Genomic DNA, 103616 nt, shown 5'->3' on the forward strand with positions numbered 1-103616 from the left:
CGCCGCTGGCAATGCGCTATCAGTTTCAACTAGGCCATCAATACACTTTTTGATCACTCGAAAACCTGTTATCAGTACAAAAGTGGCAATAATTAAACTTGAGAAAATATCGATATCGACCCAACCAGTAAAGTAAATCACTATACCGGCGCTAAATGTTAATACCGTCGATAACAAGTCTAAAAAGCTGTGTAAGAATACCGCATAAACGTTAACGCTTTCTTTGCGTCCTTGATACAACACATAAGCCGATGCCGCATGAAATAAAAAACCAAGGCCAGAGACTGCGGTCATTAAAAAGGTATTTACCTCATGAGAGTGATCTGCGTGATTTACAAGCTTATTAGTACTAGCAAAAATAATCGTCGCTGCGATGGCTAAATACAAAATACCATTAATTAAGCCACCAATGAGCTCTGCTTTTTTATAACCCGCGTTATAGTTTTTTGCTAAGTGAATCGCAATGCTTGAGGCGATTAACGCCACTACCAACGAACTGTTATGAACAAATAAATGGCCGGCATCAGCCAGTACCGCCATAGAGTTGGCAAAAAACGAAACAATAAATTGAATCACCATAAAAGTGCTTGTAATAGAAAGGGCGATGAGTAAACGGCGCCTTGCAGTTTTATGGGTGGTGATATCTGTCATGAATGGGGATAAGTTAGAAACTAAAATGTTATAGTGTTTCAATTATAACGGTTAGTTTTCATAAAATCACTCCTAGCGCTTCTAAAACCTAAAATAAAATGATAGATTTTGCATATTGCATACAATAAAGAGTATTTTCATATGACGATAGGTGTAGGTGGCAGCACAATAGAACAAGCTTTAGCCAAATTAGATAATATGACGCAACAGGTTGCGCCAATTTCAAACGACGAACTCAACGCCCGTTTACAAAAAGCGCAATCACTAATGCAACAGCAAGGCATTGCAGCTATGTATATTGATGCGGGTACTAACCTAACCTATTTTACCGGTTTAAAATGGTATAAAAGCGAGCGTTTAGTTGGCGCTATTTTGCCAGCAAAAGGCGAGCTATGTTACGTCGCCCCGCATTTCGAACAAGGTTCACTGAACGATTACATGAAGCTAAATGGCGAGTTTTTTGGCTGGCATGAACATCAGAGCCCTTACGCGTTAATTGCAGAAATACTGCAAAAACAGGGGATCAACGAAGGCAAACTAGCTGTCGACCCAAGCGCTGGTTATTTTCTTGTCGACGGTATTATAAAAGCAAACCCGCAACTTACAGTAATTAACGCTGATGTTATCACCGCGCCTTGCCGTGAATGTAAATCTGATGCGGAAATCGCCCTGATGCAAACCGCGAAAAATATGACATTAGAAGTGCATAAAGCCGCAGCAAGCATTTTAAAACCAGGTATTACGACAAGCGAAGTTGAAGCGTTTATCAACCAAGCTCATAAAAAGGTTGGTGCATCAGGTTCATCGTTTTGCATTGTACTGTTCGGTTTAGCAACATCTTTCCCCCATGGTGTAAAAGATCCTCAAGTACTACAAGAAAATGATTGGGTACTGATTGATACCGGCTGTATTGTTGAAGGTTATCATTCTGATATTACGCGTACTTATGCGTATGGTGAAGCAACTGATGAACAGCGTGCTGTATGGCAAGTAGAAAAAGATGCGCAAATCGCGGCATTTAATGCTGCCAAAATTGGACAAGCTTGTGAAGTGACCGATGCGGCTGCCCGCGTGGTAATCGATGCTGCTGGGTTTGGTCCAGAATACGAGCTTCCCGGTTTACCGCACCGTACTGGGCATGGTTGCGGCATGGATATTCACGAATCACCCTATTTGGTAAAAGGCGACACCACACCACTTGCTGAAGGTATGGTATTTAGTAACGAGCCGATGTTGGTATTACCGGGTAAATTTGGTGTTAGACTTGAAGATCATTTTTACATGACTGATGAAGGTCCAAAGTGGTTTACAGAGCCAGCGCATAGCGTGGATGACCCATTTGGTTTGGCATAAACAACACAAAGGCGCAGCTTGCTAGAATAAGCTGCGCTTTATGATTGCAATCCCTGATAGAGTTGTTGGTTTTCGTTACGGTGTAAATTAAACAAAAACTTTCTTAAACGGTCACGTCCGCGTTGAACTTTGGCAATTTTCGCAGCTACAACATCGCGCTCTACTCGCACTGCTTCAAACTCTAGTGCTACTTGTTCTTCGTTAGGCAAGCTAATACATAACGACTTTTCGTTTAAAATACGTTTAAGGCTGCGACGGTCGCTCACTCGAAACGCAATGCCGGTACTTGAAAGTGACAATAAGTCGTGTGCCTTGCCTTTTTGGTCTTGCAATTCCACATTAACAAAATCACCGCCACGCCAACTGCGCTCACCATTTTGAATATCGACGATTTCAGGAGTACCGAGAACCGGTTTAAACTCACCGTTCTCAATTGTCATTTCGAGCGGAAACCACAACTGATAATGACTAATCTCAGCCAGTAATGTCAGTTTAGATTGCTCAAATACTTGATAAAGATTGCTTGGAATTTCAGATTTAATGCTAAGCGCATGGCCTGACTCTTCAGTTTGCTCAGGTGTTGATTTGTCTGCAAACATATTAGAGAAAAAAGCTAACTCTTCTTGTGATAATTCCATGCCCCAACCTTTCTTGTATTTAGAGCCTTCCACGTATGAATTGTTAATTTTTTATAGAGGAGAATGGGCTCTAGGTAACAAATGTCCCCATAAAGTAGTGCAAACTTTATCGAAATTTTTGATTTAACTCAATGTTTCGACGGTGATTTTGTGTATTTAATCAACAAAATTGCGTTATTTTTGTAATGTATATTTGACAAAATGTAACCAAACGACTACCAAAGTGGCTTTTTTCTTGTTATTCGCCTCGCTAAACTGGCAACTAATCGTTTATCGATTAACATTTTGCCGGCGTTAATGTAAACATGCACAAATTTATATTTGAAGGATCTCACATGAAAAAGTCTTTATTAGCACTTGCGCTAACGGCGAGTGCTGCAATGCCTGTAGCAGCTGAGCAGTTTAACTTTTCAAACGCAACGACCTCCGACGCAGATACACTTGTTTTATTCACCCATGAAAAGCAAGACGAAAACGTGTTTTCAAACTACCCTTTTGCACGCCAACTTAATCAAGCAATCGCCGCAAATGAATTTAGCGGTAAGTTTGCCACTAAGTTAGAAGTGGTTGCGCCACAAAACAGTATTTATAAGCGCGTAATGGTTATCGGTCTTGGCGATGACAACAGCTTGACACAATCAGAGCTGACAAAATTAGGCGGTAAGCTTTCTGGCATGTTAGAACAAAAATACATTCAGAATATTGCTGTTGATGCGTCATCATTTGCAAGCTCTGATCTTGCGCAACTTGCTCACGGCATTAACTTACGTGCATACCGTTTTGACAAATACCAAAAAGAAAAGCGTGAAGAAAAAGCGTTTACCTTTATTTCAGCAAACGCAAACACAGCAAAACAAGAATACGCTCACTTAGCTAATATTGAAAAAGGTGTATTTCTAGCACGCGACTTAATTTCTGAAGTCGCTACAGAAATGACGCCTGTTGATTTTGCAAATGAAGCGAAAAAACTGAAAAAGATTGGTGTCGAAGTATCTGTATTAACACCAAAAGAAATCAAAGAACTTGGCATGGGTGCGCTTGAAGCAGTTGGCCGTGGCAGCAATGAAGGTTCTCGTTTAGTTGTTGCCCATTATAAAGGCAGCGACGATGCACCCATTGCGCTTGTTGGTAAAGGCATTACCTTTGATTCAGGTGGCTACAGCATTAAAACAGGTTCATCAATTGCGCGCATGAAATCTGATATGGCAGGCGCAGCAGCAGCGCTTGGTACGGTAAAAGCGCTTGCGTTAAACAAAGCGAAAGTTAACTTAGTTGCAGTAATGGGCATGGCCGCAAACATGGTATCAGAAAGCTCTGTTGCTCCTGGCGATGTAGTGCGCACTGCAGCGGGTCACTCGGTAGAAATTCTAAATACTGATGCTGAAGGTCGTTTAGTACTTTCTGATGCGCTTTGGTATGCACGTACGCAATTTAAACCTCAAGTTATGGTTGATATTGCAACGCTTACTGGTTCAAAAGTACGTGCCGTTGGTAATCGCTATGCTGCCGTATTTTCAGATGATGACAGCCTAGTTGAATCACTGACAGTTGCTGGTAAACAAGTAAATGAAAACCTATGGCGTTTACCACTTGGCTACAAAGATATGCTTAAAAGCCCGATTGCAGATTTCGCTAATATCGGTTCAGGTGGTCCGGGCGCAACAACTGCAGCGACTTTCCTACAACAGTTTGTGGGCGATACTAAGTGGGCGCACATTGATATAGCCGGTAATGCGCTTGCATCATCAGCTAAAAATGAAGTGCCAAAAGGTGGTACAGGCTACAGCGTACGTTTATTGACTCAGTGGGTTGAGAATCAAACTAAATAACTAACTTGATAGTACGACTTGATAGTACGCTAAAAATAAAAAAGTGGGCATTGCCCACTTTTTTGTGTTTATGTGATCCTTAAAGATCAACAAGTTCTAATACATAAGCTTAAAGCTGCCATGCATAACTAAATTTGGTAAAGAACGTACGTTCATTAGCTTTTAGACGTTGTTCGTCATCATCGCTAAAGCCGTTGTCTGAATACCCTAAATAAAACAATGTTTGCGGATTAAGCTTATATGAATAAATCAACTGAGTGGCAAAATCGCGTTCTTTATTGATCTGATTAGTGATCTCAAGCGGTGAATCACCATACTTGCCCACTTCATACTGCACAACAAGCTTCAACATGCTTTGCATATTAAATTTAAGGTTTACACGTAAGTCGGTTAGGTTAACGCGAAACGACAGGGCGTCATCGAGCTTCATTTCACTGTAAGTATGCGCAAGTTTAAACTGTAAATACTGATTCAAATCCCATGTTATTTTTGGGTTTAAATACAATGAATCACCAAGCTCCGCATTACGGTAATCGATGCGTTTACCTTCACGCGCATAAAGTGATATTTTTACATCACCCGTTGGCTTACCTGAAAACCACCAATCTCCATATTGTTCATCGTAATAACGATTTCCATATTTCGTTTCACCTGCGATATACCCTACTTCTGTGTAAATATTGTAGATAGCCTCAAGGCCTGCGTATATTTCAAGTTCGCTGGCTAATTTATCGCCGTGTCGTTCGTAATTGATATCGTAATCGCCTTTCAGCCAATAATCCGTTACCGACTCGCCTTGTGGCATATACCAATGATAGCCGCCACCAACCAGCGCTTTTTCATAACCAGCACGTGTTACAAAACCTAAATCCGAACGAAAATCGGCATCAACTTGTCGATATGATGCTTTTAAATCATATGCTTTAGTGTTTCGTTGGTACTCAACATACGCGGTATGTCCTTGTTGATTTTTAGCAAGGTCAAAGTCAGTGACTAACTGTTCGGTGTTTTTAGTATCAGAATAAGCAAATTGATAGCGGATTTGGTCTTGTTCAGACAAATACGTTGCACCATCAACCGATGCTAAATTGTTATGATAGTTGCTACTTTGGCGGCTAGTAACCAACATACCTAAATTATCGCGTGAACCGTAATCAAGTTGATAACTGGCAATCCCTGCATGCGCTTTTTCATCAACAACGGCTAGGTTAGACCCTTGCGTGCCAGGTAAAATCAGCGCACTTTGCTGGTCATTAGCATAAAGAACGCCATAGGTGTGATTACCCGATTTACCGGTTAATTTTGCTCCCACATCTGGGTCAGCGATATTTCGGGTATGAACAAAGTTAAATAACTCCGTTTCAAATGTATCGGCTCCATCCAAGAAAAACGGGCGCTTTTCTTCATAAAACAAAGCAAATGTACTGTTTACATCAAGCTGGCTGGCATCAGCTTCAACTTGCGAAAAGTCGGGATTTATCGTTGCGTTAAGTACCGCATCCGATGAAATGCCGTAGCGAATATCTAAGCCAGGCTCAATGTCGGCATCACCATTTTGCCAACTATCGTTCTCACGTACATCACTACGACTTGCCGTTAGTGTCGGTGTTAATTGTAAGTTTTGGCTTGGTTTTGCATGTTCAAAACCAGTAATTTTATCAAACTGACAGAAACTACATTTAATGTCGTAATCAAATTTTATATTTGAGAATTGATTTAGCACACCACGTGGATAGTTACGGTATAGCGATAAACCCCATGTTTGCTTACCATCGACAAGCGGAAAACGAATTGCCGTAAATGGAATAACCATTTCTACGGTATAACCCGTATCCGTAATTTGGGTTTTCGCATCCCAAATTGCATCCCATGATGAGTCTTCTTCCCATGAACCATAATCAGTCATACGTGCATCGGCTTGTGCGCCAAGGGCGTTTACATAAAATTGGTAACCGGTGCGCTCATCATTGAAGGTATCGAGCATCACAATGACATTGTCATCAAACCACAAGTCATCGCGGTCACGAATGGACGCGCGAATTTTGTCCGGTTCTGGGTCACTTGCCTTAAACGCAACATACAGGTTGTTGCCATCTTGGTACATCCACACATGCGTTTCAAGCGACGCGGGAATTCCTTCTACCGGCTCTACTTCCCAAGCTAAGTCTACAAACGTCGCATTTTGCCAATGAGCCTCGTCTAATACGCCATCGACAACAATCGGTTGGTTAATATATTTAAGCTCAAAATTTTGTTTTGCAAACAGTGAAACACTTACCTGCAATAAAAAAATTGCACTAAGCCACGACAATTTTTTCACGACGCATCCTTACTTATTTTAATAATTTGTTAACATTTTCCATCTAAGCAATTCTAGTGCCAATGACATGCCTTTGTAAACCCATCATTTATATACCTTTTTAATCATACTTTAGCGCTAGATCAGCGGCGCTATTTTACCGAATTTGCTTGAACTCTGGCGCGCACTTGCTTACAGTAAACGCTTATTAAATCAAGCAAAAGACGTGAAAATGGACAGCATTATAAAAAAAGGAATTTTACGCTTCGTAATTATTGCTGGCTTTTGCTTTTCTCAATTGATTTTTGCGCTAGAAGACGAAACGCTGACACAACAAATTGACAACATCAAACAACTTGATGATGTTAGCCAACAAATTGACGCATACCACGCAATCCAAACACAGCATCAGCTCAGTAACGAACAAACCGCGCGAGTTTTACATTTAATCGGGGCTAATTACGCAAAAATCAGTCAGCTAGAAAACGCAATAGCGCCACTTAAGCGCGCACTACTGTTAACAAAAAACTCGCGTAAACGCTCAGACATTAACCGACTGCTTGGATTAATTTACTACTACAGCGATCAACCCGAAGAAGCGATTGCCTACTATTCCAAAGCATTAGCATTTCATTTAGAACATAATGCCCAAGTTAAAGCCGCTCACCTTGAAAATAACATCGCGCTTGCGTACGAAAAACTCAACCAATTCTCGCGCGCGCTCGATTATTATCAACAAGCCGAACCTCGCTACGTTGAATACGGTACAAAACAAGACGTACTGGATGTAAAACTAAATCGCGCAGGCTTGCTTGCTAAGCTCGGGCACAATTATAAAGCGGTCGAAATATACGATGACCTACTTAACAATCATTACCACGAGTTAGATGAAGACACGCAATTTTTAACGCACAGCAACGTAGCCGTGTCGTTAAACGCGCTTGGTAAATATAACCGTGCAATAAAACATTTAAGTGATGCTAAAGCGATTTTAGTCAATAAAGATGATGCCTATCACTTAGCGTCTGTCGAACTAAACTTCGCGGATAGCTATATTTGGTTAACGGATTACCATCAGCGCGCGTGCATATTGCTAATGCAGCAAAAATCGGTGAGAAGCTAAATAACCCGACAGTTAATTTTAGCGTTGCATATCACCTTTCTCGCGTCGCTATTGTGTTAGAAGAGCCGGAAATGGCGCTTGAGCAAATCAATAACGCTATCGATATCGCAAAAAAAACGGGTAACAAACAACTTTTACAAAAAGCTTATTCCCAAGCGCTGATCATTTATGGCGCCAATAATATGGTGTCTCAAGCGTATGGCGTACGCAAGCAGCAACAACTGGTCAACACGGAAATCAAACAGCAAAATTTAAAAGAACGCCTCGCTCAAGAACAAGCATTCGAAGAGCGTAATCAACTCGAAACACGTGTCACCGAACTTGAAAAAGAAAAACAAATTCAAAAACTCGCAATAGAGAAATCAAAGCAACAGCGCATATTTTTTATCGTTGCAGGCCTTTTAAGCATTTTGTTGATAGTTGCAGCCCAGCGCCGTGCACACGAGCGTAAAGCAAAGAAGCAGCTCGAAGTTATCGTGACGCAACGCACGCAAGAACTGCAAAAAACAAGCGAAGATTTACGCCAAGCAAGCTTAGTTAAATCAAAATTTCTTGCCAATATGAGCCATGAAATACGCACCCCGCTCACCGCAATTATCGGTCATTCAGAGGCGATGAGTAATGCCCATTATGATCTGCGTAACTTTAATAAAGATCTGGCGATCATAAATAACAATGGCAAGCATTTACTTGATTTAATCAATGATATTCTCGATATCAGTCGTATCGAAGAAAACAAATTAGAGCTGGATATCAGTACATTTAATGTAAGTGGCTTGATTGAAGAAATTGGCACAATGTTTACTACATTGGCCAATAAAAAGAATATCGATTTTTACATTATTAATGCCCTTGATGATGACTTTGCAATTAAAGCTGATCAATTCAGGTTAAAACAAATATTACTCAACCTATGCTCTAACGCTGTTAAATTTACCGACAAAGGCAGTGTTACCTTATCAATTCGTGAAACGTTTACTGGCATACGGTTTAACGTTATTGACACTGGCATTGGGATGGAAGAGCAACAGCTTGAAGAGATATTCGATAGCTTTACCCAAGGCGACAGTAGTATTACCCGCAGATTTGGTGGTTCAGGATTAGGTTTATGCCTATCAGAACAACTCGCCAATTTAATGAGCGGTTCAATCTCTGTCACCAGTGAAGTGCACAAAGGCAGCGAATTTACACTTCATTTAAATGTTGAGAAAAGTAAAGTCGCGAAACCAATTACCGTTGCGCAACGCGATGACAAAGCCATTTTTGAAGGCCGCGTATTGATTGCAGAAGATCACGATGATAACCGCGAATTAATTGTACGTTTGTTGCGACATTTGGGTTTGGAAGTGGTTGCAGTGGAAAACGGTGCGCAAGCAGTTGAAGAATGCAAACACGGACGCTTTGATTTAGTACTGCTAGATATTCAAATGCCGATATTAGATGGCATAGGTGCATTAAAGCAACTTCAAGGTTCAGGGTTTACGCAGCCTATTGTCGCCATAACGGCAAATACCATGCAACACGAAGTATTGAGTTATCTTGAGCAGGGCTTTGCTGATCACATTAAAAAGCCGCTCGAACAAGAAAACTTTATCTCGACACTTAGAAAATACGTTAGCTATGACAGTAAATCTCGCAGTCACAAAGCAATTAATATTTCAAATACAGTCGACACGGGTGATCTTGCTGCTAATTTCGCAGCAGGGCTTGAACGCGAAAAAGCCGCAATAAAATCGCTTTACAGCAACGAAAGCTGGGAAGATTTACAACAAGCGTTACATAAACTGCGCGGTGCGGCGGCTATGTTCAAATATCATTCGATTGAAGAAGCCGCAGATTACTTTGAAAAAGCGCTGAAATATAACGATAAAGACGCGTATTGCGAAGCACTAGAAGGCATTGAATACGCTTTGTCGTCGAGCCAAAAAGTCGTTTAATCTGAATAAGTATTAACTCGAACTACCAGACTTGATTTATAGAACTTAATCAAATCTAACAGTGAATAGCCGATTTGTGCCCATAACGGACTATCGCTATGGGAAGTCTTTATATATCCCAGTTTGGATCATTAACCAACTCCAGTTCAACTTTGAAGTCTTGGATCTTTTGGTTGTTCTGGTTTACAGCGTCAATAAAAAGTTCATTATCAGAGATATAGAAGAGAAAATCCATAACTCCATTTTGAACAACACTAGCAACATGAAAAGAATCGGAAATATCCGCTATTAGAGGTATATCGCTTTCTTCGAATGCAGACATTTTTTCGTATTCAGTTTTTCCAGGAAAACCATGAGCATTAGACGGTTCATAAAAAACTGTTAGATATACCAACTCAGTGTACTTTGAATTTCCAGAAAACTTTTCAACCCCTAAATTCTTTCTAAACAAAGAAATAGCTTTGCTATCTACATTTTCAAACTCTTTGTAACTCCATGTATCTTCAAGTTCTTCTTGCACGACTATCTTTACTTTTTCAGATTTCTCAATAGCGACTATTTCAAGGGAAAACAGTCCCAATAACAAGGCCAGAAACAATACTTTAGTCATTTTGCTTTCCCTAAAACTCTGATTTGTGCCATTAGCTGCCATTCATTTTAGTCAGGGTGTCGCCATACAGGAAAAGCATACTCTAGCCCTTCCTCTTCATATATGTCTAATAAAGGATCTAAAGCGTCCATATCAACTTCAGGCGGAACATCAATACTCATCAAGGAAAACTGATTTAATGTTTCCACACTGCAGCCAACTCTATTTAAAACTTCGATGAATACATCGGTTCGGATACCTTTATTGTTCATTACCCATATCAACGAATGACCTGACTCTTTCAAAACCTCAAATTCAAATACGTGGTCATTTACCTCATCTGGTATAGCTGAAAAGATATCTCCTAATGCTAAGTTAGGTATAAAGAAAGGAGTGTTGACTAATCTATAGTTACCATCAACACGTTCACACCAAACGCCTTCAGCCCCCACAGGAGGCCATCCATCATCAACATCTAAAGCGAATAACAACTTTTCCTTTTTCATTTAATTCCTGAACTGTTCTGTGCCAAACACGGCCGTTGATAACGAATGATATGGACTCCCCAACCACTTAGCCACAATGTGCCATAGTGGTAGTTGAACCAAAACGAGGAGAGTCCATATGTCTTTAATTAAAGTTGTTGGCATCGATTTAGCCAAATATGTTTTTAGTATCCATGGGGTTGATGAGCATGGCAAGTGCAAATTGCGTAAAACTATTAAACGAAACAACCTCTTAGCTGAAATTACTAAATTGCCACCTTGCTTAATTGGCATGGAAGCATGCTCAAGTGCTCATTATTGGGCAAGAGCGTTTACTAAACTCGGTCATACTGTACGCATTATGGCATCTAAGTTTGTTATTCCTTATCGCCAAAGTGAGAAGAATGACGCCAATGATGCTGAAGCCATTTGTGAAGCAGTTGCTCGTCCTAAAACACGTTTTGTCTCCATCAAAAGTGAAGAGCAACAAGCGGTGTTGTGTTTGCATCGTATTCGCCAAGGCTTAATAAAAGACCGCACTGCCAGCATTAATCGCTTACGCGGTTTACTTGCTGAGTTTGGTATCGTGATGCCCCAAGGCCGCTATCCAGCACAAAATACCATTTCCAGTATTTTAGAGGACGCTGAAAATGGTTTACCCCAGCTTGCTCGTGAACTATTAACCGATGTTTGGCTCAGCATACAAGGGCTTAATCAAGAAATATTAAAATACGACCGAAAACTCTATGCACTATCCAAACAAATGCCTGCTGCAAAATTACTAATGAGCATTCCTGGCATTGGTGAAGTCACTGCAACCGCTGTTGTTGCGACTGTTAATGATGCAAAGCACTTTAGTTCTAGCCGTCAATTCGCAGCATGGGTTGGCTTAGTGCCTCGGCAATACACAACGGGTGGCAACGTTCATTTAGGTCGTATCAGTAAACGTCGTGAAAAGCACATACGAACGTCACTCATCCATGGTGCTCGTGCTGTGATTGCCAACTGCAAAACGAAAACAGACAAAACCAGTCTATGGGTGCAAGGCTTGATTGAACGTCGTGGTTTTAAACGTGCGGTTGTAGCATTGGCTGCAAAAAATGCCCGTTTAATATGGGCACTATTACAATCAGGTAAAGAATATCAGTTGGATTATGTGTAATTTAATTAGCTAAGCGCGGTTCACCAAAACGGTTAACCCCACCGAGTCTCAGCAATAGCAATTGACGATAACACGGTCAGACCGAGAGCAATAAAACCTGTTTAGCCGGGAAGTAGCAAATACTGTCTAACGAATGAGGTCATTGCTCAAGCGCAAATCATCAGGGCGATAGCGTAGCAAAGCTAATAAACGCCGAATGTAGAGCTGCTGTCAGATCTTCTTGTTGTCGAAGACGCCTATTGCTTGACAAAGGGGAGTCCATGTAGCCTCGTTAAGGGGCGAGAAATAGTTGGCTAAAATGTGTAGCGAAGCGGAACCGAGCCAACTGTAACGAGTCCCGCTTGAACGACTTGTTAGATTTCTTGAGCACTATCAAAGAAACCAGTAGGGATACATATACCCACATAATTGTGTATACGTGCACTATTGTTCTCAGCTTTCAGATCTATAGTCAATGGCATGTGCACCAGCATATGCCCCGCATTCGTTTTAAGTTTCCAATTTATTGCAGTAGGCCACAAACGGTGCTTTTGGATACCAGGATTAAGGTAAGCCAGTATTATTGAACCGTTTAAGTCACTTAGACTAGTAAAGTTAGAATTGACATTCGCCCCTGTAACTAGTTTTGTAGATACAAGCACAGGATCTGAGTAAGTCGATTTTGAATTTAAGCCGTTAAACCAGAAGCGCTCAACACCAGCAAGATCTTCTTTTCTGTCATAAATATCACCGTTCTCTTCGGCGAAAGTTCTGAAGAGCTCTCTAGCATCTTCAGCAGGTAGAAAAGAGTATTCAAATACGCTGTCTTTTTCACACTTGTCAAAGAAATACGATAATGATTTTTTGTCTTTTGGAACAGTAGTATATTCAGAAGAAAGTATTTTCACTTGAGCACTTAGAGTTGAAGGTTCAACTTCTTTTAATTCATTTTGAAGTGATAAAGTAAGAGGACTCTCCTCCCACAAAATGCGCCCGGCTATTTTTTCTAGACTATAAATAGTGAAATTTTGAATATCATTTTGGTTTTTAATATTCCAAACAGACAAAATAAAAAGCATCGAACACATTATCATGGCTATTTGCCATGAACGTTTCGTTTGTTTAAAGAACTGCAAACTTAAGAGTGCAGTAGATATTACAACTATAATTATCGAAATTAACATAGAAATCTAACGCTCCGATATGGGGCGCAAAATGCATGGCTATAATTAGCGAGGTACGAGCGCAGCCATGCTTTTTGCGTCCTTACCATTATTGGTTTGTTAGCTGTCAAAGCTTAAACAGCCTTTAATGCCAACCGACATGTACCCAATTTATTTTTATGTAAGTACTTTAACTGATTAAAGAAAACCTGCAAACACCTGAGTTTGGTTTTTGTACTTTAGTAAGTTGAACACCAGCCAAATGAAACACTGAGGCAAGCCAATATTTGGAAAAATAGCACTGGGCGTGCGCCCTAAAACCTTGGCGCTGAATTATCGAGTATGGATTGGCTGCTAACGCCGCAAATAAACGGCAAAAATTAGTTGGCTATAATTTGTGAGGTACGAACAAAGCCAACTGGTTTTTGTCCGCCCTTTTGATTTGCCTTGTTATGTGACGTTTACTTACATTTACTGCCATTATCTTTCATAACGTAAGCAGCGAATTTATCGCCTTCATCTCCACCAATACGAACTTGTTCAAAACGACCATTTAAGACATCAGACCAAAAGCACCTAATGTGTTTGTTTGTATGGTTCCGAGATAACTCTTGCGTTTTTTTATTAATGTCAGGGTCATCTAACAAAAATTCACCAAATAAGAATGATGCTTGGGCTTTGTAAGTATTTGGGTCATCAGCATTGAGTAAGTCTAAGACCACTGGTTTGTAGCGATGCTTGTTTTGAATAAACAACTCTGCGGCACCATCATCCATACCAGAGCCAAGAGAATACATATTGTAAAGTAAAAACACTTGAACCCTGTTGCTAAAAGTGACCAGCATAACAAAAGTCACGACTAAAACTAAAAATACGCTAAATATTTTCACTAAACCTTCCAAGTCACATAACAGTTTATTAAGAGGCAAGTTGCCTCTTTTTCTACCGCAACATCGCCTGTTTACATTCTGAATCAATTTATAACACTAATAATTATTTGTTACTAGTCAAACAGTTATTTGAAAATTAACATTTTATAAGTTTCAGAAAACAGGCAAATTGCCTGTTAATATTATTAAGGGGGAAATAATCATTAAGAAATGGAATGGTTTATTCACCGGCTGCTTTTCGCTCATGGCAGCCTGTCAGGTGAAGTCCAAACCTATTCATAGAAACTGCAACATCAAATATGAGTTAATACATTTAATCAAACGCTAAACTATCGAGTGCCTGTCGCCCTTCAAGTAGGGTGCAATCGGTTTTTGCCATTAATTGTGTAAGGGTAATCGTTGGGTTCTGCTGTACAATCTCAATTAGCTCACTTGCACTTGCCTTTGGCTTTACACTTTTTAGTTGGGTAATCACCCACAACCAACTCGGTTCATTTTGCGTTTCTGCCAATTCAATAATTAGCGCAAACTGAGGCCGCTCGCCTTTTAGCTGCCAGTTTCGAGACCGCCCTTTTCGCGTTAATTTTGCGCCAGAAGCCTTAATCAGCGCTTTTAACTCATTCGCTCGGGCGATACGTCGTACAAAACTGTTTAATTGAATTTCAAGCATGCTAACGGTTGGGATTTGAAAACACCTTAGTGTTAACAAGCTAAAAAAATGCTAACAAGTTAACGTTTTATTTATGTAGTTATTCTACACAGTAAGTTTTACGTATTGTTAGCAAATTATTAAGCTTGTTAGAAAGATTCACAGGTTACATAAATTGATATCACACTTTAAAGCGTGATATCAATTCAGATAGCTCATGTGACAGTGCATTCAATTGCTTTAATTGCTCGGTATCTTTCATCGCGATGCCATGGAACTGGCGAGATAAATCGGCGATTTCTACTGCCGATTCATTAATGTGTTGAACCACATGATTTTGCTCTTCGGTCGCGGTGGCAATTTGCTGGTTCATATCTTTTACTTCTGTGATGCGCGCATCAATTAAGTTAAGCGTTTGGCTTGATTCAACCGAGCTTTCACTCACTGCTTTTGTCGTTTCAAAACCCTGTGCCATTGCCGACAATACGGTTTCAGTTGATTGTTGGAACTGCTCAATTTGACTGCGGATTTGTTGGGTTGAACCTTGTGTTTTGCTTGCTAATGTACGCACTTCATCAGCGACCACAGCAAAGCCACGCCCCTGCTCTCCAGCACGCGCCGCTTCAATTGCGGCATTAAGCGCAAGCAAATTTGTTTGCTCTGAAATAGCATTGATCACATCAACAATCGAGTTAATCGATTCCGCTTGATTTGCCAATTGTTGAATATCCTGATGCGCTTTTTCGATTACGCCCGTTAATGCTTTCATTGCACTGGCATTTGATTCAACTTGGCTAATGCTTTGTTTAGTGTTGTCTACTGCTTGTTCGCTACTTTTCGCAGTATCAAGGGCGAGGTGCGATACTTCTGCTACTGTTGTGCCCATTTCAGTAATGGCAGAGGCAACTTGCTCGCTTAAACCGTCTTGTTGGAACGCCAAATCGGTGACTCGTTCGAACGATTTAACCAGTACCTGAATATCGTTTGCAAGCTGAGTTTCAATATCTTTAAGGCGTGTGATCATACGTTGATTGTTTTCAATTACCGCATTAAAGCCTTTAGCTAAAGTACCCAATTCATCATGTCGACTATCATCAAGTCGTACCGTTAAATCACCATCTTGCTGCGCCATGGCGAGTAGTTTATCTGAAATACCTGAGATATTTTTCGAAATACGATTGGCTAACAACACCATCACAACAATAAAACCAATCGCAATCACCAAACTTACTGCCACAGTTTTAAATAGCGCGCTAGTAATTTGGTCACTTAGTTCAGCGCTAGGTAATAGCGCCACTAACGTTAAACCCGTACCTTCAAGTGACTGGCTTGCCACGTAATGCTGTTCACCCATTAGGTCAAGAGTGTCGATTTGCGCACTTTCAAGCTGTTTAGATTGATTGATAAGCTGTTTAAGTGGTTGGTATTTTTCAATTTTATTAAAATCAGAACCAACTAATTGTTCATTGGGATGTGCTGCAAAGGTGTTATCATCCTTAATCAAAAATACATAGCCAGCTTCACCAATTTTATTGCTTTTAATGATATCGGTAATACGGCTAATATCGTAGCCAAGGCCCGTTAAACCATAGTCTTTACCGTTTAAGTGAACTTTAACGTTCGTATAAGCAATCAGTTTTTTCGTTTCTTGGTGAACCGCTACTGCGAGTTGCTGCTCAATTGGCTTTTGCATAAAGGCATAAAACCATGCATCTCGCGGATCGGTTGTTGAAATGGTTTTTAAAATGCCATCATTTTGGTAGTACTTGCCTGTCACACTTGATACTAAAAAGACGACCGCCGCATTGTTTTCAATTTTTATATGCTCGAAGTAATCTTGAATTTCAGGCCATTGCTCTGCGTTTTCACCTTCTTCGACCCATTTCATCAAAAAGCTGTTTTGCTCCATGCCTTTCGCTAGTGCAAGCGGGGTGTTTAGTTCTGCACGAATACTTGCTTCAACTTTACCCAGCAAAGCAGGAAAATATGCTTGATCGTTAAATTGTTCGAAAACGCGGTTAAATTGCGCACTGCTAAATAGCGTGGACAACAAGGTGCTTAACACTAATGCAAACGTAATGGTAAGAATTAGCGCATTGCGAATACTGATATTGAGACGTTTTATCATACTACTGCTATCTGTTTGATAATTAGTAACACTTGGCATCAATTGCCAGGCAAATAGGTTTGAAGTTTATTATAATTGGTACAAGATTTCGAGCAGTTAATGTTAATTTACGCAACAATCTGATTGCGTATCACACCGAATAAGTAACGTACAAACAAAGCAATAGTTGAATTTTAAGGTTATCTGACATCAACAAAGTTGACGGCGGTTAATACAATAATAACCTTTACACACCCTTCACAATTGAATGAATTGGTATGGATAAAGCGCCAAAAATCGCTGCCCTGAACAAACGATATTGCAGGGCAGCCCGTTTATTTTTGCTTTATACCGTAAATTCTGAAATGAGCGATGATAGCTCACTTGCTAAGTGATTTAAGCGTTTTAGCTGTTGTTGATCTGCAACCGCTATATCGTTGAACTGCTTCGATAAGTCAGCAATTTGTACTGCCGACTCATTAATATGTTGCACCACCACGTTTTGCTCTTCAGTCGCTGTGGCGATTTGCTGGTTCATATCTTTTACCGCGGTAATACTGCGGTCAATTGTGGTTAAAATTTCTGCCGATTGAGCCGATGTTTCACTTACTTTACTGGTGGTTTCATTGCCTTGTGCCATGGCATTGAGCACAATTTCGGTTGAACGTTGAAATTGATCAATTTGCCCGCGAATTTCTTGCGTCGAGCTTTGCGTTTTACTTGCAAGCGTTCTTACTTCGTCAGCAACCACCGCAAATCCACGTCCTTGCTCACCTGCACGCGCGGCTTCAATTGCGGCATTAAGTGCGAGTAAATTAGTTTGTTCTGAAATAGCGTTAATCACATCGACAATTGAATTAATCGACTCTGCCTGCCCTGCAAGTTCTTGAATATTTTGATACGCTTCGCCCATAACCTGCGTTAACTGGTTCATCGCCAATGTACTTGACTGCATTTGTTCGATACTGTGTTTAGTATCACTTACGGCGTCTTCGCTGGTGTTAGCAGTATCAAGCGCAAGGTTTGACACCTCAGAAACCGTAGTGCCCATTTCAGTAATAGCCGATGCCACTTGTTCACTTAGTGCATCTTGATTTGATGAAAGGCTCGTCACTTGATCGAACGAGTCGACAAGGGCTTGAATGTCTTGCGCCATTTGCAATTCGATGTCTTTAAGTTTAATCACCATTTTTTGATTGTTAGCAATAACCGCATTAAACCCTCGCGCTAAGTCACCGAGTTCATCTTGACGAGAATCATCCAAACGCATGGTTAAATCGCCGCCTTGATTACCCATTTCAAGCAGTTTGCTACCAATACTTGCAATACTGCGCGACACGCGATTAGCAATCCACACCATAAGCACAATAAACACACCCGCGATTACGCTATTCACTGCAATTGTTAACATCATCGCTTTGGATATTTTGCTGCTCATTTCACTGGTTGGCATCAAGGCAACTAACTGCCAACCGATGTCTTCTAAGTTTTGCGTAGCTGCAAAATAGGTTTCGTTATCAAGTTTAATTTTGTCAAATTGCGTTTGCTGTGAAGCTGATTGAGACAGTAGCGCTGATAATGGTGAGTATTTGTTGATAGCTTGATAATCTTTACCCACAAACGCTTGGTTTGGGTGTGCAGCAATTTTGCCATCTGGGCGCAATAAAAATACATATCCTGTTTTGCCAATTTTATTCTGGTTTACAATATCGATAATTTTACTGATGTCGTAACCTAAACCAGTGAGACCTAAATCTTGCCCATTAGCGTTCACTTTTACATTAATAAAGGCGGTTAAGCGTTTTGACTGCTCGTCTACGTCAACAGCCACTTGTTGGGTATTTGACGAGCGCATAAACTGAAAAAACCAACTGTCGCGATCACTGCTTGCCGATAACGTTTTTAAAATGCCATCGTTTTGATAGTAATTTAAGCTTTGCTGCGATACCCAAAACACAACGGCTGCGTCATTGGTATTTTTAACATTGGCAAAATATTGTTGAATGCGGGGCCATTCATCATTTTTTTCGCCTTTTAACGCCCAATCAATTAAAAAGTCATTTTGCGCAAGTGCTTTCGATAACGCGATGGGCGTATTAAGTTCAGCACGAATACTGGCTTCTACTTTGCCAAGTAACGCCGGAAAATATTCTTGCTCGTTAAACTCATCGAACACAGAATTAAATTGATTACTGCTAAAAAGCGTTGAGAAAAGTGTACTTAAAACAAGTGCAAGTGTGATGGTGGCAATAAGTGCATTGCGAATGCTGATATCTGAAAGCTTCATGAATTGTTATTTTGGTTTTGGGTATAAAAAGCATAGACCAAAATTATCAATGTTATATGTTTTAAAAAGAAATATTGCCAAAATAACAATAAAAAATCGCCAGCACGAATGCTGGCGATTTTTACATTTTTTAAGCGCTATTGAGTCTATTTACTCAATAAATGTTGCTCAAGCCACTGCTCTTGCTCCCAAAGCACGTGCAAAATACTCTCTCTTGCACGATAGCCATGGCCTTCATACGGTAACATTACCAATCTTGCTTCTTTACCTAAGCCTTTAAGCGCATTATACATACGCTCAGACTGCATTGGATAAGTACCAGAGTTTGGATCGTCTTTACCGTGGATCATTAACATAGGCTCATTAATTTTTTCCGCATGAAAAAACGGTGACATTGCTGAATATACGGCTTGTCCCTGCCAAAAATCACGTTCTTCACCCTGGAAACCAAACGGTGTTAATGTACGATTATATGCGCCACTTCGCGCAATACCGGTTTTGAATAGGTCACTGTGAGCTAACAAATTCGCTACCATAAATGCACCATACGAGTGACCCGCAATGGCTATGCGTGATTCATCGGCTACGCCTTTTTCAACCAGCGCGTCAACCGCAGCTTGTGCACTGCTCACTAATTGCGTTCTAAAAGTATCATTAGGCTCACTGCCATCAACACCGACAATCGGCATTTTTGGATCATCAAATACCGCAATGCCTTTAGCTAAATACGGCATCGGTCCCCAATAGCCAATATAGGTGAATTCATATGGTGAATCACGTACTTGCGATGCAACTGCTTTATCTTTGTATTCAAGCGGGTAAGCCCACATCAACACAGGCACTTTGCCGCCTTTGTAATCTGCAGGTAAATACAAAGTGCCACTCAGTTCCACACCATCATCACGGGTATAGCTAATTTGCTCTTTTTTAATGTTTTTAAAGTCTGGGTAAGGGTGAGCGAATTCGGTAAATTGCGTAAGCGTATTTTGTTTTAAGTCACGAATGTAAAAATTCGGTTGCTCTGTTTTAGATTCACGAAGTGTAATCAGTTTTTCACCTGCGTCATCAAGCACCGCACGCACACGTTCATAGTATGGCGCTTCGCTTTGCCAAACACGCTTTGACGATGCTGTTTTAATATCAAACTGGTCTAAAAACGGAATATTGCCTTTGTCTGATGCGCCAGTACCAGTTAGCATCATGTAGCGCTCGCCAACCACTTTCACCGCGCGCGTACCAAACTCAGTTTGTTCGTAAACAAAGTTACCAGGGTCGTTATACGCGTCGTTGTAAGAGCGTTCATTAAACAGTACGCGCGGGCCGTCAGGGTTTTCTGGATTGATAATTTGCGTGCGAATTTTTCTGTCGCTAAAGCGCCAGTCACTTAACATAGCAACATTGTCATTCGCCCATTCAATGCCAGCAAAACGGCGCTCAACTTTTGCAAAGAGCTTTGGTTCACTGTTAAACGGTGCTTTCCAACTATAAACGAAGTCATGAAATGGCACGTCAGTTTTCATTGAGCCGTTATCTTGCGCCTGTGCCCATACTAGCGTTGCTGATTTATCAGCACGCCATGAAAAACTGCGGCGATCTGTTCTTACACTGTCAAAGCCTTGCGGAATATTTTCGGCAAGCGTTTGTTTTTCAACACTTGCGACTGGCTTTCCTTTTGTATCAATTACTTGCCAGTTAGTTGCAAAACGTGAATACGGCACTAAATAAGAAAACGGTGCTTCTATTTGCCCAAGTAAAATGTAGTCACTGTTAGGCGAAGGTACAAAAGAGCGAATAATGCCCGGCTTTGCCAACTTTGTAACATTACCGCTAAGCGACACTTTAGCTAACTGGCCCAAGCCATAAAACGAAAAAAGTGCCTTATCGTGTGGTGTTTGCAATAAATTTTGGTATGTACGTACTGGTGCTTTTTCGCCACTCGTTTGCGATATAACGGGTACAATCGATGCATTTTCTGCTGACGGTGCTTGGTTATTAGCATTCGCGGCAAGGTTAATTAATAATCCTTCACTATTGGGTAACCAAGTATACGGGCGTGACGTAATCACCGAATTAAGCGGTGCGTTATCAACTGAGATCAGGCGGCGCTCTGAAATATTAAAAAGGTATAACTGTGCCGTATGCGCTTGCTCAATAAAAAATGCAAGATGTTGACTGTCGGGAGACCACGACGGTGATAAAATACGTCCCTCTGGCAGGCCTTTAACCGTAAAATTTTGACCATTTTCTAAGTGTTTAAACGTAATAGACAGATACTTTGAACGTGGTCGCGCTCGCGAAAAGTTTTTAGGGTTTAACTTAATGCCCGCAAGTTTAAGTTCTGGTTTAGCAAGCTCTTGTAGTGTTGCAATACGTTGGCGCTCCAAAAACGCCATCCATTGATTATCGGGCGATAGTCGCGTTGTTGGCGCTAGCTTCGCATCAACTAAATCGGCTAATGCTTTACTTGGTGTTTGATAGCTATCTTGCTCATTAGCATGAGCAAACGAACCACAAAACACACTAGCAACAACCAATAATTTAAGTAGTTTCATTACTGTTCCTTGGTAGTGATTTTATTATTCAAGCAAACGAGAAGTGATATAAGCTTAATTTTTCAGCCCACGTTAGCCTTCCCTTCCTTACTTTTTATTTTAATTGATTACCATTCAATCATTTGAATCGTAAAACGACTTCAAGACTATTGATTATAATTAGCTTACTCAAGCAATTGCGTTAAATTTACGATAAAATGCGCCGATTATATTTTTGTTGAGAAACACCGTGAAAGTTCTTGTTATTGGTTATGTGTGGCCGGAACCTAAATCATCAGCTGCAGGCAGCCATATTTTGTCGATTATGCACACATTTTTAGAGCAAGGCTGGCAGGTAGAATTTGCCTCACCTGCGCAAAAAACGCCGCATATGTTTGACCTTAACAGCATTCATGTTTCAAGCGCTGAAATTACCCTAAATTGCGACAGTTTTAACGACTATATTGCGGCACTTAACCCAGATATTGTGATGTTTGACCGCTTTATGATGGAAGAACAATTTGGCTGGCGTGTCGATACATACTGCCCTAAGGCGTTGAAAATTCTTGATACAGAAGATTTACAGAGCGTTAGAAACGCACGCCATTTAGCACACAAAGCGGGACGCGCATTAACAACACAAGACTGGTCATCTGATCTGGCAAAGCGTGAAATTGCAGCCATTTTACGCTGTGATTTATCACTTATTATTTCAGACTATGAAATGAACTTGTTGCAAGCACAATATAAGCTTGAGCCAAGTTTATTGCATCATCTGCCCTTTATGTTTGATACCGATAAGTTGTCAGAGAACCCAAGCTTTCAAGAGCGCCAGCACTTTGTCACCATAGGTAATTTTCGCCACGCACCAAACTGGGATAGTGTGTTATTTTTGCAGCAGATTTGGCCACAGATCCGTAAACAACTTCCAACCGCAGAACTACACATATATGGTTCATATCCACCACCAAAAGCCACGGCTATTTCTAATGAAAAAACCGGTTTTATTGTAAAAGGCTGGTGCGATGACGCCTATGAAGTAATAAAGAATGCCAAAGTGATGTTAAGCCCACTGCGTTTTGGTGCTGGTATAAAAGGAAAGTTTTTAGATGCCATGGTGTGTCAAACCCCTTCTATCACAACACCTATTGGCATTGAAGGCATGTTCGACAATGAAAACTGGCCCGGTCTTGTGAGTGAGCACGCCGAAAATATTGTTACTGATGCCGTAAATTTGTATTCGAATACTGCACTGTGGCAACAAAAATCATCTTTGTGCCATAACAAGCTGATTGAGAAATTTGCTAAAGCACCGCTAGCTTGCGACTTAATTCAAAAAATCAATTCGCTACATAATGACTTAGAACAACATCGTTTAAATAACTTTACCGGACAAATGCTTAAACATCATATGCATGCGAGCACAAAATATATGTCGCAATGGATCACTGAAAAAAACAAATCGCGACATAACGACGAATAAAAAACGATATACATAAAAAGAGCATTATTAATAATTTAACATTATTGCTCATTTACAAAGAGTAACAATTCTCATTATATGACAGTTATATTACAATGTAACATATTGTACTTACTTTACTCTAAATCGTTTCAAACCGTATGAATCTTAAGCAAAAACTGTTATTTTCGTTTTTAGCACTGGCATTAGTGCCAGTGTTTATTATTACTCTTATCGCAATTACAATTTCTAATAATGCACTTGAACAACAAGCATTTAATCAATTAACGTCAATCAAAAATATCAAAGCGACGGAAATACGCAATTACTTTGCCCAAAGTAAAGCCGATTTATCGTTAATTGCATCGTCATGGACCAACATGGATGATGTAACAAACGCAGAATTAGCTGAGAAAAAGCAAGACTACTTTAAGCGCTTTATCGAAACCAATCAGTATTACGATTTATTCTTGATTGATCTAAATGGTGATATTTTTTACAGCGTTGCAAAAGAATCAGACTATCAAACTAATTTGCTTGATGGCCCTTACGCGCAATCTGGCTTAGCAAGCCTGTTTAACAAAACAATGCTAAACCAGAGCTTTAATATTATCGATTTTTCGGCCTACGCACCGAGTAACAATGAGCCCGCTGCTTTTATCGCACAGCCAATTAGACAAAACGGCGAAATTAAAGGTGTGATTGCGTTACAACTATCAATCACCAAAATTAACACGTTAATGCAGCAACGCGAAGGTATGGGTGAAACTGGGGAGTCGTATATTGTTGGGCAAGATCATCGCATGCGCTCTGACTCATTTTTAGACCCGGTTGGTCGCAGCGTTAAAGCGAGTTTCGCTGGTAATATAACCGATAATGGCGTAAGCACGCTTGCTGTAACCAAAGGACTAAGTGGCATCAGTAATACCGAAATTATTCAAGACTATAATGACAACGCTGTCTTATCGGCATATATGCCAATCAACTTTGGCGATATAAACTGGGTACTTATATCAGAAATTGATGCAGCTGAAGCCTTTGCTGCAACCGCAACATTAAAATCATCGATTTTAATAATTTCGCTGTTTAGCTTAGTGTGTATTGTTGTTACTGCGCTACTTATTACCCGCTCAATTTTAAAACCAATTGGTGGCGAACCAAAAGACATTCATAAACTGGCGATGAAAATTGCTGATGGTGATTTAACACACCAATTTGGCAATCAGTACACCTTTGGTTTACTTAACTCAATGAAAAAAATGAACCAAAGTTTACATAGCATTATTAGTTCAATTATCTCTTCAAGCCAACAACTTACGGGCATGGCGTCGCAAACAAGCTCAACCAGTATTCAAGCCAAATCAAGCTTAGAGGAACAACACGTTAGTATTGAACGCGTATCAGCTGCAATGCACGAAATGACCATTACCATCGAAGAAGTGGCAAATAACGCTAAAGATTGCTCTGAACAAACACAGCTGGCAAGCCTTAAAAGCAAAGAGGCGAACCGTGATATTCATGAGGCACTCAGTGCAATCGAACAGTTAGAAACGTCGTTAAACCAAGCTAACAGTGTTATTAATCAAGTAGAACGAAAAAGTATTGGCATAAACTCGGTGCTTGAAGTGATTCAAAGCGTTACTGAGCAAACCAACTTACTTGCGCTAAACGCCGCAATTGAAGCAGCCCGCGCAGGTGAACAAGGCCGCGGCTTTGCCGTGGTTGCAGATGAAGTTAGGCAACTTGCCTTCAAAACGCAGCAATCTACGGCCAATATTGAGAAAATAATTTACGAATTACAATCAGATACACAATGTGCCGTTACTGCGATAGAACAAAGTACCGAGCTTGCTAATACCACATTTGAAAAGGCTAAAAACAGTGAAGCAACCATGCACGATGTTTTAGCTGATATGGATATGATGACGCAAAATACCGAAGCAATTGCAACGGCGGCTGCACAGCAAAGTATTGCCGCTGAAGAAATAACCCAAAGCATTACCGCAATAAACAATGCAGCACTTGAAAACGCCGCAGGCGCAGAACTTATTGCTGACGCCAGTTTACAGCTAAAAACGCTTACCGATGAATTAAATGTGATCGGGTCTAAATTTAAACTTAGCTAAACTGAGTTAATAATTTAAGTGCCCAAGTTTTTGAAAGTGATCCGCTTTTGAAAACCTGGGCACTTATTCCAATACAGTTTTAAGCATATAACCATTACGCTTGGCTTTATTAGCTTAAAATCAGTGCTAAGTAATACTCATCACTTGCTTCTATCTTCTAATTCATCATATGTTTCAACCGAAATGCGCTCGGCAATAGCTCGCATCTTCTGCATTTGATGAGGGTTACAATTACCCCAAAATTGTTGCCAATGTTCGCGTGAATGCCACTTAGCAACTGTGAGTATTTTTTCAGGATCATCACTTGAACGCAGCATAAAACTGCCAAACGCGCCCTCTACAGTACTATGAATCGTTTCAGTTGTTGTACGCCAAATGGTTTGAAATGCTTGTTGCTGCGCTACTGGCACTTTCCATTCGTATACCACTCTAAACATATTATTCCCTTAAAATTATGCCGATGACGTGTTGCGTCAGATTCTGGTATGAAAACTAGATATGTGATTTTACAAAGGTGAAGACTATTTACAGCGTTAGCAAAATCACGATTACTAAATTGATAACTTTACGTAAAAAACTAACCATAAATACAGCGTTTGGTTAACGATAGTTCTGATTCTGAAATCACACTTTGGGCTGTCGGAATATAACGCTTTTTAATTAACTGAATTTCGTTACTTTGATTTAATTCAACCAGCGCATTTTGTAGTTTCTCGACTATTTCAATCGGCATTGCCAAATTAAGCGCTAAATAATTGCCAAGTAATGCCTCATCGCTTATTACAAATACAGGTTCAACTTCGTGCAATGCGAGTCTATCGCTGTCTATGTGGTATTGAAGTGTATTGGCGGATGCAATAAATAAATCTAACTTCCCTTTTTTAAACGCGTCAACTTCGCCAAATTTTTCTGAGTAAATAACGTAATTAACGTTTTCTTGCATGCCCCAATTTTGCAGCACGTGTTCATAAACATCGCCTTTGTTTAAGCCCACTGTGTAATGGTTAAGCTGTTGTTTTGACGCAATGCTAATGTCGCTCCGATGAGCTAACTTGTAAAAACATGCGGGACTCGACACTAATGGCCCAACCCATTGAAAATGTGCTTCACGGTCCGGTAATCGGGAGGTCGAAACCAGCCCAGCAAAACGTTTTGATAATGACAATGCCATAGCACGCTGCCAAGGATACATTTTAAATTTGCACTTTATACCTGCGACTTCGCATGCACGGGCAACAATATCATGATTAATGCCTTTGATTTTGTCGCCTTCTCGAAAGTTGTAAGGCGGAAAGTGTTCCGTATAAATAGTGACTGTTACATTCTCATACGCCTGCACTAGATTACCAAAACATACAGTTATAATGACAAGTTTGACTATCCAGTTCACGTTTACACCTCAATATCCTTTTCATACCACACCATACTATTTGCACATTAATACGTTGGCAAACAATACTAATAGGCCATACCTAACCAATTAGTTACACTCATTAAAGCACGTCATTCCATAACAATCAGCCTTGTGCGTTGACCTATGTTACTTTAACGTTAACATAAAATTAATAAATTATTTTATAAATTACCTTTGTTATCAATATGTATAAATTGATGGATGTTTTATTGATCTTGACCCGTATTTATTACAATTGTTGATATTTAACATAAACAAAACTAGACAAACCGTAAATAAAACATAAAATTTGCGAGTCATCACTGTATATGTAGATTTAAAACCTTGAACACAGCTAGTTTTACGCAAAAACGCCGCTTTATTGTAAAGCTTGGTAAAATGCTGCACAAATTCGGTACACCTGCTTACCGACTAGAAGCTCATCTAGAAAATTTAGCAACATTTTTAGGCTTAAAAGCGTCGTTTATAATTACACCAACCGCATTAACATTTGTTATCTGGACAGAAGGCCATGAAGACGAATATACCCATGCGGCGCGTGTTGCTCCAGGTGAATTAGACCTAGGCGCGCTTGCACGCAGTGATGAACTTGTTGATAAACTAACTGACTACACAATTACCTTAGAACAAGCCGACCACGCACTTGATGAAATAGCGAATTTACCTAACCCATACAACCGCTTTGTTACGGGTATTGCATTTGTTATGTCAGGCGGTGCATTTGCCATGCTAATGGGAACAAGTTGGAATGATGTACTTTGGTCAACGTTAATTAGCGGTGTTATTTATTTGTTTGTGCTGTGGTCAGAACGTTCGAAACGTGTTGCCCATATGCTTGAAGCTGTGGTTTCTATTGTTGCCGCCATCTTAGCGTGCGCGATAAGCGTTTACATCGACCCTGGCATCAATATACGCATGGTAATATTATCCGCCATCATTGTATTTATACCAGGCTTAGCATTAACACTTGGCCTGGCTGAGTTATCTGCACGTCACTTAGTTTCTGGTACTGCGCGCGTAATGGATGCCTTAATGCTGCTCTTTAAGCTCTATTTTGGCGCATTTTTAGGTATAGCAGTTGGCTTTTCGCTATTTGGGCAAACCGACTTTGTTGCACCACCACAAATGCCAAAATGGACTGCTTGGCTTGCCATCGCTATTTTATGTATGAGCTTAATCGTTATCTTTCGTACCAAAGCGAAACATGCGGTGTGGTCAATTGTGGCGGGGTTTGTCGCTTATGGTGCAAGTATTGCGGGCGCTCTGTATTTAGATTATGCACTCGGCACATTTGTTGGTGCATTTGCGGTTGGTGTTTACAGTAACTTATTTACACGTGTTGCCAATGCACCCGCATGTATTGTAGCAATGCAAGGTTTGATCGTATTGGTTCCCGGAAGTAAAACCTATATTGGATTAAACTCGTTAATCTCAGGGCAAGAGTTTGTTGCGAGCACAGGTATTGGCCAACAAACCTTTCTTATTTTTATGTCTCTGGTCGCCGGACTCATATTTGCAAACGTGGCATTGCCTCCAAAGAAAAGCCTTTAAGATATTCGAGTCGCCAACCTTAGGCGACTCACTTTTTCCACCAGCTTTATTGGTTAACCATGGAGCGGTTCACTCAAGCTTTATATAGCGTTATTCAATATCATGAGATCAAACGACTCATTGCTCGAACGAGGTGAGCCCGCCTTTTACTCCTACTTCATTTTACAAAAAATACCAACACCGTAAGAAAACCCCATTAAAAAGACAGCCTTGCTCTTAGCCGTATAACTTCTTTCAAATATAAGCTTCTTTCAAATCAAAACGTGTTGTACCACGCTGTATGTTTGTTTTTCGAATCGTGTTATCACTTTGGTTATGTAAAACAACTAACGTGTAATGGCTCAGCATTCTATATATGCTTTCTGTCTCAGCCTTTTTTAAATACCTTCATCGGCGGCAAAAATTAACAACAAAACTCAATACCTTCTCATTTTTATAGCCCGTTAACTCAGTACACACAAAACTAGTGCAAGTGTTTTCGAATGATTAATTTTTACTGCTCTAAATGGGACATTTTTACGGTATTACAATATCAAACGCTGATTACCATCAACTTAGTAAAAGCAAAAAGTGAACAACACAACTAACTTGTTACTTACAACGTTTATTTTTTAAAACGGCCAATCAAGCGGCATGCTAAACAATAGGATTTTAATAGCCACAACTGGAAATTTAACGAATAAATAACACATAAACCCTTTTTTCATCCGATTTCAATATCGAATAAGTATATTAACCAATTGATCTTCTACAAATTTCGTTAAATAAACTTAACTTATTAAAAATAAATCAACCTGTAAACTATTGTTTTTAATATTTATTTAAAATTAAACTCTATAATTCAGAACTATTCATAACCAATCAATACGATTCACAACTAATCATGTAGCTATTACCCCAGCTTAAAACACATTCCGCATCGGGCAATTGTTAACGGTGTGTGATTTAAGCAAACAGTTACCGTTAAAAAATAACAACTGATGGTTTTTACATCGCAAGGGGAAACAATGGCTATATCTACTAAGAATAAATTAAGCCTAGCTATTAGTCAGGCATTATTGGCAGCGAGCTTAAGCACAACATATGTACAGGCTGCAGAAGAAAACACTGCTGAACAAAGCGACGTTGAGGTAATTCAGGTCCGCGGGATCCGTGGCAGCTTAGTGAAATCACTTAATACTAAACGTTTTTCGGGTTCGGTTGTTGATGCCGTAACCGCTGAAGACATTGGCAAATTTCCAGACCAAAACGTAGCAGAATCGCTTCAACGTATTACCGGCGTATCGATTTCACGTAATTTTGGTGAAGGTGAACGAGTAAGTATTCGTGGTACGTCTGAAAGCCAAAACAGAACATTATTAAATGGCCAAGCTGTAGGCTCAGTAGATTGGTGGACAAACTCCCCTGCTAGTCGTGGTTTTAATTACACTATGCTTCCTTCAGAAATTGTATCTGGACTTGAAGTGTATAAGTCACCAGAAGCCGATATTGATGAGGGCTCTATTGGTGGTACAGTGATCGTTCGTACCCGTAAACCACTAGAATTAGAAGCCAATAAAATCGCTGGTAGCTTAATGGCGCAACACAGTGAAGTATCAGGTGAAACTGACCCACAACTAAGTGGCTTATATTCATGGAAAAATGAAGACGAAACCTTTGGTGCACTAATCTCAGTGGTACGTCAGCAACGCAATTTACGCCGAGATGGTATTGAATCATGGAGCTGGACGCATCGCGATATTGAAATGGAAGATGGTACAGTTCATAAGAATGTTTATAGTTCTGGTGGCGGTGGGTCAGCCATGTTTTCGCAAGAGCGTGTCCGCACTGGTTTCAATGCGTCGCTACAATACCGTCCAAGTGATGCCTTAGACATTACCTTTAATGCCCTTGATTCAACATTAGAAGCTAACAATGAAAACCAAAACTTCTTGTGGTTACCTGGCTACGGCGGGTCAAAATATCAAGACGTGACGATTATTGATCATGACAAAGTTGGCAAAATGCTTATTGCAGGCACACTCGGTTTATCGCCAGATGGCAATAATATTCTTGATGAGACCAAAGTACGTAACTCAGAACTTAGCACCGAGTCATATGATTTAAAAGCAGACTTTCAAGGTGATATTTGGCAAACCTCAGTTCACTTAGGTTATACCAAAGGCTCAGGTGGTTCACATGCTGACCGCAGTGTTGGTTGGGGTGGTAACTACGTGCATTCATATGATGCGTCAAGCGTTGAAGATATGAAAACTAGCTATAGCGCTGATCCCGCTGATGGCACTAAATGGTCACTTGATTTCTTACGTTACGACCAAAATAACGCCAAAGACGATGAACATTATGTACAAGTAGACTTTAACCGCCCAGTTGATGTTGCAGTATTTAGTAATATTAAATTTGGTGCTAAATATCGCGACCACAGTCGCTATAATGAGAAACGTCAAACTGCAACACGTACTGATTTAGGCTGGTCATTAGCCGATTATTCGCTCCAAATGCCGTCAGATTATCTATCGGGTTTAGGCTCAAATGGTACACTTAAAAACTACGCCATTACTGATTCAAACAAAGTACGTCGTGAAGGTGATGCCCTAGGTTGGCAATACAACTTATTAAAAGCAAGTACCTTTGAAGTAGAAGAGCAAATCTTGGCTGGTTACATTAAGGCGGATATTGACGCAGATAGCCTGCGCGGTAACTTAGGCGTACGTTTAGTACAAACAAACCAAGATACAGGCGCTTACGTTGGTGAAAATTGGCAAACGCAATCAAAAGACTATTTTGACGTTCTACCAAGCCTTAACTTAGCGATTGATTTAGATGATGATCTTATTATGCGACTTGCAGCTGCACGCGTAATGTCTCGCCCAGACTATAACTCAATGACACCATCAACTTCATACAACCTAGAAACTAAAACCGGCACAGGTGGTAACCCAGATATCGACCCGTATCGTGCAAACCAATTTGATGTAAGTATTGAATGGTACTTTGATGAAGCAAGTTTATTCTCAGCGGCACTATTTCATAAAGATATTCAATCTTTCTTAGACTCACAGCTAACGCTTGAAACTCACGAAGGTGTTGGTATATTGGTAAATCGCCCGGTAAATGGTCGTAGCGGTACAATTCAAGGTTTAGAGCTTGCGGTGCAACACGATATTTATCAAGGCCTAGGTGTAATGGCTAACTACACTTATGTTGATGGTGAAGCGAAAGGTCCAAATGGTGAAGATATTACTATTCCTGGTAACTCTGAGCACACGATTAACCTAAGTGCATACTATGAAAATGAGTACCTAAACGGCCGTATTTCGTACAACTACCGCACAGGCTATGATACAGGTCTTGGTTGGCCGGGTTACGTAGACGATTACGGACAAATTGATGCCAATATTAACTACAACGTAACCGAGAACATTACGTTAGTATTTGAAGCCATTAACTTAACCGATGAGCATACCTTTAGCTACCAAGAAAAAGGCGTAGAACAAGCACTAACCGGTGTTTATGCCGATGGCCGTCGCTATGTTGCAGGTGTTCGATTTAACTTTTAATTCTGAAAAAGAGTTTCACTGCGCTTAATTGCGCAGAGCTAACACAGGACTGCCCCCTATTAGAAAACTCTTACACTTCAGAACCCCCCAAAACAGCGAATGTAATATTCGCTGTTTTTTTTGCTTTCAATTATTGCGCTACAAGCCATTAAAATTTCTTAAAAAAGTCGAAATATCAATTCAATTCCGCAGTAAGTTTGCGTATTCTTAACCCACTTTTTCGTTTTTTCGTTGCAAAACGTTTAAACCCCCTTGCTCGATATTTGGTTTTGTCATTGCGTTATCTAATTACGACATTGTTGTTACTGTGTTTTTCGCTTATGCATTTCAGCTTGAAAGCTGACTTATTGAGCGCGTCAGTTAACTATACCAATGGCGAATATCAAAAAGCCTTAGATGAATTTTCACAGCTTGCAAAACTTGGTAATAGCGATGCAATGTTTAATATTGCCGTTATGCATTTACACGGCCGAGGCGTAAAAAAAGATATTAACAAAGCATATGCATGGTTTTCACTTGCCGGCGAATTCGGAATAACCGATGCTAAAAACACCGCAGAGTACATCGCCACGCAAACACAAGACAGTGACGCTTTATACCAAGCAAAGCAACAACTCGACGCTGAACTTAGCTATCAACGCTATGTGAACACATTAGCACCCCAATTTAACGAAACATTTAACACTTTAATTCAACCAATAAAGTCATTTAATGTTGATCCTGTTTATCCCGAACATGCGGTCGACCGCGGTATTGAAGGATGGGTATGGGTTGAATACGATATTGATGGTGCAGGAGCCGTGATCAACGCGCAAATCATTGATAGCTACCCACAAAAAACATTTGATAACGCCATGCTAATGGCGTTAAAACGCTGGCGCTTTAAACAAAGCGAGCAGCTTCCTATCAAACGTCGCAGTTTGCTTTATCACTTCACCACATTTAAAGGTAAACGTTATCAGCAAGGGTTTTCGCGCCAGCAACGTGAATATCAAAAACACATTGCTGAAGTCATTGAACAGGCGGAAAATGGCAATGCTTTGTGGCAATACCGTATTGCACAATGGCTTACTACCGATAAACACAACGCCTCTAAATTGCTTAAATACCATTGGCCAAAAGAAAGCGAAGCGCAAAATCTTATGCTAAATGCTGCAAAAAATGGTTATCCCTTCGCGCAATATCGTATTGCAACACAGTTACTTGCCGGCGATAAAACCGCCCAAGACCGTAAAAAAGGACTTAACTGGCTGTTACTGAGCGCTCAAAATGGTTTTGCATCGGCGCAGTACCGTTTAGGCATCGAGTTATTAGTCAAAAAATCAGTACATTACGATACGGAAAAAGCGCGCTTATGGTTAACCCAAGCAAGTGATAAAGGCCATCTGCTTGCAAAAACCGCGCTCACCCGACTTGCTCTTAGCCAAGCTGATATTTCAGAAAGCGAATACAAAACACTGCATCAGCAAATCGATTCTGTGCTACAACAAAACGCGAATAACGCCGAAGCTTGGTACTTAAAGGCTAAACTTTCTTATCAACAAAATGACATTTCAAGTGCAAAAAAACAGCTAGACAGAGCAATTGATAACGCCAATGCGCAAAAAATTGATCTCAGTGAAATGAAAGCACTGAAACGAAAGCTTGCTGCTAAACCTTAAGCTAAGGTTTAACCTAACTATCACATCGCTTAGTTGACCGTGGTTTTACTCATTAAAACTAAATCTGATTGGAGATTATCAACGAGATTCAGAAGCACTACCTCACCATCGTGAGAACTGGTAACAGTCAGCGTATGATTTGGCGCATTACTAAATTGACTCAAATCCGCAACTTCACGATATTCTTGGCTATCAAATTGATAATCAAACAATAATAAGGTTTCACCTTTTTTAACCATAAAATAAATACCGTCTCGATAGACGTATGGTGTGAATAATTGGCTTGAAGGTAAAATATTATCAATTAGCAAGGGGTCAAAAACCCGTTCAGCTAAATACTTAGCCACATGATTAGAATAATTTCGAAAGCCCGTTGTCATAAGCGTTCGGTATTCTTTATTAGCAAGCATAAAATCTAATGCTAACGACTGCGCATTCGGCTGCGCTAACCCAGTAGACAAGTCAAAATACCAATTAGTGCTGCTATTGCCGTCGTTTTTCGCATAGAACACACCATCGCCTTCTTTTTGCCAATACACATTGTCAAACTGCCCTTCTGCCATAGTAATACTATTTTTAGTTGTTAAATCAATCAGCGAAAGGTGGGAATCTAAATAACCTAAAAGTAAAAAATTACCGTTTGGTGAAAACGACATAAGTTCTGGCACGTTAGAATTTGAAAGTGACGTAATAAACTGCACACTGTCACTATTTACATGGCTAAGCCAAACATCAGCCTTATTAGAGCGCTTATTTAAGGTTAAAAATGCATACTTGTTACCTGTGTGCGATACCACCGGCGCACGTACTGCATTCATTGACGACCCTAATTGTTCAACACGATTGGATGAAATCGAAAATAGCCCCGTATTTGACTGGCTTTTACTTAATAGGATCTCACCATTTTTTCTATTAATGCTGATTTCATCAATATCGCCACCCTCAATATTCATCGCGCCAATACGCTTATTGTGTTTATAAAGCGCCAACTTGTTGGATACAAGCCACAGCGTGTTATTGTCGGCCGCGAGCTTTTTAATACCACGCTCTTCATGAGACAGCGTTGTCAAAAGCTTGCCATGAAAATCGCGTTTTTCCACGGTATTTGTCGCAGTATTAAGTGTAAATAATTGATTGTTAGTCACACTTAATTCATCAACATTCTCAACAATTACGTTTGGACTATCAACCGCTCGAGGAAACGGTTCAAAGTTTAATAAATAACGCACCACACTGTGATTGAAGTGAGCTATCAGTAGGTTATCTTGCGGCCAACTCAATGCCATTTTATGCAAACCAGACGGACAATCTGCTAATTTACTATCGAGTGATAAACGCCATGTTTCTATCGCACTAGCCGTTGATATCACCCGAATATTGCATTGCAACGCGTCGTTGCGAATATACGCCAACCATTTTTGATCAGGGGAAAACACACCGCGTTGCTCAGAGTAATTGGCATTTTTAATTACATGGGAAATGTGTTGCTGTAGGTCCATCACCGCTAAGTCGGTATTGCTTTTGCCAATTGCACGATAGTTAAACACCATATATCGCCCGTCATTTGAAAAAGACGCGCCCTGCTCCACGCCACCTCGCTGAGTAATGCGTCGCTCGGTATAATCATCGCCAAGCGCATAAGGCTTACTCAGATGCGAAAGCAGTAAGCTAAATAATCCACCTAACATTAAACATATTGCACCCACAATCGCGACATTTTGCTGCTTAAACGATACCGCTTTATGTTCAACCTGTGTTGCAGTAGCAATTAACTGATAGCCTACTCGCGGTACGGTACGAATAATACCCTGATCGTTACGATCATCACCGATCGTTTTGCGCAATTGCGTTACCAACTTACTGAGCGAGTTATCGCTAACAATCACATTTGGCCAAATTTTATCGAGTAACTCATCTCGCGATATTGCCTGCCCTTGCTGTTCAATCAGTAGCGCCAACAATATCAGCTGCTTGCTTTCAACCTTATGCCATGTACCCGCTCGTTTAATTCGCATTGCGCTGAAATCAACTAAAATTTTGTCTATTTGAATTAATGAGTTAGGTAACGAAGTGAGTGACAAAATTAGTCTAGCCTTATAGCACGTATAACAGTATTATGGTGATTGCATTTTAAGCGTTAACAATCGCTCAGTAAATACACGCAGTTCATATAATTCAGTCGTTTAAAGTGCAAAGGGGATCATATGCAAACACACAATAATAAACAGGCACAACACCTTCGCTTTAAATTACGCGCAATGTCTTTGGCGTCGATAACTGCGTTTTTCTCTAACGGCGCGTTTGCAAATACTCCCGACATCGATCTCGACACCATTGAAATACGTGGCATTCACAAGAGCTTATTACAATCACTTGCTGATAAAAAACAACACTCGGCAATTAGCGATGTTCTGAGTGCCCAAGAAATCGGTAAATTTCCCGACAAAAATGTTGCTGAAGCGCTTCAGCGTGTTACCGGTATTTCGCTTACGCGTGTGATGGGCGAAGGTGAGCGTATTGGTGTGCGCGGAACTACGCCAGGGCAAAATAGAACGTTTTTAAACGGTCAAAATATCGCTTCAGCGGATTGGTGGATTTCATCTCAGCCAAATCGTGGCTTTAACTACACCATGTTACCCGCTGAACTTGTTAGCAAATTAGAGGTGTTTAAAACGCCACAAGCGAACCAAGATGAAGGTTCTCTTGGCGGAGCAATTAATATAAAAACCCATAGGCCATTAACGACCGACACCCAATTTATTGTCACGCTGCAAAGCCAATATAGCGACTTATCAAACGAACTCGACCCACAACTTGCTGCCTTTTATAACTATGTAAACAGTAATCGCGATTTTGGCATGCTGTTTACGTTAAACCGCCAGCAGCGCACCTTACGCCGAGATGGTTTGGAGTCTTGGGGTTGGCATCAAGCACACTTTAAAAAAAGCGATGATGGCAAATTGATATACAGCGACCATGACAGCGCTGACATAAAAAACATTTGGACCCCAAGTGGTGGCGGCTCTGCGGTGTTTCAACAAGAACGCTTGCGTACCAGCGCAACTATGGCGGTTGATTATCAGCCGAGTTCCACATGGCAATTTGAGTTTGATGCCTTGTATTCACAGTTAGATGCAGACAACACTAATCAAAATTTTTTGTGGCAACCATCAAACGTATTCTCGCGTGGTGGCGTAATTAACGACTATCAAATCATCAATAATACCCTAGCGTACGCCGATTATTCGAAGGTAGACCCGGCAAATAGCGAGCCCTTTAGTACCTCAATGGAAGCAATTTGGCGTCAATCAACCATTAAGACTAACAGTATTAACGTTAAAGCCATGCAATCTGTTAACTTATGGCAAAATGAATACCAGCTCGGCTTTACCCGCGGTAGCGGCGGTACGTACGACGACAATACATCGCAGTGGTCGGCAAATTCAGGGTTTAGCGTCGATACCCGAGACAAACGCGACATTAAAACCCACTATGAACTCAATCCAAACCAAGCTGAAAACTGGTGGATAAGCGAAGTTAGAAACGACTCTCAACACTCCGTTGATCAAGAATGGTATTTACAAGCTGACTTTTCAAAAGCGCTTATTCATAATCTTATCGACAGTGTTGATTTTGGCATTAAATATCGCAATCACCAACGTGATTTTGAACGCTTACGTTCAAATAATGGCAGTTACAGCGATATTAAAGATACGCTCGATTGGACGCTCGCAAATTTTAGTGCACCCTTTCCGAAAGACTATTTACACGGCATTGGTTCCGACGAAACACTTAAGCACTATGCATTTGCCGATACTCAATCTCTTGCAAACGCCTACCGCGATTACCCGTTTGAACAGCAAGTAGAGCAAGCCAGTCGCTTTGATATTCAAGAACAAACCAGTGCTTTATACACCAAGCTAAATCTACTTACTGATTTATTCCGCGCTAATGTGGGTGTGCGCATTGTTAATACCATTCAAGATGCGGGCGCCTATCAACAAATCGCATCGCCCAGTAGTGCGCAAACTAACTTTGTGTGGCAAGAGCAAAGCAAACATTACACGGATATTCTGCCAAGCTTAAATTTAAATTTTGACTTAAAACGCGACCTGGCATTTCGCTTTGCCGCTGCAAAAGTTATGGCACGCGCCGAATACAATCATTTAATGCCATCAACCAATTACAACGTTACACAAGCGCAAGGACAAGGCGGCAATCCCGACCTCGACCCATATCGCGCAACTCAGTATGATATGTCACTCGAGTGGTATTTCTCAGACATTGGTTTGCTATCGGTTGCGGCGTTTGCCAAAGACGTTAAATCATTTATTGAGTTTAAACGTCAATTAGAAGTACACGAAGACATACTAATGACCATTGACCGACCGATTAACGGCGCAGGCGGTAATGTTTGGGGTATCGAATTGAGCTATCAACATGAGTTTTTACAAGGCCTTGGCATTATTACAAACTACACCTTTGTTGATGGCAAACGCGATGGTAACACCACGCAGCAAGCATTTATTCCGGGCACCTCAGAGCATACCTTTAACTTAACCGGTTATTTTGAGAATGAATGGTTGAGTGCCCGAATTTCCCACAATTATCGCACAGAATTCGCCACCGGCGTTGGCCTTGAAATGCAAGACGACTTTTCGCAAATTGACGCCACATTTAGCTATCATATTAATCCGAATTTATCGCTTAATCTTGAAGGGTTAAACCTCGGTGACGAAATTAGCTACCTCTACGAAGGCAGTCATTACTCACCAAAAGCGGTTTATCGTAACGGCAGACGCTTTTATGTAGGGGTACGTTTTACTTACTAAAACTGTGAGAATATGTTACTCAAGTGACTTATTGTAACCCATTGTAATAGTAGGTAAAAATGGTTATAGCATTGATTTTCCCATGACATACTCAGGGTAGATAACAACCCAACTCATGGAAAAACAATAATGATAAATGTTAAAAATACAACGCTGTTCCTCGCCATTTCTATGCTTGCAGCCTGCGGTAGCAGTGACGATTCATCCGGCACAGGTTTCGTACAAATGTATAATGCCAGTGCCAACAGCCCAACAGTTTATCTAGAAATCGACAATACCGTACGCACCGGTGCAACGTTTGGTGAAGTAACCACCCGCCATAACTATAACCGTGACGACTACGCATTAAACTACGTTTATTTAAACGATAACGATGACTATATACCGCTGCTGAGTGACGACGACACACTTGCCATTAAAAGCGATGTAAAACTGTTAAAGGTCGTATCGGGCGACTACAACGAGCCACGCATTGACGAATTTGCAATTAGCGAATTTGACGGCGAAGACAAAATTCAAATCAGCGCCATTAATACCATTTCAGACCAGCAAGAATACGATATTTACCTTGCTAAAGACGATTACGCTTTTGTGGATGCCGAGCTATTAACTTCAACCCAATATTTAGCACTACCTGAGCTACAAGAAAAAAGCGAAGATCATTACACTTTTTACATCACCCTCGCTGGCAGCGATGAGGTTATTTTTCAATCGAGTATGGTGGAGCTTGATGATGAACACAGCTACATTGCCATGTTGCGCCCGAGCTTTTCATCACAACCAGGTGGCATTACACTTGATTTAGTCTCTGATGGTTCAAGCGTTACCTCGCTCACCCATGTTGATGCTATGTCGCAAATGCGTTTTTACAACGCGATTGATGAGTACGCAGCCGTTACCTTTAATGCGCTTAGCACCAAAGACGATATTACAACGCCAGCAACGCCATCCGACACAGTAACCGATTATTTTCCAGCGAACGCAGGTACTTTTACACTGTCGATGTTAGATAGTTCAAATAACCCTATCGTAAATAATTTTGTTGAGGCAGTTAACAAAAACACGTCTCTTATCAGTATTTTCTATCAACATACTGACGATTATCCTGCAATGATATCAATTACTGAGGATTTAACGCCAAACGCGGTATCGCACAATGTGTAAGTTGTTAACCTGATTGATCACTCACCATATGATACGAATATCGCGAAAGTCGATATCTATTTTACGGAGGGTAATGAAACCATTGACGACACTACAAGCTACATCAAAAACATTGACGCATTCGCAACAAAATCGCTGACATTAGACTCGCAAAGTTACGATGTAACCGTCACTTATGAAGTAAACAATCAAACTATCAGTGTTTTACAAATGGCAGATATCGACTTTTCACAAACTGGTAATTACATTTTGATTTTAGAAGAAGATTCGAACGCAACAAGTGGCTATAAAATTACTCAACTAAAAACTCTTGCCGAGTAACCTTAGCTTATAAACGGTAATCAATCGCGGCGCAATCGTGTGAAACACTGCGCGCCGCGTTTGATATCAAGAGTTCGCTAATTAAGTGTGTTTTGAAAGAGTTGTAAAATAGGTTTAATCAAGTCTCAAAAGGCTAAAGTATCAATTATTGTGCTACAGCCTGGTATCGTAGTTGTTTCACTATTTAGTACCACAGCTCAAAATATGATAAGAGCCACTAGATTTGTTGGCTTAACTATATCGTATGCTTAACGTTCAAGTATTTATTTACGATACTAGTTAAACTTAGCTTAAAACAATGCTCACATTAGAACTTGCTTATAATGAGAGAGACAATACTCGACACTTTATCTGCTGTCAGCGAAGCACTCAAACTGGTGTCACTGGACGCATCTAAGGGAGGTGCAGTTACACCAAATTTTGTTGAAAATTGATTAAACAAAGACACAATCTTCTTCTTTTCACTGCCAGATAAATACAAGTAACAATCTTCATCTACTATTGATTTGCAACTAGCTGAAACGCTAGTCGCATGGTCCAAAGCAAGCTTGAACAGAAAATCTTTTAATTTGGAACTTAGTAAAGTCTTTCTTTGTGCTATGTATTTATTTCTTGCTCCGCTGATATTCAAAGCGTTAATGTTTTTGCTAAGGTTGCTAATCACCTGTAGATCGCCCAAGTACATTTCATATAAAGATTTATTGTAGAATTTTTTGTACCCTTCATTGAGGATAGTTTGTACATCTGACGCATTGGCCAAAACTTGTGAACCTATTGGAACAACTTTATTTATCTGTTTTGCTGGGGAAGGGTTAACGCTTTTTATAAAAGCTCTTAATTCAATTGAAAGCTCATCAATTGTTCGACAGAAATCTGTCTTTCACATAATTTTTTGTCACTTACAGTATTACAATCTGTGATCAATTTCCCAACTTCATTGTCATAGAGTTCAGTAAGTTTAAATGCCTGTAGCGAGAATAAATCAAACTTATCTTTTGGTATACTTTTTACTATATTTTTTAAAGAGTTTAATGATTTTAGAAGGTTATTCTCTACCGCCTTACTATTTAGTTCGCCCTCCAGCTTTGAAATCGCGTCAATCGTCTTTGAAGCACCCTCATCATCAGCTTGATTAAGATCACTAAGTAACATTTGAAATGTTTGAATATTATCCAATGTCTTTTCTACAAACCCTGACTTCACTTGAAATGTCAAATATGTATTATCTCGATAATCCTTAAACATCTTCCCTGTGTTTAGATCGAGCGTACAAGGAATAAAATCTTGTTCTTCGTAGGTATCATCCTCATATCTGATGATATTTTTCTTATTTTCATTATCTGAGCATTCCTCAACTAATCTACCTGAAGAATTATCAAAAAAAAGCGTATCGAATATTTCCTTTTCAAGCGGGCCTTTATTAGTATTCTTTCTAATAAAGGCGTAGTTGCCTTCAGCAACTATTGGGCTTTGGTAATTATTCGAACTCAAAGCAGGAACTAGCGTCATTGAATAACGAAACAGTACATCATCACTTGAGTTAGACATAATAGCAGAACCTACAGAGTCCAGTACTGTCAGCACCTCACTGGCAGGTGGATACAGTTTCTGCCCGGCAGAAGCAAGCGAATTAAGTATGGCTTTTTGTTGATCTGAAGGGTCATCAAGTTCAATGATTGTAAGTTGGATTATTAAAGGCCCGCCCTCATACTTAATTGGGCCATAAACAGGTAAGTAGGAGAAGTTCAAATATTGAAGGGCTTTTACGCCATTCGAGTAAAATATAACTCGTCCGTTTTTATCGCTAGAAGGTCCAAATGACAGCGAGCACCCAGCTTTCCCTTGTTCGCATACGTTTGCAATAATCACAATTTCAGCGTTAGATCCCCTGCCTCCGAAAAATTCCGAGGCATTCCTCCATTCAAATGCAGCGCCATTAAAAGCCTGCATTAGGTGAACAGAAATTGTCTCTCCCGAATCAATCTGAGGCACTTTTGTATATTTTCGATAAAGTGTTTCATAACATTCGCGAGTTAATCCGGCTCTAGTTAATTCAGAGTTATCGTAGAGCTCTTGATTACAACTAGTAAGGTCTTTTACGTTGAGTCCACTATTTTCAATAGTTCTTACGTAGTCAACTTCTCCTTCTTCTATAATTTGGCACCCTGAAAAAAGAAAACTTATAAAAAATAAAAATATTATATTTTGTTTCATTTTATGGCCTCTTTCCTTGAGATGGTTGGAGCTACTATAGCGAACTTAAAACTTTTGTTTTCTGTACAAAATATAGACAACCCTTATTTAAAGCACAAACAAAATTACTTAATAGTTACATACCCCCTCAATTAGAAGAAATGAATATTCAGCTTTGCGTTCGATTCTGTCTATTCCTCTACATTAAAACGGTGCCCGTCATAAGAGTTTGCTTATCGTTTATACGCTACTACGTTTACATTCTTTGTAGCTACCTTTGTCTCATTTCGAATAAAAAGAGCTCTCTTTACATTAAATATCTGAAAAATATTGGAAGGTTCAGAGTATTGAGAACAACATCACAAAAAAATCATAACTCATTAAAGCTCTCCACCTAGCACATTCCCCTAGAGCCAATAGCAACATAAAGAGTATCCCGAGTTTTACGCTAAAACTAGCTGTAAAACATGGTCAAACCGATTGCTTGACCAAAACTCTGGCACAGGATAATCAGGGTGTGCTTCTTTCATCGCTGCGGTTGTTATATCTGGGATATCCGTAGCATCAAGCTCATCTACTTTGGTTGGAAGATTCGCCAATCCTTTTAATTCACGTATTTTTTCAATTACCAGCGCCGCTTTTTGTGAACGATCGTCAATTTTGTTACCACCTAGCGCACAATAATCAGCAATAACTGCCAATTTATCATGTATTTTCTCGCCATACTCCATTAACACCACATCCAGCAATACAGCATTAGCAAGGCCATGGGCGACGTGATATTTCGCACCAAGTTGATGGGCAATGGCATGCACATACCCTACCGATGTGCGTGTAAACGCTTCGCCTGCATAAAAGGATGCGTTTAGCAGGTTTTCTCGTACCTTAATATCGCTTGGTTCTTGCATCACTAATGGAAAATTATCAAAAATAAGTTTGCATGCGTTTAACGCTTTTTGATTAGTAAATTGCGTACCGTTAATACCAATAAATGCTTCTACTGCGTGGGTTAACGCATCCATAGCGGTTGTGGCGGTAATAAATGGCGGTAAGCCTTGGCTTAATTCTGGCATTAATAACGCGTATTTTGGCGCTAAACAGTAATCTGCAATTGCGAATTTGTCCTGCTGCTGGCGGTTTGAAACCACCGCTGCAACCGTTGTTTCTGAACCTGTGCCCGCGGTAGTTGGCACTGCCGTTAGCGGCGGTAAACGGCGCATCACTTTAAACAAGCCGCGTAATTGCGTTAATGCTTTATGTGGTTTTGCAGCGCGCACCCCAATTAGTTTTGCGCCATCAATCACAGAGCCACCGCCAATTGCAACAATGCCTTGGCATTTATCGTGTGTATAAAGCGTAAAACCCGACTCAATTTCGTTAATGTCGGGATCAGGTAAAATATCTGAATAAATAGACGTACTAATGCCTGCACTTTCAAGGGCAGTAATTACAGGCGCTGCTATACCGAGTGAAAGCAAGGTTTTGTCAGTAACCACCAGTAAACGCTCAATATTTTGCTGCTTTAGCTCAGCAAGCCAGATATCGAGTTGCGCGCTTTTAAAGCACTTAGGTCGTGGAATAGGATAAACAAACAATGCAAGGCGTAACGCCATGTGATAGCAACGATACAGCAGTCGTTTAGTCAGTCCAATTGATTGCGCCATGGTTGTACTCTTTTATTGTTATTAGAGCAAATATCCTAGCACAATTTCTTGCCTTACAATCAAGGATATAAGAAAATCAAAGAGTAACAAGACAAAGTAAGCACCTGCATGGAAATACAACTCGCGTGTCATCACTGCGATCAAATAGTCAGTATCCCAACGCTCAGCTATGGGGAGCATGCCTATTGCCCAAATTGTCATACCTTATTAAGCCGCACAATTAACGCGCGCGCTCAAAAAGTGGTTGCGCTTAGCATCGCATCACTTATCTTACTATTTAGCGCCTTACTCTACCCGTTTATCTCGTTTAGCAATCAAGGGTTAAGCCAAACCATCAATTTGCTCGACGCGGCAAAAATATTGTTTTATCAAGATAACTTTTTCGTCGCTGCACTGATTGATATCACCATTATTGGATTGCCTTTTGTGTTATTAACACTGTTTATTCCGCTTCATATGGGGGCTTTGTATGTGTTACCTAAACCGCTTTCGCGATTTTGCTTAAAAACGATTTACTACTTAAAACCTTGGGTTATGTCGGAAATATTCCTAATTGGCGTGCTGATCAGCATGATTAAAATTATGGCAATGGCTGAAATTACCTTTGGTTTAAGTTTTTGGGCGTTTTCCGCTTTTGTACTGTGTTATTCGCTCACGCTATATTATTACGACAGCCATAGTTTGTGGTTACAACTCGCCGACCAAAACAAAATAGCAATTGATGAAAGTTTAGGATCGCGCGCTAAAAATCAAAATTTGCGGGCGTGTCATGTTTGTCAGTTATTAACTTACGACGATACGTGTTCGCGCTGTAATAGCAAAACGTCGGTACGCAATACACAACATATTCAATGGGTTTTAGCATTTACCATCACGTCGCTCATTTGTTATATACCAGCGAATTTTTTCCCGATAATGCACACTTGGATTTTCTCTATTGACGAACCGTCCACTATTCTTAATGGTGTTTTTACACTGTGGCAGATTGGCTCGTACCCAATCGCTATCATTATTTTTATAGCCAGTATTTGTATTCCTATCGGCAAATTGTTTGTATTATTTTGGCTGTGTTATTTAGTTACAAAAAAACAACACATTAGTAGAAAACAAGCAGCACGTGCTTATGTTTTAATAGAGCTTGTTGGTAAATGGTCAATGATCGATGTGTTTGTTGTGGTTATTTTAGTTTCATTAGTACAATTAGGCGTTTTAATGTCGATAACAATTGGTGTTGGTGCAATCTTTTTTGCAATTATGGTGATCACCTCGATGATTGCTGCGCAACTATTCGACCCACGTTTAATCTGGGATAAAAAGAGGTTTTCTGAATGAGCCCTACTGCCGCTATTAGTAAAAAGCGAACGCTCTCACCTATCTGGATCATTCCACTTATTGCCGTGTTTGTTGCAAGTTGGATGTTTTATCAATACCAACAAAGCCAAGGCACGACTATTTACATTACCATGCCAAATGCAGAAGGCGTGATCCCCGGCAAAACAGAAATTAAAGTACGCAGCGTAAAAATGGGTGTCATTGCCCAAGTACGCCTTGCGGAAGATCAAACCACAGTTGTTGCACGCGCGGTAATTGACAAAGATTACGAGCATTTACTTAATCAAGATGCAAAAATATGGATTGTTAAAACGCGCATCGACGAAACCGGTATTTCAGGGTTAAACACCTTGTTATCTGGTGTGTATTTTGAGTTTTTACCGGGTGAAAGTGATGCCAGAACCCGTCAATTTACACTACTTGATACGCCGCCCCAAATTCCCGATAACATAAAAGGTCAGCGCTATTTGCTTACCAGTAAAAATACCAATGTAATCGATGTTGGTACAACAATTTATTATAACGGCTACAGTGTTGGACAAGTTGAAACTGCTAAGTTTGATTGGCAACAGCAGATTATGCGCTATGGCATTTTTATTCGCTCACCTTATGAAAATCTGGTCACAGAAAATGTGGTGTTTTGGGTAAACTCAGCGATTGAAGTTGACCTATCGGCTGACGGGATTAATTTTAAAACCAGTTCACTGGCAAAAATGCTTAAAGGTGGTATTTCGTTTGCCATTCCTGAGGGCGAGAAACCCGATGCTTTAGCTAAGCAAAATCAAACATTCAGACTAAACAGCGATTACCAAAAAGCGCTAGAACATCGCTACGACGAGTACGATTACTATGTTATTCAGTTTGAGCAATCAATTCGTGGCTTAACGCCGGGTGCGCCAGTTGAATATCGCGGTATTCGTATTGGTACTGTTGAAGAAGCGCCTGCGATGTTAGTGATTGATAATCGCCCTGCCCATTTTTCAACTGACAGTACAGCTGTACCGGTTAAGATTAAAATTGAATATAAGCGTATTTTCCACGATACCAAAATTGCCAAAGAGTTCTGGCAAAATAGCCTAGATGGCTGGATTGAAAAAGGCTTAAGAGCATCCCTTAAAACTGGTAATTTACTCACCGGTTCAATTTATATTGATTTTGATTTATACCAAGATGTTGAGCCATTTCAGCAGTCTGAATTTGCTGGCTTAAAAGTGTTTCCAAGTACCTCTAGTGGCTTTAGCGTAATGGCAAACCAAGTATCGGAATTACTAGCAAAATTTAATAATTTAGATATGCAAACACCGCTAAATAGCTTTGATAAAACAATGAACGAATACAACACATTCGCCGTTGAACTGCGCGAACTGTTAAATCGTAAAGACACACAAACTCTGCCTAATGAGTTTAATGAAACCTTAGCGCAAGTTGAAAAATCGATGGCGACATTTGATGAAACCATGTTGCAGTTTGAAAAAACCATGTCAGATTACGAAAAAGGTTCAGCTATTTATCATGAGTTAAACAGCACACTTGATCAGTTAAAACAGTTAGCAGAGCAATTGCAGCCATTGTCAAAAGGCTTAAACGAGCAACCTAATATGTTTATTTTTGATAAACAATTGGCAACCGATCCAACCCCAAGGAAACAATAACACAATGCGTATTTTACTGGTTTCAGTTCTTTTTTTATTATTGGGCGGGTGTAGCAGCCAAATTGACACTATTAGTTATTACCAGCTTGATGGTGGCGAATTTGCGCCAAATAAATTAGGCAAACAAGCGCGCGCTAATATCATTGTCAGTAACCCTAAGTTAACCGGCCATCTTGCCAATCGTGGTATTGCTGTTGAGGTTGCTCCATTGCAAATTCAAAGCGCCAACGGCCATTTGTGGAGCAGCAGTCCCAGTGAATTGTTACTGCAAGCAAGCGTGGTTAATCTTGATAATCAGTTGTCGCAAAGTCGCGTTATTCCCCTACAGTTAGAATCTGCAATTAATGCCACGTTGCCAACGTTTCGCGTAGATTATTACCTGACCAAGTTTCAAGCGAACCAAAACGGCGAAGGTGTAATAGCGGGTATAGTAACGGTATATAAACTTGAGCATACCTCGGCCACTATCGTGTATAGCCAAGGCTTTAATCAAGCCGTATCGCTTGACGATGACGGCTACGGCCCGCTTGTTGGCGCGTTAAATAGTGCATGGAACAATGTCAACAACGCGGTTGCAACTGAGCTTAAAGCGCTAATTGATAAAGGTTAGAAACCCCTTCGTAACCAGTAAGTTCAAATTGCTTAATAAACTTAAAGCCAAGCTTTTCAAGCACGTTAATTGACGCATTATTAGTGGGTGAAGTAATGGCATTTAATGTGTCAAAACCGTGCTTATTGCGGGCACGTACAATGGTTTTGCGCGCGGCTTCTGCCACATAACCTTGCTTTGTAAACTCATCAAGTAACGAATAGCCAAGATCAGGAATGTCAAAATCAGGGCGTGTTACTAAGCCACATACGCCAACAAAACAATTACGGTCGAGATCTTTTATACCCCATAACCCATAACCATATTGCTGGTAGGGCTGAATGTACTTTTCTTCAAGGTGCTTAGCTGCACTGGTTAGGTCATACACCCCTTTATCACCAATGTGCTCTTTAAAACTCGCTTGCGTTACTAACTTAAAAATGAACTCAGCATCGGCAGTGGTTAATTCTTGTAGCGCGATATTTTTCACATTTATCCTTACAACCAAAAATAAATAAAATATACAATTTTATTTTAAATATAACTAGGGCGTATTAACCTTTACGGTCTAATTAAAATCGTCCGCACTATGGCGTTCGTGCAATTGCTCACTTTCATCGCCCCAACTGCGGTTTACTCTACGGCCTCGTTGCACAGCTGGTCGTTCAAATATACGGTCTGCCCATGCCTTTAAATGTGGGTATTCATCTACCGCTAAAAACTCAGCAGCCTCATATAAATCACCGCGTACTAATACACCGTACCACGGCCAAATTGCCATATCAGCAATCGTGTAGGTGTCACCACACATGTATTTATTGTTTGCTAAGTGTTTGTTTAGTAAATCCAATTGGCGTTTTACTTCCATAGTAAATCGGTTAATTGGGTATTCTAGTGGCTCAGGTGCATACGCGTAAAAATGACCAAACCCGCCACCTAATGCGGGGCCGCTGCCCATTTGCCAAAATAGCCAAGATAAACATTTCGCCCTGTCATTTGCATTTTGCGGAATAAAACAAGTAAATTTTTCAGCGAGGTAAAGCAAAATCGCGCCTGATTCAAACACAGGTGTGGTTGGTGATGTTGAGGTATCAAGCAGCGCAGGAATTTTAGAGTTAGGGTTAATCTCAACAAAGCCTGAGCTAAATTGTTCGCCTTCCATAATATCAATTAAGTACGCATCGTATTCAGCATCTTTAATGCCCACTTCAATTAGTTCTTCGAGCAGAATCGTCACCTTTACACCATTTGGCGTAGCAAGTGAATAAAGTTGCAGCGGATGTTTTCCTTGAGGCAAGGTTTTATCGTGTGTCGCGCCTGACTCAGGACGATTAATATTAGCAAATTTGCCACCGTTTCCCGCTTGCCATTTCCACACTTTTGGCGGCGTATATTGATTATTAGCCATAACTAACCTCACTGAATTTTAAGGCGATTTGTTAACGATATAAAAGATAGAGTATTGCGATACTGCTAAGCAAGATAGATAAGAAGGTTAATGCCATGCCAGTTACGCGAAACACTAATTTTTCATGTAACATGCTGACACCATAGGCATGAGAAATACGCCCAACAAGCAGTGCAACACCTAATCCATGAACAAACAGCGATGCAGCACCTAGGTATTCGGCAAATCCGATTAATATTAAACTAATTGGTACGTATTCTTGAAAGTTACCGTGCGCTCGCATTTTCTTTTGCAGCAGTTTGTCACCGCCATCGCCTAACGCGACGAGAATTTTTTTGCGGCGCGTTAGCGTTGCCACACTCAAATAAATGTAAATTAAGCCTAGCAGCGCCGCATAAAGAGGAATAACAGATATCACAACAAAACCCTTTTTGTTTTCTTATTAACCTGACATATTCCTGCAGGTAAATCTACTGATTTAAATAACGTTTTCGTTTGTTTTGTTTCAATGTATTTAAATCAACTAAAACAAGGCCATCAACACTATTGTTAAAGTCTGGGTCAACACCAAAACACAAAAACTTAACGCCACCAGGCTCACACAACTCGGTATATTGTTTGTATAAAGTGGGGATCGCTACACCTTGCCCTGCCAATGTGCTTTTGAGTGCTTTGAAGTCTTCTTTGTAGTCGTTTGTGTAATTTGGTAATTCATGCGTGTTTGTATAGCGATAAGGATTGTTTGATGTTGCTAATGTGCTTTGATGAGCAAAATAATGGGAATAAAAGCTTACCAGCTGATCTTTTGCAGGTTCAGGTAACGTACCGCTTATACTAACAGGGCCAAAGAGATAGCGAATTTCAGGATGATGCTGCAAATACGCGCCTATACCAAACCATAAATAATCTAAGCTGCGTTTTCCCCAGTATTTTGGCTGCACAAAGCTGCGACCAAGTTCGAGTCCTTTTGCAAAATAAGGAGCCATTTCGTCTTTATAATTCACAAGCGTTGACGAGTATAACCCGGCGCTTTTTGCATTGTGTGTTAAAACATCAGCACGACCAAAACGGTATGCGCCGACAATTTCTAATTCGTCTTTGTCCCACAAAATCAGATGTAAATAATCGCTATCGTATTTATCTATATCGCGCTTTTGGTTTGTGCCCTCACCCACCGCACGAAACGCGATTTCACGTAAGCGGCCAATTTCACGCATAATTACGCAGCTATCACCATGCTGATACAAGTAGATCATTTTTCCATCATGGGTTTCCCCAAGCAATTTACATTTTTCACGAATTAAGCGGCTTAAATTTGCTTTATTCTCTGGCAAGGCAATGCATTTTTCAGTTTGAAAATAGCCTGGTTTACCATCACCAATGGCATAAATATGTTTTTTAAACAGTTTAGTTAATTGCGTATCGTGAAGCGGCGAATCAGCAAATGCGCTATGTGGAATAAGCGCGCCGATGCGTATAGGAAAATTACGTTTGCGTTGCTTAAACATTTCATTCACTAACAAGAACGACGCAAGCGGTTTATAAAGCATTGAAACGCTGTAAAACATCGGGGAATTTTTAGCATCAACATGCATTGGCAGTATAGGCGCTTGATACGCTTTTGCGATTTTTAAAAAGCCTTTTTGCCAAAAGGTATCGCGCACCCCTGTTGGTCTTAAACGTGACACTTCGCCAGCAGGAAAGATCAGCAACACACCTTCATCGCTCAAATGCTCTTTTATGCGATTAACAGTAATTTTGCTGGTTGTGCCTTTAATGTTATCAACTGGCACTAACATTTCTTGTAGTGGCGCTAAGCTATAAAGCAGTTGGTTTGCCATCACGCGAATATCACTACGCACTTCACTAATTAATTTAATCAGTGCCAAAGCATCGAGCGAGCCAATTGGGTGATTGGCAATTATCACCAAACGTCCTGATGCGGGAATATGCAGTTTTTCGCTATCTCGCACCGAATAACTAACATCAAAATAATCAAGTACTTGCTCTACAAAATCAAGCCCTGACAAATGCGGGAAATCATTTTCAAATTGATGAAAATCCCCTTCGTGCATTAGATTCTTTAGTAATTTGCTGCTTGATTTATAAAGCAAAGGGTTATTTATAAGTTGCGGAAATTGTTTTGCGATTACTTGGTCGACATGGATCATAACATTGGCCATAAAGCTGTTTTAAGTTCAGCATATGAAGCAAATGTGACGCGAATATTGAGTTTATATTGAACAATTATGACGCATAAAAAAGGCGAGCATTTGCTCGCCTTTCACAAAAAACTATCAATTACTTTTGATAATCAAGTACCTGACCTGCATTTGTAAAATCTGAAATAATCGTCTGATTATCGATTTTTCCAAATGCCTTGTCCGCAAATTTAGTACCGCGCATTTGCACGTTTAAGCGCGCTGCATCTTTATTAAGTACCGTTTTTGCGTAAAAGTCTTTAACATCAGCAAGTGTTACTTGCTCTACTTCTTTAATCAGCTCAACTTTTGAGTTGAAATCAAAGTTTTCTTCATACCAATCTGACAAGTATGGTCTTAACTCATCACCTAGGTTTTTCGGCTGCTCGTTTAGCTTGATCAGGACCGCATTTTTAAGTTGCGCAAATGTCTCTTCGCTAATTGCATCGAGCTCTTTTTTGTACTCAAGCTTGTATTCATCGAAACGCGCCTGCATTTCACCTGGGCCTTTAACTGGTGTTTGAATATACATACCAAAACCAACATAGTCGTCAAGCGTGGTGCTAAAGCCACCTACTGCATACGCCAGTTGCTCTTCGGTACGTAATTTATCAAATACTTTATTGCTAAAGTGACCTTGCAAAACAAGCCCTTGCGCTTCTTGTTTCTTACCTTTTACTGGGTGCATATGCATATCAACTAAGGCTACATCGGCTACGTCAATATCACGTTGTACGCTAAATACTTGACCAGATTTTGGTAACCACGCTTTCGCACGCGCATATTGCGTTGTTGTCACCTCGTTAGGTAGCGCTTTTTCAAGACTAGATACAACGGTTTTCACGTCATTCTGGTCGTAGTTACCAAACATAAATACGCGTACTTGGTTATTAGTAAGAACCTGCTGCATTACTTTGTTTAAGTCGCTAATTGAAAGCGATTTAGCACGTTCAATCAATGCAGCGTCTTCATAACTGCCTTGGCTTGTTACTTTATAAAACGCATTGAATGCTTGGCTGTAAGGGAAGTTTTTGCTCTTGTTTGCAACAGCACGTAAGAAACGGTCTTTCGCTTGGTTAAACTCAAGCTCAGTTGGCGCAACACGTAACTCGTTCATACCGGCTACAATTAATTCGCTTTGTTTGTCGGTAAAACCATTCACAGTGAATACCACACCATTTGAATCAGAAAGGCTCATAGACATACCGCCCACACCTGCTTCTGTATTCAACGCAACGACATTTTTACTGTATAAGTCTTGCCAAACTGATAATAGAATCGCTGTGTCCATATCGCTAAGCGTTGCTGGGTTATTAATATACACTTTCAGCATGCCTTTTGGCTGGTGCGAGAAGTTTTTGCTCGCAAACTGCCATACTTTAATATGCTTAGTGTCGTGAACAAGCTGCGGTTTCTCTTTAATTTCATCGCTCGCGGCTTTTAAATCAAAGCTTTCTGGCAATAAACGATTTACTGCAGGCAAGTTCATCGCAACGTTTGTTGGCGCTTTCCAGCTGTTAATTTCATCTTGTGAAATATCAGCAATGCGGTAGTTACCATCATAGAAATGAAGTGTACTGTCTGTTTCTTCTTTTTGGCTTACGTACCAAATTTTTAACGTTTCTGGTGTAAGTTGATCAAGCACTTGTTCAATTGCTTTTTCATCAAACTGACCATAGTAATATGGTGCATTAATCACATGATTCGTTGGATAAACTTGCATTGCGCCTGCAAGGTTAGATACATAACCAAATTCATCACCTTTTTCTAAGAATTTGAACTGATTATTAAGTGATGTTCTGATTTCATCAAAGTACTTCTTATCAACGCCTTTTTCGCGAATAAGGTCGATGTACTGCATGATAATGGCAACAATCTCATCACGGTGTTCCATGCCACTATCCGTTAACGTTACATCAATTGAGAACGTACCATAGTTACCATAATGTGAAGGTGATGCATTAGCACCGAGATCTGAGATCCAGCCTTTTTCACGTAATAACGTAGCAGGTGTGCCCGGCATTTCTGAATAAATTAGGTATGACAGAAAACGATTTGGCTTGAGCGCAAATTGGTCGCTGTTGTTTTCGATTGTGAAGTCGAGTGTTAATTGTTTAACGTCTTTGTTTGGCTTATAAAATACCTTTTTACCGCCAACTTTCGTTAAATCAACTTTCGCTGTAACACTCGGCTTTTCAATATTTTTATTTTTAATATCTGAAAAGTATTTATTCGCTAGCGCTTCCATCTCAGCAAGTGGCTTATTGCTAAGTAGTGCTACTTTCATGATATTTGATGAATAATATTTATCAAAAAAGGCAACGGTTTCAGTGTGTAGCTTGCTACCTTCTTTATCACCAAGGGTTTCTAAATTACCAATTAAAAAGCGGTTTGCTGGATGTTCGCCCATCATTTTACGAGCAAGTTTGAACTGACCAAAGAAATCAAGCTCGCGACGCATTGACCATTCAGCGTTTACAGCGTTCTTTTCTTTGTCGGTATACTCTGGATAAAGCTTCGGTGATTTAAAGAAATCAGAAAAACGGTCAAGCCCTTCTTCAAATGCATCGTTATTCGCTTTGAACATATAGTTGGTAATATCTAACCAAGTATATGCATTATGAGCACCACCATTTTTGGTCATAAACTCTGAATATTCGTTAGTATCAGGGAAACGTTCAGTACCTAAAAACAGCATATGCTCTAAATAATGCGCCATACCTTGTTGTGTCATTGGGTCATGCAATAAACCAACACCCACACTGAGCGCTGCAGCAGATTTATCAACACTTGGGTCTGACACTAAAACAACTTCAATCTCGTTGCTTAATTTTAATGTTTTGTATTCGCGGTTATCGTTCGGGCTAACAACCAATGATTCTGCATAAAGATTTGGATTATTCGAAGAGGTATTAGCTTGGTTAGTGGCATTACAACCAACTAAAACAGCAAGTGCTAATGCACTTAGGCTAAGTGCTTTTTTCATAATGGTTCCCTAGAGTTATAAATACAAAAAACGCTCTAGTGTCTTGTCATAGAGCGTTTTTTAATACCAATTCTACTAAATAGGTAATCACCTAGCGCATTGGATAAATTAAACGCTGAAGCATAAAATTTAACCCGCTAGAATGATTAATCAATTAAGTGAATTGATATACATTTATTCCACTATAAAAAAGCAGTGATTAAATGCAATACTTTAATTGTATTATTTGTAACGGTTTGTCAACAAATGAGATTTTGCGTTAGCGCGCTAACACAGGCTTGCGCTTGCGTCGCCAAATTAAGGCAGTCGCCATTAAGCCCAATAATGCGCCAAAACTACCACCTGAATCATCCGACGTTACTGGCGGCTTTGGCGGCTCTTTTATTAAGGTATTTTCCTTTGGTGTTAAATCACTTGCGGTGTCAGTGTTGCTATCGATAATCGTGACATTTTCGATGGTAATTAAACGTTCTGCACCAAGCAATGCATTACCATTTTTAAGGTCAGTACACTGCTCTTCCGTTGTATTTACGAGAGGGTATTCATTACACGCAAAATTAGATAACTGATCAATTAAATCCATGCCTTCACCAATTACTTGGCCAAACACCGTAAAACCACCATTTTGTGTATCTAAATTAGCGCTATTATCTTTTAGGTTGATAAACCACTGACTTGTCGCACTATTTGGGTTGTTAGCCACTTTGGCCATAGCAATAGTGCCACGTACGTTAGAATAAACTGGCTCATTTACCACGGTACCATAGGTATCGATAGGTAAAAATTTACTGCCGTTATAGGTGTAGCCACCACCTTGCAGCACGAAGTCCGTTATTAAGCGGTGAAACACCACTTCATTGTAACGCTCGTCATTAACATACTTGAGAAAGTTCTCGACTGTTTTTGGTGTAGTTTCATCAAACAGGTTTATTTGAAAGTTGCCTTGTGTAGTTTGAACCTCAACAATCGTTGCCTGCGCAGCGCCCGCAAATAAGCCAGCAGCTAAGAGAGATAGTTTTAGCTTGTCCATAATTTCCCGTGAATATTTTGTTAATTTTTATCGAAAGCAGCTTACCGATTATTTGCCAACATGGCTATAAAACTCACGTGAGAATTACAATTAATAACACTCCTTTAACAATAATTACGAGGTTTTGCAATTTCGGCCCTCGCAACCGGACAATTGTCCGCCCATAATTTTATTGTGATGGTTAGAATAATAGCGTTTGTTAATTAACTGCCGAAATTTATAATGATTACTGTGCGCTCTTTCACTTTTTTAGCACTCTCTATGCTGTTTATGAACAACAGCTACGCGACAAATAATGAGCAAAAGCTCACCATTTTGCACACCAATGACCACCACGGGCGCTTTTGGCGCAATGAGCAAGGTGAGTATGGTATGGCGGCAAGAAAAACGCTTATTGACCGTTTACGTGCTGAGGCAAAAGCGAAAAATCATCAAGTGCTGTTGTTATCAGGTGGTGATATAAACACTGGCGTGCCTGAATCCGATTTACAATACGCTGAACCAGATTTTAAAGGCATGAGCTTAATTGGCTACGATGCCATGGCTATCGGTAATCACGAATTTGACAATTCACTAGACGTTCTAGATAAACAAATTGCGTGGGCAAATTTCCCTCTGCTCTCGGCAAACATATTTAATAAAAAAACGGGTGAGCATGCATACCAGCCTTACCAAATCATTAAACGTGACGATTTAACAATTGCGGTAATTGGTTTAACCACAGTCGATACGGCTAAAATCGCAAACCCTGATTATGTAGGTCATTTTGATTTTCGTACACCTGCAGATGCAGCGGCTCCTTTACTAGAAAAACTCGAAAAAACCTACCAACCCGATATTACAATTGCCGTAACGCACATGGGGCATTACGTTGATGCCAAACACGGCATTAATGCTCCGGGCGACGTGACTTTGGCTCGTACACTAAATGCAGGTGCGTTGGATCTTATTATTGGTGGACATTCACAGGAACCTGTTTGTATGGAAGGTGACAATACTGCTGATAGCGACTTTTTACCAGGCGATGAATGTCGTCCTGACCGTCAAAACGGCACATGGATTATGCAAGCGCATGAGTGGGGTAAGTATGTTGGTAAAGCCGAGTTTTCATTGAAAAACAACGCGCTTACACTACTAAACTATGAGCTTATTCCGGTTAATATGCTGCGTGAAACAAAGCAAGATGGTCAAACCGTCAAAAAGCTTGCATCAGAAAAGATCCCGGAAGATCCTAAAATGCTCGCATTTTTAACTCCGTACCAAGAGAAAGGTTCAGCAAAAATTTCACAGCCGATCGGTGAATTAATTGGTGATTTAGAAGGTTCGCGTAATAAAGTTCGCTTTGTGCAAACCAATCTAGGCCGTTTGATTGCAAAAGCACAAAGTGAAAGTGTCGGCGCAGATTTCGGTATTATTAGCGGTGGTGGTATTCGCGATTCTATTAAAGCGGGCGACGTTAGCTACAAAGATATTTTGCAGGTTCATCCATTTAAAAACCGCATTACCTATCTTGAACTAAAAGGCCAAGAACTGGTTGATTACATCAGTTTAGCTGCCAGTTTTCCACCGGATTCAGGCGCCTACTGCCAGTTTTATGGCATCGAATTTAAAAAAGAAAATGATGAGTTAACCATCACTAGTATTGGGAACAAACCTTTTGATGCCAATAAACGCTATCGTTTTACACTCAATAGCTATAATGCAGCAGGCGGTGATGGCTACCCGAATATGACAAAACACCCGCACTTTGTTGCAACCGACACAATTGACGCTGAAGTATTGAAAAATTACTTTTTGCAAAACTCTCCGGTTGATGCCACTAAGATTTAAACCCTCCCTGCTAAAAGACGTAAGCTAACACTTACGTCTTTTACCTTTCATAGTATAAAGCTTGTGTTTCCAAGCTTGGTCCCTACTACGAAAATAAGTTTTTAATTGGTTTGAGTCTTTCAGTTAATTAGAAATATAAAAACCAAATTAGATATTTTAGCTACCGGATCTAACTTCGAATGATCCTCAAATGAATTTTATCCGGTATGACGGAGTAGAAATTGAAGTTGCTACAAGCCCAGAAACCTAACAAATAACAATCGTTAAAATGATAGAGCCCATATTATTGCATCACGTCTACTCGGTTTTACTAAATTGGGAGAATAAAGATTAAACGCGTTACCAAATTTTAATAACTCAAACACTTATCAAATTAGAGGTCGATAAACGCATATGCTTCAGAAACTTAAAAGCATAATACGCGTCATCGACAAAGTTCTTACGATTATTTACCGATTATTTCAATTTGATCAGTATCAACATTACGTAATCCATAATGATGAAGCTTTGAACGTGACCCTTCTCCATGGGCTTTTGGGGGATAGAGCATGTCTTTTAGTTCGATATCATCCAATAGAATTTCATCTAGCGCAGCGCGAATTTCACTTAGCGTTTTCTCTAAACTATTTGAAAAGTTCGGCCTTTTACGAATAGTGTGTCCTAGTTCCGTTAAACGATAAAAATACTTGTTTGCAAGGCTAACAAGTTCATCTGGCAGCTCTTTATTTTGGTTAAGTAAAACATCTGGTTGTGCCATGCAATATTCTATCAATGCTGTATAAAAACATAATGGCTTATTGGCGAGTGGCACACTTGTGTGAGTACGACTGTTGATCAGCAATTTCTGTTCAAGGTCGATAACCAGTCTCGCTCGCTCTTCGTCAATACTCTCTACTACCAAATTGTTTTTTGTTAACTTCAAGTCATAACGGTAGTTAACTAAAAAATAAAATCCGATACTTGCGATGAGTGTCAACCACGAAAAATAATCAAACAAGCCCAATTTTTTTATCGAGAAAGCGAATCGCACTACTCGTGTAGGCGTGCTAAATTGATGGGTTACAACTTTACGATTTGAGCCAACATCGTAGTTATTTGACTGAATAGCCAATACCTTTGGTAATAGTGGATGGTGCATTAATTTTTCATTTAATGCCGTAATGTAATTTGCTACGGCCAAGTCATTGCCTGCACTACTTTTATTTGGATCAGGCAAAGGTAAGCGATTTAAGTCTTTTGCTATTCTATTTTCAATATGTTGTGTTAACTGGTACTCAGCGTTAACAAGATTTATGCGTTTAGCTACGCCATAGACCAACTGAAATACCAAAAAGACTAATATGCACAGCAAAATTTGCTTATTTTTTTTAACATTCAACATAACTTTCTACATCTTTAAAATAGGGAGAGGTTTGGGCATTTGCATGGCGGTGAATAATTTGATTAATTGCACATACAAGCTCTGTGTTTTCGGTCTCCATTTTAAAATACCAACGACTTCCACTTACTTTACTGCTGATCGGTGTAATGTAATTTTCTAAAAAACGGTCCATATCGTCTTGCTTCCAATAAGACGCAATCACATCGACTTTTCCTTCAGCTAGCAGATCTCTCAGCGCAGAATGTGAGTTAGCCTGCACAATGTCCAAACTATCAACATTAATATTTAAACGTTTAAACAACGTTCTCGGTAAAATGTAACCAGAACGACTACTTGGGTAATCCAACAAGCCAATACGTTTATCAATAAAATACTCTTTTTCAAGCTTTGGTTTTTCATTTAACGAGATAAAAAATGCCGTGTAATCAGGATAGGCAAGCAAGGTTTTATAGTTAAAAGTGTATTCACTTTTAAAGGCAACCATTAAATTCTCTTTAGTCATGATTAAATCAGCGTTACCTCGCCCGATAAAATCTAATGCATCACTCATATTATGGCCCCAGTTTAACTGCACTTGGCCAAACTGCTTTGCAACAATCGGGTTATTACAAAAATACGGTATAAGCTGCTTTGCTAACTGCTCTGTTGGTACATAAATATTGAACGTATTTTCATTTTCTGACAACGCTTTATCACATTGTTGCTTGACAGACATAAAAGTATCAATTGCCTTTAATTTGGTTGGGTATTGAGAGCTCCCTAGAAAACCAAAAAGAACAATTAATATACAAAAAACAGCTGTTAATACCGCTTTTGAAAACAAAAAGTTATATTTCATTTTAATTGTTATTATCTATGCTCAATTCAAGCCTCAATTTCATCACGTATATTTACTTATTGCAATAGGTAAATTTATTTGAAACACATAAATCATTGATTTTATTGTTTTGTTAACAAGTAATTATGAATCCTAATGAGTCCTTTCTATTTTTGTAAAACTAAGGACAATTAGCCTTGTTGATAACAACTACATACAATTAAAAAGATGATTATGAGCTTACGTTCTTTGATATTAATTGCTCTTACGCTAACGCACTTTCAAGCGGCTGCATGGAGTCAAAATGGGCATCGTATAATCGGCAAGATTGCCGACAATCATTTAACTGCTGACACTCGTAATGCTATTGCCCCATTATTACAAGGCGATAAACTGGCTGAAGTAACCACTTGGGCTGATGAAATGCGCTCTAACCCAGAACCCTTCTGGCAAAAAGAGTCGGGTAAGTGGCACTATATTAATATCGCTTCGGCAGACGAATTTAAACCTCATCATTACCATCTTTCAGCCACCGACGGCGAAGTTACTGATATTTACGCTGGTATTTTGAAAGCCACCGCGGTGCTTAAAAGCGCGAACACCTCATTAAAAGACAAGCAATTTTATTTTCGTTTCCTCACTCATTTAGTTGGCGATATTCATCAACCAATGCACGCTGGTCGCAGTGAAGACTGGGGTGGAAATAAAATAAAAGTGAAATTTTTCGGTAAAGAAACCAATTTACACTCATTGTGGGATAAAGATCTAGTTGAAAGCGAAAACCTTTCTTACAGTGAATTTGCCGAGTTTATTGATACAAACGACGCAAAGCTCATTTCTACTTACCTAGCCTCAGAGCCCAAAGATTGGGTGCTTGAATCATTTCATTTAGCACAAGGTTTGTATGATATCGGTAACGGTGAATTTAAATACCATTACGTTTACGAGCAAATGCCTGTAATTAAACAGCGTTTACTACAAGGCGGAATTAGATTAGCTGGTTTGTTAAACCACATTTTTGACGAATCGGCACACGCGAAAGCAGTTACTAAGTAATCTGCTAACGCATGAACAAAAGCAATAAAATTTTTAAAACTAACTTTCAAATTTAGTTACACGGGAAACTACTAATGAAAACGCAACTACGTAAAAGCGCTTTAACACTTGCTGTTGCTGCTTGTTTGGGTGCATCTGGTGCAGTTTATGCGACAGAAACCTCATCAGCAGTGCGCGGTAAAATTACTACGCCTGCAGGAGAAGCTGCTGCTAACGTTAAAATTAAATTAATTCACGAGCCATCGGGTACGGTTACTGAATATACAACGAACGACGCAGGTGCATTCCTTGCTAAAGGTCTTCGTGTTGGTGGTCCTTACACTGTAATCATCGATTCAGATAAGTATAAAGATATCACTAAAGACCGTATTTACTTAAGCCTTGGTCAAACAAGCCGTATTAGCGAGCAACTTGAACCATTAACAATGGAAACAATTCAAGTAACCGGTGTTAGCTATACACAACAAGCTGGCGGAGCAAACAGTGCATTCGGTGCAGAAATCATCGAAAATGCGCCAAGCTTCAACCGTGATATTAAAGATATTGCGCGTATTAACCCACTTGCGACAGTAACTGGTTCTGGTGAATTAACAATTGCTGGTAACAATCCACGTACTAACGCGTTAACCGTTGATGGCATCTCACAAAATGATGATTTCGGCCTAAACTTCAGTGGTTACCCATCACAACAGCCGCCAGTATCACTTGATGCTATCGAGCAAGTTACTGTTGACTTTGCACCTTTCTCAGCATCTAAAGGTAACTTTGGTGGCGGTACAATCAACGCGGTAACTAAGTCAGGTACAAACGAGTTTAAGTTCTCTGGCTATTACGAAACATCAACACCTGATATGGCTGGTGACGTAGATCGTCTAGTTGAAATTAAAGGTCAAGACGAGCGTACGTACGAAACCGAAAAAGTAGACCCAATTCAAACTGAAGCACGTTACGGTTTCAGTGTTGGTGGTCCTATTATCAAAGACAAACTATTCTTCTTCGCAAACTACACATCATGGCGTAGTGAATTAGAGATGGATTATGGTTTCGAAGGTTCAGGTGCTACTCACCTTTACAACACAACTGAAGAAAACTTCAACCGTTTCTTATCTATCTTAGAAACAGAGTACGGTATGACGGATTCTTTAGGTGGCGACCCTGAAGATACCAATGATACATTAATCAGTAAAATTACTTGGAATATTAACGACGCGCACCGTCTAGACTTTACTTACCAGTGGCAAGACGACCAAGATGAGCGTAATTTCGGTAATGGTGGCGACACTGTGATGTTAGCATCAAACCGCTACACTTATGTTAATACATTCAATAACTTCGCAACTAAGATTTATTCAGATTGGAATGATGACTTCTCATCAGAGATCAGCATTAGCCACAAAGATGTAACAACTGAGAGCAACACTAACTCAAACATCGGTAGTGTAAAAGTTGAAGAAAAATTCCGTGGACCTGCTTACCAGTTTGGCATGGATCAATTCCGTCATGCGAACTACGCAGAAAACCAAAATACTGCGCTTGCATTTGATGGTACATACCTTCTTGGTGACCATGAGATTAAATTTGGTGCTAAGTACGAGCGTTTACGTTTATACAACCTATTTGCAGCAAACTCTTTAGGTTCATGGGAATTTGATAGCTTTGATGGTTTTGCAAACCGTGAAGTTGGTAACTTCCGTGGTAGCTACGATTTTGACTATGCAAATGCCTACACAAACGATTCAAAAGACACGGCATATGACGCAACACGTAGCCAAATTGCGCTATACATCGAAGATACTTTCTATCCACACGATGACGTTGAGTTAACTGCTGGTGTGCGTTATGAGCGTTTATCATCTGATGATAAACCACGCCTTAACGAAGCGTTCTTAGAAACTTATGGTTTCAGCAACCAAGAAAACCTTGATGGCTTAGACATCATTCTTCCACGTATTGGTTTCCAATGGTTTGCGAGCGACGACTTGACAGTTAAAGGTGGTGTAGGCCGTTTCCAAGGTGGTATCCCTAACGTTTGGTATAACAACCCATTCCAGAACGATGGTATTACTTTTGTAGCAGCACCAAGCAGTGCAATTGCTGATTACTATTCGCAAAACCCTGCTGATATTACAGAAGTACCTCAGGCCATCCAAGATTCACTAGTGCCAGGTGCGGGTAGCACTAACTACACGGATCCTAACTTTGAGCTGCCATCAAGCTGGCGTGCACAGTTAGGCTTTGATTACAACTTCTCAATTGAAGGTTTTGGTGATGACTACATTTGGTCAGCAGAACTTGCGTATGAGAAGAAACAAAATGAAGCTGTTTGGAAAAACACAGCACTTAAAGAAGTGGGTTTAGCAGCTGATGGCGAACGTGTAATTTACGAAAGCCGTTACGAAGGTGACAAAGCTGATAACTTCGACATTATGATGACTAATGCTGATGACGATGGTCGCTCAATTATCTTTGTTACGTCACTTGCGAAAAACTGGGATAACGGTGTAAGCATGACCATGAGTTACACGCACCAAGATATCGAAGAAAACCACGTAGGTTCTTCATCTCGTGCACAAAGTAACTATAAGCATAACATTGTTAAGAGCCGTAACATGGACATGGCTGCTCGCGGTCACTACGAAATTGAACATAGCTTTAAGTTAAACCTAAACTACAAGCGTGAGTTCTTTGACGGTTACGAAACACGTTTCGATATGTTCTTTGAACGTCGCTCAGGTCGCCCTTTCAGCTGGGTAATGGGCATGTATAAAGATAGTGATTTAGGTGATACTCGCGACTTCTACTCAAACAGTGCATACCTTGCTTACATCCCAACGGGTGCTGATGATCCAAATGTAAACTGGGAAGAGTCTGGTATTTCTTGGGAAGAATTAAGCGCGCTTATGAATAAAGCCGGTTTAAGTGCTTCAGGTTCAATTATGGACCGTAACTCTGATAGCCAACCTTGGGTAACTAAGATGGATATCAGCATTAAGCAAGAGATCCCTGGTTTTGCAAAAGGTCACAAAGCGCAAGTTTACTTAATGGTTGATAACTTCGCTAACTTGCTTAACAGCGATTGGGGTGTTGAAAAACGTCTAACATACCCTAACCAAACACTTTATGACTTTGGTGGCTTAGATGATCAAGGCCGTTATATTCTTGACAAACGTTTTGATGGCGCAAGCACATTAAACTACAGCACAATCGATCTGGGCTCGTCAGCGTGGCAAGCTAAAATCGGTGTAAGCTACAAGTTCTAAACTAAAAAACCCCTTGAAAATAAAAGCCCAGCATTTGCTGGGCTTTTTTTTACACTGAAATAAATTGGACTAAACTATTGCAGTGTAACCAAAAAGTAATAATTTTAATAAAAGCTTAATGATGCTGTTTTAGGCTTACTAAAACTACTATCAAGGGAAAGATCTATGAATATACTCTTCAACAAAAAGCTACTGCCACTTGCAGTCGCAAGCTGTCTATGTTCAACAGTGGTTAATGCAAACGATACGTCATCATCGTTAAAAGGTAACATTGTTGGGCCTAACGGTAACCCTGCCACTGGCACACAAATAACGATTATCCACCTACCTTCTGGTTCAGTAAAAACTGCAACTGTTAACGACGCTGGCTTATTTAGCGCAAAAGGCCTTCGTGTTGGTGGCCCATATCAAGTAATCGTTGATTCCAACGAGTTTGAAGACACTATGGTAGAAAACATTTATCTTACATTAGGTAAAGAATACCCATTAAGTGTGCAGCTTCAATCAGCATCAGCAATGGAGCAAATACTTGTTACTGGTCGCCCTCTTTCAATGCAATCGGGCGGTACAGGGCCTGCAAGTAACTTCACCTTAAATGATTTACAAAGTAAGCCTGCAATTAATCGCGATATTAAAGACATTATTCGAACCGATCCGAGGATCTATATAAACGAAGCGGCAAGCGATGCGATTCAGTGCGCTGGCGGTAATCCACGTTTTAACAGTTTAACTGTTGATGGCGCGCGTATGAACGATAATTTTGGCTTGAACAGTAACGGTTATCCGACTGAACGCATGCCCTTTTCTTTTGATGCGATAGACCAAGTAGCAGTTGAACTCGCGCCGTTTGATGTGCAATACGGCGGGTTTACGTCATGTAACATCAATGCGGTTACAAAATCAGGTAATAATGAAGTTAGCGGCAGCGTATTTTTTGATTACACCAGTGATTCATTAAAAGGTGATTCAATTGAAGGAACTCATGTCGACACAGGTGACTACAGCGAAAAACGTTATGGCTTTAATGTTGGTTTACCACTAATAAAAGATAAATTATTTTTCTTCACCTCTTATGAAGAGCTCGATGGCGCACAAATTTTTGATTACACGCCCTTTGCAAATGGAAAAGTAAGCCAAGCTACGATTGACCGCATTACACAAATTGCTAAAACGAATTACGGTTATGATCCTGGTAGCATGGTCCCAAGTTTACCGGTTGAAGATGAAAAATTATTAGTCAAACTAGACTGGAACATCAGCGACGATCACCGTGCAAGCCTCGTATATAACTATAATGATGGTTATACGCTAAGTGAATCAGATTCGGGCTCAAGTGCCCTATCTTTATCAAATCACTTTTATGAACGCGGCGCCAAATTACAATCTTTCGTTTCGTCACTTTATTCCGATTGGACCGATGACTTTTCAACTGAAGTACGCATTGGCTATTCAAAGTTAGATAATCGTCAAATATCGATTGATGCGGCATCAGGTTTTGGCGAAATGCGTATATCAACACCAGACGCCGATGTTTTCATTGGCCCTGATGACTCGCGACAAGCAAACAAACTAAAATACGACAACTTGTCACTAAAGCTGGCGGGTACTTACTTTTTAGATAATCATGAAATATCGTTTGGTTATGAACGCGAGTCACTCGATGTTTTTAACATGTTTGTCCAGCACAATGAGGGCGAATACCGTTTTAGTTCGATTGATGATTTTGAAAACGGTATTGCTCGCGTATATTATGGCAACGCACAAAGTCACAACCCAAAAGACGCTGCTGGTGAATTTGAGTATGCGCTCAATACATTCTATGTGCAGGACACTTACGACTTAATTGATTACGATTTAACACTGACATTTGGCTTACGTTATGACGTGTATACCAGTGATGATGTGCCCGAATACAGTGCGAATTTTGAACAGCGCTATGGTTTTTCAAATCAACAAAACTTAGATGGCGTTGATTTATTGCAACCACGTTTTGGTTTTAACTGGATTTATAACGACCAATTAGAACTACGTGGTGGCTTTGGTTTATATTCAGGCGGTAACCCGAATGTTTGGATTTCAAACAGTTATTCAAACGATGGGATTCGTAATATTCAGGTCGATAAGAAAAACCTTCAAATTTTGGGACCAGATGCAATAGCGTTTAATGGTTCAGGGCGCCCCGGTTACGATATTCCAGTTGAACTTTATGACGCGGTTTCGCAAGGTGGCGCCGATGATAGCACCAACGTAACCGATCCAAACTTTGAAATTCCGTCGGAATGGAAGTTTGCATTAGGTGGTACCTATATCACAGAGTCAAACTACATCTTTAACTTAGACTATCTGTATACTGATAAACAAGATTCCGCTGTGATCCGAAACCTAGCTGATGAGGTCACCGGAACTGCGCCGGATGGACGCCCGGTGTACTCAGGAGTTAACCACCCTCGTGAATCCGATCTGTTATTGACCAATGTCAAAGGTAGCGACGGTTACTCCCATGTGCTTTCTTTTGCTTTTAATAAATCGTTTGATAACGGCTTTGATATTGCAGCCTCTTATGCATATACCATTGCGAAAGAAGTGCACCCAATGACAAGTTCTGTGGCGTTTTCAAACTACCATCGAATAGCCGTAAGTGACCCTGAAAACCCGGGGGTTTCTACATCCAATTACGAGGTGCCACATCGTTTTACCTTCTCGGCAGGCTATGTGCATGAATTTATTGATGGCTTAGAAACGCGCTTCAACCTATTTGGGCAAGTTAGCCAAACTAACCCATATTCATACACTTTCTCGTCTTCTACCGGTGATTTAGGGTTTAATGACGAGGACCGTCAGCTTTTATATGTGCCGCAAAGCAATGATGCAAACGTTGTTTATGGTGATGACTTTGACCTAGAAGCATTCAATGCTTGGGTTAGCTCTGAAGGATTAAAACGCGGCGAAATACAAGATAGAAATGAAATCGATGGTGATTGGTGGACAACTATTGATTTCAAAGTTGAGCAGCAATTTCCTGGGTTTAACGATGGTCACTCAGGTTCAGCCTACTTTATCGTTAAAAACATCGGCAACATGCTAAACGATGACTGGGGTGTATTGAAACGTGGTAGTGCATTCCAACGTGCTGTCACCGCGGATATAAATGACCAAGGACAATATGTCTTTGAGGAATTTCATAATCCGTCAGGTACCAGTGTAGAAGTTGATCCATCACTTTGGGAAATTCGTTTAGGCGTTCGTTACAACTTCTAATACAAAGTATTATTAACTTAAAATGCCCAGCTCATGCTGGGCATTTTTGATTTTAAAGCAACTTACGAAACTAATCTGTCACATCATCGAGCTTATTTATAATGGTAAATAATGTACTTTGCTCTTCGTGTGTTAACCTATCAAATAATGCATTTTGCCAATTATTTGCATCACTTGCTAATTGGAAAAACAATTGTTCGCCTGCTTTTGTTAGGGCAAGCACCGTTGCACGTTTATCTTTTTCGTCTTGCATACCCACAACAATGCCTTTTTCTATTAATTGCTTTACCGCTCGTGATGCGGTGGACTTATCTAGCTCTGCCCTATCGCAGATATCTCTCGCGGTTAAGTTTGATTGCTGCGCCAAATGCGCAATCACACGCCATTGGGGTACTGTTAATCCATATTTATCGGCATATACTTTTGCAAAACTATTACTGAGTGCGTTACTAAGACGCGCCAGGCGATATGGTAAGAACGAATCAAGACTTATCATAATGTGTTTGTTTTAGAAATTTTCAGCTAGTGTGACGCTAACTTATGCGTTTTACAAGCAAGCCTAGAACACACTACACCGCTTAAGTCATTTTTAATCAAGATGCCCTTGGCCCGTTTACTCTGTAGATCATAAGACGAGCAATAACGTTATAAACCATTCAAAGTACACTTGCATTTAGTCTCACGTGAGACTATATTGGTTAAAAATCACAATGGGAGTGACTATGAGTTTTCCAGAATATGACTATTTAACCGGCTTTGGTAACGAGTTTGAAACAGAAGCCCTTGAGGGCGCATTGCCTATCGGCCAGTTTTCACCGCAAAAAGTAAAGTACGATTTATACGCTGAACAATACAACACCACAGCGTTTACAGCACCGCGTGCAGATAATCGTCGTAATTGGTTTTACCGCATTCGTCCTTCTGTTGTACAAGGTGATTATTCTCCGCTTGATAACGGTTTACTGCGCACTGCGCCAATCACTGAGGTGCCAACACCTCCGACTATGCTTCGCTGGAACCCGATTGATATTCCAACTGAAAAAACTGACTTTGTCGACGGCTTAATCACCATGGCTGCAAATGGCAGTGCCAATGGTCAAACAGGTATTGGTATTCATGTTTACGTAGCGAATAGCTCAATGGATGGTCGCTACTTTTATAATGCCGATGGTGAATTACTCTTTGTGCCACAACAAGGCGCTATAGTACTTCATACTGAATGCGGTAAACTTGCAATCAAACCTGGGGAAATTGCAGTAATTCCACGTGGCATTAAGTTCTCGGTTGAACTAATTGAAGCGACTGCGCGTGGTTATATTTGCGAAAATTACGGTCACCCTTATATTCTGCCTGAACGCGGTCCAGTAGGCGCAAATGGTTATACCAATGAGCGTGACTTCCAATATCCTGTTGCCGCATTTGAAGATATTGAAGGCGACTTTGAACTTGTCGCTAAGTTTAATGGCAACTTGTTCCGCTGCGATATCGGTCACTCGCCACTTGATGTTGTTGCTTGGACAGGTAATAGTGCGCCTTACAAGTACGAGCTTTCGCGTTTTAACGTAATGAACACGGTAAGTTTTGATCACCCAGATCCATCAATTTTTACCGTATTAACTTCGCCTTCAGGCACTGCCGGCGTTGCAAATGTTGATTTTGTGATCTTCCCACCACGTTGGATGGTTGCAGAAAATACCTTCAGACCACCTTATTATCATCGTAATATTATGAGTGAGTTTATGGGCTTAATTGAAGGTGTATACGATGCAAAAGAACACGGTTTTGTACCTGGTGGAATGAGCTTACATAACTGCATGTCGCCACATGGCCCTGAAGCAGACGTCTTTGAAAAAGCATCAAATGCAGAGCTTGAACCACAGCGTTATGAAAACACGCTCGCATTTATGTTTGAATCGCGTTACGTTATTTCACCAACCAAGTATGCACTTGAAGGTAAAGAGCGTCAGCAGAATTACCTAGATTGCTGGAAAGGTATTAAGAAATATTTTAGTCAGTAATATCTTTCACTTAAATTGCTGATCACATACTTAACAAAGTTAGTGTAAAAAGAACGGACAGCCGTTCTTTTTTGTTCGTGCTTAAAGGACTTAATTTTATGAAACTTTATACTTATTTTCGCTCATCTGCTGCTTATCGTGTTCGTATTGCGCTTAATTTAAAAGCCTTAGATCACGAAATGGTACCGGTAAATCTTCTAAAAAGTGAACAACAAAGTGACGATTACCTAAACGTCAATCCACAAGGTTTACTGCCTGCGCTCGAAACCGAAAAAGGTAAGTTAGGTCAATCGCTTGCGATTTTAGAATACCTTGATGAAATTCACCCACAAACGCCACTGTTACCGAACGATCCGTGGCAAAAAGCACAAGTACGCAGTTTTGCCTATGCAATTGCTTGTGACATTCACCCAATCGATAATTTGCGCGTATTAAAGTATTTAACCGGTGAACTCAATGTAACCGAAGAGCAAAAAACTGCTTGGTATTTACATTGGATCGAAATTGGCTTTGAAAAACTAGAAAAGCAAATTGGTGCAACGGATTTTTGTTGTGGCGATACTCCGAGCCTTGCCGATGTATGCTTAGTGCCACAAGTATTTAATGCATTACGATTTGGCCTTGATATGGCACAATTCCCAAAAATTAATGCGATTTATCAACGTTGTAACAGCATACAAGCATTTATTGATGCCGCACCTGAAAACCAGCTTGATGCAAACTAAGTTACCCTAGTCGAATAAAGGATCAGCTACTTTAATAGTGCGCCAGTCTTTTACATCGTCATTTAAAAAGCCTGCCTCTCGGTAGGCTTTTTCAATTAGGCCTCGGTCTCGCAGTATTTTTAGCCCACGCTGTAACGCTTCAAACGTTTGCTGTCCTAAAGGGTGTTTTTTAGAAACGACAAAGTGACGACTATCATTAAGCGCAACTTTGACATTGGGAATAGCAAAAATTTTATAGTCGGGACCAATGTAAGAAAAGTTATGCTGCTTTTTAAACGGCGCTAACATGCCATCAATCCAGCCTCGGCTAACCATTTTAGCCATTACGATCCAATCAGATTCATGCACAAGCTTTTTAGGTTTTAAACTTTGTAAGGTGACCCAATCAACATGCCAATCTTTACTTGAGACAATTGTCATGTCCGAAAGCGATAATGTCTTTGCATTATAGTTTGCAACGTTTTGTTCAGATGTAAACACACCCGCGTAGTACTCACCTTTACGAATGAGCGGCTCACTAATATATAAATTATCCTTATACTGCTCAGTCGCACTCAACCAAAGTGAATCAAACGATAGCAGTAACAAGCCTTCGTTTAGCAACTTCAAATTACGCGCATCATAATTGCCATAAATAAAGTTAAATTGAATATCAGCACCACCTAATAGCAGCGCTTGTTGTATAAGAATAAATTCAACGACATCGCGCTGGGCATTTTTACCGGAATAATCTGTAATATCTAAGATTGGCGTTTTGCCAATAATGTCCTTAGCATAGAAATAAATATCGGTTTCAACCGTGATATCTATCACTTTACTGTGCAGAGGTATACTTAGAAATAATAAAAATAAAGCAAAAAAACGACATAACATGGGATTTACGCTACTCTGCTCTTAGCAACTCTTTAAGGTTAGAAGTGAATGAATAAATTCACAAATATAAGGAAACGACAATGAGAGTGTTGGCTTTAGTACTTCCAATGTTGATTGTCTCTTCGTTAGCGACAGCGCAAACACCAAAAAAGCATATTTGGCTAGAAACTGAGGTGAACCATTTAATCTGTTGGTATGACGATAAAAAATATACCTTAGGTGCGGTAATTGAGGTTAACGACACAAGGTTAATTTGTACACAAAGATACCCTAACCAAGAAAATGGTCCTGTGGCATGGTATCAGCTTGATAAAAAAGGCAATATTATTTACCCAAAAACAAAGCCCAAGATTACGGTAAATTAAACGCGACTCAATTGGCTTTGCTGCTAAACATCAAGCTAATTAGACATACGCGCGACATAATGGCTCGTCAAACGGTTGTTGCTGTATGTTGTCATAGTTAATGTAAACGCACTTGGGCTGCGCTTTAACACGCGATTAATAAGATGATACACAGTACCTGCTCGACTAACTGACCAAACACTAACATGAGTAGATGACAGTGCCTCTATCCAAATATCACCAGCTTCGTTATTTTGGTCAAACCGCAAGTAACCTTGATTTGCATATAAGGTTAAACTTTGGATCCGTTGTGTAAATTCATCACGCTCTTGGGCTTTGGTTTTCGCTCTTAAAACCATATGGTCATCATTAGAAAAATCCATTTCCAGTCTATGCGATTTGGCCACCTTACGCGCATTAGCAGGCTCTTCACCAATACAATAAAACCCATTACTTTTTCCAACCCACGAACCGCTTAAGTCTTTAAACAAACGACTCAAGCTCGCTTCTTGACTGCGCGTTAATTTATTATTCGCAGGTAAATCTGATAAACCAACTTTGCTAGGTGGGGCACTAAGGCATTGAGTTGCGCTTAATGTAAAGCTTGCGAGTAAAATAACTAACATCATTGTTATGCGCATAGTATGATCCCTTTAAATCAATGTGAGCATTGCTCAATACTGTACTCTAAATTAGTTTGATACGTTAAATGAACATAGAAACAAAATGGTTACAAGACTTTCTTATTCTAAGTGAAACTAAAAACTTTAGTTTAGCTGCACAATTACGATTTGTAACCCAACCGGCATTTAGCCGTCGAATTCAAGCATTAGAAAAAAGTTTGGGATGCAAACTCATTGATAGACGCACCAACCCACTTAGTCTCACCAAAGAAGGCATTGCGTTTCAGCCAACTGCACAATCAGTGTTACATTTACTCAACAACTCGGCTGAAAAGTTACGGGCAACAAGCTATGCCCAAGAGCTAAAAATAGCCGCAACTCATACATTGGCGCTGGGGGTGTTTCCAAAAATATTAAAAACTCTAAAGCGACAGTTACCTAATGTCAGCGCTGAGCTTCAAATCGCCGATGCTGACGACTGTACAAAACTACTCAAAAGTAATAATTGTGACTATTTACTCGCATTTCATGATGAAGAATTACTAAGTGAAGGTTATGAGCGTTTTGAACTTGGCGCAGTAAAACTATTGCCGGTCGCACTGAGTTCTCAAATTAATACGTGGCAAACGGCAACTAAAGTACCCTACCTTGCTTATCAAGCTTCAATTTTTCTCGGTCGTACCGTTGATAATGCACTAGACCAGCAAACAAAAAGCAGACTTGATAAAGTGGCGAGTTCATCAATGGCAGACAGTTTAAAAACCATGGTGATGCAAGGGCTAGGTATGGCATGGCTGCCTGAATTCGCGATTGAAAAAGAGCTTCAAGATGAAAAGCTCAGCATTATCACCGGATTTGATGCTATCAATAATCTAAGCGTTAGCTTATATCGAATTCCTTCTAGCGATCATACTAAATCTATTTACTGGCAAGGCATAACACAGGCACTAGAAAACGACGATTTGAACTAAGGTTGAATGAGTAAAAGTAATCATTATAACGCTAGGTGATATAAAAGCCTTCCAGAGCTATGCATAATTTGCATATCCAAAACCTATTTAAAGCATTAGTCTTTAACCTAGCTTATCGGTAATCTTGCGCCGACTCTCACCAATACAAGACAAAAAAGCAATGCGTATAGAATCTGATCTTCTCGGTACAATGACAATTGAAAACAATGTACTCTATGGCATACAAACTCAGCGCGCAGTAAATAACTTTCCGTTAAGTGACAAGACACTGACGCAATACCCTGCGATGATTAAATCACTCGCCTACGTTAAAGCAGCCTGTGTTCGCGCAAACCAGCAACTAGGTCTAATTAACGATGAAAAAGCTGATGCAATATTTGCATCATGCACTAATCTTATTGATGGCCTCTATCATGATCAATTTCCTGTTGGCATGATCCAAGGCGGCGCTGGCACATCAACCAATATGAATGCCAACGAAGTAATCGCTAATATCGCACTGCAAAAGTTAGGACATCCAATAGGCGCTTATCAATTTATACACCCTAATAGCGATGTAAACTTGTCGCAATCAACCAACGATGTTTACCCAAGCGCCATTCGACTAAGTATCTTGCTACAACAGCCAAAGCTAATAGCCAGCCTAGAAGACTTGATTGAGCGTTTTTCTGAAAAATCTCAAGAATTTAGACATATTCTTAAGCTTGCCAGAACCCAATTGCAAGATGCGGTTCCAATGACATTAGGTCAAGAATTTGCGGGGTTCGCATCAACGCTACGTGAAGAAATAAAGTTACTTAATCAGTTAAGTCCATTCTTCTATGAAATCAACTTAGGTGGAACCGCGGTTGGAACAGGGATAAATACCAAAAAAGGCTATGCTGATTTAGCAATCAAGCAGTTAACATGTTTAACTGAACTACCCTTTGTTAAGGCCGAAGATTTAATTGAGGCCAGCTCTGATATGGGCGCGTTTGTAATTTACTCATCAGCACTTAAACGTCTTGCAATCAAATTATCTAAAATCGCCAATGATTTACGCCTATTAAGTATGGGACCGCGCGCAGGGTTAAGCGAAATAAATTTACCAGCAAAACAACCTGGTAGTTCAATTATGCCGGGTAAGGTTAATCCGGTTATTCCAGAAGCCGTAAGCCAAGTCGCATATCAAGTAATTGGATTAGACTCAGCAATCAGTATGGCGGCTGAAGCAGGACAACTGCAATTAAACGCAATGGAGCCGTTAATCGCATTTAATATTATGGAAGAAATGGCGCTACTGACTAACGCATGTAGCATGTTTGATCAGCACTGCGTTTCAGGCATTAATGCAAACCATGAGCGTTGTCATTATTTATTAGACAATAGCCTTGCGCTTGTTACGGCATTAACCCATTTATTGGTTACGACGCTGCAACCGATATAGCTAAAGACGCATTAAGTTCAGGTAAAAATATCAAAGACTTAGTGTTGGAAAAAGGGATCCTTAGTGAATCTCAGCTAGCAGATATTATGCAACCAGACAAATTGACTGAGCCTGCATAGGGCTTAAGCTCTTTTAATAAATTAAGTGTATAGCAAATGCTATACACTTTCTTTGCAACGCAATACTAAGCGTTGTTTGATGTGCTTATCGATTATTTCGCACCAATCTATCGCATGCAAAATACCGAATTATCAAAATGACTCGTTAGAAAAACGGCAAGTTAAAGCCAACCCAACCTAATTCTACAGCACTATTTTCGCTCTAAAATAACGGCTCCCTCGCCCTCTTCCTTTAAGCAATCATCTTGGTTATATAAGTGGCATCTTTCCAACGACAAACAACCGCAGCCAATACACGATGTGAGAGAGTCTTTTAGCTTTTCAATATATAAAATCTGTTGGGTTAACTTATCACGCCACGCAGTAGCGATGTGTTCCCAGTCACTAACCGTAGGTGTCCGTTCATTAGGTAATTGCGACAAAATTGCTTTAATATCACTTAAACTAACACCAATTTTCTGGCCTGCTTTAATTAACGCGATCCGTCTTAATACATCCGGTTTATATCGCCTTTGGTTGCCACTATTACGCCAACTACGAATTAACCCTTTTTCTTCGTAAAAGTGGAGCGTCGAGATTTTTACCCCAGCACGTTTTGCAATATTTCCAACCGAAAGATTCGCATCACCCATAACTAAAATTGTTCACTGTTTAATTCTATAAAATACCCGTACATTTTTATAATAAGTGATAAAGAACTCAAGTACGACGCCAAAAAAATACGACAAAATACGTAACAAGCTATGTCTCAGTTAATGCGTAAATAAATCGCATCTCACATTATTAAATCGAGCATATTTAAGATATTAGAAAACATAAAAAAGAACATGCAAAGGATAACGGTTTTAGGTTTACACTACACCAAAAAAGCACCAATTAAGCTATTACACTTGTATGTTTAAGTTACTTTCAAAATTCCGCCCTAATTAACTTGCTTAATGCAAATCTTCGCCTACGCCTCATGCTAAATCACGAATCAATATGTTAATCGCTTAAAAACTTGTGGTAATTTAACTTGGCTGAGCTTTAAGCTTGCAGAAATTCAGCGGCTTGTTTACGTTTGTTAACTTTATTCCTCATGTAAACAGTAAGTTAAGACTAACAAAACAATTTCTCGTAATAACTACCACTCGCTTTTAATAGCGCTGCAAACAACTGTCGTAGTAAAGTCAATTTAACGCATATATCTACTTAAATTTAATGCTAAAACTTCGCGTAATCGACTAAATTAGTTAAAAGAAAACAATTTTTATTATAGTACCTAATTATTAACCAAAAGTTATAAAACTGGATTTAAAATAATTAATACTTATATAAAACCACTAACTAGTTCTAAATTGGCAATTAAATAGGCTAACTAGAGTTGATCTTTTCTGGACAAAATTGCTATTGTTACACCATGCCGTTATTTTCATTTAGATGAAGTGAAAGTCTAAGCGACTTGAATTGAAATTAATACTTTATCATTAACGGCAAAAAATTAGTCCCCAAAACTATGTATGCTCTACAAGGATAGAGAAATGACAACAAATTACGCAAAAGTAAAAGAATTGTGCGACCAACTGGTTTCTGATGGAAAGCCAGTGTCGGTTGAGGCCATTTTACAAGAATGTGAAGGCAGCACTGCGAGTATTCTTGCACACTACCAACGTTGGCGCAGTGAGTCGCAAGACACACGCCAAGCCACAGCTGATACAGGGTCACTAAGTGACGAGTATATGGCTGCATTTCACCGCGAGATTAAACGTTTCTCAAATGCTATTAATCGTGATTTCGAAGTTCAACTCGAACGTGCTATCGAAGCCGAAAAGTTCGCTATCCTTAGCCTACAAAAAACTGAACAAATTACCGGTGAGTTAACCGAAAAAGTGCAAATGCTTGAGGCGCGTTTAGAAGAAGAAACAAGCCAGTTTAAGCAAACAATCGCTGAAGTTGAAGACAATGCTGATGTTGAAATTGCATCACTAAAAGAGCATCACGAAAAGCAACTTCAAGATCTTACTGAGTCTAAAAATCAAACAATTGAAGATATGCGAATTGCCAATGAAAACACCATTGAGCAATTAAAAGCTAATAATGCTGCAACCGTTGCAGAATTAAAAGAGTCGAGCGAACGCACCATTGCTGAGCTGAAACAGTCTGGTGAAGCAAAAGTAAGCGAGCTTACTGAGAATGTTGCTAGCCAAGTACAAACTCTTGAAGCGGCACTTGAAGAAAAAGACTCGAAAATCCAAGCATTATTACAAGAGAAAAACTCTACGCTTTCTCAGCTTTCACAGTTAGAGCAAACTGCAAATACACACGCAGCGAAAGCAGAGCAGCATAACTCGGAAGTTGAAGATCTTCGCCAAGCAAAAGAAGCAATGCAAGCACAGCTTAAACAAGCTGAGCAAAGCATCGAAATGATGAAGAAACAAAATCTTGAGCTATCACAGCACAACCAAGACCAGCAAACAGCGGTTAAAGGTGCGAAAGAGCAAATTGAAGAAATGCAAACACAGCTGGCCGAGGCTCAGAAAATTGCGACAAGCTTTGAAAGTGAAAAAGAAAACTTACTCAAGCAAATGGACTTCGTTAAGAACAATTCAACCGCTACTATTCAGCGCTTAACGCAAAACTCTGATCAAAACCTTTCTAAGATCAGACTACTTGAAGAAAAACTTGTTAGCGAACAGCAAAACGCATGGCGTTATGAGAATGAAAACGAGAAGCTACAAGAGCAACTTGAATTTATTAAGCAAAACTCTGCAACGACTGTAGAACGATTAACGCGCAGCGCTGAAAAAGCGATGGCTCGTGTTCGCGACCTAGAACGTGAAGTAGATGATGCTAAGTTAGAGCTTGAACAAATACGCGCTCAAAACAACGTTGTGCCATTACAAGATCAAGCCTAACAACATTAGTTAGTGAATTTAAAAAAGGGTCATTTGACCCTTTTTTATTATTGCAAAAACGCTAAAAAAAGCTAAATTGAAAGGTAAATCGCTAATTTTAAAAACAAATTGAAAATTTACACAGCACGTCAAGCAGTATTAAATCACAAAAAAAGATTAGTCGCCTATGAGCTGCTATTTCGTAATAGCCGCGCTAATTCATTTCCTACCGTAGACCCGGTTATTGCCACCTCAAAACTTATCGCCGATAGTCAGTTTATTATCGGGTTACGGCGGTTAACGTCGGGGAAAAAAGCGCTCATTAAGTTTCCACATCTTGGTATATTGCAAAAGCAGCCTGAGCTGTTACCAAGCAACGATTTTATTGTTGAGTTAATGACAGACTTCGTGCCTAATCAAGAAGTCTATGAAGCATGCCGTAGCTTATTTCACAAAAACTATGTACTGGCGCTTGATCCCTACACTCCCGATTTTGACTGGCAACCTTATTGCAACTTATGCCGTTTGGTGAAATTTGATATTAGTAGAACGCCGTTAAACACAGTAATTGCTGATATTAATAAGTTAAAGCAACAAAAAAACCTCAAACTCATGGCGACAAAAATCGAAACTCATGAAGATTTCGAACTCGCCAAACAACTCGGCTTCGATTACTTTCAAGGGTACTTTTTATGTCGTCCGCAATTAATTGAACAGCAAGATATGGTAAGCCACTCACAAACAGTGGTGTTGCTCTATACCGAACTGGTAAAAGAAGAGCTTAATTACGACAAAATCGCTAATCTGGTTGAGCAAGACGCTGCTCTTTGCTACAAATTACTACGCTTTATCAATTCGGGTCTGTTTCCTACTCGCGAAGAAATTAACTCAATTAAACAAGGCTTGATTTACCTTGGTGACCAAAACGCGAAGCGATTTTTAAACCTAGTTGTTACTGCACACTTTGCTAAAGACAAGCCCCACGAGCTAATTCGCATGTCGACCATTCGAGCCAAATTTTGCGATGTAATTGCGCAAAAAATCGCGCCAAGTTTAAAAAGTAAATCATTCTTGGTTGGTCTTTTCTCATTATTAGATGCCATTTTCGATCGCTCTATGGACGTAATTATCAAGCAGCTCCCACTCGGAAAAGACATTAGTGATGCATTAATTGGCCAAGAGAACCTCAATCGAAATATTCTTGAACTCGTGCTTAGTTATGAATCTGGTAATTGGCAAAAAATAGAATCACAATGTAACAAACTAAAGCTCGATCAAGCGGATTTACCAGCGTTTTATTATGAAGCCATAAAGTGGAGTGATATTTTATATAACTGTACTCAGCAAGAAGACCCGCTATAAAAAAGCCCAGCAACTTGGCTGGGCTTTGACGTTATATAACTTATATATTAAAACATATAGCTTAATTTCACGTAGTAGAAACCACCGTTGTAGTCGTACGGACCACTTTCGTAATATTTAGCACCTAGTACACCATACGAAGCAGTTGGTAGTTTTTGTGCTTCTTGGTCGAAAATGTTGTTCGCGCCAACAGCTGCTTTAAAGCTCTCATTAATGAAATAGCTCACTTCCGCATCAAAGGTAAATGATGAATCTGCAATTTCATTCCAACACTTTTTGTTGCCTTCCTCATCTAACCCTAAACAATCATCATCGGCATGCACTGCGAAGTATTCGCCGAAGTAGTTAGCACGCACAAACATGCTAATATCATCCCAGTTTTGGGTAATTGTGAACGTAGCACGGTGTTGAGGCATACCTTCTTCTAAACGTTTTACTTTACCTGTAGTTGTTGTATCCGGGTTAAACGAATCAACCGTTGTTTCATTCCAGTTATACGCTAACGCAAATTTTGTTGCGCCGTTAAGTAAATCGGCTGAGTAGTTAGCTACAATATCAACACCTTGTGTTGTAGTATCAAAGTCATTTGCAAAGTAGGTAACGGCCGAGATTAACTCTGGGTTTTGTACACCGAGCGATCTAAGTTCAGCATAATCTTCTTCACGTACGGTGATTTGACTAGACTGCGCGATACGATCTGTTACTTCAATGTTGTAGTAATCTACTGTTAAGAAGAAATCATCATATTCGTATACAGTACCTAATGCATAACTTGTTGATTCTTCTGGTGTCAGCTCTTTACCACCATAAAACGCAGAAAGTGGATCTGTTGGCGGCGCTAAGAAGCTTTGAATTAATTCACCGCCGACAAGTGATGTTGCCGTATTTACAACATTTGCTTGACCAACGGTCGGGGCTCTAAAACCTGTACTTGTTGAACCGCGGATCTGCCAATCATCTGAAATCGCATATTGCAGTGTTAACTTGTAGTTCGCTGTATCACCGAAGGTATTATAATCTTCGTAGCGAAGTGCTGCGCCAAGTAACAAGTCCTCAGTTAAATACGCTTCAGCATCAACATATGCCGCCCAGTTACGACGAGTATTGGTTCCTTGCGACTCTGGACCAAAACCTTTAAAACCATGAGAGCCAATGTTGAAACCGTTATCAGCCAGTGGCCCAGCTTTCCAAGACGCCTCTTCACCTGACACAATTTCAAACGATTCTTCTCTAAACTCAAAACCACCAGCAAGGTTAAGCGGATCGTCTAAACCAACCTCGAGTGATTTAACTAAATCAAAGTTAAATGTCTTTTCAAGTTGAATATACTTACCCGTATCAAAATCGACCGGAGAGTCAAAGCCTAATGATGGGTTAATTGAATTGTAGAGGTAGAAGTCAGCTGCATTTCGACCTACTGAGCCGCTTAAATCAAAATAAACTTCATCTAACCAGCCGCCACTAATTTCACCTTCAACACCCATGGTAAGCGATGTATCAACAATATTACCGGCAAATTGTGGTGTGTAACCTCCAGGGTAATATTTATTTGCAGCAAAACAGTTTGCATTCCCCATAACTTCTGAATACGCAGGTAAATCTGCGAGCATGCTCCCAGCTTCAAATACGAGAGGGTCTCCTGGTTGGTTGCCATTAGATGGACATCCCCCCATTCCGTTCCCTGTAATATCCGCAACTAACCATTGATAATGTGATGGTGCGTCATCATCGTCGATTATTCCATCATTATTTGTGTCAGCATAACGCAGTGCATTTGTGTAAACAGCCTCTCTATTTTGTGGGTTTCTATAATAAAAACCACCTGTTGCATCACGTTCAGAGTAGTTACCAAACATATAGAATTCTTTATCATTGCCTAAATCAAGGCCAACGTTACCAAAAATCGATAGATCGTCTTCAATTTCAGGGTTACCCCAAATTTGTGCTGGGTCGTTAATATACGCATTACCTGAAGCTGCAAGCGCCGCCGCATCTGGGCGCTGAACTGAACGGCTCGTCGCATCGGCATTTTTTAATGCGAAAGACAAGTTAGCAAAGCCATCATCAGTAAATGGCATGCCAATATTACCTTCAATTGTCGTGGTGTCTCCGTCACCTTCAAAATACTCACCGTATTTAACCGTGATACTTCCACCTTCGGCTGAATCTTTTAACACAAAATTCATTACGCCCGCGATGGCATCTGAACCATATTGCGCTGCAGCACCGTCACGAAGCACTTCAACTTGTTTTAAAGCGATGCTTGGAATTACCGAGATATCTGGACCTTGCGCACCATCATTTACACCACCACCTTGAAACGCAATAACCGATGCACGGTGACGTCGTTTACCGTTCACAAGCACTAAGGTGCTGTCAGACGATAAACCACGAAGGTTAACAGGACGAATTAACGTTGCGGCATCACTGATAGGCTGTTGACGCACATTAAATGAAGGAACTTGGCTTACAAGTAGCTCAAGCATGTCAGATGAACCATGCTTTTCTAAATCATCACCACCGATAATATCAATCGGCACAGGTGAATCGGCGATTGAACGTGGCGCAGAGCGTGTACCTACTACGGCGATTTTTTCGACGTCTTTTTTAACCTCTTCGGTGTTATTTTCTTCTGCTAATGCAGAATAAGACATGGTTGATACGAGTGTTGATGAGCAGGCAAGCAGTATTGCCTTACGTAGCGCTTTAATTTTCATAATTTCCCTAGCAACTTAGTTAATTATTATGTAAACTTATTTAACATACTATTTACATAAATAGACTAAATTGGGGATTTTTCAAGTATAAAATTGAATAAAATGTATCGTTAGCGCAATTTTTATACTAAAACTGTGAATTATATAATTTTTCCTCTCAGCGCTTTCGTATGACTGTGTTTTTTCTTGCTGTCTAATCGCTTTCGTTGGGAGCTTTTTGTCGGTTTTGTTGCGCGGCGTTTTTTTTGCACAATCATCGCCGATTGAATAAGCGCTTTAAGCCTATCTAGGGCATATTGTTTGTTTTGCTCTTGGGTCCTAAATGATTGCGATTTAATTACAATAACACCATCGTTAGTAATGCGGCTGTCATTAAGAACAAGTAGCTTTTCCTTATAAATTTGTGGCAAGCTACTACGTTTAATATCAAATCGCAGGTGAATTGCAGTTGCCACCTTATTCACGTTTTGTCCACCACTGCCTTGTGAGCGAATCGCTGTTAACTCAAGCTCCCAATCGGCAATACTGACTGAATTTGAAATTTGTAACATGTAAAACCCTCTGTTACCTAGATTGATAAAATTAACGTGTTTCGCATTTAACTCTATTGAGGCGGTTATAATCATAAAACCGGATGAAACAACGCGCACGCATTCAACTGTTAAAATAGTGGTAATACAATAACGTGTTAGCGATCTAAATTTGTTAAAACAGGCAATAATGCCAGCATTGCAACACACAAAATATTTACACTAATTGTCAGCAAAAACCATTTTCGAAACGGTTGTTTTAGTGTTTTATGTCTAAAAAACGCTTGCGCAAATACAGCACCTAACCAGCCTCCTAACACATCATAAATATGAAGCGTCGATTCAGGCACGCGTACTTTATCTTTTTTTGCTTTGTATTTATCAATACCATAAACAATAAAGGTGAAAACACTCATCACGGTGTATGTAGGGACAAGCCAAAACGGCAATAACGTTAACCACACTAAACTGGCTATTACTAGGCAAAATAATATTACAAATAAGATCATTAAGATGAGAAATTGGTTATCTAAATCAGCACCACGCAGTCTATCAGATTACAGACGTAAGGTTTGTAAAATTCAAACCTATATTAGCCCTATTAAATAGCTAATTTAGTAGCGAGTAATAACTTACCAACCGCACTAATTTTTTCGCTGTTGTGGTCAGCATCAAAAGTCGTCTTGTTAGTTTAAAATATAATCTGCGCTCTCATTCACACGATACGAAATAGCAAAATATCAAGCAACGTTTAGCCAGAACCATAAAAAGGGCGACACACAGTTCGCCCCATTTCAATTAGTTATTGCTTACGGTAACCGTCTCATCGCGCAACAAATGTAAAAAGTGCATATGCTTTTGGTATTGATCAATTACATCGTTAATAACCGCATTCTCCGACCATCCCATAATGTCGTAGTCTTGACCACCTTCTACTAAATGCACCTCAGCGCGATAGTAGCACTCCTCGTCTTCGTCGCTGTTAAAGCTCGGTTGTACATGTTTTTTCTTATGAACACCGTAAACAAAGTCATGTTCGTCGCCGTGATACACTTTTAAAATAAGCCCTGAATCTTTAACAATAATCTCAGTCTGAATATCATTAAGTTCGAATTGATTTTTCAACGCTTTAAACGCCCGCTTTACAACTTTATTAATAAAATCAGCCGTGTTCTTTTTGTCAGGCGTTGACACAATATTATTGAGTTTTTCTTGCCAGTCTTCACCATCAACATAGTGATTTGTCGGCGTTATGTTCATTTGTAAACTGTCCATCTTTGCAGCTTCAATTTGCAGCGCTTTAACTAAACCAAAACACGCAAATAGCAACACGATAGCAAAAGGTAACGCGCTGGCAATTGTCATGGTTTGTAATGCGTTCAAGCCCCCCACTAAGCTTAACACCGCTGCAACTACGCCAACGCCGATAGCCCAATACAAGCGCTGCCAAAGCGGTGTATCATCCTCACCATTTGAACACAGCATATTAATTACCATTGCGCCTGAATCGCATGAGGTTACAAAGAAAATAACAATCATTAATATCGAAAGCCCGGTTAAGAAAGCACTCCATGGAAAGGCTTCTAAAAATACAAACAGAGCAACGGCCGAGTCACTACTTACCATCTCCATTAACGACACATAACCTTGCTCTACCACAAGATAAATTGCACTATTACCGAAAATAGTCATCCATAATAAAGTAAAGGCCGTAGGCACAACCATCACACCTAATATAAATTCACGAATGGTACGCCCTTTTGAAATACGGGCTATAAACAATCCTACAAATGGCGCCCATGCAAGCCACCACCCCCAATAAAAAATGGTCCAGCCACCAATCCAACTTTTCTTTTCATAGGCAAATAAATTAAATGTATTTGACACAATTTCAGACAGGTACTGGCCCACGTTTTGTACATATGCCTGAAGTAGAAATACCGAAGGCCCAAGTACAAAAATAAAAATCAACAAGGCAATGGCTAGCAACATATTAGTTTCAGACAAAATTTTAATGCCCTTATCAAGCCCTGTTGCTACTGAAATAGATGCAAGTGCAGTGATTGCAAGCATAATAAGTACCTGGTTAAGTACACTTACATCAATATCGAATAAATAGTTCAGTCCAGAGTTTACCTGGCTTGCGCCAAGCCCAAGTGACGTGGCCACGCCAAATACCGTACTCACAACCGCAAACACATCAACGACATGCCCTTGCCAACCATAGATCTTGTCACCAATAATCGGGTGCAAAGCAGAGCGAAGCGTTAAAGGTAAGCGATGACGATAACTAAAATACGCGAGCACCAAGGCCACGATGGCATATATTCCCCATGCATGAAAACCCCAATGGAAAAAGGTTATTTTCATCGCTTCTCTGATTGCATCAAGAGAGTTGACTTCAGCGGTTGGTGGCGACACATAATGCATAATCGGCTCAGCGACACCGAAAAACATCAAACCGATCCCCATGCCGGCAGCAAACAACATGGCTATCCAAGTCGATAACTTATAGTCTGGCGTAGAATGGTCCGGCCCGAGTTTCACCGAGCCAAAGCGCGATAAACTCAAATACAAGACAAAACCAAGGATAATGGCAACCGCCAAGATATAAAACCAACCACCGTTCGTAACTATGGTAGTTTGCAATGAGTTATATAGTTCGTTGGAAAATTCTGGCGCCATAATCGCCACAATCAAAAGAACAGATATAACAAAAGACGCAGGTAAAAAAACCGCTTTATTTAGAACATTTGTTTTAGTTTGCATAAGTCAGGTAATTTGCTTAGTACTCTAATCATTATAATGCAATATCAAGGCGTATTCTTAACTTTTTATACTAAGCATCCGATTTCTAAGTTCAAAATATAACTATGGCGCGCTAAAAAAAGCGTGATTTCCAAAATTAACCTATCAATAGAAATAATTCGACATCTTAACGATAGTAAATGCATTTATGTTCAACTCTATAAACATTTAGCAAATTACTTGAGTAACAAAGTGCAAGTCAGTACAAAAAACACTCAACTTTAAATTTTTTATGCCGATGATAAGTTACGGATAATTGTAATTGGATGACACATGAAAATTGAAAGCGCAAATGTAAAACTTGAAAACACCTATGTCGGTGAATTTGTATCAGAGCGGCGAGAAACTCCCATCACTCCACCGAGCGAACCAAGTGTACAAAAAGTAGAGCATTCTTTGGAGGATATTTCACTTGAAGACGATGCAAAAATTCATATTCTAAAATTACTTATTCAAGAGCTTACCGGTAAAGAAATTGATTGGTTTGACAAAAACGAAATGGAGCAGCCCGACACAAGCCAACCAGTAAAAGCTGAAACGAGTCAACCAGACGGCCCTATCGAAGTTATCGTTGAAAGACTTAACCATGAACATCAAAGTAACGACCTAAAACTTGCAGGAGAACTCAAGCTTGAAAGTGGTCGGGAGATCAGGTTTGAGTTCAAGTTGGCGTTTGAGCAAACTCATACCGAGTATCAACGATCAATTGAAACCATAAATATGAAAGACCCTCTCGTGATCAGTTTTACCAATAAGCCGGTTTCTTTAAGCGCTAGTGAACACGGCTTTGATATCGACGCTGATGGTGAACAAGATAAAATTTCACATCTTGACAAAGGGTTTGGCTATTTGGCACTTGATCGAAACAACAATGGCAAAATTGATAACGGTAACGAGCTTTTTGGTGCACTGAGTGGTAATGGCTTTAACGACCTTAGCCAATACGATGAAGACACAAACGGCTTTATTGATGAAAACGACAGTATTTTTCAGTCGCTACACGTATGGGTTAAAAATGAAAATGAAGATCGACTTATACCACTAAGTGACGCAAATATTGGTGCCATAGGGCTACAACACGCCCAAACGCCGCTTAATATCCGTAACGACGGTGAACTCAAAGGCACAGTCCGTCAGTCGGGATTTTATTTGAATAACAACGGTCAAGTTGGTTTATTACAACAAATTGACCTTGTGGTTTAAGTCTTCACTTTTAACTTTGAATATACTACCAGGTGCGAGCCCATGTGTTTTGTCGAGATATATTTATTACGTCATTTACAAAGCACATGGCAGCCCCATATCCCTTACTTACTCGCTAACAAACGTTTTTTCTCTTGCTTAAACTGCGCATTTAATTCGTCAATTAATGCTAAAAGTACAGTTTGGTCGTCATTACTTAGCGCTAACTTTGTTTGCAAACGCGAGTCAAACGGGCTTTCAGCGATGTTCGATAAATGATTTAGGTACGCATCCGTATGCAACAACATTGCAGCCACTTTACTTTGAATATTAAGCACACACAAAGCGAGATCATTTGACGCCAGCATTTCGATTTGTTTTACCGCCAAGCTTATTTTTAATTGATCATCTTGCACCGTCTGCCGAGTATTGCTGATAAGCGCTTGAAAGTCTTTTTTTAACTGAAGCTCTTTATTTGGATTATTTAGCTCTACCGCTGCGTTTGTATCTTCTAAAAAGGCTTTTGATGCTGCATCTAACTTTTCAGCGATTTCAGATTTATGACGAAAAATCATTTCGCCCAATAACGTTTGAAATACCAGAAGTTGGTTAGCCGTTATTTCGAATAATTTTAGATGTGCATGCCCTGCTATATTATCCGTAACCGCATTCTCCTTTTGTTGATGCTGTTTAAAAAGAATAATAAAAATCAGCACAATAATCAGGCTTAAAGCAATTTGTGCGTTATTTTCAATCAGTAAAATAATGTCAGACATAAGTAGTGTTTGCTTTTTTGCTTAATTCAATCATGGTTTTAGAGATTTTTGAAGCGTTATCAGTTAGTTTGGTCATTAAATACACATAAACATCACTACTGACACTCCCTGACAAACAAATCGTTATTATTAGGGTCTGTTGATCTTTCAAGTTCGTTTTTGCAGCAGTTTGATTGGGTTTTATACAAGGCAGAGGCTGCGTGGCATAGTTATTCTATGTGAGTCAGCCGATAACACAGTAGAAAAGCCAATCAAGCGCTGCCGAACGGTTCTTTTGAGCGCACTTTTCTCATTGTTGCCTACATGGATGTAGGTAAGGGGCGAGAGCAGGACGCGGAAGCTTTGCTCGATATTCGCTTAGATTGCTAGGCCACACATCGAGCGCCGCGATAAAAGCACGCTCAGAAAGAACAAAAATAGAACAGCAAAGATCTACAGACCCTCAAAACAACAAGGACAGTAATTATGATAACACTCTATGAATTTCCACCCGCTTTTGGCCTTACCAACGCAAGCCCATTTGCGCTTAAGCTTGAAGCCTACTGCAAATTGGCCAAAATAGAATACCAAGTCAAATACCGTATTGATTCAGAAAAAATGCCAAAAAAGAAGTTCCCCGTGGCATTGATCAACAACGAATTAGTCGCCGACTCAAATATTATTCTCGCGCAATTAGATCAAACAGCGCAACTTGATGCTTCACTAAGCAACGAGCAGCATGCACTTGGTTATTTGATTAAAGAGTTAATTGAAGAGAAACTGTATTGGTGCTTAGTTTATAGCCGCTGGGTTGATGACGCTTTTTGGCCTACAACTAAAACCGAGTTATTTTCAGAAATGCCTGGAGTTCTCAAACTCTTTGTACCAAATTTAGTAAGAAAGAACCTAATTAAAAGCATTTATGTGCAAGGGCTTGGGCGACATTCAACAACGCAAATATATGATTTTGCAATTGAAGCAGTAACGCATTTGGCTAACTTATTGGGAGAAAAACCGTATTTTGTATCTGATTATATGACTCAATATGACTGCGCTGCCTATGCAACATTAACCAACCTATTAAATGGAAAACTTGAAACACCAATAAAAGCAGCGATTGAACAAAAGCCTAATTTAGTGGCTTACATCAATCGCTGTTATGAATCTTGTGGTGTTTAGTTAAAAATTAACGTCGCTTACATTACCAGAGGTCACAGTAACAGATGTACTTTGTCCCTCTGGTGATGGAATGGTTAAGCCATCAAATTGAATGTTGTCATCAACTAAGTCGTTACAGCGAAGCGCTACAACATAATCACCAGCTTCAACAAAACCAAATTCAAATTCACCGGCAACACTGGCATTCACGCTAGCAAGTGGCGCAGATGCCGTTGGTGCTTCACCAGTAAAGCTTTCATCTTCAGCATCAAACAAATCACCTAACTCAGTGGCATCACCTGAATATAGATACACAGTACACGGCCCTAAGTTTAAATTTTCAGCTGAAATAGTACCACTTATTCCGCCTGCATTACTTACCACCTTAATACCGTGTGGTTTTAAAATAAAACCGTTTTTCGATGGTTCGTTACCACGCTGCACAAGCGAACTTCTTAAATCAAACTCTATGGTATACGCAGGTGTGTCACCTTGCTGTTCAAGTGCTGCATCAACTGCAAATTCACCTAAACGCAAACGCGAGCTAGGCACTTTAATTGCGTATAAATTCGCATCATTATCAAGCTCTACGTAAGAGCCAGCATCTACAATTACTAATTCTAATTTGTAGTTACCTTGATCTAAGGTAATTCCAGCAAGTTCATCGATGATCTTCTTTTGATCTGCACCTTGGTATTCAAGCAGATTAATAGCGATTGACTGAACGCTTGTTCCATCTTCTAAAACAAACTCTTCAACTAACGTTTCTTCTGACACTTCGCCTGCGTCATCAAGCGCTAAAATTTTAATTGTGTCTATTTCAATTACCACTGCAATTGCATCGTCTACCGGTGCATCACTTACGCCAAGCGAAAACTTTGCTTGTTGTTCGCCTGTTACTGGCGGTACCGTTACATCATCATCGTTAGATGAGCTGCCACCGCACGCGGTAATTAACATAGATAAAAGTAATACTAAATAAATTTTCATAATGGACCCCTTTGTTCGCACTACACCATTATAGTTGATTGCATAAGGCTTATAGATACGTACATTGTATGAGATTCACAGTTTTCATTAAAAACAATCAAATAGCATGAGGTAAATTTAACTAACCTTGCACAATCGATTAAATAGATTAATTTCACCCATTTAATCTATTAGAGCTTAGATTAGTTAATTGGCATACTAAACCCAGTTAAAAAATACAGATATATAGAAGGGCGTACCATGTTAAAAGATATTTCAGGACAATCAGTACCACAAGTCACTTTACCAATTTTTGCTAACAACGAATGGCAAACAGTAACAACAGATGACTTATTTAAAGGCAAAACAGTGGTGGTATTTTCACTACCAGGCGCATTTACACCAACCTGTTCATCAACCCACTTGCCACGCTTTAACGAACTTGCCAACACCTTTAAAGCGAATGGCGTAGACGATATTTTATGTGTATCGGTTAACGATAGCTTTGTTATGTCAGCATGGGCGAATGACCAAGAAGCTGACAATATTCGCTTAATTCCAGATGGTACAGGTGAATTTACCCACGGCATGGGTATGCTTGTTGACAAAAGCGCGATTGGCTTTGGCAAGCGTAGTTGGCGCTACTCAATGCTGGTAAAAGATGGCGTAATTGAAAAAATGTTTATTGAACCAGAGGTAGACGGCGACCCGTTTGAAGTATCAGACGCCGATACCATGCTTGATTACATTAACCCTAATGCGGTTAAACCAAAGCCTGTTGCATTATTTACGAAACCGAACTGCCCATATTGCCAAAATGCAAAACGATTACTCGATAAGCATGGCTTTAATTATGAAGAGATTGTTCTGGGTAAAGACGCAACGTTAACAAGCTTAAAAGCCATGTCAGGGCGAGAAACCGTGCCACAAGTCTTTATTGGTGGTAAGCACATTGGTGGCTCAGACGATTTAGAAAGCTACTTTCAGGACTAACCATATATAAAAAGGCTGCATCTGCAGCCTTTTTAAAACCTAAACTCTACATTGAAATGAGCACCCGTCTCATTATTAGTACGTTCGAACCATTCGGCACGGTGATGCACAACTTCTCCGGTGATTGCGAGCCAAGTTAACAATTCATACTCTAAAGCCAAACTCAAACCATACGCATTACCTTTGTCTGAGAAATAAGACGCTACACACGTTTTATTCCAACCACAGCCCTCATTAATGGTTACATTTTGCTCCACATCATAGTGTTCGAATAGATAATATTTACCATCTACATCACCATTTTGATAAAACACACTACCGTACAATAAGGCTTGACGATTCAAGCGATATCCTGCAATCAAGGACAAATCATAACTTTTTTGTTCCATTGACCAATCATTATATTGCTTTGTAGGACTTTCGCTGCGCTTAGCCCAAATATAACCAAGGCTGCCAGCTAACGACAGGTTGCCCGTTTTCTTCTGCTCAAGCGGTGCGCCTAACATTTGGTATTTTAAGCTAACTTGATTTTCACCGTTATCAACAAAACGTGCCTCAAAACCTTTACCTAGTGTCATCGCCGCTGAGAAACGTAACGTATTATCTCGTTCGCTCTTTTTATTTTTATTTATGGCGATTTGGTTTGAGCTATCGGAGCCTGCGGTAATGTTAAAATGGAAAGGTTGGCTATTAACTTCGGGGCTATCAAATCGCGCCATGCGCGGTTTCACTTCAGGCGTCGATTCACACCCTGCAAGCACAATACTTGATACCACCGTGCTTATGACAATCAGCTTGTTCAAAAGAAAGTCCTTTTAAATAAAATAGGTGCCAATGATACGGTGATTTTCTTTTCTAATTCAAACCATTGTGTAAATAAACGTAATCAGCAGCCATATTAAAACACCTTGTAAATCGATGACTACATCACGGCTTACAACATCAATAGCGCGTATTAATGTAAAGAGATAAAAGACATAACCCACCACCAAAGCGGTAATGGGTTAGTGTTAACTAGAGCGTGTTGACCTCTATTGTCAATTTCTGCAGCGCTTTGCTGTCGCTTTTTGACTCAGACCACAAAGCCTACAAAGTCTACAAAGCGACACTGCGATCAAAACAGTTTGGACTTGGACAGAATTCAAACCGTAAATAAAAACACGCGCTAGAGTAGTTCAATACGAAATGTGTCCATATTTGGTGTGCAATCCCACTTGGCATTTCGCTCATTACTGAGTTTAGATGCATCCCACTCCAAGCCACATGTCTGGCCGCTTGCTTCGGTGACAATACGTGTTTGATTAATGTCATTCAATAGCCAAATTGAGATTAAGTCGCCCGATGAGTTTTCATCAAATTTTGCATTGCGTTCATTAGCATGCTTAGATGAGTCCCATTCAAACGCGCCTTTATTACCATTGGCGACTAAATAACCATCTGCAATTAATTTGTTGCCATCATTTGTGATGCCAGTAACTGTAAACGTCATTGGATCAGCATTGCCAGTACAATCCCATTTTGCATTACGCTCATTAAAAAAGCGATTGTTATCCCATTCCAAACCACACGTTTCGCCGTTAACTTCGGTTGTGATCACCAAAGACACATCTTGACCAACTTGAATGTTTGATTGTTGGGTTAAATAGCGATTTTGCACATTGTTAAGTAAGGTGTTTAATTCAGTACCTTGCCCTTTGTTATAAATAGTGCGCACTTCATCAAGGCTTAGCGCACGGCGCCACACGGCAAAATCATCCAAATCGGCTTTTAAATTATAAGTATAATTACCGGTACCATCTTGCCCAATATTCCAATTAAGCTCTGAGTTAATGTCACCGACATTAACAATATCACCAGCGATAATATTAAGCTCACCCGTTGGACTTCCTGCGTACATAGTGGCAACACCGTTACGGTCAAACGTTGCAACCAGTAACCACCAGCCATTAAAGCTGTAATCGATTGGATCGATGTCTTTTCTGTCGGCACCTGATGACGCTAAATTAATGCCAAAGTCATCGCCATTGCCTTCATTAGCAAGTAATAATGTGCCGCGATTTGCCCCACTTGCCCAGTTTTTATTACCAACAATCACGGGATCACCGGCTTGGTCGCCACTCACTCTAAACCAAGTCATCAAGGTAAAGTTTGTATCTGTGCCAAAATCCAATTCTGTTGGTTTACCTAGTGTCAGGTATTCTTGGTCGTCGTTAAGCTTTACATATTGACCAAACTTACCACCCGCTTGCAAATTTGGTGTGCCCCCGCCTACTTGAGCGTGAAGCGCATTGCCTGATGCATCAAGATAGTTGCCATCAAATGGTAAATAGGTTTTAAGGTCTTGCTTTATGCCATTATCGTTAACAACACGCACTAAGTTACCCTGCACAACACCATCCATATTTTTCGGGACAGCTAAACCATGGTGGGCAAGTACTGTAGGCGCTGCATCATAATTATGAGGAACGCCCGCTAAATACCCTTGTTTAGCGGTTTTAGATGACACTAAAAATGGAATAGTATAGTTATCTGCTGCATGAATACCGTGCGATGAACCACGTCCACCGTGATCAGATGTCAGAACAATTTGCCAATCTTCACTGTCAAAGTTAGGACGATTTTTAATGGCAGCCAATATGCGACCAATTTGACTATCTACATCGTTTATTTCATTTATATAACCGTTATCTGACGCCGCAAAACAACATGCATGCCCTGCACCGTCTACGTCATCAAGAAATAGAAATAATGCATCAACATCAGTCCCGTGCTGCCAATTTGACGATGCAAAGGTGCCATTAATGATATCAACCGCATTTTGTGTATTCGTTGCATCATCTGCATCTATTTTTACATCTGCGCTATTGGTAATTTGCATATCGGTGCTCCATGTCACCAAATAGGCAGTGTTAAGTGATGGGTTTGCTTGCTCTAATAAGGTCAAATAATGCGGATACGCGGCATAATTGCCCCCTGCCACATCATTATTGCCTGAAACACCACTTTTATTTGATGTAACCCCCGTCATAATACCCACATGATTAGGGCCACTGTTTGGCGCAGCATCCTTCATTGTTTGCGCATAATGTGCAAATGCGGTGTTATAACCATTCGCCCAATTTCCACGAATCAAGTTATCAAGATTAGGAGTATGCGCATTTTCAATACCATCGCCACGTAACCCATCAACGGCTATCAGCAATGAATGTGTTTTTGCTAAGACAGAAGTGGACATTGCCACACCAGCCAGAAACAACGACGCTTTCGCGAGTTGCTTTATTGGGTAACTGCACGACATGTTTTTTGTTTTCATAGTAATTCCTGTTAGATTGACTTTTAATTTGGTCTAGACCAATAAAAACTTTAAAGCTAACGTATTACTATTAAGTGATTTTGAAGTGACAAAGCAGTAACAATTTGATTAAAAATACATCAAAGCGTAATGAGAGTTTGTAAATTAAATCCAAGCGCCATTTAACAGGCTACTACAGAGAGGTTTTTATACCTCAGCGATAAAAGCAATAGCGGCAATTTAGAACAACCTTTAAATTTCACCTCCACCAACCAAAAATTGAATTTGCGCCAAGTAAGCTGCCTAAGCCAATAATAGTGAGTACGATAGAAGGTACAGCAAGGGAAAATACATTATTGATGCGCACACGTTGATGCTTGCCTTCACCACCTACCAGTACTTCAACGTTATCGTTTATATGATAAAACGCAGCAATGACGGCATCTTCACATAAGAATTCTCTTCTTTCGTGATTATCAAAGTATTCAATTAACAAATGTTTATTGCGCCCACCGCTAGATATGCCATCATGATTTATGGTTACCAAATCAATTACGCTACCTTGATAAATACTTGCGTTTTTACGAAAGCGTAAGCGCGTTATAAGTAGCCAAATAGCGATAGATAAACACACCACACTCACAAAAAGCATGTAATAACCCATTAGCGCTTTCCTATAGTAGGTCTATCTTTACTAAAAAACCCTATCCACGTTGAAACAACACACAAAAGCCCGTCAACAATAGCGCTTGTGTAAAATTTAAAAGGCTGATCAGTCGCATTGACTATGACTTCGTTACCCTGAACGCGATAGGAATAATCACCATCCAGCATGGTTAACAGCCCCATTGCAGTTGCGATACTAAACACACGAAAAAACCAGCGCGTGCGCCGTTCGGTATACATTAGCGTAATGCCTTATTTGGTAAATTTGTCTTTAACATTCTTTGTAAAAGTAACCGCGCAATTAGAGATTAAGTTACTGTACACAAAATAAAGTGATATGTAGAAAAGTATTAAGTAAGCAAGTTTTTCAAAAGTACATAATCAACATTATCGAAAATCGACTTTCAAAAAAGCGGCATGTATTGAATTAATAATACACTCAAAGCCCTTTAAGCAGGTTAAATTTGCTGAATAAATTAAACTTTGCAGCCATACTGCAAAAGCCAGTTTTCTGCTTGTTGCAAACTAGTGACTTTAATAAACGGGACATGTGCATTTTCAATATGATGTTGAATATGTTGACCTTGCTCTTCGCTATCAACCAGCCAACACTCCGCTATTTGATTACTTCTTGCAAGTTGAATCGTTTTGTTATGTTTATAGTTAATAACGTCTTCAGACACTCGCCATCCACGTAAATCGGCAAAGAGCGCCCAAGGAGCATTTCTAACCCGCGAAATGGTTTCATCAAGCAAGGTTAAATAACCAATATCAGCTTGAATATCCCAATCACCTGAAATATTTACAGTGATTAGGTTATTCTTAAGTACAACGCTATAACGAGGTTCTGTCATTTTTGTGTATGGCCATATGAAAGTTAAAAGCCGTGTTATGACAACATTATAAAAAAGATCTAAAGATTAAAACAAACTCTTTAAATTTTACTTTAATGAAAATCGTTTCCCCTAAATTTAAGCAGTGCACTATTCTCTTCAATCATGACCAAATTAATCCTTCCCGACATATAAGAACGCATGGCGTACACAGCGAGAAATACAATGGTAGTAGGGTGTATCATGATTGCGGCGCGGAACTGCCATAAAGCCACCTTTTGATAGAAAGCTAGCGTTGATTAAAGCTTAGTCATATCCTAGCTTTTACGCTAATTAAGATGGGTCTAATTAAGATGGGTGGCCTTTATATTTTTATTGTAACTGGTAACCTGATTTTAAGGTGGGTCGCCTTTATATTTCTAATTCAATTTGAATCTTCTTTGAGTTTTTCGGCCCAACAAAGTCTATACTAAGCCAGTTTCTACCGTTTCTACTTACTAATTGCGCAACTTCATCTTTAGTAAAACTTTTATCTTGAAGTGGTACTGTTAGCTTTCTAAGCGTTTTCAGTGTAAATAGTTCGGAAAAAGATAAATTTATATATTTTGCATCTAAATGCAATTCTTCTAAATAATTTAAAGCTTTTATATTTTCAAAATTAATAGTTAGCTTTTTACATTTATAAATATACAATTTTTTCAATAACTTCAATCGCTCTAGAGATAAAACTCCCTCTACATTCGGTAAGTTTTCTAAGGTTAGCGAAGTTAATTTTCTACAATCATGAATTTCATTTATATTTTTCAATGCCTTAATATGCGATAGACCAAAAGAGGTAATCGAATTAAGCTTATCTAAAAATGAGATATCTTTTAAATTTCCATAAGTAAATCCTAGGTAATAGAGGTGAGGAAGGTAATTTAATAAATACGCTATATCTCCCTTAAAATATGTACAATCGAACTCCTTTACGTTTTCTAAAAGTGGGAGGCACGCAGAAAACCTTTCACTCCACTCTACTGAAATTGAATTAACATTCTTTAACAACTCTATAGGTAAGCTATTACTTGGGATTCCCTCCAATCGAAGATTTTTGACATTTTCAAACTGTTCTAATCCCGAACATAAAGCAGAAGTCTGTAACTTCAAGTTAGTTATGACTTCCGCTTTAACTCCCAGTTTAGGTATTTTAAATTCTTGCTCTTCTGAACCCTGCAACACTAATTGTTCAAATTCATTTTCTAGAAAAGCTTTATTTGAAGAGTCATTCCAACCAAATCTGCACTCTAAGCGGCTAGGAGTTTTAAATATTCTTGGAAATGTAACTACTTGCGGTTCTATTTGCATAATTTATCAAGCCCTCTAAGTGCATCACGTTTTGCTTTATTGATGGAATTTATATTATTACTCAACGTTTTATTCGGGTTTCCCGTTTTTCCTGGAGTACCAAACATATCGATAATCATTTGTTCAAATTCCCTTAAAACACCACCTTTAATCGAACCATCCACATGAAATTTAGCAAGGAAGTCTCTCAATTTTCTCTTTCCTTCTTTAATGTGTTGATCTTTCCTAATCTCAAAATCGACTTCAGTTTTACCTGCATATGGCAACCCAAGAATTTCATCCATAAACAAATAAACACCTTTATCTGTAAACTCATCGAACACATAAGTGACAGCATAACAACCAGATTTCCGCAGTACGACTCTAAAATTAACTGGCGTAATTCGTGCATTAGTAGACAGAATCGTATTCACAATTTGACTTTCAGTAAGATTCGTTGCGTAACCTGAGTAATCAAATAATGATATTGGATCAAGATCTGCATAATTATTTAACGATATGGGCCTAATTTGTAAACCTAAAAACGCATCTTGCTGGGTAAAACGGCCGACATTCTGGTCATAGTAGCGCGCTCGTAAGTAATACTGGTCTAGGTCACCGTCAAACTGCTCACCTGTATAAAGGTAATTATTTTCTGTGGTACCTGTTTTATTTAGCACTTCACCAAAGGCTAAATAATCATAACTATCACTTTGTTCGCCACTGTTATCACTTAAGCTTCTCGTTGAACCTAAACCATCATAGTGGAAGGTGTTTGTAGTATTCGTACTGTCGATTTGACTGATTAAGTCATCACCGTAAAGGTAGGTTTTTAATCGACTGCCAAGGCTATCGGTTTCGGCAATCACTTGTGCATAAGCTGCCGTGTTGTCGGTTGATAGTTGGTATTTTTATTTCTAATTATGTAACTTTGTTAGCGAGCAAAAGAATCAATATTACTAAAAATGAAACAATTAATGTTATTCACAAACTGTAAAGCTATAATAATATTAATTTAAATTCTCAAAGTACTCGGTTTTATGATCATTATTAACAAAAAGCCATTCAACGGTTTCACATTAATAGAGCTTATGGTTGCAGTTGCTATCATTGGCATATTGGCGTCTATCGCACTACCTGTATATCAAAACTATACAATCACATCAGCAAATAGTGCATGCCTAACGGAAGCGTCTGCTCACGTTCGCGCAGGGTTTGTGCACGTTCATAAAAATGATCAATCATATAGTGACGGTACACATAAGCGTTGTCAGTCACTACCGGGATTTGACAAAAATACTCTTTCAATTACTGTGAAAACACAAGCACCTGGCGATGCGACCATCGACTGTAATATTAATAATGCAAGTTGCAAAATAAACTAAAGTGCTAAACCTCTCATTCACCACTTAGGTTCATATTTACACAAAAAAGCCAGCGAATGCTGGCTTAATTTATTTCTCGCTTTGCTCGTCACTTGCTTCGGCTTTTTGTTCTTTTTGCTGCTTTACAATGGCAATGGTTTGCGCAATTTTTGGGTCAGGTAACACCATGTGAACTAATGCTCCAAAAACATACGCGCCGGTTTTGCGTTTTTTCGCCCAACCAACCATTTTCCAAAACAAAAACAGTAAAAATGCCCAAACAAAAACTAGCACAAAAAGTGTGATTGCTTGTGTCATAACGTTTCCTTTTAAAAATTTAAATTTAGTGACAAAGGACGTGTTATATATGGCTATAAGATTTGTTAAAGAGGTAGGTATCTCGCTTTAAAAAGTTAATGAAAGGGGGCACATAATCGTAACGAGTGGCAGCAAATTGCAACAAGCTTTTAAACTGAAGTTTGGTAGTGAAAGTATAAGCTGTGTTTTTACGAATGTATTTATTGTGTGAAACCAACTTTGACGCGGCTGCATTCATCGCTGGTTGAGGCTGTGAGATTAACGTGCGGGTTAGATTAAACGGTAGCAGCGCTGATATTACAACTAACAGCAGTAAGAGTGTTTTTATTATGTGTACGCTACGTTTATCCATATTCATTTAATAAGGCCGTTTTTAAACAATTCAAACTGTTAAAGTTGAAAAATTTAAATACTGCAAAGTTTTTAATTACCGCACTACAAATTACCTGTTAACTTTAAACAAAAACCGCTTAGGAATAACAATGGATATAAATACCTGGGTTATGTACTTTTTGTCGGTGTTAGTGCTAACCGCATCACCGGGGCCAAGCGCGTTATTTTGTATGACACGCGCGGTAAGTTCCGGCACACTCGGCGGTTTTATTGCTGCACTAGGCAGTTTAATTGCTATTACACTTATTCTTACGCTTTCATTTACCGGATTAGGCGTGCTTATCGCAACATCGGAGCTTGCGTTTACACTTGTAAAATATTTAGGCGCTGCATATTTGGTGTATTTGGGAGTTCAGTCGTTTCGCTCAAAAGCGGATAATTTAGCAAAAGTAGAAGCCAATTCATCAAATAAACGGTTACTAACAGATAACTTTTTTCAAGGCTTTATTGTTGGTGCCAGTAACCCAAAGGCAATTGTCTTTTTCACTGCCTTGTTTCCACAATTCATCAATCCAAATGGCTCTTTGCTTAGTCAGTACAGTATCTTCGCCATTACCTTTATGTTGTTAGAATTAAGCTGGTTAATGTTTTACGTAGTGCTCGGCGTTAAATCGTCAAATTGGTTGTATCGCAATAACAGAATGCGTCTTTTTAACAGATTAACCGGCTCTGTGTTTATCAGCGCAGGCACCTTATTATCATTATCAAACCGCAATTAGTGATATTTCTGTTTTGCGTTTGTGACTTTCTCTAGGTATCTGCGAGACTCTTGACGAGGGTGGTGATGGCGCAAACGTTGATACACCGCACTTGGGTTTTGTCGATTAATCAGTTTAACCGCGGTATCACGATTACTGTGATAGGTTTTTAACACATTGCCCGCACCACCGTTATAGGCTGAAATAACCGTATATTCACGACTTTTTTTATTCGCCACACCTTTTAGGTAACGGGTGTTTAAAATCTTTAAGTAAGCGGTGCCAATATCAATATTATAGTTTGGCTGCATAAGCTGTGCTTTGCTTGGTTGCCCAGTTTTTCCTTTTTCAAGTTTGAATACATCTCGCCCTGCAGTTGCAGGCATTATTTGCATTAAACCATACGCATTAGAGCGACTTACCGCATACGGATTAAACGCGCTCTCAGTTTCAATCACCGCATAAATAAGTGCAGCATCAATATTATAACGTTTAGCTGCAGCTAACACTGCATTGCTGTACTTTAAATGACGCAAATGCTGATGTTCGTTAACGAGCTTAAAGCTCACAGAACTAAACTGACGGTTGTCATCGTGCTCTACCTTTGTATAGTGATCCACCAGATAATTTGCGTAACGCCTAGCGCGCCATTCAAAGCGCACTAACTCACCGTCATGGTCGCGAACTTGCGGATACAAAAATGGCTCACCACTTAGGTTGGGGGCATTACTTGAAAATATATCGGTCGTTGACGGATCATCGGTTGTTAGTAGTGTTTCAAACACTGCCTGTGTCAGTTTTGAAGCTACCTTTTTTGTAGCAATGGTTTCTACTTTTACTGTGCCTTTTTCAAAATCGACAATGGCGCGCGCTTGATAATTGTTTGAATACTTTACATAGCGTTTGTTACTTGGCAGCGAACTGTGTTTATTGCCCCAAATACGTTTAATGATGGTATCTAACTCATCAAAAAGTTGCTTTATTCGGCGCGTATCCGTTTTGATAGCGGCTTTTGATTGCTCAACACCTTTGGCGATGGCAACAATATCATGGGGATTTTTTTCAATTTGCTTAGAGAATTTTTCCAGTGCTCTGGGCGATTTTACATCGACGGTCGATTTACAACTTGCAACACTTAATAACAACCCAATTAATAGTAATCTGTGTTGCATGCCCTAACCTACGTCTTCGTAAACTTAAGGTTAGTGTAAAATAAAACACTTTAAAATCAATATAAAACATAACCAATTGCTAGCGCCTAGCGTGCTATCGCGTTGTCATTTATCTGAAAACTAGCTTTGTTACTTTACACTTATATTGCCAAATTAGCGGTAACTTATGCCGAGTGTACGACTAAAAAATGGCGTGCGCCTCCACTATGAAGACTACGGCGACCCAACACACCCCGCAGTTATTCTCATTATGGGTTTAGGTGCACAAATGACGGTTTGGCCAGATCCGTTCTATTACGGATTAGCACAAAAAGGACTGCGGGTGATCCGATTTGATAATCGCGATGTGGGGCTTTCAAGCCATTTTGATCAATGTGGCAACCCTAATCTGCTAAAGATTTGGCTAACAAAGCCCTTTAATAAAGGGGCCTTAGCTCCCTATACGCTTGATGAGATGGCATGCGATGTGGTTGGGCTGATGAAAGCACTTAAAATTAAAAAAGCCCATATAATTGGTGCATCCATGGGCGGCATGATTGGGCAAATTGTTGCAGCTAAGCATAAAAAGAAAGTGCTCAGCCTAACCTCTATCATGTCTTCGTCTTACAATATTCCCCTTTCTAAACAAGGCTTAAAGGTATTGTTTACACTCGCTAAACATCAACCCAAAAGCGTATCTAAAGATGCATTTATAGACTACACGGTAAAGTTAAATCAGCTGATAGGCAGTCCTAATTTCCCGCAAAATGAGCAAGCGCTGTATCAACAAGCCAAACAGAATGTAGAGCGTAGCCTTAACCCCAATGGCATAAAACGGCAACTTGCAGCGATTGCGGCAAGCCAAAATCGAAAGCACTTATTAGCTGCGATTAAAGTGCCTACACTTGTTATTCACGGTGAGCACGACCCGGTTATTCCTGTTAAAGCGGGCTATCAAACGGCGCAAGCAATTAAACGTTCAAAACTGAAATCCATCAATGGCATGGGACATGACTTTCCCCCTGAATTAATGACCAAATTAACCAAGTGGATATATAAACACGTGCAAAAGGCGCAAAAGCGTCATTTAAAAAAGCAAATGGCAAAGCAAAATTCAGCAAATCACCTTCCTTTTTCCTAATACGCAAAAGCCCTAGTTAAAAATACTAATAAAAGTGGGTTCACAATCAACTTAAAGTCATTCTATAGTGACAACTTAAAATACGATTTAGCGCTTAGTCCCTGTAATTTAAGACTCATCGCGTTTATGTAGCAAAGAATATGTCGTCAAGTAATAGGTAAATTATGAAAATATCCGTTGTTATTTCACTATTGAGTTTAGCCTTAATCACATCGCCCCTTATTGCAAAAAATGATAAAAAGCATGGTGATAAATCGCTTCCACCTGGTTTACAAAAGAAATATGAGCGCACAGGTCAACTGCCACCTGGTTGGCAAAAGAAAATTGTTGTAGGCAAACCAATCGAATATGACATTTATCGCCATCACAAAGTGATTGTGCCTGTTGATAATAAAGGCCTAATTACAGTAAGTATTGATGGCAAGTTAATTCGCCTAATCGAGGCAACACGTGAAGTAGTGGAAATCTTAAAAAAATAACGCCGCTTTAACGCTCATCATATTCACTGACTATGATGAGCGTCTAATTTTCTAACTCCCGATATCAAGCGCACTTAGATTACACCGTACTAGCACCTTGAGAACCACTTGAAATTTACCCATAACGATATATTAGCCCGCCAGTAAATTATTCTCTTACAAATTTAGTGGTTGCCAATACCATTGAAAACGATAGAGTGAGTAACTACAAATCAAACAACATACATAACTACGCATAAAACGCATCATGCATATAAAGCAGCCTATAAGAATTATTTTTGCACTACTTGCTATTTTGTTCAGTGTGCAACTCGTAAATGCCATTAGCCAAGGCGCGGTATCAGGTTTAGGTATCTACCCCAGAACACTAAACGGGTTAGCAGGAATTATCTTTGCGCCGTGGATCCATCACAGCTGGCAGCATTTATTATCAAATGCGGCTCCGCTCGCAGTGCTTGCGTTTATTACATTACAACAAGGGCTAAAGCGCTTTTTATTAGTGTACTTATTTATTTCAATTGTTGCTGGTAGCGCAGTATGGGTATTTGCCTTTGACGGATACCACGCGGGTGCAAGTACCATGGTATTTGGCCTTATTGCCTATATTCTAAGCAATGCCATATTTAGCCGAAATATTTTTAACCTGATCCTCGCCATTATCATCTGTTTTTTATACGCCGGTGTAATTTATTCGCTGACGCAATTTATTCCAGGTGTGAGTTGGAGCAGTCATTTCTTTGGTTTTATTGCCGGACTTATTGCGGGAAAAGTTTTTAATAGCGCCCCGCAAAAACATCCTTAACACGTTGTTTATTAATAAAAATTTAATTATTAAAAAATAGATTGCAGCGCGCATTAATTTGCATAATAATTGCGCGCTTTTATCACCTTTCAGATAAATTCCAATTCGCATGTTTTTAAGCCTAAAAACACTGCTGAAAGCACTAAAAGCGTCACCCAAGGCGTGAAAATACAGCAACTAATATTTGATTGCTGCTTCTCCACCGGACTGTGCCAAAATTAATTCATAACGCGAATTGGTCAATTATGCTCACATCTAGTTTGGAGAATGAAATGAGTGATTTATTGGGTATTAGTTTGCTTATTCTGTTCGGCGCGTTATTCGCTATGTCGGAGATAGCTATTGCCGCTGCCCGTAAAATTAAGTTACGTGTTATGGCTGACGAAGGCAGTAAAAATGCTAATGCTGTGCTTAAGTTACAAGAACAGCCCGGCGGATTTTTTGCGATGATCCAAATCGCGTTAAACGCGATTGCCATTCTTGGCGGGATAATTGGCGAGCAAACCTTAACACCTTACACATCAGAGCTTGTTAGCCTAGTTTATACCGGTGATTTAGCAGGACAAATTAGCTTTTTACTGTCGTTTTTGATTATTACATCGCTGTTTATTTTGTTTGCTGATCTATTGCCTAAACGCATTGCCATGATTATGCCTGAAACGGTCGCGTTACGAGTGGTTAACCTAATGAATTGGTTAACACTTGCACTAACACCTTTTGTGATTTTATTTAATGGCATTAGCAACATTGTGCTGCGTATTTTTAAGCTACCGACTCAGCGAGAAGAAATCGTTACAACGGAAGACATTGTGGCGGTAATGGAAGCGGGTGCACAAGATGGTTCTTTGCAACAGCAAGAGTATCGTTTAATTGGCAACGTGTTTGAATTAGAAGCACGCACTTTGCCAACGGTTATGACGACGCGTGAATCGATTGTCTTTTTTGATATTAACGAAGATAGCGAGAGTATTTGCAGCAAGATTTTAGCGCATCCGCACAATCAATTTTTAGTATGTGATGGTCAGTTAGATAAGCTTGTTGGCACGATTGAATCTAAAGTAATTCTTAAACAAATTCTTGAAACGGGTAAAGCACACCTTAATCCCGATATTTTAACTAAAGAGGTTGTTTACTTACCCGAAACTTTAACGCTATCAGAGGCACTCAATGCGTTTAAATCGGCATCGACACAATTTGCTGTAGTGGTAAATGAATACGCGCTAATTGTTGGTGTTGTCACCATTAAGGATTTAATGAGTTGTTTTATGGGGGATTTAGTGCAATTTGATGGTGAAGATCAAATTGTTAAACGCGATGCAAATTCGTGGCTTGTAGATGGTGCAACACCTATAGTTGATTTAATGAAGTTGCTTGAAATTGATGAATTCCCTGACGAAAATCAGTACGAAACAACAGCTGGGTTTATTATTTACATGATGAAGCGCATTCCAAAGCGCGCAGATTTTGTGACTCATGCAGGTTATAAATTTGAAGCGGTAGATATCGATGGCATTCGAGTTGATCAGCTGCTGATCACTCGTCTGCTCGATGAAACATTAATTGACCCTAAACCACAGCATCAAACTGATGCGAATACGTAACAACATGGATAACAATTGGATATTATTAGTTATTTATCAATAAGCCCATTTCAATGGACAAAAGTTGGCGCTGCAATTTGTTGTGGCTTTATTATTGGCTTAGAACGTCAACTACGCGGCAAGCCTGTGGGGATTCGAACATCGGCCCTTATTGTGCTTGGTACTTACATGTTTATTGCTGCGTCAAACTCACTGAATAATGATGTCACTGATACATCGCGTATTATCGGACAAGTTGTCACTGGCGTTGGCTTTTTAGGTGCTGGCGTTATGCTTGCCAAAGATGGTATTGTGGTTGGAGTTACCTCAGCGGCTACTATTTGGGTACTCGCCGCAATAGGCGTTGCGATTGATATTTCGGGCGAACTAGGCGCAATTAAATTGAGTATTTTAGTGGTCGGTATTTTATACGGTGTAGACGTGCTAGAAGACTACTTTACCTCACTTACCCGCGGCGTTCATGCACGCTTTAATGGTTGGAAAAAACGCAATAAGTAGCGCATCAAGCGCTACTTACTCGCTAAAGCACAAACATCTGTACTTTTAGCAACGTGACGAATTACGTTCAAAACAATCAATCTACCTTCGTAAAACACCTAGGGTCTGTTGACCTTTCAAGTTCGTTTTTGCAGCAGTTTGATTGGGTTTTATACAAGGCAGAGGCTGCGTGGCATAGTTATTCTATG

At 39.8% G+C, this 103616-nt stretch carries 81 protein-coding genes (1 of these 81 only partly in view); 37 read left to right on the forward strand and 44 right to left on the reverse strand.

Annotated features, from left to right (window positions below):
- A protein-coding gene (locus C2M30_RS12575; RefSeq protein ID WP_054979191.1) for a cation diffusion facilitator family transporter crosses the window boundary here: on the reverse strand, positions 1–651 show its 5' portion. It extends 237 nt beyond the left edge of the window; the window shows 651 of its 888 coding nt (coding positions 1–651); it begins with the start codon at positions 649–651; the stop codon falls past the left edge of the window.
- A gap of 141 nt (positions 652–792) precedes the next feature.
- On the opposite strand from C2M30_RS12575, the gene C2M30_RS12580 reads away from it, so the two are divergent.
- Entirely contained in the window at positions 793–2004 is a 1212-nt protein-coding gene (locus C2M30_RS12580; RefSeq protein WP_105171856.1) for a M24 family metallopeptidase, read from the forward strand.
- Positions 2005–2042: 38 nt separating this feature from the next.
- Here C2M30_RS12580 and C2M30_RS12585 read toward each other — a convergent pair whose 3' ends face one another.
- Entirely contained in the window at positions 2043–2642 is a 600-nt protein-coding gene (locus C2M30_RS12585; RefSeq protein WP_010559314.1) for a hypothetical protein, read from the reverse strand.
- A 335-nt stretch (positions 2643–2977) separates the two neighbouring features.
- Between C2M30_RS12585 and C2M30_RS12590 the strand changes: the two genes are divergently transcribed.
- The gene (locus C2M30_RS12590; RefSeq protein WP_105171857.1) at positions 2978–4471 is read left to right on the forward strand and encodes a leucyl aminopeptidase; all 1494 of its coding nucleotides are present in this window, start codon (positions 2978–2980) and stop codon (positions 4469–4471) included.
- A gap of 109 nt (positions 4472–4580) precedes the next feature.
- Here C2M30_RS12590 and C2M30_RS12595 read toward each other — a convergent pair whose 3' ends face one another.
- Positions 4581–6791 carry a carbohydrate binding family 9 domain-containing protein gene (locus C2M30_RS12595; protein WP_105171858.1) on the reverse strand — a complete coding sequence of 737 codons (2211 nt, stop codon included), beginning with the start codon at positions 6789–6791 and terminating at the stop codon, positions 4581–4583.
- A 211-nt stretch (positions 6792–7002) separates the two neighbouring features.
- On the opposite strand from C2M30_RS12595, the gene C2M30_RS12600 reads away from it, so the two are divergent.
- Together C2M30_RS12600 and C2M30_RS12605 are read left to right on the forward strand one after the other, a co-directional pair.
- Entirely contained in the window at positions 7003–7893 is an 891-nt protein-coding gene (locus tag C2M30_RS12600; protein WP_234004722.1) for a tetratricopeptide repeat protein, read from the forward strand.
- Positions 7827–9830 (forward strand): ATP-binding protein, encoded by a 2004-nt coding sequence (locus C2M30_RS12605; RefSeq protein WP_158683413.1) that lies wholly within the window; start codon positions 7827–7829, stop codon positions 9828–9830. Before C2M30_RS12600 ends, C2M30_RS12605 begins: the two co-directional genes overlap by 67 nt.
- Before the next feature lie 109 nt (positions 9831–9939).
- Here the strand turns inward: C2M30_RS12605 and C2M30_RS12610 are convergent, their stop codons facing one another.
- Together C2M30_RS12610 and C2M30_RS12615 are read right to left on the reverse strand one after the other, a co-directional pair.
- Positions 9940–10440, reverse strand: a complete 501-nt coding sequence (locus C2M30_RS12610; RefSeq protein ID WP_158683415.1) for a DUF695 domain-containing protein — start codon at positions 10438–10440, stop codon at positions 9940–9942.
- A gap of 47 nt (positions 10441–10487) precedes the next feature.
- The gene (locus C2M30_RS12615) at positions 10488–10925 is read right to left on the reverse strand and encodes a DUF4265 domain-containing protein (RefSeq protein WP_105171862.1); all 438 of its coding nucleotides are present in this window, start codon (positions 10923–10925) and stop codon (positions 10488–10490) included.
- Between the two features lie 118 nt (positions 10926–11043).
- Between C2M30_RS12615 and C2M30_RS12620 the strand changes: the two genes are divergently transcribed.
- Entirely contained in the window at positions 11044–12066 is a 1023-nt protein-coding gene (locus C2M30_RS12620; protein ID WP_105171863.1) for an IS110 family transposase, read from the forward strand.
- Positions 12067–12419: 353 nt separating this feature from the next.
- Here C2M30_RS12620 and C2M30_RS12625 read toward each other — a convergent pair whose 3' ends face one another.
- The 6 genes from C2M30_RS12625 to C2M30_RS12650 form a co-directional block, all read right to left on the reverse strand.
- Positions 12420–13124, reverse strand: a complete 705-nt coding sequence (locus tag C2M30_RS12625; RefSeq protein WP_158683417.1) for a hypothetical protein — start codon at positions 13122–13124, stop codon at positions 12420–12422.
- 545 nt (positions 13125–13669) lie between these two features.
- On the reverse strand, positions 13670–14098 hold the full coding sequence (locus C2M30_RS12630) for a hypothetical protein (RefSeq protein WP_105172959.1): 429 nt from the start codon (positions 14096–14098) through the stop codon (positions 13670–13672).
- A 313-nt stretch (positions 14099–14411) separates the two neighbouring features.
- Positions 14412–14768, reverse strand: coding sequence for a ribosome recycling factor family protein (locus tag C2M30_RS12635; RefSeq protein WP_105171865.1), 357 nt, complete (start codon positions 14766–14768; stop codon positions 14412–14414).
- Positions 14769–14928: 160 nt separating this feature from the next.
- On the reverse strand, positions 14929–16875 hold the full coding sequence (locus C2M30_RS12640) for a methyl-accepting chemotaxis protein (RefSeq protein ID WP_234004723.1): 1947 nt from the start codon (positions 16873–16875) through the stop codon (positions 14929–14931).
- A 325-nt stretch (positions 16876–17200) separates the two neighbouring features.
- The gene (locus tag C2M30_RS12645; protein WP_105171867.1) at positions 17201–19141 is read right to left on the reverse strand and encodes a methyl-accepting chemotaxis protein; all 1941 of its coding nucleotides are present in this window, start codon (positions 19139–19141) and stop codon (positions 17201–17203) included.
- A 146-nt stretch (positions 19142–19287) separates the two neighbouring features.
- Positions 19288–21693, reverse strand: coding sequence for an alpha/beta hydrolase family protein (locus C2M30_RS12650; protein ID WP_105171868.1), 2406 nt, complete (start codon positions 21691–21693; stop codon positions 19288–19290).
- Positions 21694–21922: 229 nt separating this feature from the next.
- Here C2M30_RS12650 and C2M30_RS12655 point away from each other — a divergent pair, with 229 nt between their 5' ends.
- Both C2M30_RS12655 and C2M30_RS12660 read left to right on the forward strand, forming a co-directional pair.
- Positions 21923–23155 (forward strand): glycosyltransferase, encoded by a 1233-nt coding sequence (locus tag C2M30_RS12655; RefSeq protein WP_105171869.1) that lies wholly within the window; start codon positions 21923–21925, stop codon positions 23153–23155.
- A 140-nt stretch (positions 23156–23295) separates the two neighbouring features.
- Positions 23296–25260 (forward strand): methyl-accepting chemotaxis protein, encoded by a 1965-nt coding sequence (locus C2M30_RS12660; RefSeq protein ID WP_105171870.1) that lies wholly within the window; start codon positions 23296–23298, stop codon positions 25258–25260.
- Positions 25261–25400: 140 nt separating this feature from the next.
- Here the strand turns inward: C2M30_RS12660 and C2M30_RS12665 are convergent, their stop codons facing one another.
- Both C2M30_RS12665 and C2M30_RS12670 read right to left on the reverse strand, forming a co-directional pair.
- The gene (locus C2M30_RS12665) at positions 25401–25697 is read right to left on the reverse strand and encodes an antibiotic biosynthesis monooxygenase family protein (RefSeq protein ID WP_105171871.1); all 297 of its coding nucleotides are present in this window, start codon (positions 25695–25697) and stop codon (positions 25401–25403) included.
- Between the two features lie 140 nt (positions 25698–25837).
- Complete coding sequence (locus tag C2M30_RS12670; protein ID WP_105171872.1) at positions 25838–26650, reverse strand: substrate-binding periplasmic protein; 813 nt, start codon at positions 26648–26650, stop codon at positions 25838–25840.
- A 348-nt stretch (positions 26651–26998) separates the two neighbouring features.
- Here C2M30_RS12670 and C2M30_RS12675 point away from each other — a divergent pair, with 348 nt between their 5' ends.
- From C2M30_RS12675 to C2M30_RS12685, 3 genes are all read left to right on the forward strand, one after another.
- The gene (locus C2M30_RS12675) at positions 26999–28225 is read left to right on the forward strand and encodes a threonine/serine ThrE exporter family protein (protein ID WP_100915054.1); all 1227 of its coding nucleotides are present in this window, start codon (positions 26999–27001) and stop codon (positions 28223–28225) included.
- Between the two features lie 1007 nt (positions 28226–29232).
- Complete coding sequence (locus C2M30_RS12680; protein ID WP_105171873.1) at positions 29233–31785, forward strand: TonB-dependent receptor; 2553 nt, start codon at positions 29233–29235, stop codon at positions 31783–31785.
- A gap of 347 nt (positions 31786–32132) precedes the next feature.
- A complete protein-coding gene (locus C2M30_RS12685; protein ID WP_158683419.1) occupies positions 32133–33446 on the forward strand; it encodes a TonB family protein in 1314 nt (437 codons plus the stop codon).
- A gap of 29 nt (positions 33447–33475) precedes the next feature.
- Here the strand turns inward: C2M30_RS12685 and C2M30_RS12690 are convergent, their stop codons facing one another.
- Positions 33476–35527 (reverse strand): winged helix-turn-helix domain-containing protein, encoded by a 2052-nt coding sequence (locus C2M30_RS12690; RefSeq protein ID WP_105171875.1) that lies wholly within the window; start codon positions 35525–35527, stop codon positions 33476–33478.
- Between the two features lie 123 nt (positions 35528–35650).
- On the opposite strand from C2M30_RS12690, the gene C2M30_RS12695 reads away from it, so the two are divergent.
- Both C2M30_RS12695 and C2M30_RS12700 read left to right on the forward strand, forming a co-directional pair.
- On the forward strand, positions 35651–38278 hold the full coding sequence (locus C2M30_RS12695; RefSeq protein WP_105171876.1) for a TonB-dependent receptor: 2628 nt from the start codon (positions 35651–35653) through the stop codon (positions 38276–38278).
- A 129-nt stretch (positions 38279–38407) separates the two neighbouring features.
- Entirely contained in the window at positions 38408–39442 is a 1035-nt protein-coding gene (locus tag C2M30_RS12700; RefSeq protein WP_105171877.1) for a hypothetical protein, read from the forward strand.
- Between the two features lie 628 nt (positions 39443–40070).
- On the opposite strand, the gene C2M30_RS12705 is transcribed toward C2M30_RS12700, so the two are convergent.
- The 3 genes from C2M30_RS12705 to C2M30_RS12715 form a co-directional block, all read right to left on the reverse strand.
- Positions 40071–40523: a hypothetical protein gene (locus C2M30_RS12705; protein WP_105171878.1), complete on the reverse strand. Its 453-nt coding sequence runs from the start codon at positions 40521–40523 to the stop codon at positions 40071–40073.
- Between the two features lie 74 nt (positions 40524–40597).
- Positions 40598–41977: a hypothetical protein gene (locus tag C2M30_RS12710; protein WP_105171879.1), complete on the reverse strand. Its 1380-nt coding sequence runs from the start codon at positions 41975–41977 to the stop codon at positions 40598–40600.
- A 422-nt stretch (positions 41978–42399) separates the two neighbouring features.
- Complete coding sequence (locus C2M30_RS12715) at positions 42400–43620, reverse strand: iron-containing alcohol dehydrogenase (RefSeq protein WP_234004724.1); 1221 nt, start codon at positions 43618–43620, stop codon at positions 42400–42402.
- Positions 43621–43728: 108 nt separating this feature from the next.
- Between C2M30_RS12715 and C2M30_RS12720 the strand changes: the two genes are divergently transcribed.
- Genes C2M30_RS12720 through C2M30_RS12730 form a run of 3 tightly spaced genes read left to right on the forward strand, consistent with a single transcriptional unit; the run spans position 43729 to position 47214 of the window.
- Positions 43729–44952, forward strand: coding sequence for a paraquat-inducible protein A (locus C2M30_RS12720; RefSeq protein WP_105171880.1), 1224 nt, complete (start codon positions 43729–43731; stop codon positions 44950–44952).
- On the forward strand, positions 44949–46604 hold the full coding sequence (pqiB, locus tag C2M30_RS12725; protein WP_010559343.1) for an intermembrane transport protein PqiB: 1656 nt from the start codon (positions 44949–44951) through the stop codon (positions 46602–46604). Before C2M30_RS12720 ends, pqiB begins: the two co-directional genes overlap by 4 nt.
- Before the next feature lie 4 nt (positions 46605–46608).
- Positions 46609–47214 (forward strand): PqiC family protein, encoded by a 606-nt coding sequence (locus tag C2M30_RS12730; RefSeq protein WP_105171881.1) that lies wholly within the window; start codon positions 46609–46611, stop codon positions 47212–47214.
- Here the strand turns inward: C2M30_RS12730 and C2M30_RS12735 are convergent.
- From C2M30_RS12735 to C2M30_RS12760, 6 genes are all read right to left on the reverse strand, one after another.
- On the reverse strand, positions 47189–47683 hold the full coding sequence (locus tag C2M30_RS12735; protein ID WP_158683421.1) for a GNAT family N-acetyltransferase: 495 nt from the start codon (positions 47681–47683) through the stop codon (positions 47189–47191). The two genes, C2M30_RS12730 and C2M30_RS12735, sit on opposite strands and share 26 nt — an antisense overlap.
- A 78-nt stretch (positions 47684–47761) precedes the next feature.
- Positions 47762–48601 carry a glutathione-dependent disulfide-bond oxidoreductase gene (gene yghU, locus C2M30_RS12740; protein WP_105171883.1) on the reverse strand — a complete coding sequence of 280 codons (840 nt, stop codon included), beginning with the start codon at positions 48599–48601 and terminating at the stop codon, positions 47762–47764.
- 31 nt (positions 48602–48632) lie between these two features.
- Positions 48633–49019 carry an MAPEG family protein gene (locus C2M30_RS12745; protein WP_010559347.1) on the reverse strand — a complete coding sequence of 129 codons (387 nt, stop codon included), beginning with the start codon at positions 49017–49019 and terminating at the stop codon, positions 48633–48635.
- Positions 49020–49071: 52 nt separating this feature from the next.
- Positions 49072–50772: a GNAT family N-acyltransferase gene (locus C2M30_RS12750; protein ID WP_105172961.1), complete on the reverse strand. Its 1701-nt coding sequence runs from the start codon at positions 50770–50772 to the stop codon at positions 49072–49074.
- Positions 50773–50902: 130 nt separating this feature from the next.
- Positions 50903–53788: an insulinase family protein gene (locus C2M30_RS12755; protein WP_105171884.1), complete on the reverse strand. Its 2886-nt coding sequence runs from the start codon at positions 53786–53788 to the stop codon at positions 50903–50905.
- A 259-nt stretch (positions 53789–54047) separates the two neighbouring features.
- Positions 54048–54818, reverse strand: a complete 771-nt coding sequence (locus tag C2M30_RS12760) for a peptidylprolyl isomerase (protein ID WP_105171885.1) — start codon at positions 54816–54818, stop codon at positions 54048–54050.
- Positions 54819–55079: 261 nt separating this feature from the next.
- Between C2M30_RS12760 and ushA the strand changes: the two genes are divergently transcribed.
- Entirely contained in the window at positions 55080–56648 is a 1569-nt protein-coding gene (ushA, locus tag C2M30_RS12765; protein WP_234004725.1) for a bifunctional UDP-sugar hydrolase/5'-nucleotidase UshA, read from the forward strand.
- A gap of 445 nt (positions 56649–57093) precedes the next feature.
- Here the strand turns inward: ushA and C2M30_RS12770 are convergent, their stop codons facing one another.
- Positions 57094–58029 (reverse strand): hypothetical protein, encoded by a 936-nt coding sequence (locus C2M30_RS12770; protein ID WP_105171887.1) that lies wholly within the window; start codon positions 58027–58029, stop codon positions 57094–57096.
- Positions 58016–58744, reverse strand: a complete 729-nt coding sequence (locus C2M30_RS12775; protein ID WP_234004726.1) for a hypothetical protein — start codon at positions 58742–58744, stop codon at positions 58016–58018. Before C2M30_RS12775 ends, C2M30_RS12770 begins: the two co-directional genes overlap by 14 nt.
- A 336-nt stretch (positions 58745–59080) precedes the next feature.
- On the opposite strand from C2M30_RS12775, the gene C2M30_RS12780 reads away from it, so the two are divergent.
- The 3 genes from C2M30_RS12780 to C2M30_RS12790 all read left to right on the forward strand — a co-directional run bounded on the left by C2M30_RS12780 (position 59081) and on the right by C2M30_RS12790 (position 66420).
- Positions 59081–59902: a S1/P1 nuclease gene (locus C2M30_RS12780; protein WP_105172962.1), complete on the forward strand. Its 822-nt coding sequence runs from the start codon at positions 59081–59083 to the stop codon at positions 59900–59902.
- A 74-nt stretch (positions 59903–59976) separates the two neighbouring features.
- Entirely contained in the window at positions 59977–63162 is a 3186-nt protein-coding gene (locus C2M30_RS12785) for a TonB-dependent receptor (RefSeq protein ID WP_105171889.1), read from the forward strand.
- A gap of 165 nt (positions 63163–63327) precedes the next feature.
- A complete protein-coding gene (locus C2M30_RS12790; RefSeq protein ID WP_105171890.1) occupies positions 63328–66420 on the forward strand; it encodes a TonB-dependent receptor in 3093 nt (1030 codons plus the stop codon).
- A 70-nt stretch (positions 66421–66490) separates the two neighbouring features.
- On the opposite strand, the gene C2M30_RS12795 is transcribed toward C2M30_RS12790, so the two are convergent.
- On the reverse strand, positions 66491–66916 hold the full coding sequence (locus C2M30_RS12795; RefSeq protein WP_105171891.1) for a MarR family winged helix-turn-helix transcriptional regulator: 426 nt from the start codon (positions 66914–66916) through the stop codon (positions 66491–66493).
- 226 nt (positions 66917–67142) lie between these two features.
- On the opposite strand from C2M30_RS12795, the gene hmgA reads away from it, so the two are divergent.
- Together hmgA and maiA are read left to right on the forward strand one after the other, a co-directional pair.
- Positions 67143–68438, forward strand: a complete 1296-nt coding sequence (gene hmgA, locus C2M30_RS12800) for a homogentisate 1,2-dioxygenase (protein ID WP_105171892.1) — start codon at positions 67143–67145, stop codon at positions 68436–68438.
- Between the two features lie 98 nt (positions 68439–68536).
- The gene (gene maiA, locus C2M30_RS12805; protein WP_105171893.1) at positions 68537–69163 is read left to right on the forward strand and encodes a maleylacetoacetate isomerase; all 627 of its coding nucleotides are present in this window, start codon (positions 68537–68539) and stop codon (positions 69161–69163) included.
- 6 nt (positions 69164–69169) lie between these two features.
- Here maiA and C2M30_RS12810 read toward each other — a convergent pair whose 3' ends face one another.
- Positions 69170–69976 carry a hypothetical protein gene (locus C2M30_RS12810; RefSeq protein WP_234004727.1) on the reverse strand — a complete coding sequence of 269 codons (807 nt, stop codon included), beginning with the start codon at positions 69974–69976 and terminating at the stop codon, positions 69170–69172.
- A 140-nt stretch (positions 69977–70116) separates the two neighbouring features.
- On the opposite strand from C2M30_RS12810, the gene C2M30_RS12815 reads away from it, so the two are divergent.
- Positions 70117–70401: a DUF1496 domain-containing protein gene (locus tag C2M30_RS12815; protein ID WP_105171895.1), complete on the forward strand. Its 285-nt coding sequence runs from the start codon at positions 70117–70119 to the stop codon at positions 70399–70401.
- 35 nt (positions 70402–70436) lie between these two features.
- On the opposite strand, the gene C2M30_RS12820 is transcribed toward C2M30_RS12815, so the two are convergent.
- The gene (locus C2M30_RS12820; RefSeq protein ID WP_105171896.1) at positions 70437–71021 is read right to left on the reverse strand and encodes a hypothetical protein; all 585 of its coding nucleotides are present in this window, start codon (positions 71019–71021) and stop codon (positions 70437–70439) included.
- 68 nt (positions 71022–71089) lie between these two features.
- On the opposite strand from C2M30_RS12820, the gene C2M30_RS12825 reads away from it, so the two are divergent.
- The 3 genes from C2M30_RS12825 (at position 71090) to C2M30_RS21750 (ending at position 73519) form a co-directional block, all read left to right on the forward strand.
- Complete coding sequence (locus C2M30_RS12825; protein ID WP_105171897.1) at positions 71090–71974, forward strand: LysR substrate-binding domain-containing protein; 885 nt, start codon at positions 71090–71092, stop codon at positions 71972–71974.
- Positions 71975–72134: 160 nt separating this feature from the next.
- Complete coding sequence (locus C2M30_RS12830; protein WP_234004728.1) at positions 72135–73400, forward strand: aspartate ammonia-lyase; 1266 nt, start codon at positions 72135–72137, stop codon at positions 73398–73400.
- A complete protein-coding gene (locus tag C2M30_RS21750; protein WP_234004788.1) occupies positions 73397–73519 on the forward strand; it encodes a hypothetical protein in 123 nt (40 codons plus the stop codon). The genes C2M30_RS12830 and C2M30_RS21750 overlap by 4 nt, the downstream gene beginning before the upstream one ends.
- Before the next feature lie 191 nt (positions 73520–73710).
- Here the strand turns inward: C2M30_RS21750 and soxR are convergent, their stop codons facing one another.
- A complete protein-coding gene (soxR, locus tag C2M30_RS12835; protein ID WP_105171898.1) occupies positions 73711–74151 on the reverse strand; it encodes a redox-sensitive transcriptional activator SoxR in 441 nt (146 codons plus the stop codon).
- Between the two features lie 888 nt (positions 74152–75039).
- Here soxR and C2M30_RS12840 point away from each other — a divergent pair.
- Positions 75040–76413, forward strand: coding sequence for a DNA-binding protein (locus tag C2M30_RS12840; protein ID WP_105171899.1), 1374 nt, complete (start codon positions 75040–75042; stop codon positions 76411–76413).
- Between the two features lie 108 nt (positions 76414–76521).
- Complete coding sequence (locus C2M30_RS12845) at positions 76522–77754, forward strand: EAL and HDOD domain-containing protein (RefSeq protein ID WP_105171900.1); 1233 nt, start codon at positions 76522–76524, stop codon at positions 77752–77754.
- 47 nt (positions 77755–77801) lie between these two features.
- On the opposite strand, the gene C2M30_RS12850 is transcribed toward C2M30_RS12845, so the two are convergent.
- The 4 genes from C2M30_RS12850 to C2M30_RS12865 all read right to left on the reverse strand — a co-directional run bounded on the left by C2M30_RS12850 (position 77802) and on the right by C2M30_RS12865 (position 83770).
- A complete protein-coding gene (locus C2M30_RS12850) occupies positions 77802–80471 on the reverse strand; it encodes a TonB-dependent receptor plug domain-containing protein (protein WP_105171901.1) in 2670 nt (889 codons plus the stop codon).
- 140 nt (positions 80472–80611) lie between these two features.
- Complete coding sequence (gene arfB, locus C2M30_RS12855; protein ID WP_105171902.1) at positions 80612–81022, reverse strand: alternative ribosome rescue aminoacyl-tRNA hydrolase ArfB; 411 nt, start codon at positions 81020–81022, stop codon at positions 80612–80614.
- 137 nt (positions 81023–81159) lie between these two features.
- Positions 81160–81465 carry a DUF1294 domain-containing protein gene (locus C2M30_RS12860; RefSeq protein WP_234004729.1) on the reverse strand — a complete coding sequence of 102 codons (306 nt, stop codon included), beginning with the start codon at positions 81463–81465 and terminating at the stop codon, positions 81160–81162.
- Positions 81466–81799: 334 nt separating this feature from the next.
- Positions 81800–83770: a BCCT family transporter gene (locus tag C2M30_RS12865; protein WP_105171903.1), complete on the reverse strand. Its 1971-nt coding sequence runs from the start codon at positions 83768–83770 to the stop codon at positions 81800–81802.
- A gap of 312 nt (positions 83771–84082) precedes the next feature.
- Between C2M30_RS12865 and C2M30_RS12870 the strand changes: the two genes are divergently transcribed.
- Entirely contained in the window at positions 84083–85012 is a 930-nt protein-coding gene (locus C2M30_RS12870; protein ID WP_105171904.1) for a hypothetical protein, read from the forward strand.
- Positions 85013–85116: 104 nt separating this feature from the next.
- Here the strand turns inward: C2M30_RS12870 and C2M30_RS12875 are convergent, their stop codons facing one another.
- Positions 85117–85767 carry a hypothetical protein gene (locus C2M30_RS12875; protein WP_100915019.1) on the reverse strand — a complete coding sequence of 217 codons (651 nt, stop codon included), beginning with the start codon at positions 85765–85767 and terminating at the stop codon, positions 85117–85119.
- Positions 85768–86232: 465 nt separating this feature from the next.
- Here C2M30_RS12875 and C2M30_RS12880 point away from each other — a divergent pair, with 465 nt between their 5' ends.
- A complete protein-coding gene (locus tag C2M30_RS12880; RefSeq protein ID WP_105171905.1) occupies positions 86233–86925 on the forward strand; it encodes a glutathione S-transferase family protein in 693 nt (230 codons plus the stop codon).
- On the opposite strand, the gene C2M30_RS12885 is transcribed toward C2M30_RS12880, so the two are convergent.
- A complete protein-coding gene (locus tag C2M30_RS12885) occupies positions 86926–87894 on the reverse strand; it encodes a DUF4382 domain-containing protein (protein ID WP_105171906.1) in 969 nt (322 codons plus the stop codon).
- Between the two features lie 240 nt (positions 87895–88134).
- Between C2M30_RS12885 and C2M30_RS12890 the strand changes: the two genes are divergently transcribed.
- Positions 88135–88866: a glutathione peroxidase gene (locus tag C2M30_RS12890; RefSeq protein ID WP_010559376.1), complete on the forward strand. Its 732-nt coding sequence runs from the start codon at positions 88135–88137 to the stop codon at positions 88864–88866.
- A gap of 32 nt (positions 88867–88898) precedes the next feature.
- On the opposite strand, the gene C2M30_RS12895 is transcribed toward C2M30_RS12890, so the two are convergent.
- The 7 genes from C2M30_RS12895 to C2M30_RS12925 all read right to left on the reverse strand — a co-directional run bounded on the left by C2M30_RS12895 (position 88899) and on the right by C2M30_RS12925 (position 95852).
- Positions 88899–89669, reverse strand: coding sequence for a hypothetical protein (locus tag C2M30_RS12895; RefSeq protein WP_105171907.1), 771 nt, complete (start codon positions 89667–89669; stop codon positions 88899–88901).
- Positions 89670–90031: 362 nt separating this feature from the next.
- Entirely contained in the window at positions 90032–92179 is a 2148-nt protein-coding gene (locus C2M30_RS12900) for an alkaline phosphatase family protein (protein ID WP_105171908.1), read from the reverse strand.
- 238 nt (positions 92180–92417) lie between these two features.
- Positions 92418–92822, reverse strand: coding sequence for a hypothetical protein (locus C2M30_RS12905; protein WP_105171909.1), 405 nt, complete (start codon positions 92820–92822; stop codon positions 92418–92420).
- Positions 92822–93064, reverse strand: a complete 243-nt coding sequence (locus tag C2M30_RS21490; RefSeq protein WP_158683423.1) for a hypothetical protein — start codon at positions 93062–93064, stop codon at positions 92822–92824. Before C2M30_RS21490 ends, C2M30_RS12905 begins: the two co-directional genes overlap by 1 nt.
- Before the next feature lie 236 nt (positions 93065–93300).
- Positions 93301–93678 (reverse strand): hypothetical protein, encoded by a 378-nt coding sequence (locus C2M30_RS12910; RefSeq protein ID WP_105171910.1) that lies wholly within the window; start codon positions 93676–93678, stop codon positions 93301–93303.
- Between the two features lie 390 nt (positions 93679–94068).
- Entirely contained in the window at positions 94069–95004 is a 936-nt protein-coding gene (locus C2M30_RS12920) for a hypothetical protein (RefSeq protein ID WP_105171911.1), read from the reverse strand.
- Positions 94995–95852: an RHS repeat-associated core domain-containing protein gene (locus tag C2M30_RS12925; RefSeq protein ID WP_105171912.1), complete on the reverse strand. Its 858-nt coding sequence runs from the start codon at positions 95850–95852 to the stop codon at positions 94995–94997. The genes C2M30_RS12920 and C2M30_RS12925 overlap by 10 nt, the downstream gene beginning before the upstream one ends.
- A gap of 171 nt (positions 95853–96023) precedes the next feature.
- Between C2M30_RS12925 and C2M30_RS22050 the strand changes: the two genes are divergently transcribed.
- Complete coding sequence (locus C2M30_RS22050) at positions 96024–96368, forward strand: pilin (protein ID WP_100914994.1); 345 nt, start codon at positions 96024–96026, stop codon at positions 96366–96368.
- 69 nt (positions 96369–96437) lie between these two features.
- On the opposite strand, the gene C2M30_RS12935 is transcribed toward C2M30_RS22050, so the two are convergent.
- On the reverse strand, positions 96438–96665 hold the full coding sequence (locus C2M30_RS12935; protein WP_105171913.1) for a hypothetical protein: 228 nt from the start codon (positions 96663–96665) through the stop codon (positions 96438–96440).
- Positions 96666–97147: 482 nt separating this feature from the next.
- Between C2M30_RS12935 and C2M30_RS12945 the strand changes: the two genes are divergently transcribed.
- Entirely contained in the window at positions 97148–97777 is a 630-nt protein-coding gene (locus tag C2M30_RS12945) for a LysE family translocator (protein ID WP_105171915.1), read from the forward strand.
- Here the strand turns inward: C2M30_RS12945 and C2M30_RS12950 are convergent.
- Positions 97774–98928: a murein transglycosylase domain-containing protein gene (locus tag C2M30_RS12950; RefSeq protein WP_105171916.1), complete on the reverse strand. Its 1155-nt coding sequence runs from the start codon at positions 98926–98928 to the stop codon at positions 97774–97776. The genes C2M30_RS12945 and C2M30_RS12950 overlap by 4 nt on opposite strands.
- A 166-nt stretch (positions 98929–99094) precedes the next feature.
- Between C2M30_RS12950 and C2M30_RS12955 the strand changes: the two genes are divergently transcribed.
- The 5 genes from C2M30_RS12955 (at position 99095) to C2M30_RS12975 (ending at position 103428) form a co-directional block, all read left to right on the forward strand.
- Positions 99095–100048, forward strand: coding sequence for an alpha/beta fold hydrolase (locus tag C2M30_RS12955; RefSeq protein ID WP_105171917.1), 954 nt, complete (start codon positions 99095–99097; stop codon positions 100046–100048).
- 164 nt (positions 100049–100212) lie between these two features.
- Positions 100213–100527, forward strand: coding sequence for a hypothetical protein (locus tag C2M30_RS12960; RefSeq protein WP_105171918.1), 315 nt, complete (start codon positions 100213–100215; stop codon positions 100525–100527).
- A 247-nt stretch (positions 100528–100774) separates the two neighbouring features.
- A complete protein-coding gene (locus C2M30_RS12965) occupies positions 100775–101329 on the forward strand; it encodes a rhomboid family intramembrane serine protease (RefSeq protein WP_100914987.1) in 555 nt (184 codons plus the stop codon).
- Between the two features lie 272 nt (positions 101330–101601).
- The gene (locus C2M30_RS12970; RefSeq protein WP_105171919.1) at positions 101602–102930 is read left to right on the forward strand and encodes a hemolysin family protein; all 1329 of its coding nucleotides are present in this window, start codon (positions 101602–101604) and stop codon (positions 102928–102930) included.
- 15 nt (positions 102931–102945) lie between these two features.
- Complete coding sequence (locus C2M30_RS12975) at positions 102946–103428, forward strand: MgtC/SapB family protein (RefSeq protein WP_105171920.1); 483 nt, start codon at positions 102946–102948, stop codon at positions 103426–103428.
- Positions 103429–103616 lie beyond the last annotated feature (188 nt).

The organism is Pseudoalteromonas sp. T1lg24, assembly GCF_002964745.1.
GTDB classification, from domain to species: domain Bacteria; phylum Pseudomonadota; class Gammaproteobacteria; order Enterobacterales; family Alteromonadaceae; genus Pseudoalteromonas; species Pseudoalteromonas spongiae.

Bases quoted from the DNA above. Each gene is read 5' to 3' on its own strand.
- C2M30_RS12770 (WP_105171887.1), bottom strand. From the start codon at position 58,029: ATGTTGAATGTTAAAAAAAATAAGCAAATTTTGCTGTGCATATTAGTC.
- C2M30_RS12945 (WP_105171915.1), top strand. From the start codon at position 97,148: ATGGATATAAATACCTGGGTTATGTACTTTTTGTCGGTGTTAGTGCTA.
- C2M30_RS12830 (WP_234004728.1), top strand. From the start codon at position 72,135: ATGCGTATAGAATCTGATCTTCTCGGTACAATGACAATTGAAAACAAT.
- soxR (WP_105171898.1), bottom strand. From the start codon at position 74,151: ATGGGTGATGCGAATCTTTCGGTTGGAAATATTGCAAAACGTGCTGGG.
- C2M30_RS12730 (WP_105171881.1), top strand. From the start codon at position 46,609: ATGCGTATTTTACTGGTTTCAGTTCTTTTTTTATTATTGGGCGGGTGT.
- C2M30_RS12620 (WP_105171863.1), top strand. From the start codon at position 11,044: ATGTCTTTAATTAAAGTTGTTGGCATCGATTTAGCCAAATATGTTTTT.
- C2M30_RS12935 (WP_105171913.1), bottom strand. From the start codon at position 96,665: ATGACACAAGCAATCACACTTTTTGTGCTAGTTTTTGTTTGGGCATTT.
- yghU (WP_105171883.1), bottom strand. From the start codon at position 48,601: ATGGCTAATAATCAATATACGCCGCCAAAAGTGTGGAAATGGCAAGCG.
- C2M30_RS12695 (WP_105171876.1), top strand. From the start codon at position 35,651: ATGCAAACACACAATAATAAACAGGCACAACACCTTCGCTTTAAATTA.
- C2M30_RS12590 (WP_105171857.1), top strand. From the start codon at position 2,978: ATGAAAAAGTCTTTATTAGCACTTGCGCTAACGGCGAGTGCTGCAATG.
- C2M30_RS12585 (WP_010559314.1), bottom strand. From the start codon at position 2,642: ATGGAATTATCACAAGAAGAGTTAGCTTTTTTCTCTAATATGTTTGCA.
- C2M30_RS12910 (WP_105171910.1), bottom strand. From the start codon at position 93,678: ATGACAGAACCTCGTTATAGCGTTGTACTTAAGAATAACCTAATCACT.
- C2M30_RS12755 (WP_105171884.1), bottom strand. From the start codon at position 53,788: ATGAAAAAAGCACTTAGCCTAAGTGCATTAGCACTTGCTGTTTTAGTT.
- C2M30_RS12600 (WP_234004722.1), top strand. From the start codon at position 7,003: ATGGACAGCATTATAAAAAAAGGAATTTTACGCTTCGTAATTATTGCT.
- C2M30_RS12795 (WP_105171891.1), bottom strand. From the start codon at position 66,916: ATGATAAGTCTTGATTCGTTCTTACCATATCGCCTGGCGCGTCTTAGT.
- C2M30_RS12760 (WP_105171885.1), bottom strand. From the start codon at position 54,818: ATGGACAAGCTAAAACTATCTCTCTTAGCTGCTGGCTTATTTGCGGGC.
- C2M30_RS12715 (WP_234004724.1), bottom strand. From the start codon at position 43,620: ATGGCGCAATCAATTGGACTGACTAAACGACTGCTGTATCGTTGCTAT.
- C2M30_RS12625 (WP_158683417.1), bottom strand. From the start codon at position 13,124: ATGCTTTTTATTTTGTCTGTTTGGAATATTAAAAACCAAAATGATATT.
- C2M30_RS12610 (WP_158683415.1), bottom strand. From the start codon at position 10,440: ATGACTAAAGTATTGTTTCTGGCCTTGTTATTGGGACTGTTTTCCCTT.
- C2M30_RS12880 (WP_105171905.1), top strand. From the start codon at position 86,233: ATGATAACACTCTATGAATTTCCACCCGCTTTTGGCCTTACCAACGCA.
- C2M30_RS12660 (WP_105171870.1), top strand. From the start codon at position 23,296: ATGAATCTTAAGCAAAAACTGTTATTTTCGTTTTTAGCACTGGCATTA.
- hmgA (WP_105171892.1), top strand. From the start codon at position 67,143: ATGAGTTTTCCAGAATATGACTATTTAACCGGCTTTGGTAACGAGTTT.
- C2M30_RS12750 (WP_105172961.1), bottom strand. From the start codon at position 50,772: ATGATCCATGTCGACCAAGTAATCGCAAAACAATTTCCGCAACTTATA.
- C2M30_RS12850 (WP_105171901.1), bottom strand. From the start codon at position 80,471: ATGAAAATTAAAGCGCTACGTAAGGCAATACTGCTTGCCTGCTCATCA.
- C2M30_RS12870 (WP_105171904.1), top strand. From the start codon at position 84,083: ATGAAAATTGAAAGCGCAAATGTAAAACTTGAAAACACCTATGTCGGT.
- C2M30_RS12885 (WP_105171906.1), bottom strand. From the start codon at position 87,894: ATGAAAATTTATTTAGTATTACTTTTATCTATGTTAATTACCGCGTGC.
- C2M30_RS12900 (WP_105171908.1), bottom strand. From the start codon at position 92,179: ATGAAAACAAAAAACATGTCGTGCAGTTACCCAATAAAGCAACTCGCG.
- C2M30_RS12720 (WP_105171880.1), top strand. From the start codon at position 43,729: ATGGAAATACAACTCGCGTGTCATCACTGCGATCAAATAGTCAGTATC.
- ushA (WP_234004725.1), top strand. From the start codon at position 55,080: ATGCTGTTTATGAACAACAGCTACGCGACAAATAATGAGCAAAAGCTC.
- C2M30_RS12650 (WP_105171868.1), bottom strand. From the start codon at position 21,693: ATGAAACTACTTAAATTATTGGTTGTTGCTAGTGTGTTTTGTGGTTCG.
- C2M30_RS12905 (WP_105171909.1), bottom strand. From the start codon at position 92,822: ATGGGTTATTACATGCTTTTTGTGAGTGTGGTGTGTTTATCTATCGCT.
- C2M30_RS12645 (WP_105171867.1), bottom strand. From the start codon at position 19,141: ATGAAGCTTTCAGATATCAGCATTCGCAATGCACTTATTGCCACCATC.
- C2M30_RS12890 (WP_010559376.1), top strand. From the start codon at position 88,135: ATGTTAAAAGATATTTCAGGACAATCAGTACCACAAGTCACTTTACCA.
- C2M30_RS12580 (WP_105171856.1), top strand. From the start codon at position 793: ATGACGATAGGTGTAGGTGGCAGCACAATAGAACAAGCTTTAGCCAAA.
- C2M30_RS21490 (WP_158683423.1), bottom strand. From the start codon at position 93,064: ATGTATACCGAACGGCGCACGCGCTGGTTTTTTCGTGTGTTTAGTATC.
- pqiB (WP_010559343.1), top strand. From the start codon at position 44,949: ATGAGCCCTACTGCCGCTATTAGTAAAAAGCGAACGCTCTCACCTATC.
- C2M30_RS12780 (WP_105172962.1), top strand. From the start codon at position 59,081: ATGAGCTTACGTTCTTTGATATTAATTGCTCTTACGCTAACGCACTTT.
- C2M30_RS12920 (WP_105171911.1), bottom strand. From the start codon at position 95,004: ATGCAAATAGAACCGCAAGTAGTTACATTTCCAAGAATATTTAAAACT.
- C2M30_RS12615 (WP_105171862.1), bottom strand. From the start codon at position 10,925: ATGAAAAAGGAAAAGTTGTTATTCGCTTTAGATGTTGATGATGGATGG.
- C2M30_RS12820 (WP_105171896.1), bottom strand. From the start codon at position 71,021: ATGCGCATAACAATGATGTTAGTTATTTTACTCGCAAGCTTTACATTA.
- C2M30_RS12665 (WP_105171871.1), bottom strand. From the start codon at position 25,697: ATGTTTAGAGTGGTATACGAATGGAAAGTGCCAGTAGCGCAGCAACAA.
- C2M30_RS12635 (WP_105171865.1), bottom strand. From the start codon at position 14,768: ATGCTTGAAATTCAATTAAACAGTTTTGTACGACGTATCGCCCGAGCG.
- C2M30_RS12970 (WP_105171919.1), top strand. From the start codon at position 101,602: ATGAGTGATTTATTGGGTATTAGTTTGCTTATTCTGTTCGGCGCGTTA.
- C2M30_RS12815 (WP_105171895.1), top strand. From the start codon at position 70,117: ATGAGAGTGTTGGCTTTAGTACTTCCAATGTTGATTGTCTCTTCGTTA.
- C2M30_RS12640 (WP_234004723.1), bottom strand. From the start codon at position 16,875: ATGATAAAACGTCTCAATATCAGTATTCGCAATGCGCTAATTCTTACC.
- C2M30_RS12700 (WP_105171877.1), top strand. From the start codon at position 38,408: ATGATAAATGTTAAAAATACAACGCTGTTCCTCGCCATTTCTATGCTT.
- C2M30_RS12825 (WP_105171897.1), top strand. From the start codon at position 71,090: ATGAACATAGAAACAAAATGGTTACAAGACTTTCTTATTCTAAGTGAA.
- C2M30_RS12680 (WP_105171873.1), top strand. From the start codon at position 29,233: ATGGCTATATCTACTAAGAATAAATTAAGCCTAGCTATTAGTCAGGCA.
- C2M30_RS12710 (WP_105171879.1), bottom strand. From the start codon at position 41,977: ATGAAACAAAATATAATATTTTTATTTTTTATAAGTTTTCTTTTTTCA.
- C2M30_RS12775 (WP_234004726.1), bottom strand. From the start codon at position 58,744: ATGTCTGTCAAGCAACAATGTGATAAAGCGTTGTCAGAAAATGAAAAT.
- C2M30_RS22050 (WP_100914994.1), top strand. From the start codon at position 96,024: ATGATCATTATTAACAAAAAGCCATTCAACGGTTTCACATTAATAGAG.
- C2M30_RS12875 (WP_100915019.1), bottom strand. From the start codon at position 85,767: ATGTCTGACATTATTTTACTGATTGAAAATAACGCACAAATTGCTTTA.
- C2M30_RS12955 (WP_105171917.1), top strand. From the start codon at position 99,095: ATGCCGAGTGTACGACTAAAAAATGGCGTGCGCCTCCACTATGAAGAC.
- arfB (WP_105171902.1), bottom strand. From the start codon at position 81,022: ATGTTACAAATTTCAAATTCAGTCAGTATTGCCGATTGGGAGCTTGAG.
- C2M30_RS12785 (WP_105171889.1), top strand. From the start codon at position 59,977: ATGAAAACGCAACTACGTAAAAGCGCTTTAACACTTGCTGTTGCTGCT.
- C2M30_RS12790 (WP_105171890.1), top strand. From the start codon at position 63,328: ATGAATATACTCTTCAACAAAAAGCTACTGCCACTTGCAGTCGCAAGC.
- C2M30_RS12840 (WP_105171899.1), top strand. From the start codon at position 75,040: ATGACAACAAATTACGCAAAAGTAAAAGAATTGTGCGACCAACTGGTT.
- C2M30_RS12965 (WP_100914987.1), top strand. From the start codon at position 100,775: ATGCATATAAAGCAGCCTATAAGAATTATTTTTGCACTACTTGCTATT.
- C2M30_RS12960 (WP_105171918.1), top strand. From the start codon at position 100,213: ATGAAAATATCCGTTGTTATTTCACTATTGAGTTTAGCCTTAATCACA.
- C2M30_RS12865 (WP_105171903.1), bottom strand. From the start codon at position 83,770: ATGCAAACTAAAACAAATGTTCTAAATAAAGCGGTTTTTTTACCTGCG.
- C2M30_RS12950 (WP_105171916.1), bottom strand. From the start codon at position 98,928: ATGCAACACAGATTACTATTAATTGGGTTGTTATTAAGTGTTGCAAGT.
- maiA (WP_105171893.1), top strand. From the start codon at position 68,537: ATGAAACTTTATACTTATTTTCGCTCATCTGCTGCTTATCGTGTTCGT.